The sequence below is a fragment of the Prosthecobacter sp. genome (assembly GCF_044227185.1).
Lineage (GTDB): Bacteria > Verrucomicrobiota > Verrucomicrobiia > Verrucomicrobiales > Verrucomicrobiaceae > Prosthecobacter.
Genome location: NZ_JBGAFO010000001.1, coordinates 961,953 through 1,077,295 on the forward strand (window position 1 = coordinate 961,953; position 115,343 = coordinate 1,077,295).

Genomic DNA, 115,343 nt, shown 5'->3' on the forward strand with positions numbered 1-115,343 from the left:
CTCCGAGCAGTGCGGGCTGACGAACCGGTATTATTTTAGCCGAATGCTGCGCCAGTACCGGAATACTTCGCCAAAGATGTATCGGAATGAGAGCTGGGGGTGATCAGGGGAGCTGCGGCTTTACAGGGGTGGTGGTGCCTTTTTCGACGGGATAGACGGCGTGCTGGGCTTCGAGGCCTTCGATGAGGCCTTGCATGAGGCGCTTGAGTTCGGCCGGGTTTTCCGAGGCGAGGTTTTTTTGCTCGAAGGGGTCGTCCTTCAAATTGAAGAGCTGGTAGTGGCCGCCTTCGGAGACTTCGGTGGGGAAGTAGTGGTAGATGACCTTCCACCCGCCATCGCGGAAGGAGGTGAAGTAGTTCGTGCGATGCGGCGCGTGCGGGTAGTGCATGAGGAATTTTTCATCGCGAGAGGAGTCGGGTTTGCCGGTGAGCAGGGTGTCGAGGGGGCGGCCATCGAGGGCATGCTGCGCGGGTGCTTTGACATCGGCGAGGCCGAGGAGGGTGGGGAAAAGATCGTACACGGCGGCCTGCTGGCTCTGCACGGCATTGATGGCAATGGGCAGGCGCTGCTGATGAGGATTGGCCGTGTCTGATCTGGCCCAGGCGGCGATGAAGGGCACGCGCATGCCGCCTTCGTAGTGGGAGCCTTTCTTGCCACGCAGAGGTGCGGCGCAGGCGACGGCGTGCTCGTGGCCGAGGGGTGCATCGCTGCCATTGTCTCCGAGGAAGAGGACGAGGGTGTTGTCCGCGACGCCGAGGGTTTCGAGATGGTCGAGGATGTCTCCGAGGGACTTGTCCATGCCTTCGATCAGCGTGGCAAAGGCCTGGGCCTGGGGAGATTTGCCGCTGTCCTTGTAGTGGTGGGCAAAGCGCGGGTCGGAGTCGAAGGGGGCATGCACGGCGTACTGGGCGAAGTAGAGGAAGAAGGGCTTCTTTTCCTGCACGGCGGTGCTGAGGCGGGACTTGGCCTCCAGGGTGAGGGCCTCGGTGAGGAAAATGTCCTGGCCGTGGTATTTTTCCAGGCCTGGGACGGCGTGGCTGCCCCGTTTGGCCTGCCCTTTGCCTTTGGCGGGACGGTCGAAGTTTTGTTTGCCGTAGTAGCTGCCGGGAGCGCCGATGGAGCCGCCGGCGACATTGATGTCGAAGCCGATCTTTGCGGGATCGGCGCCGTCAAAGGCGCGCGGGGCGAAGTGGCCTTTGCCGACGTGGATGGTGCGGTAGCCCGCGCCCTCCAGCAGCCCGGCGAGCGTGACATCACCGGGATTGAGGCCCTTCCAGTTCCAATCAGGAGGGCCCTGGGGTCCGGCGTTGTCGGTGTCGGGATTGATCCAGTTGGTGGTGCGGTGGCGCGCGGCGTTCTGGCCGGTCATGATGCTGATGCGGGTGGGCGAGCACACGCTCATGGCGCAGAAGTTGTTGAAGCGCACCCCTTTGGCCGCGAGGCGCTCCATGTTGGGCGTGCGGTAGTATTCATTGAGCGGGTAGCGTTTTGGTGTGCCTGTGGCGTCGGTGAGAAACGGCAGGGAGGTATCCATCACGCCCATGTCATCAACAAGCATGACGACGATGTTGGGAGGCGGAGCGGCGGCATAAAGCTGCGAGGCGAGGGCGGTGAGGATCAGCAGCAGGCGTTTCATGAGGTGATCCCAAACGGTGAGTGAAGCTGGTTGTTGCAGGCAGGTGATTCACAGCGAGCATCCCTGCATGACACCGAAATGGGTCAGTCTGTCTTAGTGGCGTCGGGGGCAGTGAGCACGCTGACCTTGTGGTCTTGCGCTGCTTGTTTCAGCACGTCGGCTGATGCGGCATCGCCGAACAGGTGGTGTCGGAGCATGGCGAGGGCGTAGGTTTCATAGATGGCCAGGCGTTCGGGAGCCGTTTCGCCGCAGACGAAGCGGGCGAGCGGGGTGGAGGGGTTTTCGGAATCGCAGTGGGTGGAATGGTGAATGCGCAAGGCGGTGAGCGGGGCGGCCGCATGATTCAACCAGGGGACTGCATTGGCCTGCCGGTTCCAGGCTCCGGGCTCGGCGAGCAGCATGAGGCCGGGGCTTTGGACTGAGGGCAGCGTCTTCAGGGCATGATCACCAAAATCCACGGGATCGAGACCGATCCAGCAACGCAGGTGCTTTTCATGGGAAGCGGCGAGCACCGCGGCGTAACCGCCCGCCGAATGACCCATGATGGCCACAGCATCGCTGGGCGCCGGCTGAGTGAGATGGCCGGGGGTGTGGACGAGGGTGATCAGGTCATTGATCGCACGGGCATTGCGAGTGTGATGGGTGAAGAACGGCAGATTCGGCACGACGGCGATCATGCCGTTTTGTGCGAGCAGATTTCCCCAGCCTGCCATGACCTGGCGATTGCGTGTGAAACCATGCGCAACGATGACGACCGGCGCTTTGGCGACGTTCTGCGGCAGATAAAGATCCACGGGAACCTCGCGGCCCTGAAGGACGAGCTTCTCGGTGCGTTTGACGACGTCCTTGGGCACCGGCAAAGTAGGCGCGCGGTTCGCGCAACTGCCTACGATGACCAGTGCCGCGAAAGCGAGCACGAGAAACCGCCAATGGTGGAGGAGCCGTTTCATGGTTTGTCGTGCACGGGTCAGTGATTCAGCCCCAGCAGGGTCAAGCTGTCGCGGTGGATCATGGCTTCGATTTGAGAGGCATCGAGGCGGGGGAGTTTGGTGCCTTCGAGCATGTCGTTGAGCTTGCGGATGCCGTCGATGGAGGCGTTGACGGTGGTGAAGGGGAAGTCGGTGCCGAAGAGGAGCTTGTGCCAGACGCCGTACTCCTGGGCGAGCATGAGGGAATTGTAGAGCTGCCAGGGGCGGTAGTGGAGGGCGCTGATGTCCGCATAGACATTGGCGTGCTTGCGGATGGTGACGAGGCACTCGCCTTCATAGGGATGGCCGAGGTGGGCGAGGATGATTTTTAGCTGAGGGTGTTTCAAAGCGACGGGCTCGATGAGACGCGGCAGGGTGAAGGCGAGCGGGGCCTGGGCGATGAAGGTGGTGCCGGTGTGCAGCAGCACGGGGAGGCCGTGCTTTTCAGCGTAGGACCACAGGGGCTCCAGCGTGGGATCATCGGGGCTGAAGCCGGCGTACATGGGCATGAGCTTGATGCCGCGCAGGCCGAGCTCTTCGTGACCGAACTGCATCTCGTGCTGCCAGTTTTCCTGCGTGGGATCGAGGGAGAGGAAGCCGATGAGGTGTGTGGGATCGTGTGCCACGTAGTCGGCCACGAATTGGTCGTTGACCCAGAGGCCGCTGAGTTTTGCTTTGCCGCCGAAGACGAGGGTGCGGGTGTCTGCGGGGGCGCTGGCGCGGTAGGCGGCGTATGTGGCGCTGATGTCCACCTTCACGCCTGGCCGGGCGCGGCCGGCCTGCTGGATGAAATCGTCTGAGAAGTCGGAGGGGAAATTCCAGGCGTGGGAGTGGACGTCGATAATCATGGGCGGGAGAGTCGTCTGAAAAGGTACGTCGAAAAGGGCATGAATTAGCATGAGGGCATACAGCCTGCGCGTGCCGCTGCGAGACTCCCACATAAATGTGGGTGACGGGGCTGGTGATGCCGCCCACGTAGTTGTAGATGGACGTCGCCGCCTGCGCCGGAAAAAAAGGTGCTGCGGCCTCACTTGGCCTTGGCTGGTGCAGTCAGCGGGTGCTCCACGCTACCGGTGTCAGCGACCTCCACGGGCCGGGTGGGTGAGCCTGATGAAGTGAATGTCATCGCTGCCCAGATTGGTGTTCACCCACAGATCAATACCGGCCTTGTCACATGCCGCAACAAGCTCGCCAACAAAGGCCGTTCTGGCTTTGAGCCATTCAGCATTTTTGTACATCTTGAGCTGAAATGGAGTCATGTTTTTCTGATTCAACTGAGCTTTTTTCAAATGGGTAAGCGAACCGAAAAGGATGATGCCCTTCTTTCTACGCTCATCCGGCAACTGCTGGTAGGCGCGGATCACCGCAGCGGTCGAGTGCGAGCCATTGGCCGAACGGTCTGGGAGGACGATGATCCAGGGCTCATCCGGCGACATGTCCATCTCAGACCCCACGAGGAAAAAGGGCATGAGGTCATCCAGTTTCGGCGCGGTGAACTGGCCGCTCATCTGAGCTTCAGTCTCCTGCTGGGCAGGCGCAGTCAAAGGCACCAGCAGAAGAGCTGAAAGAAGGTGAGCGAAAATGAAATGGGCGATCTGCGTTTTCATGGCCTTCATGACGAACGATGGAATGACAAGAATTGTCAACGTCAGGAGAGGTCTCGAATTGCAGCATTTCATTTCAGCTGTGAGCATCGAGCACCGCTGTGCTGCCCGGCTGCAGGGAGCGGTTGGCGCGGTGAGCGGGTGCTCCATGGCTCCAGTGTCAGCGATCTCCACGATGCGGCTGGTGGGCGGTGCCTTCAGGAGTCTGAGGGTTTTGCGGATCTGGCTGATGGCTCTTTGATGCGCCTCGTGCGCATCGTTTTGCACGGCCTCGCCGGCCCGCTTTCGGCCAAAGGGAAGACGTATTACCTCGACATGCTCGCCTTTGGCTCCCTGCCGGACGAGCAGATCTCCGCCGTGCTCACCTACCTGCGCCTCGAGTGGGAGCACACGGGTGGCGCCCGTGGAGCCTGCCACCGTGAAGGCCCTCCGCGCCGCCACCGCCGACCGCAACGAGGCTTGGCTGCAGGATCTGGCGCGCGAGATTCGTTGAACTGCCATCTTCCATGAAAACATCCCTCAACAGTCTCGCGCTGAGTTTTGCTGCCGTCTGTCAGTTGCACGCCGCACTGCCGGAGCCCACGCTGCAGCCCACCCTGCGCGCGGTGGATCTCCGCATCGGCGAGGCGGCCGAGGTCAAACTCGCGGACGGCAGTACGGCCCAGGTGAAGCTGCTGGAGCTGCAGGAGAAGACGGACACGATGGCCAAGGCGGTGCGAGAGGCCCGCGTGAAGGTGGTGGTGAATGGCGCGCAGGCCTGGCTCACGAGCGCCACCTATCACCTGCCGCAAACGGTTGGTGGTGTGCAGATCGACTGCCCCATCACGCGCGGTTACAATGCCAAAAGCGGTGAGGACTCCTGGGGACTGGAGGCGGATGCACGCCTGCGGCTCTGGCCCGCCGGCGCGCCGTGGATCGAGCCGGGCACGTTTGTGTATCCGCTGAAGCAGCGGTGGTTTGCCACGAGCACGCAGTTTTCCAACGAGCCGACTTATGTGGACGGCGGCGACAAGCCGGACCGGAAGAAGATTTATTATCACAACGATCTCGACTTCGGCGGCTGCGAAGGACTTGTGGAGGTGGTGGCCGCCACGGATGGCCTGGTGGTGAGCGCACGCGACAAGACGCTGGAAGGTTACTCGCTCACGCCGGTACGCCCGCGCTATGATGTGGTGTATGTGCTGGATGGGCGCGGGTGGTACTACCGCTACAGTCATTTCCACAGCATTGATGACGCCATCCAGCCGGGCATGCGGGTGAAGATGGGGCAGCGCATGGGCCTGCTGGGCAAGGAAGGTGCCAGCGGCGGGTGGTCGCACCTGCACTTTGGCATCAAGAGCCGCCAGCCCTCCGGCAAGTGGGGCACGCAGGAGGCCTACGCCTTTGCGTGGGAGAGCTACGTGCGCGAGCAGAAGCCGCAGGTGATCGCCGTGGCGCGGCCGCATCATTTCATCCGCGTGGGCGAGAGCATCACGCTGGATGGCTCCAAGTCGTGGGCCGCCTCCGGCAAGATCGCCAGCTATGAGTGGACGCTGTCAGACGGCACCAAAAAGAACACCGCGAAGTTTGAGCATGCGTACACGAAGCCCGGCAGCACCAGCGAGATCCTGAAGATCACGGATGATGCCGGCCACACCAGCTATGATTTTGCGATTGTGCAGGTGATCGGCGATGACCTCATCAATATCCCGCCGGCGATTCACCCGAGCTTTTCCCCCACGATGAACCTCAAGCCCGGGCAGGAGATCACCTTCAAGGTGCGCACCTTCCGCGATGCGGGCGGCGAGACCTGGAACTTTGGCGATGGGTCAGCCGCCGTGACGGTGAAGTCCGACGGCAACGCGAAGGCGCTGGCCAAAGAGGGATACGCCGTGACCACCCACAGCTTCGCCAAGGCGGGTGACTACATCGTGAGCGTGGAGCACGTGAACGCGCGCGGGGAGAAGGCGCTGGGGCACCTGTGGGTGCGGATTGAGGAGTGATCTTTTTCCGGACCACGGGCGAATGGGGCCGCGTTTAGCGGCGGTAAAAGAGTATTGACTCCTAGGGCGGAGCCGGAATAAAACTTTCGGCATGGCACCCGCATGTGTCATCCAATGGCGACGGCCGCGCAGGCATGCTTTGTCTGTGATGGGGATTTTTATCGCGGGGGGGCTGGTGGTCGCGGTGAGCGGGTGTGGTGATAAAAAGGCGACGATGGCTCAAGGGACGGCGGTAGCGGCGCCAGCACCCGGAGGGGCAGCGGCTGAAGAGGGCCTGTACCTGCCGAAAGAGCTGCCGCCTGCGGTGGCGAAGGAGGTGGCGGTGTTGCTGGAAAAAGAGCAGAGCTGGCTGATCACGCCGCCGAAGGACATGACGCCGGCGCAACTGGACAAGGCTTTTGCAGATCTGCGCTGGGAGGTGGCGCAGAAGTTTGGCACGCATGACATCGAGGGAGCGATCAGCTATGCGCGGGCCTCGCTGAAGCTGGACGAGGCGCAGGCGGCGCGGTGGGAGCGGCTGGGGGACCTGTATAATCTTTCGGGAGAGCTGACTTCAGCGCGTGATGCGGCGAATGCGTACGACAACGCGGTGTTTCTCAATCCGAAGAGGGTGAGTGCGCGGAAGAAACTGGCGGCGGCCAGCCTGATGCTGGGAGATGCGAAGGAGGCAGCGCGTGAACTCGAGTTTTGCCTCTATCAGATGCCGGAAAAAGAAGCGCAGGAGCTGGTGCCGCTGTATGCGGCTGCGTGCGCGGACGCGGGCGAGTACAAGCGCGGCGCCGCATTCTGCAAGATCATGGCGGCGGAGGGCGGGACGATGTATGGCGTGGTGCAGGCGATTTTAGAAAAGGCGGGAGGGAGCCGGGATGAGGCGCTGAAGCTGCTGACGGAGGTGGAGCAGAAGGAGAAACCGTCCTCACATCTGAGCGAATATGTGAAGATGCTGAAGCAGCGCTATGAAAAGGAGAAAGGAGGCAAGCCATGAAAAGGAAGCGCCATCCTCTGCTGACAGGCGTACTGGTGCTCGTGACTGCGACGGTGATGGCAGATGATTTCCAGCTCGCGCTGAACCAGGCGAAGGACAGGATTTTGAAATATCAGATCGCCAAGACATCGGGAGATCCGGCGGCGTTGCGGGAGGCCACGATGCGCCTCCAGGAGGATCCGCTGGCCATCCGCCGTGTGAATGCGTCTGCGACCGAAGGCTTCAAGAAGGGGCTGAATGCGGACATCGGCGCCGTGCAGCAGCAGACGAGGGAGCTGATCAAAACGCGGCTGGCGGAGAGAGGCGTGTCTCCGGAGCGAGTGAGTTTTTTTGAGGCCACCAATCCGACCAAGCCCGGTGAAAAGATCAAGGTGGGGCAGGACTGGGACATGACGGTACGCATCGACGGCCGGGATGTGCCCACGCGGATTTCCCAGCCGATCGCGCATGAGGCGTACTATGAAGTGGCCACCGGGAACAAGCCACCGCCGGGCGGTGACGCCGCCGCGCGAGCGGAGTACCGCAATGCAGCCAATCATTACGCCGAGCAGCAGTCGCTGGCGGTGACGGACTACCAGTACCGGGAGGCGTATGGCGGAGGCCCGAAGGAGGGGGGAGCGATCATCGCGGGTCCCAAGGATGCGCGGCTGCGTGATCCAGTACAGATGAGCGAGGTCATTGAATACAAAAGCAATGAGGCGCGCAATCTGGCGACAGACCTGCGCAAGGAAGGCAAGATTGGGGACGCGGTGGGACGTGACATCGAGGAAATCCGGCAGTCCACCAAGCAGTTTGAAAAGCAGGTGCAGCCGCGGGTGGAGGCCCAGGGCGGCAAGGTGCCGGAGTTTATCCAGAGGGGGCAGGAGATGATGAAGCAAATGGACTCCGGCAAACTGACGCCGGAGCAGGTGCGTGAACAGCTGCAGGCCATGGGGGAAACGCCGGAGACCTTCATCCGCAAGACGGCGCAGCTCGTCGAATCGGCGCAGGTGCTGAGAGACCCCGGCAGCCGGGGGGCTCCGGCTCCTGACGTTTTCACCGAGAACGTGCTGAACCGGCTGCAGAGCCGGCAGATGATGAAAATCCTGGAGCAGGTGGACAATGGAGCACTGACCCTGGAGCAGGCGCGGGAGCAAATCCAAAAACTGGCGCCTCCCCCGACTGCGGAGGCACCGGCGGAGAGCGCGCTGTCCATCGGCAAACGCCAGGCGGGCAATGCGCTGACGGGGCTGTGGATTGCCTCGACGGCCTTTGACAGCGCGGCGGAGGAAGGCAAGCGCGCCGCGATGGCGGGCCAGGACCCCAGCAGGCTCAGGGCTGCAGGCAACGCCATCCTGGAGGCGTCGATGATTCCCGGGATGATCCGGGGGATCGAACGTGGGAAGCAGATCGGTGAAGAAGAGCTGGCGAAGGCGGACAAGGAAGGACGCAGTGAGACGAGCGCCACGCTGAGCGGCTTTGGCCGTTATGGGAAGGAGCTGTCTGGCTGGACGCTGGGATCGCAGATCGCCGAGGAGGAGATGGCCGATGAAGAAGCGCGTGCGGCGCAGGAGGGGCGCGACCCCAACTACCTGGCGAGTTGGGCGAACGCGACGCTGCGGGGCCTGGGAGAGGTGCTCATGATCAACTCCATCGCCCGCTCAGCGAACAGCGTGACGGAGGAGGAGGTGATGCAGGTGGGGCAGGACGAGGTCTTCCGGGCGTGGGCTCAGGGGAAGCTGATGGAAGACAACAAGGTGTTTCAGGGGATCTCCCGGGACCTGGATGAATTCATGCTGAGAGGGGATGTGAAGGACCCTGAGTTTCGCAAGAAATTCGCCGAAATGGCCGACCGCTACAACAACGCAAGGCTGGCCATGGCGAAGCTGACGGACGCCACGGTGAAGCAGTTTGGCGACAAAGACCCGCTGGCACGCGCGATGCAGAACAAGATTGTGCACATGGTGGACCCGCCGAAGGTGGAGGCCGTCATCAAGGAGCGGGAGGCATCCATGATAACAGTGCCCTCCGTCGTGGGCCAGGATCCCATCTCCGCAGGGCGCGCACTCGCGAAGGCGGGGCTCAATCCACAGGCCGCCATCGTCAATAAGAAGCCTGAGAATGTGAAGGTGATGGTGGTCTTTGGCCAGGAGCCGGAGGCAGGGAAGCAGGTGGACCCCAATGAGACCATCACGTTTGTGTACAGCAACGGCAAGGCGACCGAGAAGAGCCTCAAGGTGCCAGATGTGACGAAGATGGCGAGGGCTGACGCGGAAAAGAAGCTGGCGGAGCTGAAGTTCACCTTCAAGGCGACCGCGGGGAAAGAGAAGCCGCCGAGAACCGCGAAGAAGCAGGAGGTGTATGAGCAGTCTCCGAAGAAGGACACGGAGGTGGCGGAGGGGAGCGAGGTGAGCTTCACCTACTATGCGGGCATCATGGTGGGGGACTACAAGGAGCTGAAGAAGGACGAGGCGGAGGCGGCGATCACTTCAGACGGCTTCAAGCCGAAGGTGCATGAGGGCGAGCTGATGGCGAAGACGGAGCCGGAGCGGCTGAAGGTGTATGAGCAGAAGACGAAGCCGGGGCAGTACCTGTGGTATGACGACGAGGTGGAGTGCCTGTATTACAAGACCGCACCGGGCTTTCAGGATGGCGATGGCGCCCGGGTGGACGAGCGCTTTGCGGAGGCGAAGGTGAGCAGTGGTGACAAATCGCTGCCGCCCAACCAGAAAAAACCCTCCGCCGGCGAGAGGTCGGAGATTTCCTTTTCCACCGTGGCCGGCTCGGGGTTTGGCACGAAGAGCGTGGGATGGTACATCCGTAAATACACGGATGAGGCGGATGCAAAGGCGATGGTGGCGCAGCAGCAGCGGGACGGCTTTTTCACGGTGCAGGACATCAGCATGGCGGGCAACTCGATCTCCTCCCAGGGACGGCAGGTCGCGGCGGACAAGGCGATCGGGACGCTGCATACCTCCACCCCCAAAGGCACGATGAGCAGCCATGTGTCCATGATCATTCACCGGAAGGTGTTCTTGATCGTCTTCACACGCACGGAGCCGGCGGCAGGGGTGGATTTTTCGGGGGAGTCGGCGCGGATTCTGAAGGAGAGCAAGGCGTTGGTGAACGACCGGTTTCCGAATGATGACTGAGCGGGGGAGGGGAGTTGACGGTTGTTGGAAGGTGGGAATGACGGATGACGAAGAGCGCTGGGAGTGAATTGGCGAATCATGCTATGAAGTGGTATCCGAAAAGGCTGCCAGCATGGGATGGCCCCTCACCCGGCCTCTCCCCGAAGGCAACCGTCGAGGAGTGCCGTCCTCGGCGGGGAGAGGGGAACGGTTCTGTGCCACCTCAGTACAAGACGCTGGCGCATCGGTCAGGGGTGCTTTTGCAATTCGACCTCGATCCAGCGGGCGGCGTGGTCGCTCCAGGGTATCTTGGCGGCGGGGTCGAGCATGCCTGTGACTTTGCCGTGCGTGAGGACGTGCCACTGCCAGGGATCGCCGCTGCCGAAGATGTGGTCGATGGCGGTTTTGTCTGCGGTGAGGAGGTTCCAGCCGCCGGCGGTGATGAGGGGGGTGAGGATGTCGTTGTCGGGTTTGTTGTTCCAGTCGCCGAGCCAGAGGGCGGGGGCGCTGGTTCCCTTGACGCGCTGGGCCCAGGGGATCAACTGACGGGCCTGGGCGAGCTGGGTGGCGCGGTACAAGCCTTCGCGGTAGCGGGCGTGCATGTGGGTGTTGGCGACATAGAGGAGGGAGTTGTCCGGAAGCCGGAGGGTGGAGAGGGAGAGGCCTTTGCCGGCCCACCAGTCGCCATGATGCACGGCTTCGGGGCGGCCGTTTTCGGCGTAGCGGATGAAGCCGTCTGACTCGATGGGGTAGCGGCTGACGAGGAGCAGGCCGCTGCCGACGAGGCCGCTGGGAAAGTAGCGCGAGTGGGGCAGGCCGGCCTCACGCAGGGTGGTGGTGAGGAGGTCGCGGTCGGCCTGGACGAAGACTTCCTGAAAGCCGGCGATGTCGGGGTTCATTTTGACGACCTGCTGCGCGATGACCTGCATGCGCTCGGCGCGCGGGGGGTGAACCAGAGGATGCCCCAGAGATTCCAGGTGACGACGCGGAGGCGCAGTGGCTGGAAGGTCTGCGGAGGCGTGACTTTGTTGAATGTGGTGGGTTCTGGTATGGGGGTGTGCCAGACATTCCAGGTCATCGCGACGGCGATCAGGAGGGCAGAGATGAGGAGGGTGAGGATGAGGCGTTTGAGGAGGCGCTTCATGGTGCGAGATTTGGGCGCGGAAAGCGGGTGTGAGGGCGCTGAGCTCATCTCGACGGAGCGAGATGGCTACTGTACGGCTGCGATCATGCGGTCGAACTGGCGGTCCACTTCGCGTTTGGTTTCTTCGTCGAGTTTGAAGCCGACGGGACCGCGGATGAGGGTGTTTTTGAAGATGCCCTGGCGGACGAGGAGGTGTTTTTCCACCGCGAGGAAGCCATCGAGGCTGGTCTGCATGGAGATGAGGGCGGAGAGGGGGCCGTGGATGCGGTCGGCTTTTTCGGTGTCGCCTGAGGTGAGGGCGTTCCAGAGGGGGACGAGGCCGCGAATGAGATCCGCGCCGGGCATGGTGCCGACGACGCCGCGCTTGAAGGAATCGACGAGGGCGATGCCGCCGGTGCCTTCGAAGACGCGGGCGCGGCCCTGGGTGGCATCGCGGAGCTCGGAGAGCTTGGGGCCGATGGGGGAGGCTTCGGGTTTGTACTGCACACGCTCGGGGCCGAATTCGTCGAGCAGTTTTGCCTGCATGGCGATGGGCATGGGCTTGCCGACGTAGCCGCTGGCATCCTGCACGATGACGGGAATGCGGATGGCTTTGATGATGCGGGTGTAGTAGGCGAGCAGTTCGCTTTCGCCGATGCCGATGGAGACGGGCGGGATGGCCATGACGGCGGCTGCGCCGATGCTTTCGGCGTGCTTTGCATAACGTTCGGCGGTCTTGGAGGACTCGGCGCCGACGCTGATGATGACGGGGCCGCGTGCTTTACCGAACTGGCATGCGGCGGCGGCGAGTTGCTCGCGCTCCTCGCTGTCGAGGCGGAGGGTTTCGGAGACCATCGCCATGACGATGCCGTGCGCACCGCAGTCGTAGAGCCAGGAGATCTCGCGTTCGAGGGTATCGAGGTCGAGGGTTTCGTCTTCGAGCCAGGGAGTTTGGAAGACGGGGAGGACGCCTTGGAGCGGGGAAGGGGGAGGCATGAGGATTGACGATTGATGAGCAATCGATTTTTGATTTTAGAAGGATGAGCCGGAGTCAAACTGCGGTGGCGGTTGGTCACCAGAGGAGCTTGCCGCCGTCGAGGATGAGGACGCTGCCGGTCATGTAGCTGCTGGCGTCGCTGGCGAGGTAGAGGGCGAGGGGGCCGATCTCGGCGGGGCGGCCCCAGCGGCCCATGGGGATGCTGGTGGCGACTTCGCCTTCAAACTCGGGGCGCTCGCCGATCCAGCGTTTGTTGGCATCGGTGAGGAAGGGGCCGGGGGCGATGGCGTTGACGGTGATGCCGTGCGCGGCCCAATCTGCGGCGAGGGCTTTGGTGAACATGGTCAGGGCGCCTTTGGAGGTCTCGTAGCTGCGACCGCGCATCGCCTTGCCTGGCCAGAAGGCATTGATGGAGGAAATGTTGATGATGCGACCCCACTGGCGCGGGATCATGGCGCCGCCGATGCGTTTGGTGAGGATGAAAGCCTGGGTGAGATTGAGGTCGAGGATGCGTTGCCAGTCTTCGAGCGCGAGGTCTTCGGTGGGGGTGTTGATGCGGCGGCCGCCGACGTTGTTGATGAGGATGTCGATGGGCGGGTGATCGCGCAGGAGGGTGTCGCAGAGGCGTTCGGCTTCCGAAGGCTGGGAGAGATCGGATTGAATGGAGGTGATGTGCAGACCTTCGGCGCGGAGGGTGGCACAGGCGTTTTGCAGGTGTTCTTCGTTTGAGCCGGTGATGATGAGTTCGGCGCCGGCTTCGCCCAGAGCGCGGGCCATTTCCAGGCCGAGGCCGCGTGAACCGCCGGTGATGAGGGCGCGGCGGCCGGTGAGATGGAAGAGATCGAGGACTGGCATGGAAGAAGGAATCGGCGGAGTGAAACGACTCTTTCAGGCGTTTCCTCCAGGCATGACGCGATTCCTTCTTTCGACGCTGTTTTTGGGACTGGCCGCCAGTGTGCAGGCGAAGCAACCAAACATCTTGTGGCTGGTGGGGGAAAACCTTTCGCATGATCTTGGCTGCTACGGGGCGAAGCATGTGCACACGCCGAATCTGGACCGGCTGGTGCGGGAGGGGGTGCGGTTCACGAATGTGTTTTCGACGAATCCGGCGTGTGCGCCGAGCCGCAGCGCCTTCATGCTGGGGATGTATCAGACGACGACGGGTACGCAGCACATGCGCTCGCATCGCGAGGATGATTTCAAACTGCCGGCGGGGGTGAGGCCGATGACGCACCGGCTGCAGGAGGCGGGTTATCTGACGGCGAACATTAAGATGATCGGGGACAAGGCGGTGGGGACGGGAAAGCTGGATCTGAACTTTGTGAACGAGGGGCCGATTTATCAAAGCGATGACTGGAGTGCGCTGAAAACGAAGCAGCCGTTTTTTGCGCAGATCAATTCGCATGAGGTCGAGTACGACATCTATGACCGGCAGAGCAAGAACAAGGAGCGGGTGGAATGGGTGGGCGAGCGCGAGCATGTGAAGCATGCGACGCCGGAGAAGGTGACGCCGCCGCCATACTACCCGGATGTGCCGCTGGTTCGGGAGGAATGGGCACGCTATTTGAATTCGGTGTCCGGCATGGATGTGCGAATTGGCTGGGTGCTGGAGCAACTGCGCAAGGACGGGCTGGAGGATGACACCCTCATTGTCTTCTTTGCTGACAACGGGCGGCTGGAGCCGCGTGGCATTCACTGGTGCTATGACAGCGGGTTGAGGGTGCCTTTGATCATCAAGTGGCCGAAAAACTTTCCGGCGCCGCAGGGTTGCGAAGCGGGGAGTGTGAATGGGCAGATCGTGAGCCTGATTGATGTGACGGCGACGACGCTGGATTTCGCGGGGATCGCGAAGCCGCCGCTGATGCAGGGGCGGGTGATGCTGGGGCCGCATGCGGAGGCACCACGTGCTTATGCGTTTTCGGCGCGGGACCGCATCGATGAGACTGTGCAGCGCATCCGCTCGGTGCATGATGCGCGGTTTCACTACATCCGCACCTTCACGAAGGGGCCGACGTTTGCGTCGTTGAATCGCTATAAGGAGAAGTGTTTTCCGATCCTGCCGCTGATGCGGGCGATGCAGGCGAAGGGAGAGCTGACAGGGCCGCCGCTGGAGCTGATGCAGCGCAGCGGGCCGTGTGAGGAGCTCTATGACACGCAGGCGGACCGGGACGAAATCAGGAACCTGGCTGATTCGACGAAGCCCGAGCACCGGGAGGCGCTGCTGCGGCTTCGTGCGGCGCTGGACACGTGGATGGTGGAGACGGGGGATCTTGGAGGGGTTCCCGAAGCGCCGGAAGTTGTGGCGCCGTTCGCGAAGGAGATGGACGCGTGGTTCGGTACGCCGGATTGGGCCAAGAAGTGAGGCGGAGGGGCGTATGAATGGGATGATCCAACGCCTTCTCGCCTTCAGCCTGCTTCTTGTTTCGTCATCTTATGCCAGCGACTTTCGTGTGGGCGCGGCGCAGGTGGACATCACGCCGAAGAACGGGACGCCGCTGGGAGGGTACTACAAGTTTCGCGGCTCGGAGGGGGTGCTGGATCCGCTGTATGCGAAGACGCTGGTGTTTGAAAAGGATGGTGTGCAGGCAGCCATTGTGGTGCTGGATCTCTCGGGAACGGTGAGGCCCCTGGTGGCGGATGCGCGAAAGGCTGTTCAGGAGCAGTGCGGCATCCCGGGAGATCATGTGATGATTTCCGGCACGCACACGCATTCGGGACCGCAGCAGCCGCGAGGGTCGCTGATGGATGACATCACGAAGGTGAACTCGCCGGCCGGGGTGTCCTACATCAGCATGCTGCCGGGACTGATCGCGCAGTCGGTGAAGGAGGCGCAGGCGAAGCTGACGCCGGCGAAGGCTTCGGTGGCGGTGGGGAAAGCGGAGGGCATCAGCTTCAACCGGCGCGTGCTGCGTGAGGGGGTGAAGGAAGCGATCTGGCAGCCGAAGGAGCTCAATCCCGCGACGGACAAGCCGGCGGGGCCGATCGATCCGGATGTGGGCGTGGTGGCATTTCATGGCATGGGAGCGGATGCGGCGCCACTGGCTTCGTTCCTGAATTTTGCCATGCATCCCACATCGGTGGGCGGAGGGACGAAGATTTCGGCGGATTACCCGGGGGTGTTCACGAAGCTCGTCACCGAGCGCCACGGCCTGGGCATGATTTCGGTGTTTGCCAACGGCACCTGCGGCAACATCAACCACGGCGACTACCTCACGGGCAAGCGCCGCACCACGCTGGAGCTGGGCACGGCCCTGGCGGATGCCGCTGATGCAGCGTGGGCGAAGCTGCAGCCCACGGCCGCGTATGCGCCGCGGGTGCGCTCGGAGCAGGTGACGCTGCAGCGCCGCAGCTACACCCCCGAGCAGATCGCCAAGGCGAAGGACATGGCGGCGAACATGTTCACGAAGAATTTTGGTACTGTGCCGATGGCGGAGACGGTGTGCATTTTGGAGACGGTGGAGAAGCAGGAGAAAAACATCCCGCTGCTGGCGGAGGTGCAGGTGATCGCGCTGAGTGATGATGTCGCGATTGTGGCGCTGCCGGGAGAGATTTTTGTGGAGCTGGGGCTGGCGCTGAAGAAGGCCTCGCCGTTTAAGACCACGCTGATCGCAGAGCTGGCGAATGGAAGCATTGGCTATGTGCCGAATCGCGAGGCGTATCCGCAGGGGAATTATGAGGTGGTGAGTGCGCGCAATGAGGCGGGCAGCGGGGAAAAGCTGGTGGAGGTGGCGCTGCGGCTGCTGGGAGAAGCCAAAGCGGCGAAATAAGATGCGGGAATTTGTGCTTCCCGTCACGAAGGGTCCTGCTCTATGATCAGGCATGAGCCTTCCGCGATCATGCCTAGCAGTCATGCTTCTCGGGTGGTGTGGCATGAGTGTCCTGGGAGAGGACAGGCAGCAATGGCTTCAAGACGAGCTGCACCGGGCATGCTATGACGGTACTTTGGAGGAGGTGAAGAAGCTGCTTTCCGAGGGAGCCAGCGCCAAGCTGGTCTCTGAAGGGTATCAAGAGCTGCCCCTCAACCGGGCCATTTCCATGGGGCATGAAGACCTGGTGCGGCTGCTGGTGGCGCATGGAGCGCCGTTGAGTGATCCGGAGGGCTCGGCATTGGCGGTGGCGGCCAGGGGCGTGCCGGTTTCCTATTCAGAGGCAAAGACCCTGAGCATGATCGACCTGCTGCTGTCCTTGGGGGCGGATGTGCACGCTTATGATGAGGAGGCCACGGTGGCAGCGGCAGGCACCGGGCTGGCGATCGTGAAGCGGTTGGAAAGGGCAGGAGGCAAAGCCACGCGGCCCGCCCTGGTGTGTGCCGTCAGGAGCTGCCATCCGGACATTGTGGAGCACTTGATCAAAGCGGGCCTGGATCCCACCACGACCGATGAAAACGGCCGCACGCTGCTGCACGAAGCGGCTGAGTGGACATCCCTTGGCCCGGAGGACAAGCCCCAGGTGCGGACGGCCCTGTGGAGTCGCCTGCTGACACTGGGGATCTCCGTCAATGCGCTGGACCGGAATGGGCGCAGTCCGTTGTTTGAAGCCAGCACGGAGGAGGTGATGGCCTGGCTCATCGAGAAAGGTGCGGACGTGAACCTGAAAGACCGCGAAGGCATGACGGCGCTGATGCAGGTGGCGAATGATGCAGGTGGTGCGGTCGAGCTGATGCAAACACTGCTCAAAGCGGGAGCTGATTTAAAAGCGAAAGATCAGAAGGGGCGCAATGCGGTGGATTTCGCGGCCGGGGCCGAATCATGGGCGGAAATGTCCCTGCTGCTGGAAGAAGGCGCGACTGCAGAGCATGCCGCCGCCTCGCTCAAGGAAATGGCCCAGGCCACGCTGGATCATGCCACGCCACAGGAGCACGTGGCGGATATCACGGCGCATCTGCTGCGACAGACTGCCGCCCCGGGTGCCATGCGTGTGGATGGCCTTCCGCTGCTTTCCTGGGCCGTGCTGATCAACAATGCGGAGGTAGCAAGGCTGCTGCTTAAAGCCGGAGTGGACGTGAACGCTCTGGATGATGAAGGGCGCACTGCACTGATGCTGGCTGGAATGAGCGGCAACACTGCCATGAAGCAGACGCTCCTCAGCGCGGGTGCAGATGCCACCCGCAAAAACAAGCAGGGGCTGACGGCCGAGGAGCTGGCTGCTTTTTCGGGCAGGGCGGAAGGCCCTGTCTCATCCGGCTTGAGTGATGGGTCGGTGGGCGCCGCTGCGCCAGAGGGCAAAGACGACATTTTCAATGCGATTGCGGCCGGTCGCATGAAGGAGCTCCAAAGACTCGTCGAAGCGCAGCCCGCCATCCTGACGCAGGAGCGTGGCGGCCTGCAGCCTCTTCACCTCGCCATCGCGCTGGGCCGCCTGCCGATGGTGGAGTGGCTGGTGAAACACGGAGCGGCCCTTTCTGCCAGGACGGTGAACCGGCAGTCCTGCCTGAGGGTGGCGCTGCTGGCGGGCCAGGATGAGGTGGCGCGCTGGATGCTGAAACAGCAGGATGATTTTGGGCGCGCAGCGATGATGGAGGACTTGTATCTGAACTGGGCGGAGAAGGCCGAGCGGTCCGGCAAGGGCGGAAGCGTGCTGGCCCTGCGTCTGGCGCTGGAGGCAGGATGGAAACCGGACGGCAAAGAGCATGACAGAACGGCGCTGGAGCTGGCGGTGTGCAGCAATGAGCTGGCCCTCGTCCAGCAACTGCTGAATCTGGGTGCTGTACTGACTCCAGTGGAAATTGAAGAGCGCGATCCATTTGTGGGCGGGCCCTCGTATAAAAATCTGATCCAGGCCGCTGCTGAACGGCACAGTGCCAGGATGCTGAATTTTCTGCTGGAGAAGATCTCTGCCCGGCGCGTGGAGTGGAAAGAGAACATCAACGCGGCGCTGCATTTCGCCGCAGACGCAGGCGACCTGGCCATGGTGAAGCTGCTGGTGGAGGAGGGAGGCGCCGATGTGAATGCGAGTGCTGAGAGGTTTTACGGGGAGGGCACGTGGAGCAGCTATGCCGGCAAAAAAGTGCTGTTTACGCCGCTCTGCCTTGCCATGGCCAAGGGCCATCGTGAGGTGGCTGAATATCTGCTGCGGCATGGTGCCAGAGCCGCAGGGCATGACCAGCAGGGGCGGCAAGTGCTGTCCAGTGCCGTGGCCACGGGGAAAATCGAACTGGTCAGGCTCATGCTGGACCACGGTGCCGCGCTCGAAGCCCGGAATGGCGGCGGAGGCACCGCACTGCATGAGGCGGCTCGCCGCGGGGTGTCTGACATCACCGCGCTGCTGCTCAGCAAAGGAGCCAGCCGTGAGGCGAAAGACGGCGGCGGTCGCACACCGGCTGAACTGGCCCAGAGCGCGGGACAAACTTTTCCCTGAAGCACGGTGCCTTTATTCCTGCGGCAGTTTTTCGAAGGCAGTGACGATCTTTGCCACCCCAGGATAACTGCCATCGATGGTGGCATTCCATGCGATGCAGAGCCAGCCGCCGGTCGTCTTCATGGAGACGTTGGTGTTCCAGTGGCTGAGGCCAGTCACGTGTTTATGCTCCACCTTGCCGCTTACCGGATCGATGCTGGTCAGGATGGTCTCCCACCTGCGCAAAGGGTCTTTGCGCTCCGCCGCCGTCTCCGCCTGGCGCACCCAGGCCACCCACCAGCGGCGGGCGGCCCACACCGGAGGAGAGGCAGTCGGGAAGTCATAGATGGTGGCCGGTTCGCCGAGCAGCACCGTTTTGCCGGGAGCAAAGCCTTGCAAGGCGGCGGTGGAAAACATCAGGTGCACCGCATAGGGCTTATTTGCCCGTTCGGCGTCCTCGAACGGATCGAAACCGAAGCTGGTCCAGGTGAATCCCGTCCACTGGGCGGTGGATGACGACTCTGCAACGGAGGCGAACTTCACCGGATCAAGCGGCAGAGGTTGCTCGGTCTTTTGTCCTCCAAGGATTCGCGTCAGTACAAAGCGGCTCCTGCTTGAGCCTGGTTCGTCGCTGGTTTCCACTTTGACCACCTCGGCAGGTGCAGGCTGCTGCGGACGTTTGATGTAAACGCGGTGCCGCGGGAGCAGCAGCTTCCCCTCAGGGGAAAAGACCATGTTCCAGTTCAGAATCTCGCCTTCCACTCGTGTGATGAAGTCGATGGAAAAGTTACCGTTTTCCACCTCCACGCCGGGGCTGACATCGCCATGAGGATTCATGTGCGCCTGTGTGATCCCCTGAATGGAGAGCAGACAGGTGAGGACGATGGCGGGTCTGGTGAACATGGCGCAACGAGCTGAAGGAACGCCGTGCGGCAATCACGCCTCCTTCGGCGCGCGGATGTGGGCCCAGCAGTGGACGTGGGGGTCGCCGCGGAAGAACCAGACCATGTGGGGGCCTTCGATCTGCCAGACGTCCCAGACGCCGTCTTTGCCGACGTCCTGGTTTTTGAAGAAGGCCATGTGGAGGTTGTCGAAGCCGCCGGCCTCGATGTACTTCATGGACTCTTCGCGGTCGGCCTGGCGGAAGGGTTTGAGGAGGTCGGCGATGACTTTTTTGACGAGGTCTTTCTGGTCGGCGCTGAGTGCGGAGACGGGGATGCCTTCGAGGCCCTTGGTTTTGCCGGAGAGCTTGACGGTGTCGCTGCCGTCTTCGTCGCGGGACTCGTCGCGGAGGGCGAGGTCGCGCTGCTTGCCATCGAGGGCCTGGAAGACTTCGTTGGCGCGCTTGGCCTGGTACCAGTAGGCGTTGCCGGGGTGGTCGGGCTTTTCATTGAAGCCCTGGGCGGCGTGGCCGTAGAAGATGGGGCCGCCGAAGGCCGCGCCTTTTTCGCTGTCGCCATCGCAGCGGCGGGTGCAGTGGCGGCCGGTGAGGACGAATTCGAACTGGCTGGTGCCGGGCTCGCCGAAGAGGGCGATGGAGGCGCTGCCAAAGCCGCCGTCTCCCTTGTTGTCCTGGTCAAACTGGCGCCAGACCTCGGATTTGTATTCGTAGCTGTGAAGGCGGTCGAAGATCTGGCGCACGAGATCCTGCTGGTCAGCCTTGAGGACGTCGCGGATTTTCTGCGGGGTGATGTGCCAGTTGTTGTCCACCTTGAGGCGGCGGGGATCGCTCCAGGGGAAGCAGAGGGTTTTGCGCTGGGTTTCGTCCATGCTGCCGTAGAGCTGCTGCACGAGGGTTTCGGAGCTGGTGGGGCTCATGCCGAAGGCGGAGCCCAGCAGGCCTGCGGCGGCGGCCTGGGTGCCGCGGGTGAGCAAGTCACGGCGGCTGATGGAGGGTGGCGTGGGGAGCGTGTTCATGGCGGCGTTGTATCAAAAGCGGAGGGGAATGGAAAGGTTTGTTTTGAGCCGCAAGGCGGTGCGGCGGCTTCTTTGCGGTGAATCTATTGAGGCCTGCATAACTGACTGATAGGAGCGGAAAACGCCCGAGAGAACCTCTCGGCGGTTTTGGGCGGTGCGCGACGCGGTGCTCCTTGTGGCGGAATGGCGGGGAAACGCTGCTGGAGCGCGCGGTGGACGAAGGGTGCGGTGGATTTGCTTCCCAGAAAATGCCGCTGTACCAGGGTAGCCTCGCCGAGGCTCGGCAACCCTTCGCTGTGATGCGGAAGGCCGCTGGCCTTCGAGACAAGTGTGTCAGTCTATTGTGCAAGGTTCAATGGCGAGGAAAGATGAAGTGATTTTAATTATCGCGACGAGCGCGCGGGAGCATGGTTGAAGCACTTCATGAAAACGATCCTGCTTCACGTCAGCCTGGTTTTGTGCGCTGTTTCGAGCCTTCAGTCCCGCACGTGGACGGAGGCGCAGACGGGGCGGAAGCTGGAGGCGGACTTTGTGAAAGTGCAGGGAGACGCAGTGGTGGTGCGCGCGGCGAACGGCAGCACGATGCAACTGCCGCTGGCGCGCCTGAGCGAGGCGGACCAGACGTTTGTGAAAGAGCAGGCCGAGACGGCCACCAAGCCCGCGACCACGGCGGCGAAGACGGAGGAAAAGAGCAGTGGCAAGGAGGATGCGAAGAAGGCGCTGATCGGCACGTGGGACGGCTACATGGCGGACAGCGACGGCTCCAGACATGGAGACATCCGGCTGGTGATCACGGAGGAGAAGATCACGGCCTCCAATCCGCGGGGCGGCCAGGAGATGGGCGCGGGGACGTACAAGATTTCGGGCAAGCGGATCGATGCGACGGGGACGGAAGGGCAGTTTCGCGGGAAGAAATACGAGGGCATCTTTGATCTGGACAGCAAGACGCTGAAATGGTGCTCGGCCAATGACAACCCGAACTCCAGCAGGCCCACGCAGATGCAGACGAATCCGCAGGCGGGGCAGTTTTTGATGGTGCTGGAGAAGAAATAGAAAGTTTCGCGAGGCGCATTGCTGCGTTTCATTCCTCCATGCGTCTGCTCGTCATTGAAGATGAAATCAAGGTGGCCCGTTTCATCGAGCGCGGGCTGAAGGAGGAGGGCTTTGGGGTGGAGACTGCGGCGGATGGAGAGGCGGGGCTGAGCAGGGCGCGGGAGGGCGGCTTTGACCTGATCATTCTGGATGTGATGCTGCCGCTGCGGGATGGGTTCTCCGTGCTGCGGGAGCTGCGGGCCGCAAAGGTGCCGAGCCGGGTGCTGATGCTGACCGCACGAGACGGCGTGGCGGACCGCGTGCAGGGGCTGGACCTGGGAGCGGATGATTATTTGGTGAAGCCGTTTGCCTTTGCGGAGCTGCTGGCGCGGGTGCGGGCGCTGCTGCGGCGTGGCATGGCGGAGGAGCCGGCGCTGCTGCATGCGGCGGATGTGCAGGTGGACCTGCGCGCGCGGCGGGTGACGAGGGGCGGGAAACTGGTGACGCTTTCCTCCAAAGAGTTTGGGGTGCTGGCGCATCTGCTGCGGCGCGCGGGAAATGTGGTGACGCGGGCGGAGCTGGCGGAGACGGTGTGGGAGGACCTGCCGAACACGCCGAGCAATGTCATCGAGGTGACGGTTTATCATTTGCGTGAGAAGATCGACCGCGGTTTTTCACCGGCGTTGATCCAGACCGTGCGCGGCGCGGGGTATCTGCTGCAAACCACGCCATGACCTCCCTGCGCTCACGACTTTTGATCAGCTTCACGGCGCTGCTCGCGGCAGCGCTGCTGATGTTTGGCGTGATCGGGTGGCTGGTGGCGCGGGAGGCGATGGCGAATGACGTGGATGATTTTCTGCGGGCCAAGGCGACGCTGCTGGGGCGGCTGGTGTCTGTGAACCGGCTGCGCATTGAGCCGTGGATCGAGCAGGAGCTGCAGGTGCAGGAGCGGCATTTCATGCTGCAGGTGTTTGGGGCGGACGGCGGGTTTGCGGGCAAGTCGAGCAATCTGGCGGCGGCGATTCCGCTGAGCGACGAGGCGCGGCGCTCGGAGCATCCGGCGGGGAATGCGGTGATCGAGACGCTGCATGTGGACGGGCGTGCGTACCGCGCGGCCACGCACCCGCGGCGGGAGCTGTGGGGAGATCCGGTGACGCTGTATGCGCAGGCGCTGATGCCGCTGGATGCGGTGCATGCGCGCGAGAGGCGGCTGCTGGTGTGGCTGGTAGGCTGTGGTATGGGCGTGCTCGCGGCGGGAGGCGTTGCGGCGTGGCACCTGAGCCGGCAGTGGCTGCGCTCGGTCTCCAATCTGGAGGAGGCTGCACGTGGGCTGAGCCGTGCGGAGCTGGGGCTGCACCGCCTGTTTGTGCCGGCGGATGACGCGGAGCTGGCCGCGCTGGCGGCGTCATTCAATCAACTGCTGGACCGGCTGGAGGGGGCGCATGCGACGCAGCAGCGGTTTACGAGCGATGCCTCGCATGAGCTGCGCACGCCGCTGACGGTTCTGCGCGGGGAGATCGAAGTGGCGCTGCGGAAGCCGCGAAGCGCGGAGGAGTACCGTGAGGTGCTGGTGAGCAACAAGGAGGAGATCGAGCGTCTCTCACGCCTGACGGAAAACATGCTGGCGCTGGCGCATGTGGATGTGGGGGAGGCGATCACGCAGCGGGAGCTGGTGAATGTGAGCGAGCTGTGCGCCGGAGTGGTGGCGAGGCTGCAACCGCTGGCGGCGGAGCGGCGGATCGCGCTGCAGCATGAGGACGGGAACGAAGGGCCGCTGAGCGTGAACGGGGACCGGCTGGCGCTGGAACGGGTGATGCTGAACCTGATCGAAAACGCGCTGCGCTACACGCCGGGAGGCGAGAGTGTGACGGTGCGGGTGTCGAAGCTGCCGCCGTGGATCGAGATCGAGGTGATCGACACGGGCGGGGGAATCGCGGCGGAGCATCTGCCGCATTTGTTTGAGAGATTTTATCGCGTGGACAAGGCGCGCTCGCGGGCGCATGGGGGCAGCGGGCTGGGGCTGTCGATCGTGAAGGCGCTGGTGGAGGCGCACGGGGGCGGCGTGCGCGTGAGGAGCGAGGTGGGGAAGGGGAGCGTGTTTACGGTGAGGCTGCCGATCGCGTGAGGGGAGGGAGACGGTGTTGAAGGGGAGCGAGGACGGACCGAAAAAGGGAGGAGGAGTACGAGGAAGATGTCGCCCTGGTGGATATTGGGGGCGAGGGCGGAGCGGAAGGATCGAGGACGAGAACGAGTAGGAGAACGAGGACGAGCCGAACATGCAGCTTTTTGGAGCTTGTTTGTTCTCCGCGAGGAAGGCGCAATAGAATCGAGGACGAGTTCGAGTAGGAGGACGAGGACGAGTTGGCTACGCCAACAGCGGTTTCACGACGCGGGCGGGTTCGACGCCGGTGAGTTTGAAGTCGAGGCCCTGGGAGCGGAAGGTGAAGCGCTCGTGGTCGATGCCGAGCTGGTGCATGACGGTGGCGTGAAGGTCGCGGACGTGGACGGGGTTTTCGGCGACGTTGTAGCTGAAGTCGTCGGTGGCGCCGTGAGTGATGCCGGGCTTGATGCCGCCGCCGGCCATCCACATGGTGAAGCAGCGGGGGTGGTGATCGCGTCCGGCTTCGGGGCTGTCCCACTTGCCCTGACCGGCGACGCCGCGGCCGAATTCGCCGCCCCAGAGGACGAGGGTGTCATCGAGCAGGCCGCGTTGTTTGAGGTCTTTGATGAGGGCGGCGCTGGGCTGGTCGGTGTCGCGGCAGCGGGCGGTGCACCAGCTGGGGAGGCGGCTGTGATGGTCCCAGTCGGGATGGAAAAGCTGGATGAAGCGCACGCCGCGCTCGGCGAGGCGGCGGGCGAGGATGCAGTTGGCGGCATAACTTCCGGCGCGGCGGGAGTCGGGACCGTACATTTCGAAAACGTGATCGGGTTCGTCGCTGAGGTCGGTGAGTTCGGGGACGCTGGCCTGCATGCGGTAGGCCATTTCATACTGGCGGATGCGGGTGGTGATCTCGGGGTCCTGGGTTTGCTCAAAGCGCATCTGGTTCAGCTCGGCGAGACCGTCGAGCATGCCGCGGCGCAGATGGCGGGGGAGGCCGTCGGGATCGGTGAGATAGAGCACGGGGTCTTTGGAATTGCGCAGCTTCACGCCTTGATAGCGTGAAGGGAGGAAGCCGCTGCCCCAGTAGTGGTCGTAGAGCGGCTGATCGCTGGGGCGCTGCATTTTGGAAATGAGCACGAGGTAGTCGGGCAGATTGCGGTTCAGGCTGCCGAGGCCGTAGCTGATCCAGGAGCCCATGCTGGGGCGGCCGGGGAGCTGATGGCCGGTGAGGAACTGCGTCATGGCCGGGGCGTGATTGATCTGATCTGTGGTCATCGATTTGATGAAGCAGAGATCGTCGGCGACGCCCTGGAGATGCGGGAGCCATTCGCTGATGGTGGCGCCGCTTTGGCCGCAGCGGTTGAACTTGGTGATGCCGGGCAGGATGAGCTGCTTCTGGCCGGAGGTCATGGTGGTGAGGCGCTGGCCGTTGCGCACTGACTCGGGAAGCTCGGTGCCTGCGAGGCGCATGAGGCCGGGCTTGTGATCGTAGAGCTCGATCTGCGAGGGACCGCCGGATTGGGTGAGGAAGATGACGCGTTTGGCTTTGGGCGCGAAATGCGGCAGGGAGGGCAGGCCGGTGACTTCTTGCTCCGCGAGTGAGTTAAGTGCGAGAGCGCCGACGGAGACGCCGGTGCATTGGCCGAGGAAGTAGCGGCGGGTGGTGTTGAGGGAAGGTGATTCACTCATGGGTGATGGCTTCGTCGAGGTTGAGGACGAGGGTGGCGACCAGCGTGTGGGCGGCGAGGTCGGGCGTGGTTTGCAGCTTGCGGGCGTCTTCGGGATGGGCGCGGTAGTGGGCCAGAGCGCGGTCGAGTTCGCGCTGCACTACGGCGAGTTCTTTGGCGGTGGGCTGGCGGGTGAGGACGGCTTGATAAAGAAGCGGGAGGCGGTCTTCGGCTTTGGCGGCGAGCATGCGTTTGGCGAGGGAGCGGGAGGCTTCGGCGATGGTTTCGTCATTGAGGAGGGTGAGGGCCTGCAGGGGGGTGTTGGTGCGGGTCATGGCGACTTCGCAGACACGGCGCTGGGCGCTGTCGAACAGGAAGGTGGGAGCGATGCTGCGACGCCAGAAGGCATAGAGGGTGCGGCGGTGCTGGGCGGCGCCCTGGCTGGGCTCGTAGGTGAAGCGGCCCATGAAGATCTCCTCCCACACGCCTTCGGGTTGATGCGGGCGGACGGGCGGGCCGCCGAGGGCGGGATTGAGCAGGCCGGAGGAAGCGAGGGCGGCATCGCGGATCATCCAGGCGGGGAGGCGGAAGCGGGGGCCGCGGGAGAGGAGGAGATTCTGCGGATCGGCGGGACTGGTATGTTCTGAGGACTGCTGGTAGGTGTCGCTGGTGACGATGAGCTTGATGAGCCTTTTCACATCCCAGCCGTTTTCCATGAAATCGACGGCGAGCCAGTCGAGGAGTTCGGGGTGGGTGGGGCGCTGGCCTTGGAGGCCGAAGTCATCGGGCGTGCGGACGAGTCCGGCACCGAAGAGCATCTGCCAGACTTGATTGACGAAGACGCGGGCGGTGAGGGGATTTTCTTTTGAGGTGATCCATTTGGCGAGGCCGATGCGATCACGCGCGAGGCCTGCGGGCCAGGGGGCGATGGCGGCGGGGACATCGCGTTGGACGACATCGCCTTTTTTATCCCACACGCCGCGGACGAGGACGTGGGTGTCGCGGGGTTCTTTGCGCTCGGCGAGCACCATGACGTTGAGTTTGCCGGCGGCGGACTGGACCTCCTTGAGCTGCGCGTTGGCGCGGTCGAGCGAGGCTTTGGCGAGCTGATAGGGGGTGTGGTCTTCGAGGAACTGGGAGAGGAGACGGTCGCGCTCGGTCTTGCCGGCGGCGAGTTGCTCGAGAGGGGCGGGGCCGAGCTCGCGGACGGCTGGGCCGGGCTGGTCGGTGGCGGAGACGCGGAAGGCGGCGATGTTGGCATCGCCATTGGTGGAGCGCTGGCGGAGTTCGAAGATGAGCTCTTCGTCGCTCTCGAGTTCGAGAGGTTCGGCGAGGCCGTAGAGGGCGGTGTGGGGCTGGTCCTTGGGGAAGCCCTTGGTGGTCCAGCCGTTGCGCGGGTCGTCATCGAGCGTGCCTTTGACGTCGCCGTATTCGCGGGCCTTGGCTTCGGTCTTGGTGTCTGCGACGGCGTATTTGACGAGGATGTCGCGGATTTGTGAGCTGCCTTTGCGGCGGACCTGGACCTTGATGTCGGTGAGGATGAACTCGCCGTCCTTGCCGCGTGAGAGGGCGCCGTTTTGCGGGAGGATTTCGAGCTTCAGGCCGGTGAGGCGAGGCAGCTTGATGGAGGTGGAGACGAGGCGGTAGTCGTCTTGTTTGGGATTGGGGCCAGTGGCGATGACGATGCCGTCTTTGGACTGAGCGAGTTTGGTGCCTTCCTGAGATTCCACGGAGCCGTGGATGATGTGCCAGGCTTGGAAGCCGCTTTTTACTGCGGTCTGTTTTTCAGCGAGCCATTGCTCGAAGGGCTTGGCGGCGTCGGCTTTTGCTTTGGCTTCGACGGGCTTGCGGGCATCGACGAGTTTTTGAGATTCCTCGACGGCGCGTTTGGCGTGGGGGGACTGGTAGCTGAGGTAGGGCGTGGCTTTGGAGCCGGCGGCGCCGTCTTCGTCGATGCTGTTGAAGAAGGCATTGAGGGCGTAGTAGTCGTGCTGGGAGATGGGGTCGAACTTGTGCGAGTGGCACTGGGTGCAGCCGAGAGTGAGGCCGAGCCAGACGGTGCCCATGGTATTGACGCGGTCGAGGACGTAGTCGATGCGGGACTCTTCTTTGTCGCGGCCGCCTTCGCCGTTGGTCATGTGGTTGCGGTGGAAACAGGTGGCGAGTTTTTGCTCGGGCGTGGCGTTGGGAAGGAGATCGCCGGCGAACTGCTCGAGGGTGAACTGGTCGAAAGGTTTGTTGGCGTTGAAGGACTCAACCACGTAGTCGCGCCAGGGCCAGTTGGTGCGGGAGGCATCGGACTGGAAGCCGTCGGTGTCGGAGTAGCGTGCTGCATCGAGCCAGATCATGGCCATGCGCTCGCCGAAGTGGGGAGATGCCAGCAGGCTGTCGATGCTCTGCGATTCCGAGGTTGGTGGCAAGCCGGTGAGGTCGAAGGAGAGGCGGCGGAGGAGGGTGTGAGGCGGAGCTTTGGGGGAGAGGGTGAGACCTTCTTTGGCGAGACGGGCTTTGACGAAGAAGTCCACGGGGTGGCCTTTGACTTTCGCTTTCACGGGTTTTTCGAGGGACCAATGCTTGCCCCACTTCGCGCCTTCGGCGATCCAGCGTTTGAGCATGGCCACCTGGTCGGGCTTGAGCGCAGGCTTGTGGGACTTCGGAGGAGGCATGAGCTCCTCGGGGTCGGTGGTGACGATGCGGTCGATGAAGTCGCCGGATTTCAAGACTTCGCGGGCGCCTTCTTCGGTATCGAGACGGAGGTCGGCCTTGCGGTGGGCGGCGTCCTGGCCGTGGCAGGAGAGGCAGTTGTCAGAGAGGAGGGGCATGACCTCGCGGCTGAAGCTCACCGGGTCCGCATGGGCGGAGAGGGGGAGGAGCAGAAGGAGGGCTTTGGCGATGCGGCGGGGCATGAAGAGATCAACGCACGCGGACATGAAATGTGCAGGCATTGGCTATGGATAATCCTGAGATTTTTTGCGTGGCCCGGCAGGGAAGGGGAGACGTAATCCACCGCGCATGTCCAAGGTGTCACGTCTCATTCTCGTTCTCGGCGACCAGCTTGATCTGAAATCAGCGGCGCTGGAGGATTTCAATGAAGAGCATGATGCGGTGTGGATGGCGGAGGTGGCTGAGGAATCGACCAAGGTGTGGAGCACGAAGGCGCGGATCGCGATGTTCGTCACGGCGATGCGGCATTTTCGCGAGGCGCTGAGCGAGAAGGGCTGGAAGGTGATCTACCGCGAAATGGGGGAGTGGCCGAGCTTTGGCGATGCGTTGCGGGCTGATCTGAAAAAACTGAAGCCGGGCAAGCTGGTGATGGTGCTGGCCGGAGAGTGGGCGGTGCAGCGGGAGATTGAGCAGGTGGCGGAAGAACTCGAGGTGCCGCTGGAGGTGCGGGAAGACGGGCATTTTCTGTGCACGCGGGCGGAGTTCGCGGAGCATGCTGAGGGGCGCAAACAACTGCGGATGGAGTTTTTCTACCGTGAGATGCGGCAGAGAACGGGCGTGCTGATGGAGGATGGGAAGCCGGCGGGCGGGCAGTGGAATTTTGATCATGACAACCGGGGCAGCTTTGACAAGCACGGGCCGGGGCTGCGGGTGCCGCCGCAGAGATTCAAGCCGGATGCGATCACGCAGGAGGTGATTGCGATGGTGAATGCGCGCTTCGCGAAGCATCCGGGGGCGCTGGAGGAGTTTGACTGGCCGGTGACGGCGCGGGAGGCGAAGGCGGCGCTGCGGGATTTTATCGAGCACCGGCTGGCGGAGTTTGGGCAGTATCAGGATGCGATGTGGACGCAGGAGCCGTGGCTGTACCATTCAAGGCTGAGCGCGGCGATGAACCTGAAGCTGCTGGATCCGCGCGAGGTGCTGGCTGCGGCTGAGAAGGCGTGGCGGGACGGCAAGGCGCCGCTGGCGGCGGTGGAGGGCTTTGTGCGGCAGATCCTGGGCTGGCGGGAGTACGTGCGTGGCATTTACTGGCACTTAATGCCAGAGTATCTGGAGCGGAACGCCATGCATGCGCATGAGCCGCTGCCGGATTTTTACTGGACGGGCGAGACGGAGATGAACTGCCTGCGGGATGTGATCACGCAGACGCTGCGGCTGGGCTATGCGCACCACATTCAGCGGCTGATGGTGACGGGGCTGTTTGCGCTGCTGTTTGGCGTGGATCCCAGGAAGGTGCATGAGTGGTACCTGGCGGTGTATGTGGATGCGGTGGAGTGGGTGGAACTGCCGAACACGCTGGGGATGTCCCAATATGGCGATGGCGGGGTGATGGGAAGCAAGCCGTACGTGGCGAGCGGAAAGTACATCCAGCGCATGAGCAACTACTGCAGCGGCTGCCGGTATGACCCGGCGCTGAGCACGGGGCCGAAGGCCTGCCCGTTTACCACGCTGTACTGGGACTACCTGCTGCAGCACGAGCCGAAGCTGCGGCAGAACCAGAGGATGAGCATGCAGTTGAAGAACCTGGCAAGGCTGGATGACAGGCAGCGCGCGGCGATCCACATGCACGCAAAAAGAGTTCGGGAAACGAATTTAAAAACGCCATGAGTGCTTCCTCCTACCAAAAACGCAGCGGCTGGGCTCTGGTGGTCTTTTTGCTGATCACCTTTGCGGCGCCGGCGCTGAGTGCCTTCATTGAAATGCCCGGAGCATGGTACGAGGCGCTGCGGAAGCCGGCGCTGAATCCGCCGAGCTGGGTGTTCGGGCCGGTGTGGATGCTTTTGTACACGCTGATGGCCATTGCCGCCTGGCTGGTGTGGAAGCGGGTGGGATTTGCCTCGCCGCTGCAGCTCTATTTTGTGCAACTGGCGCTGAATGCGGCATGGACGCCGATCTTTTTTGGGGCGCACGCGCTCGGCCTGGGCCTGGGAGTGATCGTGGCGCTGTGGGTGGCGATCGCGCTGACGTGGGTGAGTTTTCGGAAGGTGAATGCCGCGGCCGGATGGCTGTTTGTGCCGTACCTCGCGTGGGTGACGTTCGCGAGCTATTTGAACTGGAGCCTGTGGCGGCTGAACAGTTGAACGATGAAGCATGGACCGCCTGCAGTTCCTGAAGTCGCGCATGATGTGAATGCGGCTGACATCCGTGAATGCCTGATGAGGCTTGCGGCGGGCAGGAGCGAGGGGGCTACCTATTGCCCATCAGAGGCGGCGCGGCAGCTCAGCCGTGAATGGAGGCCGCTGATGCAGCGGGTGCGTGAGGTGGCGGCGGCGCTGGTGGATGAGGGGCTGCTGGTTTGTACGCAGAAGAGTGAGCCTGCCGATCCGCTGGCGGCAAAGGGACCGATCCGGTTGGCGAGGGTGGCGAAGGGGTAGGCTGTGGTGGACGCATGCGATGTTTCGGGTGTGGCGGCGGTTTACTCGGTTGAGTGTGTTGATGGTCGTTGTCGGTGCCGTTGTGCGCAGGCGTGAGGCGGAGCGTTGTGACGACGCTGCTGGCAACCTGCAGACTGCGGCGAAGCGCTGGCATTGCTTCCCGATTTGATCGCCGTAACCCAGGGTCGCCTCGCCGAGGCTCGGCTGACCCTGGGCTGTAATCCGCAGCCCTTTCAGGGCTGATGCGATTTCGAAAGCGATGATGATCAGGGAGATTTGCGGCTCAAGAACTCGATGCGAAAGGAGAAGCAAAGCCCACGATGCAAGCCGTTTGCCGAATGCCATTCATGCCTGGCAGCTCCTTGTTGAATCTACTCCGCGGTTACGGGCGTAATCCGGTGCTGCATGGCTGTGCACACTTTGTTTCATCAGCAGATTATTTCCGCGCCGCCGGGGGAAGTCTGGGCGTTCTTTTCCAATCCACGCAATCTGGCCCGGATCACGCCGCCACAATTTGGATTTTCCACCGATGAGGAGGGCCTGCCCGGCGCCATCCATGCCGGACTGATGCTCAACCACCGCCTTCGCCTGTTTTTTGGCATTCCGGTCACATGGCTTGCGGAGATCACCCACGTGGTGGAAGGCCGGCGTTTTGTGGATGAGCAGCGCGTGGGGCCGTATGCGGTCTGGCATCACGAGCATGACTTTGAGGACCTGGGCGACGGGCGCACCCGGATGATCGACCGCGTGACGTATGTGCTGCCCTTTGGCCCGCTGGGGGAGCTGGCGCATCCCTGGCTCGTTGCGCCGGAGCTCAAGCGCATTTTTGCGCATCGGGAGCAGGCGGTGCAGAAGATTTTTCATGGCTGACCTGGCCGAGGTCAGGGGCCTTTCTTCGGCGGGGCTTCGAGGACGATGCGGAAGCCGTTGAAGTGGCGGGCGATCAAGGGGCCGTCGAAGTAGCGGAAGGAGGAAAGGAGACGGCGGCCGTCGGATTCCATGAAGGAACCGCCGCGCAGCGTGCGGGTGGTTTGAGAGGCGTTGAACCAGTCATCCACCCACTCGAGCGCATTGCCGCCCATGTCGTAGAGGCCGAGCTTGTTGGGCTTGAAACTCATCACGGGAGAGGTGGTGGCAAAGCCGTCATCGTATTCACTGATGGAGCCGATGCTGGGGAATTTGATGGCGGAGGTCTTGTCGGCGTAATTTCCCGCGCGGTCGGAAGGAGGAAAGCTGCCGCCCCATGGGTAGGAGTCCGGGTCGTATTCATTGAGCGATTCGGGTGTGGTGCCGGCGGGGCGCTGCCCTTCCTTCATGCCCGCGGCGATGCTCCATTCCGCGTCGGTGGGGAGGCGGTAGGTTTTGCCTTCCTTTTTGGTGAGCCAGGCGCAGAAGGCCTGGGCCTCCGTCCAGCGCACGTTCAGCACGGGGTGGTCGTCCTTGTCACCGCAGGGAACATCCATCTGTGTGACTTTCATCCAGTCTTCGCGGACGCCGGGATTCGCCGCAGCGTAGGCGGCGTAGTCCTGGCGGCGTGTTTCATGGATGCAGAACATGAGGTTGGTGCCTTTGACGGGAACGAACTTCATGCCGATGGAGTTGGTGTAGGCGTCTTTGGAAGGAGGCGGCGGTGGAGCGCCGCCTGGCGTGGGCGTGGGCGGCGGGGTGGAGAGGGCCGCGCGGCTGGCGGAGACACTCCCCCGCAGCGTGCTCACTTGTTTCGCCTCCTCAAGCCGGCCTGCCTTGGTGAGCTCCACGACATAGGCGTCGAGCGCCTTGACGTGGATGTCGAGCAGCGGCGCGGTTTTGGCAGTGCGCTCAGAAGTGATTTTGGCCAGTTCGGTGCGGTAGGTGTCGCGCAGGATCTTGAGCGAGGCGGGCGTGGTTTCGGAGTCGGTGGCGGGGACACCGGCGCCTGAGGTGACAGCGGTTTTTTCCGCATCGAGGGCGGTGACTTCGTCGAGGCTGCCTTTTGCCTGAGCCGCGGCACGTGCCCGTGCGATGCCGGTGTTCACATAGCTTTGATTCAGCACGGCGAGCGCGGCAAGGTACGGCCGCTGGGCATCGGACTCATAGCGTGAACGAAAACCGGCTTCGAGTTTGGAAAGCTGCGGATGAGCGGCGAGCAGGGCGGCCTTTTGCTGCGCGGCGACGTCCACCTCGCGCATCTCGATGGAATGATAGGTGACGTCTCCGATGCAGACACCGACGGCGAAGATGGGGCCGCTCTGAACGCGCTGCTGGAGGAAGCTTCCGTTCGTCTGCGTGAGGGATGACCAGGGGCCGTCCCAGCGAAGAATTTCTTCGCCATCCAGCAGGACTATCAGACCGTTTTCGCGGGCCTGGAAAAGCACCTCCCGCTTCAGCCCTGGCTGAAAATAGTGCTGGGCATTCTTCACCTCAAGGGACCGGCCGTTTCTGGAAATGACGGCACTCACTTCGTTGTTACTGTCTTTGTTGCCGGTCCAGCTGTCGAGAGTCACTCCGGCGCCGAAACTGCCGTGAGCCAGGGCGAAAAACAAAGCCGCCCCCAGGGTGGGGCGGGTGAGACGGATGCGAAGGTCGTAATTGGCGGGAATGGTTGCGACGGGGATCTCGAGCGCCCGGTGGGAGGGGTCCACCCCCCGGCCGCGCAACTCCCCTCCCACGACCTGCCACTCACCGCTGATGGAGTGCCTGGCGGGATCGATCGTTGGGATGAGATCGGTCCAGCCGACAGAGTCTGCTGGAGATTGGGGTGGCGGAGGGGGAGGTGGTGGCGCCGGCGACGAAGCGGGTGCTGATGACGAAGGCTGAGGCGGTGAAGCGGGCGGCGCAGCCGGAGCGCTGGCGAGGGTGGTGGTGGAGGCAGCAGGAGAGATGCCCTGGGTGACGCGGATGGAGTGGAGGGTGAGCGGCGGGCCATTTTTCGTCTCCCCGCCGATATTGACGTGGTCCGGCTTGATGGAGGTCCAGTTCGCCGGACTGGCGGCACCCGCGTCCTCCACATCGCTCACCTGTTTCCCGTCCGAGAAGATTTGTACTCTGTGGCGTGGGCCGACGACAGCTCTAAGGGAATGCTGCGGGCCAGCCGCCCATGGGGTCTCGATGTTTTTGCGCACGTTGCCGTGAAAAACGGCGAGGGCGCTCTCGAACACGGTGAGGGGAATCCAGCCTTTCGGCGCGGGAAGGATCAGCTCCAGGTACCCTTTGGAGGCTGGAGGGATGGAGAAGACCACTTCGCATTCATAGGCGCCTTGGAGGGGCGTGGGAACGGAGAAGGAGGGATATTCACCGGGAGGAACATGAATGCAGAGGATTTTGCCGTCCTTCATCTGCCAGGATTTGCTGTCTGGAAGACGGAGATCGCGTGGGAATTCGACCCCGGAAAAGGTTTTTGTATTCGCGGGTTCTGCGACGGGCTGCGACGGAGCGGAGGCGGAAGCCGTTGTGGAGCGTTCGTCGGCGGGCGCAGCCGTGGTGCTTTGAGTGACAGCGGGGACGGATTTTTTTCCCGACATCAGGAACAAGACGCCTGCGAAAAGAATGACGGCAGCGGCGATGCCGAGGACGGGACCGAGGCTGGATTTTTTTTTGATCGGAGCGGGAGCTGGCCGGGGAGGCTGCTCCGATGGGCGGCGCGGGGGAGGAGCGCCTGCGCCTGCCGCAGGTTTCTGCGCGGCGGCGGCAGCCTGCGCCTCCGCGAGTTTGCGGGCCTGGGTGGCACGCGCGGCGGCTTCGGCAGCCTCCTGCTGCTGCTGAATGATGAGGGAACGCGGCGTGGTGAGGATGCTGTCGAGCTCCTGGCGGATTTCCGCGGCGGATTGATAGCGCATCTCACGGTCGGTCTGCATGGCCTTGGTGATGATGGCGTCGAAGCGCGGATCGGTGCCGATCCTGGCGGCGGGAAGAGTCCAGAGACCGCGCGGCACTTCGCCGGTGAGCATCTGGTAGAGCATCACACCGATGGCGTAGAGGTCCGCGCGACCGTCGAGAGGGATGCCGGGGATCAAGGCCTCCGGAGCCACGAAGTCAGGCGTGCCCATGGCCATGTTGGTCTTGGTCAGGCCGCTCTGGCCGGCGTCGCTCGCCTTGGCGAGGCCAAAGTCCGCGACCTTCACAGCGCCCTCCATGTTGATGAGGATGTTGGCGGGCTTGATGTCGCGGTGGACGATGCCGTTGCGGTGCGCGTAGTTGAGGGCATCGCAGACATGGGCGGTGATGGAGAGCGCGTAGTCTTCAGGGAGCCTGCCCTGGGAGGCGATCATCTGGGAGACATCGGTGCCATTGATGAACTCCATGACGATGTAGAGGAGGCCGGACTGAGTCTCGCCGAAGTCGAAAACACTGACGATGCTGGGGTGGCTCATTTTGGCCATGGTGCGCGCCTCGTTTTTAAAGCGTGCGGCGAACTGCGCCTCGTCGTCGTCCACCAGATCGAGCGGAAGCACCTTGATCGCGACGGGACGGTCCAGCGAGATCTGCACTGCCTTGTACACGGCGCCCATGCCGCCGCGGCCCAGGAGGGAGACAAACTCATACTGCGGCAGCATGGCCTGCATCTCCTCCAGCGATGGCGGTTGCCAGCCTTTGGAGGGTTTGGAGCCCGAAGATGCAGTGCTCATAGGGAAAATCGTGTACGGGGCTGACGCCGGATACTAGCAAGGAGCATTCCTAAATCGCAACCGTCATTTTAGACTGGGTGTAGCCTGCGCAGGGGATGAGGGTTTGTTCGACTTGCAGGCGGTTGCAGCGTAAACAAAAGGCTGCATGAAGATCCCCGTGGTTTATGAATTGAAGGGCCGCCGCCGCTGCCTGCTGGTGCAGGATGGCGAGACGATCTGCATCGGCCGTGGGGAGACGTGCCGCATCCGTGTGGATGAGGAGGGCGTGGCGGAGGCGGAGATGAAGGCGCAGTTTGTGAACGGCTGCCAGCTTGTGGTGGTGCATCCCGCGAATGCCAGCGTGCCGTATGCGCAGCCGCTGCCGTGGAAGCTAAAGCTGGGCGCGGTGGAGATGGAGCTGCTGCGGCCGATCAAGCCCGAGAAGGGCGCGGCACGCGAACTGATGGTGCAGGGCCTCACGGCGGGTGAGACACGGCTGACGCTGAAACCGGAGCAGCCGCTGCTGCTGGGGGCGCGTCCCGAGTGTGACCTTGTGATTCCCGAGGCGAGCTGCCCGGAGGTGCTGCTGGCCCTGTGGGCGACAGCCGGGAGCAAGGTGCTGGTGGAGGTGCTGGACAATTCCTTCGTGGTGGGCTGGCTGGGGCGCGCGAATGAAACGGAGGCGGAGCTGGAACTTCCGATCAGTCTGAGCCTCGGAGGAAGGGTGATTTTGATGAGCAGCGCTGAGGCGGGCGCGGCCCAACCTGCGGCGGTCATGACGACGAAGGCCGCGGCGCCTGCACTGGCTCCGCTGCCGAAGGTGCCGGCGATCCTGGCGAAGAACGGTGAGACGGGGCCTAAAATCGTGTCCCGGCAGGCGAAGGCGGCCGAGGGCAAAGAAGGAGAGGAGAAGCCCGCACGAAACCTGGGGCCTTCAGGAAAGGTGATCGTGCAGGCGGCGACGTATGCGAGCAGCCCGGCGCCGCTGCCACCGCCCACGGGGATCGCGCCGCAGGAAGATCTTCCGCCGCTGGTGCAGGCGGCGCTGAAGGAGACGAAGTCGGCGAGCCCCACGCTGTTTATTCTCGCTAGCTGGCTGCTGGTGCTGATGACCTTTGCCGTGGTGCTGCTGCCGCTGCAGCCCGGCCTGGTGACGCCGGAGCAGATGCAGCTTCTGTGGAAGGCGGCCGGTGGCACGCTGATCGTGACACTGATTCTCGGGCTGGGAGCGCTGCTCAAATGAGGAGGTGCGAATTTTAAGCGGGCGTGTCATACGTCGCGCTGTCCCGCGCCACTCAGGGGGAAATGAATGGAACGCGCCATCGCCGACCAGCTCGAAGCTCTGCACGCCGACGCCTTTGGCTGGGCGCTGCACTGCTGCGGCGGGGAGCATGGGCGCGCGGAGGACGTGCTGCAAAACGCGTACCTCAAGCTGGCGCAGGAGCGGGCGCGGCACGACGGGCGCTCCAGCTTCAAGACGTGGTGGTTTGGCGTGATCCGCTTCACGGCGCACGAGGAGTTCCGGCGGCTGCGGTATCGCGAATCGCTGCTGGGCAGGCTGCTGCTGCAACTTTCCGGAGATGCGCAGGATCCGCGCCCTTCACCGGCACGAAAGCTGGAAATGGACGAACGCAGGGCGGAACTGCGGCGCTGCCTGGCGGAACTGCCGGCGCGGCAGGCGGAGGTGCTGCACCTGGTGTTTTACCAGGATCTCACGCTCAACGAGGCGGCGGTGGTGATGCGGGTCAGCATCGGCTCCGTGCGCCAGCATTACGAGCGCGGCAAAGCGCGGCTGCGCATGCTGCTGCAACCCGAACCCGAAGCATCTCATGAAGCCAGGCACTGACGACGATCTGCGTGAAATCTTTGCGCATGCGCGCTGCTGTGAGCGTGAGGACGCGCCGGCGTGGCGACCGGAACTGCTGGAACGTCCCGTGCGGAGAGAACGCGCCACCGTGCGCTGGATTCCCGCGGCGCTGGCGGTGGCATGCGTGGCCGTGGCGGCGGTTTTCTTTGCGGCTGCGCCGCAGCGTGAAGCACGGCTGAGCGAAGCGCTGCCGCCGCTGCTGGAGTCGCCGCCGGGCGAACTGTTTGCGGGCGTGGAGACGCCGCTGCTGACCTTTGAAGCGCCTTCTGATTTTCTTTTGAATCCTCAACTCAACCGCTCCATCCCATGAAAAAGCTCCTTCTTTGCTCCCTTCTGCTCTGCACCGCCAGCCTGCCCGCCGCCCAGGTGGAGGAATGGCTGAGAAGCGGGCTGCTGCACCCGGACATGCTGGCCTCCGTGCGGGATGAACTGGCGCTGACCAGCGAGCAGCAGGAGAAGATCAACAAGCAGCTCAGCGCGGCGCGCGCGCAGGCCGGGCCGCTGGAGCAGGCGGTGAAGGAGCAGCAGAAGGCGCTCGGTCACCTGCTGCAGGACAAAAGCAGCACGGTGGAGGCGGCGTCCGCGCAGCTTGCCAAACTGCTGGAGGCTGAAGCGGCGGTGAAGCAACTGCAACTGCGGGCGCTGATGGGAGTGCGGGATGTTTTGACGCCGGAGCAGATGGCCAAGGCCCGGAGGCTGAACCCGCCGAAGCTGGTGGCCCAGGGCGGCGGGCTGGAGTCGAAGGTGCTGGAGAAAGCGGGGAGACTGAAGGCGGCGCTGGAGACCCTCGGCGTGCCGCCTACGGAAGCGATGAAACATCGCGGCGAGGAAATCGAAAAACTGATCCGAAGCGGGCAGTTTTCTGATGCGGACGCAAAGCTGGACGAGCTGGTGAAGGACTCGCACTACAAGGAGCTGGAAGCCGAGGTGGAGACGGTGGATTTTTCGAAATTCGAGCCTGGCAGCACCGATGTGCAGTCGCTGCAGGAACGCTTTGAGGCGGTGAAAGCCGCGGGGCAGGAGATCATTTCGCTGGCGCTGCTACGAGAGCTGCTACAGGCAAAAACGGCCTTTGAAGAGGCGAAGGAAGCGCAGGACGCCGAAAAAGTGGGACGCATTCTCACCTATGTGGAAGGGAAGCTGAAGAAGTGAGCCGTGGCGCGCCTGATGACCCTGCCGGGGTGAAACCGTAGAAAAGTTTCGTTTGCCTTTCGCGCATTTCCGGCGATAAGACGCCGTAGGTCACCTGTTAAGGGTCAGGCTCAGTCGTTCATCAGGTGATTTTGAAATCCGTTGGTGTTCATATACCGATGATCGGGGCTGGTTCTGGCGCGAGGCGGAAGACTGCACCCAACAACGATATGAATACCAAGATGTACGTGGGCAATCTGCCCTTCGCCGCTCAAGAACAAGACATTCGTGAGCTGTTCTCCCAATACGGTGGTGTCACCGAAGTCTTCCTGCCGATGGACCGCGAGAGCGGCCGTCCGCGTGGCTTTGCCTTCGTGACGATGGACTCCGCAGAAGCCATGAATGCTGCGATCAACGGGCAAAACGGCCAGGAATTCATGGGCCGCAAGCTGGCGATCAACGAAGCCCGTCCGCGTGAAGAGCGTCCGGCAGGCGGCGGCGGCGGTGGCCGTGGTGGCTACGGTGGCGGCGGCGGCGGCCGTGGTGGTTACGGCGGCGGCGGTGGCGGCGGCTACGGTGGTGGCGGCGGCGGCGGTGGCCGTGGCGGCTACGGCGGTGGTGGCGGCGGCAAGCGTGGTGGCGGCGGCTATGACCGTGGCAACCGCGGCGGCGACGACGGCGGCGGCTGGTAATGCCGGCCCTCGCAGCCTGACCCCCTGCTTTTGATCAGAATTTCACGCCCGTGGTGCGGCGAGAGCGTTCTTTAGACGCCCTCCCGGATCACGGGCTTTTCTGCGTCCACAAACAGCGCGAAGACCCCGGCCAGCACAAAGGCCGCGGCGCACATCCAGACGCCTTCGTGGTAGTCGTGGTTGGTGTCATAGGACTTCGAAACCCAGGTGAAGAGGATGGGCATGATGGCGGCGCCGAAGTTGCCCCACATGTTTGACCAGCCGAAGAACTGGGCCTGATACCTGCCGCTGATGTCCTGCATGGTGGTCCACATGGCCGGGAGACCGATGTCTCCAAAGAAAGCGACGAGGCCAAATGCCGCCGCCATGCCCCAGGGGGAGTCAGTCCACAAGGCGAGGACGTAACAGGCGGCGGCGGCAAATTTGGTCACACACATGGGGAGCATGCGGCCGAGACGCTTGCCATGACGGCGGCTGATCCAGTCGGTGACGAAGCCGCCGAGCGGGAGGGCCGCGATGCCGATGGTGAGCGCGCCCGTGGTGATGAGACCGGTCATGCCTTCCTTGAGGAGCATCACCTTGGTGAGATAGTCGGGCAGGGAGAGGATGAGGAAGGACCAGCCGACATTGGTGAAGAACTGCACGCCATTGGCCATCCAGAGATTGACGCTCCTGCAGGCGGCCTTGAGAGGAAAACGTCTGGGCGGATCTTTGGCAGGCTGGAAGGCGCCGCGCCCTTCCGCCAGCAGCGCAATCTCCTCCTCATTGCAGCGCGGGTGCTGCCGCGGGTGCTCACGGAAGACCCGCCAGTAGCAAAGGGCCACGGAGACGCCGACCACGCCATAGAGCCAGCCCGCCCAGCGCCAGTCGCCGGCGCGCAGAATGACGAAGGCCGTGAGCCCTGGCGCCACGGCACCTCCCACGCGTCCACCCCAGGAGATGGCGCTGCTGGCAAATCCGCGGGACTCGATGTGAGCCCAGCGGGTGAGCAGGCCGCTGCTGGCAGGGTAGTAGCCTGCCTCGGCGAGCCCGCAGCCGAGACGGGCGAGCAGCAGCGTGGTGAAACCGAGTGAAAAGCTGGTGGCGGCGGTGAAGATGGACCAGGTGGCGATGTAGATGGTGATCAGCGCGCGGGTGCCAAAGCGATCGCTGAGCCATCCCGCGGGCACCTGGGCCAGGGCGTAAGCCCAGAAAAATGCGCCTTTCACCCAGTCCTCCTGCCAGGGCTGGAGCTGGATGTGCTCCTTGAAGGAAGAAGACCCGATGATGTTTGCCAGGCAGATGCGGTCGAGGTACATCAGGAAGGCCACCATGGTCGCCGTGGCAAGGATTTGATGACGGACGATGGTGGGGCGGGCGGAGGAGGACATTGCGGAGAGAAGACGCAGGATTTCCCCCAGGCCTAGCAGGATTCGAGCTTGATGAACAGCGCGAAGAAGTGCATGAGCCGTGCGGAGAGCCGCAAAACCGGCGCATTGAATATGTTCGCGCGCCTTGTAGTCTCACGCATTCATTCCCGCCATGGCCGCCATTAAAAATCTCACCGCGTTGTTGGTCCTCAGCTTCCTTGCCTCCGGTGTGCTGGGCTGGTTCCTGTTTCAATCCCACAGCGACCTGGAGGCGGCGCGCACGGAGCTGGAGCAGATCAAGACGGAGCACGTCGAGGAACTGAAGGCCAAGGAGGCGGAGTTTCAGCGCACGCTGGACAACCAGGCGGCGCAGCACCAGAAGATGATCACGGCGCTCAATGACGAGCACGAAAAAAAGATCGACGAACTGCGCACGGGGGAGCGCAAGAGGCTGGCGATCGCGGCGAAGGAGTTTGAAAACATCTTTGAGGGGAACAAGACGACGCTGCAATACATCGACCTGCTGGAGGACAAGGTGAAGGCGGGCCAGACGCTGTCGAAGGCGGAGGTGGAGAAGCTCACCATCATCACCACCGGCCTGGGCTATCTGAAGAAGCAGTATCAGAAGCCGATGCAGGAGTTTCAGGAGCTGGCGAACTACTTTGATGCGCAGGCCTCGAAGCACATCGAGAAACCCAAGGGCGGCTTCTTCAAGCGGCTCTTCAGCAGCGATTTCCGGGAGGCGGAGAAGCAGTACATCCGTCAGGAAGGGGCCAAGGAGGCCTTTGAGCAGGCGCAGAGCAAGTTCTCCAGCACCTACAAGCAGGCGCAGAAGGTCATGGGTTCCGTGAATCTGGACGCCGACGCCCAGATTCAGAAGCTGCACGCCTACATTGACGACAAGCAGAACATGAACGCGGAAGACCTTTCCTCCTTCTTTGACAAGGCGCGCAAGGCCCTGCGCACGCATCAAGACGTGCTCGACTTTGAGCCGGAAGCGGTGCGGCTGCCCGCGCCAAAACCGCAGCCCTAACCCAAAAATCGGCGGTGCGACGGCAGGGGGCGGAGAGGCACCTTTGGCCGCCAGCGTGTCATGAATAACGCCACAAGAAAGAAGAGCCAATATTTAAAGAACAAGGTTTTTCTGGCCGCAGACAAGACAGGAAATCTAGTCATTCCTTTAGAAAAGCCGGTTCAGGCAGGTCAATAAAGCGCCAAAATGGCTCTCTGACAGGTCATGGATAGCAGATATGTAGCTTTCAGCATGACTGAATAGCGAAAAAACCTCGGTTCAATATAGGTTATTTGCCCTTCAAAAAATAGGCTCGCTTCCCGCCCGTTAACCGCCCTCCGTCGGCACCGAAAAGCCCAAAGGAAGACCCCCAAATCCATGACGCTATACAGGGGCAATGCGTTCAAATGAAGCATTTGCGACAGGAGACCTACGAAATGGGCGCACCTAGATGATTATTTGATCTAAAATCAAACAAAAGCTTGGCTTCCGGGTTCGAACTTCGCTATTCTTTAGACCCCCTAGTCCAAAAAAGAAGTCTTATGTTAAAGCTTTTACGCACCTTTCGAAAGCCCGTCGGCTTTTCGATGATTCTGCTGATGATTTCCTGGCAGATCGCCCAGCCCCTGCAGGCAGCGACGATTTACTGGGATCAGGACAGCACCACGCTCAACGATGTGACCACCGGCGGGGGCCTCGGGGGTGCCGGCACCTGGAATACAACCTCGTCCCAGTGGTGGAGCGGCGCCAGTTTGGGATCAGGCACGCTGACCACATGGAATAACGCCGGCACTGACACGGCTGTCTTCGCAGGCACGGCGGGTACGGTGACCTTGGCCACGGGAATCACGGTGGGCGGCCTGCAGTTCAACACCACTGCTTTTACCCTCACGACCGGAGCCAACACGCTCAGTTTCGGAGCGGCGACCAGCAACATTCTGCTCGATAACGCGGCGACTGCTTCGCCTACCACCGCAATGACCCAAACGATCACGGGTGCTGTAGGCGGCGTGGGCGGCATCAACCTGACGGGCGGGGTTTTGGCAGGCATCGTCGGCAACACATTGACTCTGAACGGAACCAGCACCACGGGCTGGGCGGGTGCCACGACCATCAATGTGGGGGAGACGTTGGCGTTGGCCGGTCTCAGTCAGGCATTGATCAGCACTTCGGGAATCACGCTCAACGGCGGTAACATCACCATTACACAGACCAGTGCCGCCGAGAATCTCAATCGCATCAGCACCGGTACAATCACCTCGAACGGGGGTGCGTTCACCTGGACGAACACGGCCAATGCCGCCATCAACTATGCGCAAACCCTGGGTACTGTTGCTCTGACCACGGGCCGTCTGACCATTACCAATACCAACAACAACACCTCGCCAGCCACTCAGATTCTGACGCTTGGCGGCCTTACCCACACCGGTGGTGCCGCCAACACCTCCACGATCAATTTCGCCGGTACCAGTCTTGGCGCTGCAGCGCAGAATGAAATCATCATCACCGGTCAGGCGACCGCTGATATTGGACCATGGGCGCTGTATAATAATGCGAACTTTGCGGCCTACGGTGCCACAGGAGTGGTCGCCTCGACGGCGTCCACCCTGGCGGCTGGATCCAACAGTGCGACGACCAATTTCGATACGACCGCAGGCAGCATCACTTTGACGGCATCGGTGAACCCGTCTTGGAAGACGCTGCTTGTCACGGGTGCCACAGCGCGCACCACCGCAATCAATGGCAACACTGTTTCTGTTGGCGGCATTTCGAGCACGGGCGCGACCCACATCATCAGTGGTACGGGTGCCGTCCAGGCGCTCAATGCGGGAGACAATCTTTACATTCACGTCGGTGCCAACCAGCTGACGTTTAGCTCGGTGATTCAAAACGTTGCGGCGGGTGCCACAGCGACCACGTTGGTTCTGGACGGAGCTGGCACGCTGAATCTGAACGCCGCAAACACGTTCAGTGGCGGCATTGTTCTCAATTCGGGCATCCTGAGCTTCACGGGCAACTCGGCAACGAACCTCGGCAATGCGAACAACACTCTGACGTTCAATGGCTCGGCGACCCTCACAGCGCTGACCACGGGCGGCACCGTGGCGAGCACCCATGGCATCGTGCTGAACAACGGTGCCATTGCGAGCTTTACCAACGGTACGGTTGCAGAAACTTATGCAGGCAACATCACCGGAACGGGCGGCATCCTCGTGAACAACACGAGCGGGACTGCGACGACTTTCAGTGGTGCGGGAAACACCTTTACAGGGCCGGTGATCGTTACCAGCGGCACGCTCACCGCGAGCGTTGCAGGCGCGCTGGGCAACACAAACAATGCGGTGAACATTGCAAATACCGCGGGTGCGACCTTGAACCTCTCCGGCAGCGCCCTCACTTATGTGATCGGTTCTCTTTCGGGCGCAGGCACCACCGGTGGGACGGTCACTCTCGGTAACAACACACTCTCAGTGGGGGGGAATGGCGAAAGCACCACCTATGCAGGCACGATCACCGGCACCAACGGCGTCCTCATCAAGACTGGCACCGGCACCCTGACTTTGACGGGTACGAGCACCTACACCGGTGGCACCAACATCAACGGCGGTTTGATCAATATCACCGCTTTGGCCAATCTGGGTACAGCGGGCGTCACCTTCAATGGTGGTGGCGTGCAGTTTGCCGCGCCTGGTATCGACCTCTCCGCCAGGACCCTGACATTTGCCGCCGGCGGTGCCACCTTCGACACGAATAACAACCAGATCATTTTTGCCAGTGCTATCGGCAACAGCGGCGTGGGCGGCCTCACCAAGGCCGGTAACGGCACTCTCGTTCTGAATGGAGCCAATACCTACACTGGTGGCACCATGGTGCGCAACGGCACCCTCCGTCTCGGCAACGCCCAGGCGCTTGGCACCGGTTCCGCAGGAGTCACGGTGCTGAGTGGTGGCGCGCTCGCCATTTCCGGTGTCACCACTGGTGGCGCAGGCTTCGGTGGTTCACTCACTCTCAATGGCACTGGTGCGTTTGCAGGTCAAAACGGCGCGCTTGTCAGCACGGGCACCAGCAGCTATGCGGGCGATCTCGTGCTGGGTTCCTCCGCCACCGTCTCGGTGGACAATGGCATTCTCAATCTCAGCAGCACCAATGCGGTCACGGGCACGGGAGATCTGACGCTGACGGGCGCTGGCAACGGCACGCTGGCGGGCGCTCTGCAAACCACGGGCACGGGCGGCCTGAACAAAACCGGCGCCGGCACGTGGACGCTGACCGGCACGGGCGGCACCAACACGGGCGCACTGAGCATCACGGGCGGCACCTTAAACTTCACGGGCGGTGCGTTTGGCACCCCGAGCGGCACCACCCTGGGTGGTGGCACCCTGGGCCTGACCAGCGGCACCCAGAGCCTGGGGAATCTGACGATCCTGGCCAGTTCGGTGAACAACGTCATCGTGGCCGCGGGCGCCACGCTTGCCACCGGCAGCACCTTCACCCGCAGCGCGGGTGGTACCGTGGCCATCGATATTTCGGGGGCGGGCAGCTCCGTCACCACCTCGGCCGCCGATGGCGTCCTGGGGTTTGCTTCCGTTTACGATGGCGTCGCGACGGGAATGGCCCAGATCAGCGGGGGAAGCATCGTCCGCCTGGACACGACCACCAGCGGACCCACGACCACGCTCAATGCCTTCAGCGACAGCGCCACGACGGATTTTTCCACCTTTGTCACCATTTACAGCAACGGCTCCAGCGGCCTGCTGAACTGGACGGGTGGCGGCCTGACCAGCCGCTCCGTCAATTCCCTTTCGGTGGACACCACGGCCGACAGCGGGCCGGTGACCATCAACATGGGAGCCGTGACCAATGTGCTGACCCTCACCAGCAATGCCGTCCAGTTTCTCGGGCCGCAGAATGCCACGCTGGCCGGGGGCCAGCTTGGCGCGAACAACTCGGAAGTCATCGTGCAGCAGAACGGGTCGGGTGAGTTCATCATCAGCAGCGTGATCAGCAGCGGCACGGGCAGCCTGACGAAGATGGGCGCGGGCACCCTGACGCTGGCCCCCGTGATCAAGCTGACGGGCACCACGAACGGCACCACCACGATCTCAGGACTCTCCAGCACCGCCAGCCTTGCAGTGGGCCAGGCGGTTACGGGCGTAGGCATTCCAGCCGGGGCCACGGTGGCGTCCATCGTGGATGGCACGACGATCACCCTCTCCACGGCAGCCCAGGGCTCCGCGAGCGGCACGGCGCTGACGTTTGGCACGGGCAATGGGTACAGCGGCGCCACTCTCGTCAGCGGCGGCACATTGAAGGCAGGCTCCGCCAATGCCTTCAGCGCCAGCTCCAGCTTCACGCTGGCGAATGTGGCGGGAGTCACGCTGGACCTCAATGGCTTCAATCAGACGGTGTCAGGAATCACCGGCGGCGGCGCCACGGGCGGCAACATCATTCTCAACGGCAACCTGAATGTGGGCGGTGGCGCCACCAGCTTTGTGAACCTGGGAAATGTGAACGGTCGCGGAGTTTTGGGTGGCGTGATTTCGGGCACCGGATCGCTTGCGGTCAATGCGGGTTACAACCTGGCGCTGACGAACAACAACAACAGCTTCTCCGGCATGGTGAACGTGAACGACGGCTTCCTGACCATCAGCAACATGGGGCAGCTCGGTTCCGCGCAGCTCGTCGCGGTGAACGGCATCTCGTCCTCCGCGGGTCTTCCTTCCGGGACGCTGGTGGTGCAAGGTGGGATTTCAGGACTCATCTTTGACCGGGGGCTCTCGCTGGCAGGCCGCGGTCCGGGAGGCTACAACGCGGGCACGGGCAACGCGCTGGTCAGCATCGGCAACAACACCTTCACCGGCAACATCGAGATCTCGCAGAACACGGACACGCGTGTGGCCGTGGCCGCTGGCAACACCTACTTCTCTGGTGGAACCTTGAACCTGGGTACCAACGCCGGCAACGGTCTGGTCGTGGGTGGAAACGGCAACTTGTTCATCAATGACATCATCACCGGGGGTGTCACCGGCCAGCCCGGCCTGTACCGCGCCACCACCACGGCGCTTGCCAGCACCCTGGTGCTGACAAACTGGAACAACAACTTCATCACGAACGTCCGCGTTGACAGCGGCAACCTCCGTGTCTCCAACGGCGCGGAGCTGGGTTTGGACACCTCCTCAAGCCAGCTCACGGGAGCGGGCGGCCTGTATGAGTTCAGGACGGACCTGCCGGGAACTTTCTCGACCGTCAAACTGGCCATGAACAACGGCAACGTGAACGTCTTCGCCGACCATTCCATTGCAGGTTCGAGTGTTGGCACGGAAACGTTCTCCGCAGCCGGGCTGCTTGGCTATTCCGGCGCTTCGGGGAACATTTTGATGAACACCCTGTCAGTGGCCAGAAGTGGCGGTGGCACTCTGACGGTCAGCGGCCGCAATGGCTATGGGTTTACGTTCTCCGGCTCAACCGGCACGATGACCCAGGGGCTCGCATTCTCCAACACCGGCAACGGCCTGCTGACGGTGAATGGATCGGTCACGGTGGGGGATGGCGCCAACCGGACGATGACCTTTGGCAGCGGCAACGGCGACATTCTTTTCAACGGATTTGTTCTCAATGCCAGCACGGCGGTGCACAACGTCACCAAGTCCGGACAGGGCGTCCTGGTGGTGAATGGTTCCAACACGACCTCCGGAAGCACCGACAACATGCTGGGCGGTGTGAACGTCAGCGGGGGTACGCTGCTGGTGACCCAGGCGGGGTCGGGCACGGCCACGATCGCAAAGGTGATCGGTTCGGGCGCGGGCGCGGCGCTGCAGTTGACCGGCGGTGCGCTGGACTACCGGGGGCCGGGCGAAACCGTCGGCGGGACCCTGATGGTCAATGCCAGTGGCACTGGAAACGCCATCATCATGGCCAACAACACGGCTGGCAGCCTGATCTTCCAGAATCCGTTTGCCGCCGGCAGCACGGGCACCAAATACCTGGGCGGATCGAGCACGACCGCGGAGTTTCAGGCGGTGATCAGTGCCAACAGCACGGCTGGCGTCACCAAGTTTGGCAGCGGCACCTGGCTCTATGATCCTGCGGCGGCGAGCTATGCCGCCCAGCCCACCGGCTACACCGTGGCTTCCGGCGGCGGGGCGAACTCAAATTCTTTTGTGGTGCAGTCTGGCACCGGAACGATCACGATCGGCATGGCGGTCAGCGGCACCAGCATTCCGACCGGTTCCATTGTCACCGCGGTCAGCGGCTCGACCATCACGATCAGCAACGGCATCGGCGGCACGGCGCTGGTGGCCGGTGCGGCGATCACCTTTGGCGCTCTGAGCAGCTTTACCGGCGCGCTGACCATCACGGGAGGCACCTTCCAGGCCAAGCCCACGGCCACGACCGGGAACGGCAGCAATCTTTTCGCGACGTCGAACAACCTGGTGTTCGCCAGCGACCCCATCATGGGCAACGCCTATGCGGGCGGCACCTTCCAGCTCGCCGCCAACGGGGGGCTGACCTACACGGCCAACCTGACGCAGACCATGGGCGCCCTGACGCCGACTCTCGGCCACGGGGTGATCCAGGTGGATGCGGGGAACAGCACCTTCAGCAACATTGTCAGCTTCAACACCTTCGGCACGCGTGCCGCCGGCGCCACGCTGAACTTCGCGCCCGCGGCATCGCTGGCGGCCATTCAGTTTGTCACGGCCCCCACCGGGACATCCATCCTCAACGGGCAGCTTGGCGGCTTTGCCTACATCACCAATGCCACCACCGGTTCGATTGACTACGTTGCGGCTCCTTCCAACGCCACCCCGCTGGCCGCTCTGGCGGCAGCCACCGCGCTTCCGGCCACCGGAGCCCTCGGGACGGTGAACTATGTCAACAGCGCCAGCCTGACCCTGACAGGGGCGACCGCAGTCAACACCCTGCGCCTGACGGCCGCCGGCCAGACCATCACCCAGGGCAGCAATGCGATCACTGTGACGAACACCAGCGCCACGGCGATCGGGGGCATCATGTTTGACACCACGGGCGCCAGTGGCAATTCGGCCACCATCACCGGGGGCAACATTGCGGGCTCGGCCGCGTTCGAGCTCATTTTCACGGTGGGCGGCGGCAATTCGGCGAACAACACGCTGACGGTCAACTCCACCATCGGCAATGGTGTGGCAAACCTGCTTACCAAGGCGGGCAACGGCACGATGATTCTCGGCGGGGCGAGCACCTTCACCGGCAACGTTTTCATCAATGAAGGCACGGTGCAGATGGCCAGCGGCTCCACCACGGCGACCATCGGCGCCCCGGCTGCCGCGACGACCTTTGTCCTGCGGCAGAACACCACCTTCGATGTCAATGGCGCGGGCGCCAGCACGGCGGCCTACACGGGTGCGGCCACGTTGAACACCCTGACGATCGGCGCCCTGGGCGGCGCGGGGACGATCACCAGCAGCAACACAGCGGCCTCGGCCATCGCCATCGGCATCAGCACCGCCAGCGGTTCAGGCATATTCTCCGGCCTCATTCAGAACGGCAGCTCCAGTGCGCTGACGGTGATCCGCAACGGCGCCAGCGGCACCGTGGCTCTCACGGGGCTGAACACCTACACGGGCGCGACCATTTTGAGCGGAACAGGCGCCGTCCTCCAGGCCACCACGCTGGCCAACGGGGGAGTGGCCAGCTCCATCGGCGCATCGTCCAATGCGGCCTCCAACCTGGTGTTCAACGGCGGCACCCTGCTTTATCAAGGCTCAAACACCACGGTTTATGCAGAGACCCAGACGGCGTCGGTCTCCATTGACCGCCTCTTCACCCTGGCTGGCAACGGCACCATTGACTCCTCGGGAACGTATGGAAACAACATCATTGGCACGGCCACGGCGAACAACGCCGCGCTGGTCTTCAATGGCACCGCGGGCAGCGGTGGTGTCACCGGAACCGATGCGGTGGTTCTGGCCGGAGCGGTCGGGACCAAAACGCTGACATTGACCGGCACCTCCACGGGGGACAACCAGATCAACCTCGTGCTGGCAGACAGCGGCGGCAGCACCCTGGCCGTCACCAAGAACAGCGGCGGCACCGGCACCAGCAATGGTCTGTGGGTTCTCGGCAACGTGAACAACACCTATTCAGGCGCCACCACGATCATCAACGGCGTGCTCCGCGCGCAGGACGCCGGGTCCAACGCCACCAGCGCCACGACTGTCACGGGCGGGACGAACACAACGGACCTCTGGGTGGACAACGCGAACGGGCTCGCCATCGGCCAGGCGGTTTCAGGCACGGGCATCGCGCCGGGGACCACCATTGCAGCGATCCTTGATCCGACGCACATCCGGCTCAGCAGCAGCGCGACCGTGGCCGGTGGCGTGACGCTGACCTTTGGCAGCATCAACAGCCTCTCTGGCAACAGCAACCTGGTGTTTAACGGCGCCAGCACCAACAACACCGTGCTCGAAGCCAACGGCACCTTCACACGCGCCCTGGGGGCCGGCGCCGGCCAGGTGCAATGGCTGGCGAATGGGAACGGTGGTTTTGCCGCCACCAGCTCTCAGCTCGTGGTCAGCCTTGGTTCGGGCGCGGCGCTCACCTGGGGCAACGGTGGCTTCGTCAGCGGCACCGGCATCCTGATCCTGAATTCCGGCACCGCCCTCTCGGATGTCAATTTCACCAACAACATCAACCTCAACGGCGCCATCCGCACGGTGCAGGTGGATGACAATGCGAACACGACCACGGACTTTGCCACTCTTTCCGGTGTCATCAGCGGCTCCTCAGGCAGCGGACTGAACAGGACCGGCGCCGGCACGCTTTACATCACCGGCGCCAACACCTACTCCGGCAACACCGCCCTGACCGCGGGCAGCACGATTGTTTACAGCATTGGCGGAGGTTCGGCCGCCTCCAGTGCGTTTGGTGACGGGTCAGGCATCCTCAGCCTTGGCAACGGCTCCAACGGCACCGCTGGTCTGCTGTATGTCGGCGCGGGTGAAACGACGGCGCGCCAGATCAACCTCAACTCCACGACGGGCACGATCACCATTGACCAGTCGGGCAGCGGCGCCCTGGTGATCACGAACTTGGTGAACGCGCTGGGCGGGGCCAAGACCCTGGCGCTGCGTGGCAACAATGGTGATGCGAACATGATCACCTCCGTGCTGGCTGACAACGGCGGGGCCCTGGCCATCAGCAAAAGCGATGGCGGCACGTGGATCATGTCCGGCGCCAACACCTATTCGGGCACCACCACGGTCGGGGGCGGCCTGCTTGGCATCGGCGGCAGCACGACGGGAACTTCAGGCACGGCGATTGGCACCGGAACCCTGCTTTTCAACAATGGCGCCATCTTTGCGACCAACGCCGGCGGCCTTACCATCAACAATGCGGTGCAGATCACCAACAACACCGTGGCGGTGTTCACCGGTCTCAACAGCATCACCGTCACGTCCATCACGGGCAACACCGGCAACCCATGGACGATCAACAACACGATCACGACGCCGGCGGGGCTCAGCATCGGCGCCTTCAACAGTGCTGAAGGCTCCACCGCGCGCCTGCTCACCTTCGGGGGCACCGGCAATACGACGGTCGGAAACATCACCAGCGGCGGCGGCATTGTGAACATCGGGGTGAACGGCTCGGGCACGGTGACCTTCAACGGCACGAACGGCTCCGCCAGCGGCGCGGGCGCGGGCGGCACCATCACGCAGGGAACGGCGGTGCTGAACGCGGTTCCTTTCACCGGAGGCACCTTGACCTTCATCGGCGGTGTGCTGCAGGCGAACACAACCATCTCGAACACGCAGGTGCCGACGATCTCCCTGAACGGCAACGGCACCAACTCACCCAATGCGGCCTTCCCGACGATGACTGGCACCAGCTCGGTCACCGTGGACACCCTCGCCATCAACGTCGGGAACAACGCGTCCATCACCCGTTCTTTCTTCAACAACCTCTCGGGCGGCGCGGTCTTCACCGTCAACAACTCCGTCAACCTGATGCAGTCTGGCACGGGCGCCGGCACCCTGTTCCTGGGAGGCACGGGCACCAGCAGCTTCAACGGTGTCATCAGCAACGGCGGCACTGGGGCCGGTGTGTTGCAGTATGTGGGAACGGGCGCCTTGAACCTGACGGCGGACAACACCTTTACCGGCGCCACCACCCTGAGCGGCGGCACCACCACCCTGAGCGGCAACGGCCGCTTTGGCACCACCGCCAGCATCACGATGAACCACGGTGCCACGCTCACCCTGGACAACACCACGGCTAATCCGGCCGTGGCCGACCGTCTGGGGAACAAAGCGCTCACCATCAACGGTGGCACGCTGAACTTCACCGGGAACAGCAGCGGCTCCTCCGAAGGCACCGCCGGCAACACGCTGACCTTCAACGCCGGCCAGTCCACCGTCAACATCACCAACAACGGCGGCACGACCGTGATGAACTTCACGACGCTGACCACCAACACCGGTGCGTTTGTGAACTGGACCTCCAATGCCACCCTGGGCACGGCCACCAACCGCGTCATGTTCTCCACAGCTCCGACGCTCACGGCGGCAACGGTGGGCATCCTGGCCCGCAACACCATCAACGGCACGGATTTCGCGACCTACAACAACACGGGGCTGGCCGCGAACACCAACGGGCTCCAGGCCTTCGCGGGGTATAACATTTCGACCATGAGCGGTGTCATCTCCGGCGGCACCACCGTGACGGTGACGAGCACGGCCGGCCTGACCGTCGGCTCCACGGTTTATGGAGCCGGGGTGACGGCCGGAACCACCATCGCCTCCATCACTGGCGCCACGACATTCACGCTCTCCGCCGCGGCCACCAACGCGACGGTGCCGCTGGTGATCGGCTCGACGCCTTATACGGACATCAATGCCTCCTATGCCCTGGATACGGTGAAGATCGGCAGCGGCTTCATCACCACGGATGACCTGGTGGTCTCACGCACCATCAACGCCCTGAACATCAACAACGCCTCGGCCGTGACCATGGGTGTCACTAGCGCGAAAAACGCCACTCTGACGATCACGAGCGGGGGTGTCATTGCCAATGGCGCGGCCACCCACACGCTGGACATGTCACGCATCGCGTTGGGCGCGGAAGGAGCGTTCCATATCGGCACAGGCACGACTTTGAATGTGACCGGCAGCATGACCGGCACAGCCGGGATGAACAAGAACCTGGGCGGAACCCTGACCCTCAACGGCCAGCAGTTCTACACCGGGCAGACGACGGTGAACGATGGCACGCTGAACCTGAGCTATGGCACCAACACGCTCTTCAGCACCGCGCAGGCGCTCTCCGTGAACAACACCGGCGTCGTCAACCTGAACGGCAATGTCCAGTATGTGGGCACGCTGAGCGGCGGCACGCTGCCCGGCTCCGGCGGCACCATCAATCTGGGAGGAGGCACGCTGGTGACCAGCATGGGCGCCAGCGCGACCTTCGCCGGCTCGATCACCGGCAGCGGCAACTTTGCCCGCAACAACGGCAGCACGCTGACGATTGAAAGCGCTCTGAGCTACACAGGCGCCACCGTGCTCATGGGAGGCATCACGACCCTGCGCGACAACGGCACCCTGCTGAACACCTCCGCGATCATCATCAACTACGCCAATCTCACGCTCGACAACAACGTCAACCTCCAGACCAACATCAATGACCGCGTCAATGATGTGGCGGGAATCACCCTTCGCGGCGGCAGCATCACCTACACCGGACGCGCCAGCACCCTCTCCTCAGAAACCCTCGGGGCGCTGACGGCCGCCCAGGGCGCCAACGCCATCACGGTTGCCGCCAACGGCAATTCCACGGGATCCATCGCCACCGGCGACCTGACGTTTGCGAGCTTCACCCGCACCGCGGCGTCCGGGACCACGATCAACTTCAGCGGCACCAACATGGGCAGTGAAGGCGCCAACCCGCGCATCCTCTTCACAGACGCCTCCGGCCTGAATGTGAACAGCGACCAGGTTCTTCCCGCCTGGGTGATCGCGAACTCCGGTGACTTCGCCGGTTACAATCCCACGCAGGGCGTCGGCGCGCTGAACACCGCCGGCTACCAGGCCTACACGCTGGGCTACACCTCCGGCGGCACGCTGTTTGGTTTTGCCGGCGGCGTCAGCGGCACTCCGGGGAACGTGACGAACCTGCTGGCCACCGCGGCCCTGACCACCACCCTGCCGACCGCGCTGACGACCACGGGAATGCTCCGCATCGCCGGCGCATTCCAGAGTGACATCGCCTTCACGGGCGCGACCGATGTGCTCGATCTGGAGCAGGGCGGCCTGCTGCGCGCCAACGTGAACAACGCCACCACCATCGGCACGGTGGCCACGCCGGGTGTTCTGACGGCCGGCACGGTGAACAGCACCAGCACCGAGCTCGTGATCTACGGCAATCAAAACACCATCACGATCAATTCGGCGATCAAAGACACCAGCGCCACCGCCGTCGGCGGCTCGGGCACGGTGACGCTGATCAAGTCCGGCGCCAACACCCTGACGCTGACCAACTTCAACAGCTACTCTGGCGGCACCTTTGTCGATCAGGGCACCTTGAATCTAAGCGCCGGCGCCGGCGCCAACGGCACCACCAGCGTGGTCATCCCCGGCGACCTCACCATCAACGGCGGCGTGCAGGGGACGGGCGTCTCGGTGACCATGAACACGAACGCGGGCCAGATCGCCAGCAGCAGCAACATCACCCTGAACGGCCGCTCCACCCTCACGCTGGTCGGCAGCAACACCTTGAACAGCTTCACCTTCAACAACAACGGCGGAGACAGCACCAACGGTCCCACGCTCGCCATCGGTTCAGGTGTGCTCACCATCTCCAGTTCAAATCCCTTCAGCGCCACCACTTCCAACGCCGCCTTTGCCAACACCGTCAGCGGCGCGGGCTCCATCGTGCTGACCAACGGCGTCAACAACATCAGCGTCGGCGCCGTCGCCACCGCGGGCAAGGTTTACAGCACCATCGCCTCCGGCCTCACCATCAGCTCCATCCTCACCGGAGCAGGAACGAGCACCAGCCTCAATGTCAGCGGCGGCGGACTGCTCCTGCTCAGCGGCGCCAACACCTTTGCGGGCGGCGTGACCGTCAGCGGCACCGGCGGCATCATCCTCGGCGCCAGCTCCAACGTGACGGCGCAGCCGATCGCAGCCGGTACGGGCGCGAGTGTCGCCAGCGGCCTGGTGATCACGAACGGCCCGGTCGGCGCCGGCACTCTGACCATGGGGGCGGGCACCTCGCTCCTCGTCAACGACGCGGACCGCACCATCGTCAATCCGATCACCTTCCAGGGCAATGTGTCCTTCGACAACACCAACGTGGGCACCACCCGCACGATGACCCTCAGCGGTGTGATCAGCTACACCGGCGGCGGGGCGCTCACGCTCGGCGTGAACAATCCAAACCTCACCGTCACCATGACCGGCCCCGTCTCCGGCCTGGGCTCCATCACCTCCTTCACCAAAAACGGTCTGGGAAATCTCAACATCAACCTCACTGGCATCAGCTCGTCCGCCTCCATCACCTTCAATGACGGCGGCGCCATCAGTCTCTTCCATGACGGCGATGGCAGCGTGCAAAATGAGGCCATCAACCTCGGCGCGATCTTCATGGATTCGGCGGTCCCCACTCTGACCATCGGCCGCGCCGGCCAGACCGTGCTGTGGAACCAGGCGATCAACAAGATCCTCACGCCCACCAGCTTCAGCTCCGTGGCCAATGGCATCACGCTCACCGCCAGCAACGGCTACGGCCTGCTGGTGTCGGACGCCGTCGTTCTGGGCAACACCGGCAGCGGATCCGTGGTGACCGGTCCTGTCTTCACCGTGGGCAGCACCGCCACGAACTCCAATGTGGTCCAGGGCCTGACCCTCTCGGGTGCGATCAGCGGCGGCGCCACAGGTTCCAGCAATGTCACCTTCACCAAGGCGGGTGCGGGCACGCTGGAGCTCACCAACAGCGGCAACAGCTTCGGCGGCAGCGGTTCCATCATCGATGTGACGGCGGGCATTCTCTCCGCCACCAGCAACGGCGCGCTCGGCGACACGTCCAACGTGGTCCGCCTCTCCGCGAACTCCGGCACGCAGGGCCTGCGTCTCGCCGGCGGCACCACCTACACCCTCACCGGCCGCACCATCAATCTCAACGCCGCCACCGTCGGCATCGATGTGTCGGCCGGCACCGTCGCCACTCTGGACACCGCCTTCACGTTCAGCGCCGCGGGCAATGCGCTGCAGAAAAACGACATCGGCACCCTCGTCATCACGGCGAACAACTCCACCCGCACCGGCACCACGACCATCGTTGGCGGCGTCATCCAGATCAGCAATGGCAATGCGCTGGGTTCCGGACAGATCCTCCTCGGCTCATCGGAAACCGCCACCAATGCCAGCACCGGCGGTTATGCGCTTTATCTGACCAATGGCATCACCCTTTCGAATGCCATCAACATGGCTGTCACCGGCGCTCTGACTGCCACCGGCATCAACAACACTGGTGGTGTGTTCTCAGCCAGCGGCGTGAACACCATCAATGGCACCATTACTAACACGGCCTCCGTGGGCATCGTCTTTGGTGCGGCAGACGGCGCCACATTGAACATCGCCGGTCTGGGCCTTTCAAACAGCCCCACGTTCAACACCGTGGGCACCGGCATCATCAACATCAACGGCAGCATTGGCACGGCGGGTGTGACCATCAGCAAGATCGGCACCGGTACACTGAACATTGCGGCCTCGCTGAACACCGGCCTGGCGATCGCGGTGAATCAGGGCGTCATGAATGTGAGCGGCGCAGGCGTCTTCACATCCACCACCGGCAACATCACCGCGCAGAACGGCGGTCTGCTGAACATTGACGACACCGGCACTGCGGCCACGCGTTTCGGTGGCTCGCGCACGGTGGGCCTGGCCACCGGCAGGCTGACCTACTTGGGGAATGGCACCTCGGCTTCGACGCAGGGCTTTGGCGCCCTGACCTCCACCTGGGGCGCAAACGTCCTCACCCTGAACAACGCCGGCGCGGCCAGCACCACCCTCACCTTCTCCAGCCTTGCGTCCAACGTCGTGTCGGGCGGGTCCATTCTGACCTTCGCCAGCAGCCAGACCCTCGGCATGGCCACCAACCGCCTGCTCTTCACCACCGCCCCCACTCTCACCGGCAACATCATCCAGCGCGCGGTGGTCATTGACGACGCCGGCACGAATTTTGCCACCTACGCCGCGGCTGCCACCCCCACCGCCACGACGGTCAGCGGCAGCAATGTCGTCACCCTCACCAGCGGCAACACCTACCAAATGGTGGTGGGCCAGTCCGTGACCAACGGCAACATCACGGGCACCGTGACGGCGATCACCAGCCCCACGACCTTCACAGTCTCCGCCAATGCGACTACTTCGGGCTCCGCCACGCTGACGGTGAATGCCGCAGGCATCGGCGCCCTGAACAGCGCGGCCTACGCGGTGACGGATGGCACGGCGAGCGGCACGGACCTGAGCTTTACCAATGTCAACGGCGGCACCGCCTACGGCATCAATGCTTCGGAGGATCTCATCAGCGGCTTGTTCTCCGCCACCAACACCTACCGCATCACGGGCGACACCACGGCGCTCAGCAATCCCGGCCTGAACCTCCGCACGCTCAACGCCATCCGCATCGAAGGCGCGGGCACGGATGTCACCTTTGGCACCTCCGGTGGCGCGCAGCTGACCCTGACGGCGGCCAACATCCTCTCCGTCGGACTGGGGCAGACCATCGGCAATGCCTCTCTTGCCGCGCTGAACTCCGCTCCCGTCGTCGCCTTTGGCGCCACGGAAGGCGGCATCCTGGTGGATGCGGGCGCGAGCCTCACGGTCAATGCCGCCATCACCAGTTCGAACAACGTCACCAAGGGCCTCACCGGCCTGCTGGTCTTCAACACCAAGCAGTACTTCAACACCGGCGCGAATGTCTTCTCCGTGCTTGATGGCACCGTGAAGCTGGCCGCCGGAGAGAACACCCTCTGGCAGGGGGCCCAGGGCGGCACCAACGGCCAGCTGCTGAGCGTGGGCCCGGGCACCGTCACGGCGCTGAACTCCACCACCACCACGGGTGTCACCACCGTCACCCTGACCAGCACCTCCGGCCTGTATGCCGGCCAGTATGTCCGCGGCACCGGCATTGCCGGTGGCACCTTCATCGTCAGTGTGGACAGCGGCACGCAGATCACGCTTTCCCAGGCTGCCACCGCCTCAGGCACCGTCTCCCTGGGCTATGGCGGCGGCGTTCTGGACCTCAATGGCAATTTCCAGATGGTGGGGGATCTCACCTCGCCAAACCGCACTGCCTTTGCGGGTTCTGGCGGCATCATCACCTCCGCCGCGGCGGCCACCTTGATCGCCGCGCAGTCCAACGCCACCGCCAACGCCTGGGGCGGCCAGATCACTGGCAACGTGTACTTCAACAAGGCCGGCAGCACCGCGAACACCTTCTACAGCGACAACACCTACACCGGCGCCACCCTGCTGACCGGCGGCACCCTGACCCTGGTGGATGAGGGCCGTCTCTCCGGCACCAGCAGCATCTCCATCCAGGGGTCCACGCTCGCGCTTTCCGGCCTGGGAACCATGGACGTGGCCGACCGCGTCAATGACAGCGCCTCCCTGACCTTCCGCAGCGGCACGCTGCAGATCTTCGGCCGTGACTTTACCAACACCTCCGAAACGCTGGGCAATGTCTTGTTCGCCGAAGGCGGCAACAACATCGCCATGACCAATGCCGTCAACGGTACCATCCGTTCGGTCACGCTGTCCTTCGGCAACTTCACGCAGACCAATGCGGCGATGCTGCTGGTGAACAACATGAACGGGCAGATGGGCAGCGCCGCGCGCATGACCATCGCCAATGGCAGCAGCCTGCTGGTCAACGGCATCATCCCATGGATCAACTCCGGCGGCGCCGACTTCGTCAGCTATGTTGAGCCGACCGCTGGCAACGCCGCGGGCGGCCTGGCGCCGCTCGGCAGCGCCGGATATCAGGGCTACGACGGCACCGTTTTGCCGGCCGCCAGCAACGCCACCGGCAACTACAAGGTGGCCACTGCGGCGATCACCCTGCCGACCGGCGGACTGAACATCAACGCCCTGAACCTGAATCCCAGCGCCACGCAGACCATCACCTTTGGCAACGGCACCAACACAGTGACGGACGTGATGAACCTCACGGCCGGAGCTCTTCTGAAAAGCGGCAGCCCCAACACCAACTTTGGCGCCGTGGTTGACAACGGCCGCCTGACTGCGGGCGGCGCCATTGACTCCCTTCTCGTGGACCTCAATGTGGTGGTCACGGGCAGCACCACGGGAAGCATCATCATGAACTCCCGCATCGTGGACAACGGCACCGAGCTGGTGCGTCTGGCGTTCACGGGCTACAACGCCGGCACCTTCCAGATCACCAACGGTGCCAACACCTACTCTGGCGGCACCATCGTGAATACGCCGAACGGCGCCAACAACGGCATCATGGACCTGAACGTCACCGGCGCCACCGGCGCCACCGGGAACTCCGCCATCCCGCTCGCGGCCGTGCTTGCCGACTCTCTTGTCATCAATGGCGGCAACGTCCGCCTGCTGCAGGCCAACCAGATCAACTTTGGCATCACCCCCATCCTGCGTGGAAGTCTCGCCACGCTGAATCTGAACGGCTTCAATCAGACGCTGGCCGGCCTGACCTTTGACAATGATGGTGGTGCCACGGCGCCCACCGTCACCACCGGCGCCGGCATTCTGACGCTGACGGGGGACATCCTGGCCAGCTCCAGCAATGCGGGCTCCGTCGCCTCCATCTCGGGCGCGGGCACCGGCGGCATGGCGGTGGATCTGAACGGCGCCACGCGCACGATCACCGTGAACCCCGTGACCATCAATGGCAGCAGCACCGTGGCCACAGCCACGCCGACGCTGAACATCAGCGCGCCCATCGGTGATTCCGCCGCCAGCGGCGCCGGAATCTCCAAGGCTGGAAATGGCCTGCTGCAGCTCTCGGGCGCCAGCATCTTCACCGGCGGTGTCACAGTCACGGCCGGCGGTCTCGCCATCGGTGCCAGCACCAATGTCACCACGCGTGACAACACCACGGGCGCGGTCACCGTCTTCGCCAGCGGCCCCGTCGGCACGGGAGCTTTGACCATTGGCGCGGCAGGCACCTACCTCACCGCCTCCACGGCGGCCACCATCAGCAATGCGCTGACCCTTGCGGGCACGCAGATCACGTTCAAGGGAACGAACAACCTGACGGTGAACGGCAACAACGCCACGACCACCCTGCTCGGCAACACCACCGTCACCGTGGAGACCCCGCAGGCCATCCTGACGCTGAACAGCGTGATCGATGACGGTGGCAACAACTACGGCATCACCAAGGAAGGCCTCGGCACCCTCGTCCTGGGCAACAACAACACCTTCACCGGCGGCGTCACCGTCAATGCGGGCACCCTCGCCCTGGCCGGTCTCTATTCGAGCAGCACCGCCCCTGTGTTTGCCGGCACCACGGCCACCATCGGCACCGGCGGCATGCTCTCGCTGCAGAACAACGGCACCGGCAACTTCGGCCTGATCTCTTACGCCAACAACATCATCACCACCGGCGCCATCTCGAACCTCAACGTCGGCAACAATGGTGCGAACACCGGCAACACCATCGTGGTCGCCGATCTCTCGCTCAACGGCGGCAACATCCTCAACGTCTCCAGCACCAACAGCTACATTCTCCGCATCCTCAATCTCAGCGGAGACACCGCGGGCGGAGCCGCTCCGGAAATCAACGTCGCCGCCGGCACCACCGTGGTCATCTACGGTTACTCCGGCGACAAGCCGGTCAACATCGGCCAGGGCATTCTGCAGTTCCCGGATCTGGTGACCCTGGGCTCCTCCACCACGCTCGCCAGCAACCCGGTCGCACTGAACGGCTCCTATCCGCTCGGCGTCCAGAACGCCGTGCTCACCGCCGCGAACATGACCTCCTTTGGCTACACCTCCGGCGGGCTGACGGGGAACTTCGCCACCATCCCCACGGTCTCCGCGGTGCTCAACACGCAGAACGCCGGCGTGGGTTACACCGCCGGCAACTTCCTGGTCACGAACCTGGGAGACGCCACCTTCGGCAACCGCCCCAACACCATCAGCGGCACGGGCGCCACCACGGTCGCCACCTTCTCCGGTTTCCTTCAGGTGACAACCGGCGGCAACTACACCTTCCGTTCCGGCACGGATGACGGCATGACGCTCGTCATCGACGGCAACGTCGTGTCCACGGATGCCTTCGGCCATGCATTCACGGATTCGGCGGCGGTGACGGTGAACCTGACGGCGGGCTATCATGCCTTCTCCTACAAGTTCGCCAACAGCGGCAGCGGCGGCGGCTACCGCCTGCTCTACTCCGGCGCTGACACCAGCAATGCCTTCCAGACCGTCGGCGGCTCCACTGCCTTCTACACCACCGCGGCGCCCACTGCGGCGAACGGCTTCAACGGCGCGGCCATCATCAGCAACGATTACTCGCTCGCGGCGTCCACGACGGCCACGATTGACACCGGCGGCACGGTCTTCGGCGCGGTGATCGACCCCTCAAACAGCTTCACGCTCGGCGACTACGCGGTGCTGAACCTCACCAACGGCACCAATGGCAGCTTTGGCACCGGCTGGTTCGGCGCCGGCGGCGCCACCAGCATCGGCAGCGGCGTCATCATCGCCACCACCAACACCGCCACCTCGGGCGCGGGCACGCTGGAGCTGCTCGGCACTGTCACCGAGACCGGCACAGGGCTCATCACCGGCGCCGGCGTCAGCAATGCTTTGATCAAGACCGGCCAGGGCACGCTGGTGCTCGGCGGCAGCAACACCGCAACCTTCACCGGTGACCTCGCCATCCAGGGCGGCTTCGTGCAGATCAACAGCTCGAACGCCCTGCCGGCCGGCCTCACCACCGTGTCCAGCAGCACCCCGGCGGGCGTCACTGGCAACACCACCAGCGGCTCCGCCATCATCACGGGTGTCAGCAGCACGGCGGGCCTGCAGCAGGGCATGGCCGTCAGCGGCACGGGCATCCCTGCCGGCGCTTACATCGTCAGTGTTGACAGCGCCACCCAGTACACCATCTCCCAAAACGCCACGGCAAACGGTTCGACCGTCTCCCTGACCAATTCGTCCAGCGGCACCCTGGACCTGAACGGCCAGACCAATGTGCTGGGCAATGTGGTCATCAACGGCACGGGCTCCTCGGCCCTGAGCGCCGCCAGCAACGCGGCCCTGTGGAACAGCAGCGGCAATGCCGCCAGCCTCAGCGGTACGCTCACGCTGGGCTCCAATGCCTCCGTCGGCGGCTATGGCAGTCTGACCCTGGGGGTGATCAACTCCGCCTCCGGCTTCACCCTGACGAAGACCGGCGCGGACACCCTCAATCTGAACACCGACAACAGCACCACGCTCCTCGGCTCCATCACCATCAGCGCCGGCATTCTCAAGATCGGCAACGCTGGCGCGCTGGGAGACGCCCTTGGAACGACGACCATCGCCTCCGGTGCGGTGCTGGATCTGAACGGCATCAGCATGAATGAGAACCTTTCCATCGCTGGCACAGGGCGTTCGAACTTCACCAGCAGCCGCAACACGCTGGGCGCGCTGGTGAACTCCTCCGGCACTGCCGTGACGCTGGGCGGCTCCCTCACGCTCACGGCGGCGGCCTCCATCGGCTCCGACTGGGTCAACTCTGTCAGCACAGGCACCGCCGGCGGCAGCATCACCCTCAACGGCATCGTCAGCGGCGCCTTCCTCCTCACCAAGGTGGGCAGCAACACCCTCACCCTCACGGGGGCCAACACGCAGAGCGGTCTCACCATTACCCAGGGCAGTGTCATCGTTTCGGGCGGCTCCGGCCAGGCTGGGTCAGGGGGCAACATCACCGTGGGCACTGGCGTGGTCTCCGGCCTCTCCTTCTCCAACACGCTGACCTTCGACAACGTTTCCAACGCCCTGTCCACCCGCGCGGGCGGAGCCGCCGGCAACCGCTCCATCACACTGAACGGCGGCGCGTTCACCATTCTCGGCAACTCCACCACGGCGGTGAACGAAGCCATCGGCACAGGTTCCCTGGCCTTCGGCAATGAGTTTAGTCTCATCACCCTCACCAACAATGGCGCCAACGTCCAGATTAGCAGCACTGGCGCGGGCACGCTTTCCCGCGCCACCGGTGCGACGGCCTTCATCCGCGGTACCAACATCGGCAACGCGGCTCCCGCGGCGACGAACACGAACATCATTTTCGGCACGGCGCCCGCTCCGACAGGCACTGCCACGGCCGCCTTCTCCACGGCCAATACAACGGACATCATTCCCTGGATCGTGATCGAAAGCGGCGCCACCGCGACTGGCAGCAGCGCCGCCACCTTCGCCATTTACACCGCCACCGCGGGCCTCCAGCCGATGGCCGCTGGCAATTTCATTGCCACACTGCCCACCGTTGGTACGGCCAACAGCGCCACGGACACCAATGTGCGTCCGACGGCAACAGTGACCTTGTCAAATGCCACCACGAGCTATCAGAGCACCGGCATCAACTCTCTTACGCTGAACGCCGCCGGAGCAGGTGTCACTATCAACGCGATGGCCAACCTCTCCATCGACAGCGGCGGCATCCTGGCGACGGCCACCAACACCATCGGTGGTGCGGGCATGCTGAATGTCGCGGGCAACCGTGAGGCGCTCATTCATGTGTTTGGCTCGGCCAACACCCTCACGATATCCGTCCCGCTGGGAGGGACGGTGGCTCCAACAACCGGCGGCTTTACGAAATCTGGAGACGGCACGCTTGTTTTGGGGGCCACGAATGGCAACAGCTACACCGGCACCACCACGTTGAACCTGGGCCTCGTCAAGCTCGGCTCCTCCGCGCCGCAGAACGCTCTGTTCTACAAGTTCGCCACCGCGCCGGCCATCACCGCCACGGGCCCTGGCCAGGCGGCTGACGCCCTGGTGCTCAATTCCGGCGCGACTCTGGACCTGAACGGCCACAACCAGATCACGGGAGATCTTCTCAGCCGCGGCACCCTGCCCGGCTCCGGCGGCATCCTCACCAACACCGGCGCCACGCTGGCCACCTACACCGTCACGGTGGGCACCGCCCGCGACTTTGCCGGTCAGATCAATGGGAACCTCAACTTCGTCAAGACCGGCACCGCCGCGCTGACCCTGCGTGACAACAATCAGTTCACCGGCAACCTCACGATCATGGGCAGCTCGGTGATTCTCACCGACCAGGGAGCCTTGTCCGGCATGTCCACCGGCGACACCATCAGCATCCGCAACTCCCTGCTGCGCTGGGATGACTCCGGCACCCAGGAGTTGAACACCCGCATCTCCACCGACGTGGCGCTCTCGCTGGACGGCGGTGCGTTTGAGTACATCAGCCGCGGTGCGATGACGGACAGCATCACCCTGGGCAACATCAGCTTGACTGCAGGCACCAGCACCCTGCGTGTGAACGCCGGCAACGGCGGCTTTGGCGTCGCCACGCTCAATCTCGGCGGCACCTTCACCCGCGGCACGGGTGCGACTCTGAACTTTGCCAGCGGCACGGGTGTCGTGGGAGCCGGAGCCAACTTCACCGCTTCTTCCTCCCTGCTGAACACCAACACCAACGGCATCATCGGCGGCTGGGCCACAGTCAACTCCACGGACGGCACCACGGCGGCTGCCAACGTGGAATTCGCCACCTACGACCCGGTCGTGGGCATCCGCCAGCTCAACCTGGTGGAGCAGATCACCAGCTTTGCCGCCGCCACCTCGACGAGCAATGTGCGCGTCTCCGCCAACGCCACCGTCCTCTCCGGCGGCCAGACCGTCAACTCCCTCACCATCAACGGCGGCGCGGCCACCATCGCGTTCCTGAGCGGCAGTGACACCCTCACCCTGGACAGTGGCGGCCTGCTTTCCGGCTCCGATGCCAACGCCCGTTCCGTCGGCACCACCGCGCTGCGCGGCAGGCTCACTGCCACCGGTACGGAACTGTTCATCCACAGCGCCTCCAGCTCCGGCCTGACCATCAACTCGGACATCACCGGCACCCTGAGCCTGGTCCTCACTTCGGCGGGCACCAATGCGGGCGCGGTCATCGCGCTGAACAACGCCAACAGCTACATCGGCACCGCCTATGTGGACGGCGTGATCGTGAACCTCGGCGTCAACGGCACGACGACCACGACCAATGCCATCACGGGCGATCTCATCATCACCGGCGGAAACGTCAACGGCACCGGCTCAGGCGCGATCGCGAACTCGGCGGTGCGCCTGCAGGCCTCCAACCAGATCAATGATGCCTCGAACGTCACCATCCGCGGCGGCGCGCAACTGGACCTCAACGGCTTCAACGACACGGTCGCCTCCCTCACCTTCAACTCCCAGGGTGGTCTGAGTGACAGCGGTCCGCTGGTGCAGACCGGCGCGGGCACGCTGACCATCACGGGCGGCATCACGGCCACAAACCTGGACGACGTCCGCGCCATGGCCGTCATCGCCGGCAACATCTCCCTGGGCGCGACCACCACCATTACCGTGGACAAAGTGGCGGGAACCACGGTCCTCGGCACCCGCGGTGATCTCAACGAGCAGGTCGGCCTGGACATCGACGCCAATGTGTTCGGTGGCGCCACCCTCAACAAGGCGGGCCTGGGCGCGCTGATGATCGGCGGCGTGAGTGAAAGCGTGACCACCATCAATGTCACCGCGGGCTCCGTCATCACGGGCGCCGCCACCAACTATGCCAACGCGAACATCAATCTTTCCAGCGGCACGATTCTCGACACCCGCGGCGTCGCCATGACCGGCCGCGTGGGCAATGTCAGCGGCTCCGGCGTGGTGAAGAACTTCAGCCCCACCGCCGCCGGCACGCTGGTGACGGGCTCGGCGGGCACGGATGCCACGTTTGACGGCACCCTGGCGGCCGATTACACCACGGGCACCCTGAACGTCACCAAGGTGGGCGGCGGAAGCTGGACCCTGACGGCCGACAACTCGGCCAACATCCTGGGAACCTTGCAGATCAGCGCGGGCACCGTGAACCTCAGCGGCAGCACGGCGAAGGTGGGCTTCGTCACCACCATCCTTTCTGCGGGGGGCACGCTCACGCTCGACAACCGCACCAATGTTGTTAATAACCGCCTGGGTGGCACGACCAGCGTGCAATCCACCACTTCAGACCGTGTCATCTCAATGCGCGGTGGTGTGCTGAACTTCTTTGGCGGCAGCACCAATGTGACGGAAGCGCTGGGCACGGGCTCCACGGCGCTGACCCTTTTGGAAGGTGCCAGCAAGTGGAACCTCACGGCTGGCACGGCCGCCACCAGCATCACGCTCGGAACGGTTGTGACCCAGAGCGGCACCAACCGCGGCACGCTGACCTTGAACGCCGGCACAGGCATCCTGGGCGGGACAGCAGGTTCTGGACATGTCAATGTCATCGCCACCACCCCTGGCCTCACCTCCGGCATCCGGCCCGACATGATCGGCATCGACAGCAGCGGCATTGGTCTGGTGACGCATGATGCCAACGGCTTCCGCCTGCTCACCTCGGCAGATACCGGAGCAGGATTCCTCTACTTCAACCCGAACACCGCGGGAGCCAGCTTCCTGGGTACGGCCACGCCGCTGACCGTCACCGCCACGGGAGGCACTTCGTCCCTTGCCGTGGCCACTTCCAACGTGGACCTGACCACGGCGATCAGCCTGCATTCCAGCACAACGGTCAACAGCCTTGATCTCTCCAGCGGCGGTGGTCTGACCGCCATCGGTGGCGGTGTTTCCACAGCCACCAGCGCCACCACCTTGTTCACCGCGGCAGGCACGGTCAACACCCTCACACTGACCAGCGGCGCCATTCTGGCCGAGACTGGAAACAACGGCATCGTCGGTGGTGCGATCACTTCGGGCTCGGCCAATCTTTACTACCACACGACCGACAATCTCACCACCAGCGCCTACACGCTCGGCACAGGCCGTGTGGTGAAAGATGGCACGGGCACCCTGACCCTGAGCCAGCGCAGCCTCAATACGGGCGGCGGCTTTGATGTGCTTGAGGGCATCGTGATGCTGAACTCCGGCACCAATACGCTGCTGGTGGCCCAGACTGCGTCCACCGCGACGGTGATCGACCTCGTGGTGAACGGCGGTATTCTGGACCTCAATGGCAACAGCCAGGCCGTTGCCCGCCTTACCAACACCACCGCTTCCAGCTATGCCGTGAATGCCGGCACAGTGAGAAACACCGGCACGCTGGCCACCCTGACGGTCAACTCCACTGTGGGCAGCAACACCTTCGCGGGCGTGCTCACCGGCGCCCTGAACCTCGACAAGGTCGGTGTCAACAACCAGACCTTCACCTCTGCCAGCAACTACACGGGCACCACCACCATCCGGGGTGGTTCGCTGATCCTCCAGGACAGCGCCGCCCTCACGGGCGGTGGCGCGGTGAACCTGAACTATGGGACGCTCTCGCTGCTCAACAGCGGCCTGTCGTTTGTCGCGGCCCGCACCGGCGCTTCGGCGCTCAACTTCACAGGCGGTGCCTACTCCATCACGCCGCGTCTGGAGGGTGACACCGTCGCCACGGCTGGCGCGGTTAACCTTCTTGCGGGCCAAAACACCATCACCATTGCGGCGCAGCCCGGCCTCGGTGGCAGCCTCATTCTCAATGCGGGTGCCCTCAGTCGCACCGCGGGCTCCGGGGCGGTTCTCACGGTGACTTCCGGTACCGGCCAGATCGGGCGCGGAACAGCTGCCTCCGGCGGTCAGAGCGGGCAGCTGACTTTCTCCAGCGGCACCACGTTGACGAACAACATTCTCGGCGGATGGGCCACCAACGGCGTGGACTGGCTCACTTATCTCAGCACGGCATCGTCCACCGGTGCGCTGGGTCTGGGTGTTCTAGGTGACACGGCGTCGGGCTTTGCGGATTACACCACCACCATCACCGCAGCCGGCAACATCACCAGCTCCGCCACGGCCAACACGAAGGCCAACGGCAACTTCAACACCAACGTCAACGGCAACACCAGCCTGAACTCGTTTGCCCAGCTGGTGACCACGGCGGGGAACAACCTGACCTTCACAGCGCAGACGGACACGCTCACACTGACCTCCGGCGGCTTCGTCCACAGCGGCAACGTGACGAGCGCCCTTGGCCAGAATGTCGATGTGGGGCGCATCACCTCATCCGCGTCGGAACTCTTCCTGCACAACAATCAGAACGTGTGGACGATCAACAGCCGCATCATTGGGGCGAACAAAGTGGTGTTCTCCAGCTTGGGCGCCGGCACCACGGCCCTGACGGACGGCACTTCGACCCGTCAGCTCGTGGCCACGGTGGCGGGCACCAATGCCCTGGTGGCCAGCACGACCGGCTTGTTCGTGGGGCAGACGGTGACTGGACCTGGAGGATACTCCGGCACCATCACCGCAGTGGTGGATGGCACCAACGTCACTCTCAGCGGCAGTCCAACCGCAGGCAGCGCGTTCCTCACCTTTGGCGGCACGGGCGCCGTCTCCATCACTGGCGCGACGAACACCTCTGGCAGTGCCACGGTCACCTTTGCTGCTGCCAAGGCGGGTCTGTTTGTGGGGCAGCCTGTGTTTGGTACGGGTGTTGCACTCGGCACCACGATCAGCGCCATCTCCAGCGATGGCCTGACGGTCACGCTCTCTGCCGTCTCCACGGCAGCCGTCACGGCGTTCACCGCAGGCACTGCGGGCAACAGCTACACCGGTGGCACTGTGGTGAACGCCGGAGCCACCTTGCAGCTCAATCCGACGCGCGCCGGGGAAGTGGTGATCCAGGCGGCCGGCGGCCTGACCATCAACGGCGGTGCCGTCACCATGGGCAGCACCAGCATCTATGGCGCCATCGATCCGAACACCGTCGTGACCATCAACGGTGGGGGCTCGCTCACCTTCCCCAACTACACCTCCGTCGGCTCCGGTGTGGCCATTGTGAACACGCTCAACAGCCTCGTCCTCAACGGGAATGGCGGCACCACCGCATCCACCGTCGCGCTCGGCGCGCCGGCGGCTTCCCAGGTGCACAGGCTCGTTCTCAGCGCTGCCAATGCCATCAAGGTGGTCAATGACAACTACGCGGCCACCCCGACCATCAGCGGCACCTTCACCAGCGCCACCCAGGCGGCGACTTTGGAGTTTAGCAACGCCAGCCCGGTCATTGATGTTTCCGGTCTCTCTCCCATGGGTCTGCTGATCAGCGCCGCGATCACGCAGAATGCAGGCAACACCAATGCCATCAGCAAAACTGGCTCGGGCTCACTGATCCTGACCAATGCCAACAGCAGCTGGACGACGGGCATCACTTTCAACGGTGCCAATGCCGGGTCCATCATCATCGGCGGCAGCAGCACGCCGAACTCCGTCGGGTCCACTCCCACAGCCGGCCCGCTGGGGACGGGAACGGTCACCGTGGGTTCCACCGCGACCAACGCTGCCCTGCTCTCTGACGGCACGGCCGGCCGGACGATCTCGAACGCCATTGTCTTGAACAACAACCTGGACTTTGGCGGCACCGCCTCCGGGCATGGCCTCGTTCTCAACGGCACCTTTGACCTCGGCAATGGAACCCGCACCCTCACCGTGGTCAGCCCGCAGGTCACCACGACGATTGGCGGCGTCATCAGCAATGGCGGCATCATCAAGTCGGGTGACGGCATCCTGGTGGTGAGCAACACCAGCAACAGTTTCGTCGCGGGTCTGACGATCAACGCAGGTCTGTTCCAGCTCGGCGCTGCTGGCGTCATCCCTGATGCGAATGCCCTGACGGTGAATGCCGGCGGCACGTTTAACCTCAATAACTTTGATGAAACCGTGGCTTCCCTGGCCAGTTCCACCACCACCACGGGTGGCCTTGTCACCAACTCCGGTGCGGCGGTCAAGACCCTGACCCTCAGCGGAGCCAGCGGCACCACAACCTTCGGCGGCGTGATCACCAGCAGCACGGCAGCCAACCTCCAGCTGGTGAAGTCGGGTGCTTCCACTCAGATTCTCACCGGCCAGAACACTTATGGCGGCAGCACCACCGTCAGCGGCGGCGTCCTGGAAATCGCCAGCGGCGGCAGCCTGCGCGGCTCCAGCTCGCTGACGGTGAGCAGCGGTGCGATCTTCCGCATCTCCAGCACGACCAGCAATGTGGTGAGCTTCACCAATCCGACGACCTTCACCCCTGTGACTCTGGGCTCCGGCGGCGGCACGCTTCAGCTTGCCAGCGCCCTCTCCGGCAACAGCCAGCGCTTTGGCGCGCTGACCCTCTCGGCGGCTGGAACGCTGGACTTCGGCACCGGCAACTCCAACGCCCTGGCGTTCACCAGCATCGCCGGCGTGCCGGCCAACACGGTCACCGTCAGCAACTGGTCTGGCATCACCTACCTGCTGGGCACCACGGCTGACAGCGGACTGGCCACGCAGGACCGCCTGCTGTTCGCCACTCTGAGTGGCACGGACGGCGCCCTCATCTCAGGCTACAACTTCACCAACGACCTCGGAGTGCTCATCGGCCACGGCATGAAGCTGCAGAATGCGGCGACTGCGTCCACGCCGAATGAAATCGTGGCCGTGGCCGACACCGCTGCCTACTGGAGCGGCAACTATGGCACCAATGTGTGGGGCGATGGCTCCGCCACGAACACGAACTGGTGGACCACGGCCGCCGGCACCACCGTCGCCACCCTTCCCGGCATCGGTACGGATGTTTTCATCACCGCCACCACCCCGGCGAACTTCTTTGCCACGACCCTGCTGAACACCAACTACGAGATCAACAGCCTGACCTTCACCGGCACGGGCACGGCCAGCACGGCAGGCTCCATCGTCGCCAGCGGTGCAGGCGGGCCTTTCAGCCTCACCCTTGACGCTGCCTCAGGTGCAGGCATCACCGTCGCAGCCGGTTCGGGTGCGAACACGATCTCCACCAGCGTGGTGCTGGGCACGGCTGCCACGCAGACCTGGGCAAACAACAGCACCAGCCTCCTCACCGTCAGCGGCGGCGTCAGCGGCACCAACAAGAACCTGGTGGTCGCCACGACCGCAGGCGGTGGCGACACCACCATCAGCGGCAGTGTGATTCTGGGCAGCGGCACCGTGACCAAGAACGGAGCGGGCACGCTGAACTTCACCGGCGTCACCGCCAACACCTACACCGGCCTCACCACGGTGAACGGTGGCGAACTCGACCTGGGCAAGACCGGCGTCAACGCCATCGGCGGCAGCCTGATGGTGACCGCCGGCATGGCGAAGCTCACCGGCACGGGAGGCGACCAGATCGCCGACAGCGGCACGGTCACCGTGAACGGAGCCACGGCCACCTTTGACGTGAACGGCCAGACCGAAACGGTGGCCGGCGTCTCGCTCCAGGGCGGAGGCACCCTTCAGGATTCCGCGACCGGTGGCGCGCTCACCAGCTTGACGAACTTTGACATGCGTTCCGGCACGGCCAGCGTCATCCTGACGGGCAGTGTGGGGCTCGACAAGACGACTGCGGACACGGTGATCCTCAGCGGCGCGAACAGCTACACAGGCACCACCACGGTGAGCACCGGCGTGCTGCGCGTGCAAAACGCGGCGGCCCTGGGCACGACGGCGGGCGGCACCTCGGTGACCGCAGGGGCCACGCTGGAGATCGACAATGTGGCGGTCGTCGGAGAAGCCCTCACGCTCAATGGCACGGGAGTCGGCGGCAACGGAGCCCTCACCGCAACCGGCACCGCCTCCTCCTCGGGCGATGTTTCGCTCGCCACCGACAGCAGCGTCGGAGTGGCGGCAGGCGGTGATTCGCTGACCCTGAGCGGTGTGATCAGCGGCACCGGAACAGGTCTCACCAAAGTGGGTTCGGGCAGCGTCATCCTCACCGGCACCAATGCCTACACAGGCGGCACGACCGTCAGCGGCGGCACGCTGCAGCTCGGCAATGGTGGCACGGGCGGGGCGCTCTCCACCAGCAGCGCGGTCAGCGTGGCCAGTGGTGCGACGTTTGCGGTGAACCAAAGCGACACGGTGGTGCAAGGCACCGATTTCAGCGGCGCTGCCATCACCGGCGGAGGAAACTTCACGCAGGCGGGCTCCGGCACGACGGTGCTCACGGTGGCCAACTCCTACGGCACCACCACGGTGACCGGCGGGGTGCTGCAGGTCGGCACCAATGCCTCCACCACGGCGACCACGGGCACGGGCACCGTGACCGTAGGAGATGGCACGAATGCGGCAGTCCTGGCAGGCACAGGCACGGTGCTGGGGAACACCATCATCAGCAACGCCGCCACCCTGCGGCCGGGAGACAGCACCGCCTCTGGCATCAACCAGAACGGCACGCTGACCTTTGGCACCACGCTGGCGCCGGTGAACCTGACGATGCAGGGCTCGAGCTCGCTGGAAATCCAGATTTCGGCGCCTTCTCAAACCGCTGCCCTCACCTGGGAGCTCGGGCAGTATGTGTACAATGGCACAAACTATTCCGATGCCGGAACCCTCTTCAACGCAGAGACAACGGCCCGCAGCACTTGGGATGTGGCGCCTGCCGCGACGACGAACCATGACTACCTCAATGTGACCGGCACCTTCACGCTGGACGGCACGGTCAAAATCCTCGAGAACGGCACGCTCAGCTACGCTGCGGGCCAGGTCTTCAACCTGATCGACTGGGGCAGCATCAATGCGACGGGCTTCAATGCGGGCAGCGGATTCAGCGCGGGCGGAGCCTTTGGCGACTTCAACCTGCCGGATCTCAGCGCGCTGAGTCTTGCTTGGGATACCTCGGCCTTCGCCAGCTATGGCATCCTGGTGGTGGTGCCTGAAGTTTCCCGCACGCTGCTTCTGATGCTGGGCCTCCTGGGCCTGATGATGCGCCGCCGCCGCCGCGCCGCGCGTTAAACCGGGTCCGCATCAAAGAAGATAGCACTGATCTACTCCCGCATCTGGGGCGCGCCTCCAGGTACGGGGGAGCGGCCCTCCAGTTCGGAAGACGAGGAATGCGGCAGTGTCACAAACGGCGGGGAAAAGGGCATAAACGGCGGGCAAAGAAAGGAAAGGTTGCTTTTTCTCCGGCGTTTTGGCTAGGCTTATGAATGATCATGCCGTAGCTCGTCCGGGCGTGGCAGTGATCGCCCCATCTCTCCATAACCATGCAAAACCAAACAAACCAAACCACCCGTCGAACTTTCCTTCGCGGCACTGTGGCCGGCGCCGCCGGTCTCGCCGCATCCCGAGCCTTCTCCGCACCGCAGGGTGCCAACGGTGACGTTCGTGTCGCGGTCATCGGCTTCAATTCACGTGGCGCAGGCCACATCAAGAGCCTGGAGGGGATTCCGGGCGTGCGCATCGTGGCGCTGTGCGACGTGGATGCCAATGTGCTCGCCAAAGGGGTGGCCAACCAGGCCAAGAGAAACAACACCGTGACGGCCTACTCGGACTACCGGAAGCTGATGCTGGACCCCGAGGTGGACGCGGTGACCATCGCCACGCCGAACCACACGCACACCCTCATCGCCATGACGGCCATGCAGCATGGCAAGCATGTGTACGTGGAAAAGCCCGTGTGCCACAACATCTGGGAAGGCCGCCAGCTTCTGAACGCCGCCGAGAAGGTGGCAAAGAAAGGGCTCGTGGTGCAGCACGGCATGCAGCGCCGCTCCAGCCCCGGCTGGGCGCAGGCCATGGCCTGGCTGAAGGAAGGGCACATCGGCAAGGTGACGCTCTCCCGCGCCCTGAACTACAAGGCGCGCATTTCCACCGGCCTGGCCGCCGGAGACATCCAGCCCAAGGACGGAGTGATCAAGGGCACCTTCCACGACCTGCGGAACGTGAAGACCGACCCTGCCGGAGCGCCGCAGGATGTAGACGTGGACTACAAGCTCTGGTCCGGCCCGCGCGGCATGCTGCCGGTGCACCGCACGCAGTTCCACTATGACTGGCACTGGCAGTGGGCTTTCGGCAATGGCGACATCGGCAACCAGGGGCCGCACCAGACGGACGTGGGCCGCTGGGCGCTGGGAGATCCTGAGCTGCTGCCAAAGCGCGTGATGAGCTTTGGCGGACGCTGGGGCTACAAGGACGACGGCCAGACCGCGAACAACCAGATGGCCTTCTGGGCCTACGAGCCCGCGCCGCTGCTGTTTGACAACCGCGGTCTTCCCCTGAAGGACATGGACTGGAAGCAGGAGCCTGTTTACCGCATCAACGGCAAAACGGCCGCGGCCCGCGTGGGCAATGCGGTCCACTGCGAGGGCGGCTACATCATCGAGTCCAAGGCCTACGACAACGAGGGCAACACCATCAAGAAGTTTGATGACCTCGGCGAAGGCGGCGACCACATGCTGAACTTCATCAACTCCGTGCGCGCCGGGAAGATCATCAACCCGAACCTGCACGTCTCCCACGGCTACCATGCCGCCTCGCTGGCGCACCTGGCGAACATTTCCTACCGCCTGGGCAAGGCGGCGAGCGTGGATGAAGTGAAGGAGCGCCTCAAGAACGACAAGGCCGGTCTGGAGACCTTGGAGCACTTCGTGAAGAACCTCGAGGACAACAAGATCGACCTCAACGTGGACAAGATCAGCGCCGGCCCCTGGCTGGAGTTTGACCCCGTCTCCGAGAAGTTCATCGGTGAGTTTGCCGCGGAGGCCAACCAGCTCGCCACCGAGAACTACGTGGAGGAGTTCAAGCTGCCGGAAGTCTAAACGGAAAAGGACCTTTGAGTCTGCCGACACGCGCGGAGCTGGGAAACTGGCTCCGCGTTTGTATTTGGCCGGGAGTTGCTTCGGAGTAGCGTGGCTCATCATGGAAACTCCTCCGCCACCTCCAGGCCTGCCGTTGCACCCCGTCACGCAGGATGAAAAAACGCTGGGCATCGTCATGCACGTGCTCTGCCTGGTCGGATTTCCCATCCTGGGGCCGCTGGTGGTCTGGCTGGTGAAAAAAGATCAGAGCAGCTACATCGACCGCCAGGGCCGGGAGCTGCTGAATTTTCAGCTCAGCTACCTGCTCTACGGTTTTGTGTCCTTCATCCTCTGCTTTGTGTTCATCGGCATCCCGCTCCTGGTTGCGGTGGGCATCGCCACCGTGGTGCTGACCATCATCGGCATCGTGAGCGCCGCTGAAGGAAAGGTTTACCGCTTCCCGCTGACGATTCGCCTGCTGTGAGGCAAAATGGTTGCGACTTCTGTGCCGTGGTGGTAGCAGAGCCTCCCCATTTCCCCCTTCCTTCAGATGCGACCCAACCAACTTCTCCAAGCCATCGGTCCCGAGCTGCGCATGCAGATCATGACCTACCTGCAGACCGACCAGCGTGCTGCGTACAAGGCCGTCATTGAATCGCTCGCACCGGCGAAGCGCCTGCGTCCTGCGTTTATCCTGGAAAAGTCCCGCCCGAAGCAGGCGGAGTGGCTGCTGGAGCAGCTCAACACGAAGGGGAACGAAGAAGTGACGGCGCAGATTTTCCAGATCTGGCTGCTCAAAGGCCAGCCGCAGATGCTCATCACCTTCCTGGATGCCGCGCAGATCGCGCATGATGGCAAGGGTGAGGTGACCGAGCTGCCCGAAGTGATCGAAGACGACAAGGCCGAGGCCGCTGTGACGGCGCTTCTGGCTGCGTATCCTGCCAAGCAGGTGGCGCTCTATCTGAACATGTTCCAGCAGCAGCGCGAAGGTGGCTGGATCTCCCTCACGAAGGCCATCGATGCCCGCCCTGAGCTGAAGCTTGAAGCCTGAGATTATTTGCCATGATGGACGCCCTTGACCGCGCCATCGCCAATACGCAGGCGCATCTGGATGCCCTGCGTGGTGCGGAGGGGCATTGGGAAGGGCGTCTTTCCAGCAGCGCGCTCTCCACGGCCACGGCCATCGTGGCGCTGACGCTGGTGGATCGCGAAAAACACGCGGCGCATGCCGCGGATGGAGCGCAGTGGCTGTGTGAGCACCAGAACGCGGACGGTGGCTGGGGGGACACCACGCTGAGCAAGAGCAACCTCTCCACGACGCTGCTATGCTGGAGCGCGCTGCATCTGGTGGGGCAGAAGGGTTCTCCAGCCGTGCAGGCGGCCAATGCATGCATTGCCGCGCAGGTGGGATCGCTTGAGCCGACGGACATCGCCAGGGCCGTAACGGCGCGTTATGGCAAGGACAAGACTTTCTCAGTGCCCATTCTCATGCTCTGCGCGCTGTGCGGGACTTTGGGGGGGGAGCCGTGGCGGCATGTGATGGCGCTGCCGTTTGAGCTGGCCGCGCTGCCGCGCACCTGGTTTGGCGCCATCGGCCTACCGGTGGTGAGCTATGCGCTGCCGGCGCTGATTGCGATTGGGTACACACGTTTCAAGAATGCGCCGCCGGCATGGTGGAATCCGCTGCGCTGGCTGCGTGCGCTGACGTGGCCGCGCATCCGGCCGATGCTGAAGATGCTGCAGCCCAGCAGTGGCGGCTATCTGGAGGCCACGCCGCTGACGAGCTTTGTCACCATGGCCCTCGCAGGCGGCGGGCAGCTAGATCACCCCTGCCTGCCTTCGGCGGTGGAGTTCCTGGTGAACTCAAAGCGCGAGGACGGGAGCTGGCCGATTGACACGAATTTGACGACGTGGGGAACGACGCTCTCCGTTCGTAGTTCGGGCTTTAGCCCGTCTGACCAGAACGGGCTAAAGCCCGAACTACGTACATGGTTATTGGCGCAGCAGTACCGGGAGGTGCATCCGTTTACCAATGCGCCTCCGGGTGGGTGGGCGTGGACGGATCTGCCGGGTGGTGTGCCGGATGCGGATGATTCCTCGAGTGCGCTGATCGCTCTCAAAAAGATGGGGCATGCCTGTGATGCGGCGATTGAGCAGGGTGTGAATTGGTTGCTCGATCTGCAAAATCGCGATGGAGGAATACCGACGTTTTGCCGGGGCTGGGGAACGCTGCCGTTTGACCGCAGCACGCCGGAGATCACGGCACATGCGCTCGGTGCGTGGTGGAGCTGGCATGATGAGCTGCCGCCTGTGATGCAGCAACGCATTGGCAGAAGCACGAAGGCGGCGCTGGCGTATCTGAAGAGGGTGCAGTCGCCGGATGGCTCATGGATTCCACTCTGGTTTGGGAACGAGCACGCGGTGGATGAAAACAATCCGGTGTACGGCACGGCGCAGGTGGTGAATCATCTGAGCGGTGGAAAGGTGCCGGGGGTGGAAGACTTGCTTGCAAGCGGGCGCAGGTATTTGCGCGGCGCACGAAAAGCCGACGGGTCGTTTGGTGGAGATGCGCAGGCACCATCCAGCATCGAGGAGACAGCGGTGGCGCTGCATGCGCTAAGCGGAGGAGGTGATGATGTGAGGAAGAGTGTGGAGTGGCTGATAACCGCGACGGAGAATGGGACGCGTTTTCCGTGCTCACCGATCGGGCTGTACTTTGCGCGGCTGTGGTATCATGAGCAGCTTTATCCCGTGGTGTGGACGCTGGGGGCATTGAGAGCGGCCACGCAAAGTAGCCTTGTTCCTGCGGAACAAGGAGCGTAGCGCAAACAGTAGCGCTGGGAGTGCCGGGAGGTTTGGTGATTGCGAGAGAAATTCCTTGTTCCACAGGAACAAGGCTACTTTACTCCTGATCGACGGTGCTGGAGATATCCACAGGGGGCTCGCCTGCGGTTTCTTTTTCGACGGGCTGGACCTTGATCTCGACATTCACGGGTACGGCGCGGAGGCCTTCGATGATGCGCTGGAGGCGCTCGATGGTGGTGTCGGAAAGGGTGGGCTTGCTCACAGCCTGCTCGATCTTTTCCAGGCCGAGGGTGAAGGCGTTCATGTGGCCGGTGATGCGGTTGATGGGGTCGCTTTCACCTGCACCACCGGTGAGGAGGTTGCGCTTGAAGGTGCTCTTGATCTCCGCCCAGCGGATGACATCGGCCTCGGTGGAGAGGCCGTTGATCTCGCGCCACTTGAGGAGGTTGGATTCCGCGGCCTGGCTGAGGGTTTGCGCTTCACCGCGGTAGTGATCGGCAATAAGGCTGGCAACCTCGGCATCGGTCATGAGCGGGAGGATTTTCTCCGCGATCTTGTTCATGTTGCGGTAGCTGCCCTGGAGCTTGAAGGGCGGCTCAGTGCGGTAGGCGTCCTCCATGGCGGCGCTGCGCACGTATTCCTGATTCACGCGCAGAATGATCTCGCGCACATGCAGCAGCTTCTCCATGACGGCGACGGCTTCGTTGATCTCCTCGGCGCTGTAGCTGCCTTCAAACTCGACGCCTTCGCGTGTTCCTGTCTGCGCCACTTTTAAAACAGCGAGAGCATCGGCATGGCTGCGCGCGGCGATGCGGGCCAGCGTGGCATTGCTGGTGAGGCTGTTTTCAATGTAGCTGTCTTTGAAGGCTTCCTGATGGCCGCCGAGGATGTCGCCGAGATTGTAGGTGTCGGCACGGTTCGCCAGCATGTCAGGCACCTGGAATTTGCCGCCGACTTCGGTGTAAGGATTGCCGGCCATGACCACCGCCACCTTGCGGCCACGCAGGTCGTAGGTCTTGGCCTCGCCTTTGAACACGCCTTCAATCTTGCGCGTGCCGTCGCAGAGGGAGATGAACTTTTGCAGGAACTCGGGGTTCGTGTGCTGAATGTCATCAACGTAGATCATGACATTGTCGCCCATCTCGAAGGCGAGATTGAGCTTCTCAATTTCCTCGCGCGCGCTGGCGTTGGCGGCCTCGGCGGGATCGAGCGAAGTCACCTTGTGGCCGAGGGCGGGGCCGTTGATTTTGACCAGCGTGATGCCGAGACGGCTGGCGACATATTCCATGAGTGTCGTCTTGCCGTAGCCAGGAGGTGAGATGAGCAGGAGCATGCCCATCCGGTCAGTGCGCGTGTCCTTGCCGGCGGCACCGAGCTGTTTGGCGAGATTGGCACCGATGAGCGGGAGATAGACCTGGTCGATCAGGCGGTTGCGCACGAAGGAGCTGAGCACACCGGCTTTGAACTGATCCAGACGCAGCTCGCGGCGGCGGCCTTCGGCCAGGCGATGCTTGAGTTGCTGGAAGGCTTCGAAGGCGGGGACGACTTCGGCCTCGTAGCGCTGTAGACGCGCGGTGAATTCGTGGTAGTCGAGCTCGAGTTTCGCATCGGCGATGCGCGGGTGGGTGCCGATGAGGCCGGTGATGGTGGCACGCGCGGCGGGTTCGGGCGGGATCGTGGCGGGCGGCTGGTCGTGGGTGACGACCATGGCGGCGGTTTCAATCAAGACGCCTGGATCTGCCGAGGGATTGAGCGCGCTGAGCCATTCCAAGGCAATCTCAAAGGCCAGCAGCGGCTGTGCCGAGAGGGTGGCGAGCGTTTCTTCGAACTCTTTGGAGGCGTGTTTGACCGTGAGCTCGCGATGGAAGGCACGCAGAAGCTCGATGGCTGCCGCAGAGCGTATGAAGGGGTGCTTGGATTGCAGTTCGTCCAGAAGGCACGCGGCGATCTGGTCAGACGAAGCCCGCGGAAGAGGGCTTCCCAGCAGTTCTTCGACGCGCTTCCTCAGAAGGTCATCGGGCGCTGCATTTGAAATGCCGAGGAGATCGCGCATGCGGCCTTTGGACTGCATGCGTGCAGTGAGGGCTTTTTTGGCGTCGTCCTCGGGCCAGGCATGCCAGAAGAGGCGGGCATAGCCGCGGGCGGCGGGGGAGTGGCGCAGGAGGCCGAGGGCCTGCTGCATTTCGCGCAGGGGCTTGAGCAGGAGGCCCGCATCGTGGTCGTGGACGCCCTTGGTGTAGCCTTCATGGAAGCGCTGCGCCATGAAGGTGGAGACCTCTTCGCGGGCGCCGGATTTCAGCATCTGCCAGGCGAGGTATTCGGCGCGATAGACCTCTGCGTTTTCGGAAACGACGGCCTGCTCCCACACGCTGCGCAGCGTATCAAGATCAGGAGTACTCAGAGCTTCGAAGAAGCGTGTGCCGGTGAGATGGAAGGCGAGCGTGTTGTCGCGTGGGAGGATGGTGAGCTCCAGCGGCTGCTTGTTCACGCTGAACTGGTGCTGGCCGAGCTGGATGAGATCGCCACCGCCGACAAAGATTTCGGATTTATCGCGGATCTGCTTCAGAGAATCCTGCTGGACGGTCTTGAGGCGGGTTTGCAGTTCGTCGGCGCGGACGCTGTCGCCGAGCTTGCGCAGTTCTTCGATGAGGTCGCGCAGCTTTGCCACCATGGCGTCGGCTGCGAGCCAGGAATGCACCTCTTCGGGCTTGGCGAAGCTGGCGAGGCGGTTGCGGATGCTGGTGAGGATGCGCTCGGCGGACTGACCGAGGCTGCTGCAGCGGCGGTTCAGCGCATCGCTGAGGCTCTGGCGGCGCGATTCGAAGGCAGTCTGTACCTCCTCACGCTTCTTGATCAGCTCCGCGGCGTAGTCGTCGAAGTCGGAGAAGCGGGTCTCCATCTCCTCGATCTGCACCAGCACGCGGGTGAGCGATTCATCGCACTTCTCCGGCGTGGTGGCGACTTCGAGGTAGTTCAGCACGCTCTGGCTGAGCAGGCTGAGCTGGGCCTGAAACTGTGCCGCGCCTTCGGTTTTGGCGAGATCATTGCGGCGGTTCCGCAGCACGCTGCGCACCTGGTTGAGCTGCGCGAAGAGGGTGGAGATGCCTTCGATGATGCGCGTAGTCTCGGTGGCATCTTCAATCTTCAGCCCGCTGACAATGGCGGTCAGCATTTCCAGCTCGCTGCTGGATTTGGCGAGGGCGGTTTCGACCTCCTGCGCCTCGGTGACCTTCGACAATGCGGGCACGCGGGCCTGCTGCTCGGCGATCTGCCTGCGGTAGGGATCCAGCGACTCCGGCTTGAGCAGGAAGGTGACGCATTTGGCGGAAAGTTTGTCCGTGCCTTCCGCCACCGCCTTGTCCATGCGGTCGATCTCCGCGGCGTCGGTGTAGCGCACATCGCGCAGGGCGATGATCTGGCCGCGGAGCTCGCGCAGGGAGGTGAGGAGCTGGACGAAGCCGAGAATGTCAGTCGGCTCCGTGTTGGTGGCAACGCTGAGGGCCTTCTGTGATTTTTCCTGCAGCGCGCTGGTCTGGTCCGCCGCGGTCTTGCGCATGCGGCTGACTTTTTCAAACTCGCCCAGGGCGGCCTCGGCGGTGCTCTTGATCTCGACGAGGATGTTCTTGAGATCGTGCGTCTCGGCATTGCCGATCCAGAAGTAGCTGTCGGCGATGTCGCCGCAGGCGCGGGCGAGCTCGACGTAGAGGCCGGAGAAGGAGTCGTCCTTGGACAGCAAGGTGAGCACGCCATTGCATTCCGCCATGGCGCGCACGATTTCGGCGTTGCCGATTTTGCTGAGGAAGGTGTGGGAGGCTTTGGCCTCGCTGACATCGGCGGAAAGGAAAGGCGTGCGCCAGACCTGGAGGACGTGGTGCTTGCGCGGTTCTTCATCCGCCGAAAAGAGCACCAGCTCGCCGCTGGGGAAGAGGCTGAAGCCGTGGCAGGGCTGCGGCGTGGCGACGCTCTGCGTGATGAGGTTGTAGCTGAGCAGCAGGTAGCTGCCGCTTTCGAGGTGGCTGAAGACAAAGAGCGTGTCCTCGCCATTGGCGGCGGGGATGCGCTTTTCAAAACGCATGGGCGGCAGGCCGGTTTCAAAGCGCTTCACCTCGCCCGTCTGCAGCACGTAGCCATGCGGAAAGAGAACGCCATGGCCGTCCGGGAGGAGCACGCAGCTCTCGGCAATGCTGTCGATGCGGTGCGCCTGGCGCGTGCGTTCATTGAAGACCAGATGGCGCCAGGTTTTCTCCTGGTAGGGCAGGAGCTTGAGCAGGATGAGGCTGCCGACGATGGCGTAGTACACCTCCGCGTCATCGAGCGTCTGATCCTTGTTTTCGACGGGCTCGCTGTAGATGCCGCGGCCGGTGGCGGTGTTGTTTTCCACCTTCACCGTGAGGTCGCCGCCGATGGTCTCGACAAAGACGCGGTCCTCGATGCTGATGTGCGGGTGGTCGCCGTGGATGTACATGTCCCGCGTGGCGCGCTTCCATTCAAACTCCTGCGGGGGAGGAAAGACAAACTCGTGGTCGCTGCGATTGCCGAGGTACTTGAGCGTGCCGCGGTCATCATCCACCAGCCACTTGAAGGTCTTCACCTCCGTGGCGCGCTGGCCCACCTGAAACCCGAAGTAGAGATGCGGGCCGATGCGGTGGAACTTCAGGAAGGTGGCCTGCTTGTAGTAGTTGTAGAGGTAGGCGAAGTCCTCTGCGAACTGCGGATCGCCAAGCAGGTTGTCCTTGTTCGGATGGAAGCTGTGGTCGGCGGGATGATAGTCATACACCGCAAACACATCCTCGATGCGCATGGTGCTGCGCAGGCCCAGGTGGACATTGTAGCCAAAGATAAAACGCTGCGGGCCGATGGCCGCGAGATCCCGCGGCACGCAGTTGTTCTCCGTGGTGAGCCGCGTGGTGGCGAGAAGGGAGGTCTCGATGCCTCCGAACTCCGCCTTGCGGTCCGCATTGAGAAGATCCAGCCGGCGCTGCAGTTCCGCGCCATGTTTGTTCAGGCGCTGGCGAATGACCTCATAGGCGCCGGCTTCAAGCTGCGGAGAAGGTTGGGGAGATGGAGGCGTGTCGGCCATTAGAGGGCGGTTAAAGGTGCGGAACCCCGTTGGGGTTCGGACAAATGGGGTGGTGGAGGGCGCCGGTGTACCAGGGTTGCGCCGAGCCGCAACCCTTCGCTATGGTGCGGTGTCCCTTTGGGACACGGGTGGGTTTGGGGCGGTGGGAGTTTCGCGGCGTCATTTGCGCGGTGGCCCTTTGTGACAGGGCCAGATTCGGACTGATGGGAACTCTGCGGCGTAGTTTTTATACAATACCTCTTCGACGTGCTTCTGGCTTGAAGCCCAAAGGGCTTCAGCATCATAGCGAAGGGTTGGCGAGCCTTGGCGAGCCTACCCTGGTAAGCGGCGATAAGGGTCCAGGTCCGCAAGGCAGAACCCCAACGGGGTTCTGCATCGGCTTGGTGGAATTGTGTTTGCGAAGAGCGGGGGATGTCGAACGATGAGAGATGCCTCAATCGCTGGCCAACATGATCGTGCATCTGGTGTTCTCGACGAAGGATCGGGAAGCGTGGTTTAAAGATGCTGAGAAGATGAATTCTGTGCATGCCTACCTGGGCGGCGTTGCGGCGACGTTGGAATGTCCGACCATTGCAATTGGGGGTGTGGCGGATCATGTGCATATCCTTGCGCGGATGAATCGCACGATTTCGCTGGCTGAGTGGGTCAAAGAATTGAAACGCGCCAGCACGGTGTGGATGCAGAAGGAGTGGCCGGAGTTTGCGGCGTTTCATTGGCAGGCCGGATATGCGGCGTTTTCCGTGAGCCAGTCGAACACGGATGCGGTGGTGGAGTATGTGCACCACCAGGCGGAGCACCATCGGACGAAGACGTTTCAGGAGGAGTTCCGTGCGTTGTTGAAAAAGCACGGCGTCGAATGGGATGAGCGGTATGTTTGGGATTGAGGAGGGTGATGGGTGTAAAGCCGGTGCGGAACCCCGTTGGGGTTCCTTGAAGAGAGCTGGCGGGTTCTTGGGCGCGTACCAGGGTAGGCTCGCTAAGGCTCGCCAACCCTTCGCTATGGTGCGGAAGCCCTTTGGGCTTCGCCGAGCGGCAGGCGAAGGGTGATGAGCTGCGTTCATTAGACTGACGCGGTTACTTCTTCGCCGCCTTGGCCGAAAGCAGGCTGCTCACAGTCTGCTCCGTCAGGCCGAAGCGGGAGGCGGCGCCGAGCATGCCGGTGAGCTTGTTCAGGGTGGTTGAGTCGGGGTTGAGGGAGATGAGCTTGGCGAAGAGGGCGCTGAGGGTCAGGTTCTTGGTGTCTTCGGAGGTGAGGCCAAACTGGTCGATGGTGTTCTTGAGCTGGGCTTTGAAGTAGTCGGGATCGCCGTTGAAAAAGGTTTCCTTCACGTCGGTGAGCGTGCGGCTGCCGTCCACCAGGCGGTCGATGGCGCGGGCGTTGCCGATGGCGGTGGTGATTTTGTCGAAGAACTGGCTTTCGCCGCCCACGATTTCGATCTTGGCGGACTTCATGGCCTCGCCGAGCACGCCGGCCTGGGCGGCGGCGATGTCCTTCTGAATATTGATTTCTGCAAGGGCCACCGCCTTGTCCTTGTCGAGCGTGAGCTTGAACTCCTCGTGTTCGCGTCCGGCGTTTTCGAGCAGCTTCATGGCCTGCGCCTTCTTGGTGATGCCATCGGCTTCGGCAGCGAGCTTGAGCTGCGCCACTTCGGCATCCACGGTGCCCTGTTTCTGCGAGGCTTCGGCCTTGGCCAGCAGCACCTGGGCTTCACCGAGACCAATGGCGGCTGAGGTGGCGGTGCGGCCTTCGGCCAGAGCCTTCTCAGCAGCGGCTTCCTTCGCGGCGGACTCCTGGCGGGCCTCGGCGAGGGTGAGCAATTCCTGGGCGTGCAGCTCGGCGGCCTGCTTAGCGGCCTCGGCGGCTTTGATCGCAGTGAAGGCGGCCTGCTCGGCGGCGAGCTGCGCGGCCTGCTTGGCGGCCTCGGCTTCCTTGATCTTTTGAATGAGCTGCTCCTGGGCGAGCTTTTCGGCATTGGTCAGCGCCACCTGCTTCTCGCGGTCGGCCGTGGCGAAGGCTTCGGTGTCCTTCATCTTCTGCTGCTCGACGACGACAGTCTTTTCCAAAGCCACGCGGTCTTTGATGACCTCCTGGATGTTTTTCTTCTCCAGTTCGACGGCCTTCTCCTTCTCAATCGATTTGAGCGTGGTGATGCGCTCGCGGTCGATGATCTCAAGATTGCGGTCGCGGGTCACGCGCTCCACTTCGACGGCGTCGGTGCGCTCCTTGTTGCGCTGGGCCACCAGCACCTGGCGCTCCTTGTTCTGCGTGGCGATGGCGATTTCTTCATCGACGGTGATTTTGGCGCGCTCGGCCTTCAGGCGTTCTTCTTCCTGCACCTTCATCATCTCGGCGGTCTCGCGGGCGCGCACGCTTTCGACGTCGCGCTTCTGCTTGGACTCGGTCTCGGCAAGCTGGCGCTCCAGCTCCAGGATGGCCTCGCGGGCCTGCACATCCTGCTGCTTGATGACTTTTTCCTTGTCGCGCTGGATGTTGTTGGAGAGCTTCGCCTGGGCGGCGGTGAGCTCGGTGATTTTCTTGATGCCCTCGGCGTCGAGGATGTTGTCGGGGTCGAGATTTTCGAGGCGGGTCTGCTCCAGGAAGTCGATGGCGCAGTCGTCGAGCGTGAAGCCGTTCAAATCGGTGCCGATGACCTTGAGAATCTCGCTCTTGAAGTGGTCGCGCTCGTTGTAGAGCTGCACGAATTCAAAGCGCTTGCCCACGGTTTTGAGGGCTTCGGAGAATTTGGCGTCAAACAGCACGCGGATGGTGTCCACGGTGCTGGCACGGGCGCAGCCGATGCTCTGGGCCACGCGCAGCACATCCTCCGGTGTTTTGTTCACGCGCACGAAGAAGGCCACCTTGATGTCCGCGCGGAGGTTGTCTTTGCAGATGAGACCTTCGTGCGCTTTGCGCTCGATTTCGATGCGCTTCACGGAGATGTCCATGTTCTCAGCCTGATGAGCCACGGGAATGACGACCATGCCGTTGAAGGTCACCTTGGTGCCGCCGATGCCGTTGCGCACGATGGCCTGCCCCTGCTGCACCTTGCGGAAGAACCGCGAGAACAAAATCAGGATCCCGAGGAAAATGCCAACGATGATGACTCCGACAAGGAGGCTGCCTTCAAGGAGGAGTGCGATGGGTAGAGGTGAGGTCATAGGAGTGAGTGGAGAGTGGAGTGAAAAGCGGGTGTGGGTTCAGTTTTGAGGAGCAGGTTCGATCAGGTAAAAGACATGGTCCGGGCCGGCGGAGACCACCGTGGCGGGGTCGCCACGCTTGAGAGGCGCGGCGCCGGGCTGCGTGCGGACATTGATGAGGAGCGGAACATTCGCGGTGGAGATTTCCAGCTGCCCATAGCAGGCATCCGCCTCCGTGGAGGTGACGACGCCGGTGCGGCCGATGACGTCCTCCGCCTCGGAGTCGGCATCGGCCATGGCTTTGAAGAGCTTGCTCACCGGCAGGGTGGCGAGCTTGGTGGCGAGGAGACTGCCCAGGAAATTCGGCAGGAGCAGCAGCGCCGCCTGCCCCAGGCTGTCGGCCTCGTTATACCACTCATTCAGCGCCAGGGAGCCGAGCCAGAGGAAAACCACCATGAAGCTGAGCCAGACGACGAGGGGGACCTGCGAGAAGCCCAGGAAACGACCCACCGAAAGCCAGGCGCCGCCGGTGCTCAGGCCGTGGGCGTGGGCATGCGCGTGGCCGTGCGGGGTGTCCGTGCCGCCACCAGCATCCCCATCCCCGATGAGGTCGTCCGGCAGGTCGGACTCGAAATCCAGCGCCCCGAGGAGCACCAGGAGCCAGTAGAGGACGACCAGGGCCAGGAGGAGGGACAGCAGGAGCTGCTGAGGCTGGATGGCGGCTTGAAAAAGTTCTGACACGTATGAAAAGCGGGCGGATTTGATGTGCGGGGGATATAAGCAACTGACCCGAGACGAGGCGATTACAATTTTGAAGATCGTCTTCAGGGCCTCTATTCCACCCGAGGTGCCCAGACCTGCGGGCATAAAGAAATTTCTGGCCGCGCAGTTCAGCCGGGCGGCGCGGAGGGCCTGATATGAACCGTGAGAGGGATTGACAACCCCGGCGCTGCTCCTAGAATCGGCCTCAATTCACCCCGAACAACAGCATAGCGAATAGCGTCAGTCAGTGGAGGTTACCGGCATGAGGAACACAGAATTTGAAGACGAACGGCGTCCCCCAAACCCGCCGTTGCACTCCGAGAAAATCGTCACCGATCGGAAGATCTTTTTCCTCGACCTCAAGGAGAACGACCGCGGCAAGTTCATCAAGATCACCGAGGACGTGCGCGGCCGGCGTGACACCATCATCCTCCCCATCGACGCGGCGCAGGAGTTCATGGATGCGATGATGCGCACCCTGGACGCCGCGGGCTCGGATGAGTGATACCAAACCGCTTGAAAACGCGGTCTTTATCTGAGCCGAACGTTGAGAAGCGTACCATAAGCAGGCGTCCTCGTCTTGAAGGACAAGGGCCTTCCGTATCATAGCGAAGGGATGCCGAGCCTTGGCGAGGCTTCCCTGGTACGGGCTTTCACACGTTCCGCAACACGCCTGGGTTTTCGCAGCTCCAGCGCACGAGAGCCAGTCCACTCATCCCATGATCCTGCCCCCCGGGCCCGTTTGTAATTGATCGTGGTATGACATCACGCGTGGGGAGCCTGCTGCTAAGGCCCTTCGTAAAACGCGGAGACTTCGCCCGCAGGCGGGAGGCCGGCATGTTCATTGCGGCCGGCAGGGGTGCCTGCATCGATCCTCACACAAACTTGATCACATGCTTCTGCCCGTGCTCGTCGTGCGCGGGATTGAGCGCCCGCAGCTCGAATTCGGCGCGCTCTGAGCTGATGCGCGCGATCACCCAGCCATTCGGACGCTTGGGATTGAAGACGTAGCCGACGGGAGGCAGATTGATCAGCGGGAGGCCGGTTTTTTCGTGCTTGGATTTCAGCCAGGTGTGGGTGTGACCGTAGATGTAGCCCTGGACCTTGGGGTAGGAGGCCAGGAGGTCAAAGAGCGCATCGCTGTCCTGCAGGCAGGTGCCTTTAAGCTCATCGGTCATGCTGGGCTGCATGGGGTTGTGATGAGCCACGATGAAGGTGGGCTTGTTGGGGGCGTTGCGCAGCTCACGTTCGATCCACACAAGCTGCTGCTCGCCGAGGCGGCCCGGGGTTTTGTTCACCAGCTCCAGCGAGTCCAGCAGCACCCAGTTCACCAGGGCGCTGGTCACGGTGGCCACGTGCTTGTCCGGCACGTTCATCGGGCGCTCGGCATTGGGCGGTGGCGGGCCGATGATCACGTTGAGGAAATTGTTGCGGTGGTCGTGATTGCCCAGCGTGCAGTGGATCTGGATGGACTGCTCACGCAGCGCCTGGATGCAGTGGGTGAAGGCCACGTAGTCCTCCGCCTTGCCGTCCAGGTAGGCGCAGTCGCCATTGACGATGAGGCCGAAGGGCTTCTGGCCGATCTTCAGCACCTGATTGGCGCAGCGGCGGAGGTTCTCAGCCATGCACGCGCCGCGTACCACCAGCGCCTCGTCCTCGGCGATGTGCGGGTCCGAGAAGAGCACCCAGGTCTGCTCGGGGATCTCCAGCGCGGGCAGTTGCGTGGTCAGGGCACCCACGGCGGCGGCCGTGCCGTGCTGCAGGAAGCTGCGGCGGGAGAGAGGGGGAATGGAAATGGGCATGGGATGGGAAAAGGAAGATACGCTGGTCGGAGGGAAGATCGTGCGGACTCAATGGCGGGCTCAGGTGCCAAAGTAGCGGTCCCCGGCATCGCCGAGTCCGGGGACGATGTAGCACTTGTCATTGAGCCCGTCATCAATGGCCGCCGTGACGATGGGCACATCCGGGTGCGCGTGCTCCATGGCGGCGAGTCCCTCCGGGCAGCTCACCGCACAGACCAGGGTGATGCGCAGGGCCCCGGCTGCCTTGAGCTGGCGTGCGGCCTCGCACGCGCTGCCGCCTGTGGCGAGCATGGGGTCCAGCAGAAAGACATCCGCGGCGGAGAGGCAGGCGGGCAGATTGGAGTAATAGGCGTGCGGGAGGGCGGTTTCCTCGTTTCGTTTGATGCCCACATGGGCGACCACCGCCTCCGGCACCAGGGGCAGGATGCCATCCAGCAAACCCAGGCCGGCGCGCAGGATGGGCACAAACACCAGCGGCCGCGCCAGCTGCGAGCCCTGCGTCTCGATGAGCGGGGTCTGGACGCTGATCTCGCGCACGGGCAGCTCGCGTGAAGCTTCGAGGAAGAGCATGCGCGCCAGGTGGTTCAGGTGGCGGCGGAAGTCGTGCGATGGCGTGCCCACGGCACGGATGGCGGCGAGATGGCACTGGGCCAGGGGATGCTGGACGACGACGGGCTGCATGGGGCGCACCTAGAGCCTCATTTACCCCGCATGGCAAAGTTTTCCGCCGCCTGGATTGACGGGTGTGTTACCATGATGGCATGAAAACAAGACTCTGCATGGGGACTGTGCTCGCACTCCTTTTAGGCGCTTGTGAGACGGCGGGCAGAAGAGATGGAGCGAGCTATTACTACCCTTCCTCAAACCCGGGTTCAGTCAGCAGCGGTGCACCGATGAGCCAGAGCATCGCCAGCATGGCCGGCAGCAGCGGCGCTCCGGTGCCGCGTGGTGGTTATGCCCCCGGCTCGGGACCCACCATGATGCCGCAGGGAAACGGTTTCATGTATCAGCAAAATGTGTCCGGGCCTTTCGGCAGCCGCAGCTCGACGGGTGTCATCAATGCCTACGGCGGAGTCCAGAGTTATCAGACCATCGGAAACATGCCGGTGTATCCCGGCATGCCGATCTACAGCCCCTACCCCACCTCCTATGGCAGGCTCCCCTCAAAGCCGGTGTATGTGCCCGGCGTGGGAGGAGCGCCGGGCTATTACATGAATCCCAGCACGGGAGCACGGGTGCAGGGTCCGTGAGCCGGTCTGGTTAATCCTCCTTCTTCGCCTGCGCCCGCTTGGCCTCCGCCCGGTGCTTGAGGACTTCAAAGACGATGGGCAGCAGGGAGACGACGATGATGAGAACGAAGACGAGCTTGAGGTTGTTCTTGATGATCGGGATGCTGCCGAGGAAGTAGCCGGCAATGCTGAAGCTGAGCACCCACACCAGGCCGCCGCCGAGGCTGTAGCAAAGGAAGCGGCGGTAGTCCATGCGGCCAAATCCGGCGGTGAAGGGGGCGAACGTGCGCACGATGGGCACGAAGCGGGCCAGGATGATGGCCTTGCCGCCATGCTTCACGAAGAAGGCCTCCGTCTTGGCCAGGTAGTCGCGCTTGAACCACCGCTGGTTCACGATCCACCCGCCCGCCTTGCGGCCGATCCAGTAGTTCAGATTGTCCCCGATGATGGCGGCGCACATGAGCAGTGGGATGATGAGCTCGATGCGGATCATCCCCTGGGCGGACAGCGCTCCCACGGCGAAGAGCAGAGAGTCGCCAGGCAGAAAGGGCATCACCACCAGGCCGGTCTCGCAGAAAATAATGGCAAACAGAAGGCCGTAAATGAGCGTGTCATGATCCTTCGCGAACATTTCCAAGTGTTTGTCGATGTGCAGGACGAAATCTAAAATCTGGGAGATCATGGGGGCCGAATCTCCGGCGTCAGGGCGGTGCGGCAAACGAAAACTCATGCCGATCTCGACAGGATCGCATGAAAAAAGCCGGGGCATGGCGCCCCGGCTTCCGCTGGTTTGAAGTTTGGATGCGCTCCAGGCGGCTTACTTCAGCTCCGCCTTGACCACTTTCTTGCCTTCGATCTTGAGGCCGTCGATCTTGCTGAACTTTGCCGCCGTCTCCGCCATGCTCAGGTTGTCATTGGCGGATTCCATGAAGCTGCCGAAGGCGTCAGCATTGTCCATGAGCTTGTCGAACTGGATGTCCACGTAGGTGATGGTGCCGTCATTGAGATTCGTGGCGTCAGAGCTGGCGATGCCGCTGGCGCTTTTGACTTCCACCGCCAGACGCATGCCGGCAAACATGGGCTTCATCATCGCCATCTGGTTCTTCATCATGGCGATTTCTTCCGGCGTTTTCTTCGGCTTGTCGGCGCCGCCGTTCTGTTTTTTCTCGGCATCAGGATTGGTGATGGTGAGGGTGGAACCGCTCAGCGCAAAGGTCATCGGCTCCTTGCCGGCGGCGGGCTTGCCTTCCTGCTCCGGCTCAAACGGCACGTACTTCAGCTTGGAAAGATCAGCCACGGCGAAGACCACCTTCGTGCCAGTTTTCCCATCGGGGGTCTTGACTTCCTCGTGGGATTTGACGGTCACGCCCTCGCCGAGCTTCTTGGCGCGCTCCGCGGCCTTCTCCTTGTCCATCACGAGGCCCTTGAGCTGGGCTCCCTGGTCGCCCTGCATCATGGCCGCGAGCTGGGCGCCCATGAGGACGCTCTCCTCGATGGTGGCGGTGCCGTCTTTATTGACAGTGACGACGGACTTGATTTCAATGCAGGAACTCAGCACGAAGGCGGCTGCGGCGAGGATGAAAGAATAGATTTTCATGAGGGTGGCAGACTAGGCGTGTGGATTTTTCTTCCACAAGTGCAAAGAGTACGATTTTTTACCATCGCAGAACGGCGCGGATGCCGCTTGCCAAACGGTCCACTTTCTGAAACAAGTCAGGCATGGACTCCCACGAAGTGATCAGCAAGGCCGTCGAGGCGACCAGCTTCAAAGAAGTGGCGGCGCAGATGGGCGTGTCCCTCTCGCTCGCCTACAAGTGGTCCCAGCCGGACGAGCAGCAGGGCAGCGGCACCTCCAATCCGCTCGACCGCGTGCGCCAGTTGTTTGAAATCACCAAGGATGCGCAGCTCATCCAGTGGCTCTGCCACAAGGCCAACGGGGTCTTTGTGCAGAATCCCCACGGCGGCGGCCCCCGGGGCATGGAGCTCATGCCGGCCACCCAGGAGATCGTGCAGCAGTTTGCCGATCTGCTCACCGCCATCAGCCAGGCCGCCGCTGACAACCGCATCAACGAGAAGGAGGCTGCGCACATCCGCACCGTGTGGGATGAGCTCAAGCGCTTCACCGAGGGCTTCGTCCGTCTGTGCGAGAAGGGCGAGTTTGCCCATCTGGCGGACGAGATCAAAACCCACCGCAGCATGAAATAGCTCGCGGCCCTTTTTCCACCCAGGAATCCCGAAGCCATGCCCGCCACCGGCCCGCTCATCGTCCGCCACGAAGGCCACACCCCGCGTGAACGCAGCACCTGCGGCTGGCGGGACCGCCTCATCAGCCGCGAAGACGTGGAGCTCTCTCCCGCAGCCTGGGCCCATGCGGTGGACATCGACGGGGCCAGGCTCCACTACCACAAACGCTCTACGGAGCTCTACTATGTGCTGGAGGGCGGCGGCAGCGTGGTGCTGGACGGCGTGGAGGAGCCCGTGAGCAAGGGTTCCCTGGTGCACATCCCGCCGGGAGTGGTGCACGGGGCTCGGGGAAAGATGCGCGTCCTGGTCGTAGGCATCCCGGACATCGCCGAGGACGATTATTTCGAGGTGGAGGACGGGGGCTAAAAAAGCGCGAAAAAGTACACGCAATTTGGCGGATAGAGGCGATTGGTATGGAACCTGCACCTTTTTCCCCGCCATGAACGCGTATTTTCTAGTGGCCGTTCTGCTTTGCCTGAAGCAGCTCAAGCAGATTGAGCAGTTTACTCATGACGACTGGATGGTCGTCACCGCCGTCGTCTTCATTTCCATCGCCCTCGTGATCAGCCACAAGGTGCATGAAGTCACGGGCCGGTAGGGCGGGGAGGGGAGTTTGCCGTTGTTGACGGTGGTTGAACGGCTGTGATATCGCGATAATGGAATGAGCCGTGGGACAATCGAGCCCAGGGGGGCACGCGGAGAGACAACAAAAAGCCCTGCAATCCGTCGAATTGCAGGGCCTTTGAAATTGGTTGCGGGAGTAGGATTTGAACCTACGACCTTCAGGTTATGAGCCTGACGAGCTACCGGGCTGCTCCATCCCGCGATTTTGTTGGGTGGGTAGATTCCGCCTTCTTCGCAGATTGGCAACCTGTTTTTCGAATACTTCGCATGTTGACCTGCAACATCCCCCGTGGCTTCTCGTTTGCTGCTTCCCTCATGAAAAATATTGCCTTCACTCTCCTGCTCGTACTCACGGGTCTCCCGGCTCTGGCCGCTGATTCCAAACCTGCCGCCGCTGCCGCCGCCGCAGACAAGCCTTCGCCCATCGGCTACTCGGACACGCCGGTCATTCCGGGTACGAAGTGGAAGGTGCACGACATCGAACGTCCGCGTCCCGAGGCCGTGGCTCCCGGGGAAAAGCCAGGAGATCCGCCGGCAGATGCGATCGTGATTTTCAATGGCAGCAACTCCGACGCACTCCAGGCAAAGGAAAAAGACGCCAAAGGCAAGGAGACCGGCAAAATCATTCCCTGCCCGTGGAAGGTCGAAGAGGGGGTGATGCTGATCTCCGGCGGCGACTGCTGGACGAAGCAGGAGTTCGCCAGCTGCCAGCTCCACCTGGAATGGATGAGCGAGCCAAACACCAAGGGGAACTCCCAGAAGAAGGGCAATGCCGGTGTGTTTTTCATGGACCGCTACGAATCCCAGATGCTGGACACCTACAACAACCCCACCTACGCCGACGGCATGACCGGTTCGGTGTACGGGCAGACGCCGCCGCTGGTGAATGCCGTGCGTCCAGCCGGTCAGTGGCAGGTCTATGACATCGTCTTCACCGCGCCGAAGCTCGAAGGCGGCAAAGTGGTGGAGCCCGCCTACATCACGACCTTTGTGAACGGCGTCTGCGTGCAGAACCACACGAAGATCATGGGTCCGACGAAGCACAAGAACGTCACGGATTACAACGGCGAGTTCCCTGAGAAGGCGCCGATCCGCATCCAGGATCACAAAAACGAACCGCCGGTGCGCATCCGCAACATCTGGATCCGGCCGCTCTGAAGCGGCGCGCGCACTTTTTTCAAACCCTGGCAGAGGCCGGAGGGCACCCTCCGGCCTCTGCTGTTTTGTGCCGCAAAGGTCAAAGGTAAGGAAATGGTAAGAATGATACGGTATTTATGATAATTCCATTGAAGTTAATAAATCGCACCCTATAAGTACAGGGTTATTCGTCGAAATGGATCAATTCTCATAACCACCATGCCATGGCCCGCCTGCATTCCAGACAGAGGCCTAAGCTTTCCTTTACTTCTTTGATTATGTCGCTCGCCCTTCACCCGCGCTCTATCAAAGCCGCCGCCCTTGTGGGCAGCGGTCTTGCCTCATTCGCGCGTACGCGTCGTTCCACCGAGGCATCCATTTTGACCTTCCACGGTTTGAGCGAAGGGAATGGAGATCCGGCGATTCTGGACTGGGCACTGCATCTGCCGGTGGAGGTGTTTCGCGACATCTGCTGCATGCTGGCGAAGGATTACCGCGTGATCTCCATGGCGGAGCTCATTGATGCACGCACCCGCGGCACCACGCTGCCGGCGAACTCCGTGGTCATCACCTTTGATGACGGCTATGCCTCGAACTACGAGCTTGCCTATCCCATTCTGCAGGAGTTTGACCTCCACGCCACGCTCTTCGTCACCACGGGGTTTCTCGATGGTGATGACATGCTGTGGTTCCAGCGTGTGGATCTTGCGCTGGGTCGTACGCGGAAGGAACTGCTCGACTGGCAGATCAACGGCAGAACGCTGCGCCTCTACCTCGGCACACGGGAGCTGCGCCAGCAGTCGCTCCTGCGGCTGATGCCCGAGCTGAAGGAGCTCACGCACTCAGAACTCCTGAGCGAGGTGGACCGCCTGGAAGAAGCGCTGGGGGTGTGCGAGCCCGGCATTGACGAACTGCCCAAGGCGCTGCGGCCGCTGAACTGGGAGATGGCGTTTGACATGACCCTTAGCGGGCATGTGGACATTGGCGGCCACACCCACACGCATCCCATTCTCTCCCGCTGCGACTCGATGACGATGCGCGCGGAGATCGCCACCTGCCGCAACCGCATTCTGGCGGAGATCGGCGAACTGCCGGTGGCCTTCTCGTATCCCAACGGCGGAGAGGATGACTACACGCGCGAGACCCTGCTGCTGGTGCGGGAGACGGGCTTCAAGGCGGCCTGCACCACGGTCAGCGGCCGTGTGGATGAAGAGGTGTCCATGTTCCAGCTCCCGCGCTACGGTTCGCCAGAATCGGTGTGGGAGGCGGAAGCCACGGTGTCCGGTGCGTTTGAGACGCTCAAGGACTGGCGGAAGAACTGCGTGAAGGCGATGGCGATGATATGAAGACGATCACGCTAGGCACGAGTCAAACGCTGCAGCTGCCCCTCCAGCAGCCGCTGCGTGCATTCGTGGCGGCGCGTTCCATGCCAGCAGCCCCCGCACGTGACCAGCGGCCGGTGGTGCTGCACTTCACCTACAGCATCGGTGGCGGTGGTGCGGAGGCGATGCTCATGAACCTGGCCGAGTCACTGGATCCGGCGCAGTTTCGCACCGTGGTCGTGGCCATCAATGCCAGGCCCTGGACGCACCAGCTCAAGAGGCTGAATGAAGCAGGCGTGGATGTGCATGATCTGGAAAGCACCACGTACCTCAATCCCCACACCCTGGCCAGGCTGCACGCGGTGCTGCGTGCGGAGCGCCCTGACATCGTGCAGACGTGGACGCATCATGCCGACCTGGTGGGCGGCTGGGCGGCCAGAGTGGCCGGTGTGAGAAACGTTGTCTGGAGCATCCACTGCCGAGAGATCCACCGCAATCCGGGCGACAGCGACAGCAAGATGGCGTTCTTCCGCCGGGCGCTTTCGATCAGCTCACGCTTCATCCCGAAGCGTGTCATCTCCTGTTCCGCCGCCGCCATCGAAGATCACACCGCCATGGGGTATCCCCGTGCGAAAATGTGCTGGATTCCGAATGGCATCGATGCGGAGCGTTTCATTCCAGACACGGACGCCGGGCTGGACACGCGTGCGGAATTGAATCTGCCGCCCGCGGCTCCCGTGATCGGCTACGTGGGGCGCTTTCATGAGATGAAGGACCTGGCGACCTTCCTGCGCGCGGCAGGCATTCTCCAGGCCCGCCTGCCGGAGGCTCACTTCGTCCTCTGTGGCGGAGTGGAAGTGCAGTTGGGCGAAGTCGAACGCGAACTGCTGGCACAACTGCCGAAGCAGGACCAGGTGCGCTTTGACTCCTTTCGCGCGGACCCATGGCGGCTGTATCCGGCGCTGAATGTGTTTTCGCTTTCGTCCCGCACGGAAGCCTGCCCGATGACTGTGATGGAAGCCATGGCCTGCGGAGTGCCCTGTGTCACCACGGACGTGGGAGACTGCGGACGTCTGCTGGAAGGCATCGGCCAGGTGGTGCCAATGCGTGACCCTGAGGCTCTGGCAAACGCTTGGGAGCAGACGCTGAAGCTCGGAGCCGCCGCACGTGAGGAGATCGCGCAAAAATCCCGTCAACGGGTGCTGGAGAAGTTCACCATCGCCCATGCGGCGCGGGAATATGCGGAAACCTATGCACGACTTCTGGAGGTGAAGGCATGAAGGCGCTGCTGGTCTCACTGACGATGGCCGCTGCCGCCACCGCGCAGCCGGTGCAGGTGTCGTTTTGCGATGGCATGACACGCATTTCCCGCGAAGGAGCGGCGCCGCCCTCCTCCAGCAACGTGGTGTATGCAGCGCGTGGCGAGTGGGAGCCGCTGCAGATCATTGTCAGTGCCACGCCGGAGCAGCTCAAAACGCTGCAGGTGCGCGCCTCGGGGATCGCGAAGCATGACTCGAACGCCCTGCTGCCTGCCCCAGTGGTGCTGCGCGAGCATTACGTCCGTGTTTCCAAATCCACGCCCATGGCACCGCTGCCGGCAGGAGATTATGCCGATGCGCTGGTGCCGCTGGACATGCCGGCGCAGGAGCTCAGCGGCACCGCGGTGGTGAACCAGCCGTACTGGGTGGACATCTTCGTGCCTTACACGGCTGCAGCGGGCGCCTACACGGGCGAAGTGCAGTTTCAGTTTGCCGACGGCAGCGGGGCCATTGCCGCCTACACGCTGAATGTGTGGGACTTTGACATGCCGGTGGTGCCGAAGCTGCGGACCTCGATCATGACCACGGTGCGGCACGTGGCGCAGGTACATGGGCTGGAGTATCAGGATGGAGCCCCTTCGGTGGAACATGCAGGCCTGCTCAATGCATACTACGATCTCCTCGCAGAGCACCGGCTGAGCGTGGACCAGATCTACGGCAGCTATCCGGACGCGGCCACCGGCAAGCTGGATGAAGACAAGGTGGAGCGGGCGCTGCGGAAGCACCTGCTGCACCGCCACTGCAACAGCATCGGCCTGCCCATCTGGCCGCAGTGGCCCTTTAAAGATCCGCTGGGGCAGGACCGCGTGGCGGCGATGAGCTATGTGGCGCAATGGATGAAGCTGCTGGCCAAAATTCACTGCGAAAGCCGCGGCTACGTCATCATGGGCGATCTCGATGAGCCGAACGACGCGGAGGCATACGCCACGGTGCGCCGCTGGGGCGAATTTTTCAACGAAGTGGAAAAGACCCACGGCGTGCGCGTGCCGCTGCATGTCACGGAACAGCCAGCGCCGGAGAAGGCGGCATGGGGCTCGCTGGCGGGCGCGGTGGACATCTGGGTGCCGCATTTCAGCGAGGTGTGGAAGGACATGGAGTGGGCAGGGGGAAAGCATGAGATCGCCCTGCGGCGGCAGGCCGGCCAGGAAGTCTGGGGCTACGCGGCGCTGGTGCAGATGCCAGATGCCTGGGAGCAGCAGCATGGCATGCCAAAGAAGCTGACGAGTGCCTTTCCTCCCGTGTGGGCGGTGGATTATCCGCCCATGGCGCACCGCGTCACCGGCTGGCTGTTTCCGAAGCACGGCATCACCGGCTTTGACTACTGGGACACGATCTTTGCCGCTGAAGGCGTGGATGTCTGGCAGGATGCGGGCACCTTCAAAACGCCGGACGGCGAGACCTACAATGGAGACGGCTCTTACATTTATCCCGCCACGGAGAAACGCCATGGCCGCCATGCGCCTGTGGCGTCCATGCGCCTGAAATGGCTGCGTGAGACCGTGGAGGACTACGACTACCTCATGCTGGCACGGCAGCTCGGACTGGAAGATGAGGCACGGCGGCTCACGTCCTCCTTCGCCCGAGGCTTTGGTGAGTGGGATGACAACTCTGGTGCGCTGCTGGAAGCTCGCCGCCAACTGGGCCTCTTGATTGAAACCGCGCAGCACCGCAAACAGACCGCGGCACTGGAAGGAGGGGCACGATGACCGCGACAGCCGTGCTCAGCTCCAGACCGCGAAGCATCACGGGGAATGTGATGCCTGCCATGCGCCGGGGAGGACTCACGCTCGACCTCGTGCGCGATGAAGCTGGCTTTTACGCGCTGAGACCGTACTGGGACGCTTTGGTGGAGCAGATGGCCACGCGCACGCCCTTCATGCGCTGGGACTGGATGAGCCTGTGGTGGGAGGAGTGCCGCAGGGATGCACAGCTCGCCATCGCCGTGCTGCGAGATGCCGAGGGGCTTCCGCAGGCCATCGCACCGCTGATGCTGGCCTGCGAGCAGGAGCACGCACGGCAGCATCTGGTGACACTGACCTTCCTGGGCGGCTTTGGCGATGCCCATGGGGAGCGGCTGGACCTCATTGTGCCGGCCGGGCGTGAGAACGAGCTCACGCCGCAGCTCTGCCAGGTCTTCAAGCAACTGCGGGACGAATGCGACAACGTGCGCCTGAATCACCTGCCTGAAGAGTCTCCCAATACACGGCACATCCTGGCCGCGCTGACGGAATCCTACACCTGTGCGGGCATCCTGAACCGCCAGACCTGCCGCTTTATTCACCTTCCTGCGTCATGGGAGGAGTACGAGGTGCGTCATCATTCCAACTGGCGCAACTTGATGCGCCGCCGCCGCCGGGCTTTTGCGTCACTGCCAGAAAACCACTCCACCCACGCCGGCGAACGCCTTCCGCCCACCGCGGCGATGGCACAGCTTCGCCAGCTTCACGCCATGCAGTGGCCGGAAGGAGTGAGCAGCTTCACGACCGATTCATCGTGGCGCTTTCATCAGAGGCTGGCCGCACGCTGGCTGCCGCAGGAGCGCGCAGTGATGCCGATGCTGGAAGCGGACGGCAGGGTGATCGCGGCGCTGTATGGATTCATCGAGCGAGACGAGTTCTTCCAGTACCAGACGGGCTGGGACAAGTCCCACGCCGGGATGTCTCCTGGAAAACTGGTCATGCGCTGGGCGGTGGAAGGCTCCATCCAGCGGAAGCTGCGCGTGCATGACATGCTGCCCAGCGACTACGAGTACAAACGCCAGTGGTGCGACGGCGCGCGCTGGCTGCTGGATCTCGAGGCGTTCAATCCGGCGAGCTGGCGCGCCACGGTCTTTCACGCGCTGCGCACGGTGCGGCGCTGGCTGCCGCACCACACCTCCACCGCGACGACTACTCCTTCCCACGAACTTCAGGAGGCGCAGGAGCCTGCCCTCCGCCCCGCCGCTTAATCACGATCATGGCCATTTCCTACAGCATGCAGCCCACCAACGCCGCGCCCCAGCCCGGCTTTGGAGCGATGCTTGCGCTTACGCCAGGACGTGGCCTGACACCGATGGCGCCTTCCATGACCATGCCGGCGCATCCGGGAATGTCGCCCGTGTTTGATCCGCGCGCCTTTCTGCCGCCGATCAATCCGCAGGATTTTGAGGTGCAGTCGCTCATCAGCCTGGTGGATGTCATCGGCTACATCCGCAAGCGCTGGCTGCGGGGAGCGGTGCTGGGGCTCATGCTCGCGGCGTTCACGTTTTACTACCTTGGCATGGGGGTGAAGATCTACGAGGCGGAGTCGCAGATGCTGCTGCGCATCCAGGATGGCAGCATCATTGACATCGATGGCAAGCCCTTGCGCGGGCCGGGGGAACTGAGCGCCGTGCAACTGCTGAACAACCACCGCACCGAGCTGCTCTCCAGACGCTATCTCAGTTATCTCTACGACCACTTCCCGGCAAAGGAGCGTGATGCGCTGCTGGAACGCGAGGCGAACTCGCTCAGCCGCAAGGATGAGCTGATGAAGCTGGTGGGATTGTACAAACCGGGCAAGCCGGGGGATCCGCGCGAGCGGTTCATCGGCCTGATGCTTGCCAATGCACGGGTGGAGCCGATCAAGGAGTCGCACGTGCTGCGGGTGCAGATCCGTGACCGCGACCCGAAGACCGCGGCGGATCTGGCCAACTATTACATCCAGGAGTACACACATTATGTGGCCGAGGAGGAAGGGCAGCTCGGCGACGACGCCTCCACCTTCCTCGAAGCCAAGTCCGCGGAGCTGCTGAAGCGGCTGCGCGAATCTGAGCAGAAGCTGGCCGACTATCGCAAACAGAAGGGGCTGACGGAGGACACGGACTCCAAGGATGTCTCCAATGACAAGGTGCGCCAGCTCAACGCGGCGATCACGGAGGCGGACCTGAAGCTCACCAAGGCCAGGAGCGACCTCAATGACTTTCAGGCGGCGCAGAAGGCCGGGCGTGACCTGACGGAGCTCAAGATTTTTGCCGACAACAGTGACGTGAACTTCATCCGCAAGCAACTGGACGCGAAGATCGCCGAACGTGCGCCGCTGGAGGCCACTTGCGGCAGGAAGCACCCGCGGATGATTGCGCTGGCGAATGAGATCGCGGCTTTGAAGGGCTCGCTGGAGCGCGCAGTCAGCTCGGTGGGAGGAATGATCCAGGCGGAGGTGGAGTCCCAGGAGCGCCAGCTAGCCGACTACCGGCACCAGCTTGAAGAAGCGCGCGGTGCGGCGCTGGATGTGAGCGGCAACAACGTGCAGCTCAACCTGCTGCGGGATCAGGTGCGCATGGACCGGGACGTCTATGAGAAGATCGAAGCACGCCGCAGCCAGATTATCATTACAACCCAGTTCCGTGACAGTGGACTGCTGCGTGTGGCGGATGTGGCGATGGTGCCGGAAAAGCCGGTGAAACCGAGCAAGCCCATCGCCGCCGTGGCTGCGGTGATGCTGTTTGGCCTGACGCTGATCGGCCTGCCTGTCGGCTGGGGCATCTTCGATGATCACGTGAGGAAGCTTTTCAGCGCGAAGGTGGAGAAGACGGCGATGCCGGACCCCACGCAGCATACCGCGTATGGTTATGGGTACCCGGCGCAGCAGCCCGCGCCGTCTGCCTCGCCTTTCAGCATTGCCACACCGGCGGCTCCGGCTCTGCCGGCAATGGAGCGCACTCCCGCGCCCGCGCCGCAGACTCAGCCACCACCACGCCCCATGCAGATGATGAAGCCTGCGAATGGTGAGACGACCATTCTGGCCCGCCTGCCGTATGTGAGCGGTTCCACGCCGGAGGCGATGCTGTCAGAGCTCCTGAAGCCGGAGCCAGTGGGCGCCTCCAGCGCGCTGCATCACCTCACCAGCACTTTGGAAAGACAGGCGATGAACCGCGGCAGCACCGCGGGAGTGATCCTGATCACCAGCGCGGGCACGGGTGAGGGCAAGACGCTGGTGTCCGCTGCGCTGGCCGCCGCGTTTTGCCACCAGGGCCGCCGGGTGTTCATGATGGAGTGCAACCCGTCCTCCCCCACGATGCACCAGTGGTTCCCGCGCACCATGCAGGGCTACGGCGCGTATGCGCATGATCTGGAGGCGCTGCGGTATGGACACAGCAATCTCTTCCTGCTGCCCGGCTGCGACCTGCCCGCGCATGCCACCAATGAGCTGCTCGATGGCTACCGCACCTGGATCGAGCGGGCGAAGAAGGAGGTGGACTGGATCATTCTGGATGCCTCGCCGCTGCTGAAGAGCTTTGCCAACGTGGCGCCGCTGGCACCGCTGGCGACGGATGTGCTCATCGTGAACGACCCGTCCAAGACGACGCCCGCGCAGCTTCGTGCCGGCCTGGCGCTGCTGCAGCCGATGATGTCTTCCAGCGCGCTGCGGGGGATGGTGGTGAATGGCGGGTAGGAAGGGCGTGGCGGCTGACCCGTGGGGAGATTGTAAACTGGGAACTGCAGACTGAGAATTTTAAACTGGCCGGAGACAGAGTGAAGGGCCTCAATGCGCACCTGCCGCGCTGGATCCTGAGGTCTTCGTGCAGAGGAAGATGAGGGGGATCATGGCGAAGAGCAGCAGGCCGGCGACGTGGAAGCAGTCGTTGTAGGCGAGGATGAAGGCCTGCTTGCGCACGCTCATGTCGAGCAGGTGCAGAGCGCGGTCCTGCGCGCCGACGGCGTCGATGCCCTGGGAGATGAGGTTTTGCGTGATGGCAGCGAGGCGGTCGCGGGTGAGCGGATTGTAGAGGCTGACGGCTTCGCCGAGGTGGTGGGAGTGGAAGTGCTCGCGCTGGGTGAGGAGAGCGGAGAGTAGGGCGATGCCGACGGAGCCGCCGAGATTGCGCAGCATGTTGAACAGGCCGGAGGCGCTGGCGGCGTTTTGCGCCTCGATGCCGCCCGTGGTAATGAGGGAGAGGGGAACGATGATGCAGGTAAGGCCGAGGGCGCGGATGATCTGCGGCAGCACGAGCTGATCGTGCGCGGTGTCGGCGGTCATGCTGCTCATGAGCATGGCGCTGAGGCCAAACATGGCGAGGCCGAAGGCAACGATGGCGCGCTTGTCGAACCATTTCATCAACGTGGGCATGAAGGGCATGACGATGAGCTGGGGCAGACCCACCCACATCATGGTGGTGCCGATCTCCAGCGCATTGTACCCCTGGATCTGCGTGAGGTACACGGGCAGCAGGTACATGAAGCCGTAGAGGCAGAGGCCCAGGACGAGATTGACCAGACTGCCGAAGAAGAAATTCCGGCGGGCAAAGAGGCGGAGATTCACCACGGGGGTGATCTTTTTGCGCATCAACGCGATGAGCACAAACACGGGCAGGGTGATGGCGGCGATGATGGCAAGCCAGGTGATGAACTCGGAGCCGAACCAGTCTTCACGCGTGCCTTCCTCCAGAAAGACGGTGAGGGAGCCGAGGCCGAGAGCCATGAAGAGGATGCCCGCCCAGTCGCCCTGCTTCAGCATGGAGAGGCGCATGGGGGCGTCATCGAGGCCCCAGGCGATGGCGGAAACGAGCAGGATGCCGGGCACCAGATTGATGTAAAAGATCCAGGGCCAGGAATAGTTCTCGGTGATCCAGCCGCCGACGGTGGGGCCGATGGCGGGGGCAAACATGGCGCTGAGGCCGAAGAGGGCGAAGCCGACGGGCTGCTTGGACGCAGGGAGCTTGAGCAGCACCATGGTGGAGGCCATGGGGATGAGCGCGCCGCCGGTGAAGCCCTGCAGCGCGCGGAAGGCGATCATACTGGGCAGATTCCACGCGAAGCCGCAGCAGATGGAGAAGACGAGGAAGAGGAGGCTGTTCCAGATGAGGTAGCGGCGCATGCCGAAGACCTGGGCGAGCCAGCCGCAGAGCGGGATGACGACGATCTCCGGCACGAGGTAGGAGAGAGAAACCCAGGAGCCTTCATCGAGCGTGGCTCCGACGCCGCCGGTGATGTTTTGCAGGGAGGAATTGGAAATCTGGATGTCCAGCACCGCCATGAAGGCTCCGAGCAGCGAGCCCAGCACGGCGACCCAGTTCCGCAGGTTTTCGCGCGACGACGCTGCGGGCGCGTCTGCCAGCGGAGCGGAGAGGGTGAGGCTGGGGTTCATGGCGGTGTGAAGTGAAGGTTTTCTCAAGGGGCCACGCGCACGGTGGCGATGACGGAGAGCCCGGGGGAAAGCCGGGCGGCGAAGGCTTTGGCCTCGGCTTCATCCAGCAGGATCTTCACCGGGAGGCGCTGGACGATCTTGGTGAAGTTGCCGGTCGCGTTGTCGGGCGGCAGCAGGGTGAACTTGGCACCGGTACCGGGTGAGAAGCTGTCCACATGGCCGCTGAAGCGCCGGCCGTGGATGGCGTCGATCTCGATCTCCACGGACTGGCCGGGGCGCATGTGGGAGAGCTGGTTCTCTTTGAAGTTGGCGACGATCCAGTTGTCCGGAGAAACGATGGCGAGCAGGGCCTGGCCGGGCTGCACGTGCTGGCCGGTCTGCAGGGTGCGTTTGCCCACACGGCCTGCGTCTGGGGCGCGCAGGATGGTGTAGGAGAGCTGGAGGGCGGCGTCATCGAGAACGGCCTGGGCGTGGTCGCGGCCTGCCTTGGCTGCGGCCAGGTCTGCCTCGGCGGCGCGGACACCGGCACCGGAGGCCTCCTGAGAGGCGACAGCGGCGGTTTGATTGGCGGTGGCGGAGTCGAAGGCGGACTTGGCGCTGTCGAGATCCTGGCGTGAGATGGCGCGGCTTTCGTTGGTGAAGAGTTTCTCGGCGCGGTCGAAGTCGAGGCGGGCTTTTTCAAGCTGCGCGACAGTGACGGCCACCTTGGCGGTGGCTTCGCGACCCGCAGCCTGGGCGCGTGCCAGGGCTGCCTCGGCCTGGGGGATCTGCGCCGCAGCCTGTTCCAGGGCTGTCTTGGCAAAGGCGAGCTTCATTTCGTAGTCCCGGGGGTCGAGCTTGGCCAGCGGCTGGCCTTTGGTCACGATCTGGTTGTCCTCCACCAGGACTTCCAGGATGTCTCCGGTGATGCGGCTGCTGACGGGGTGGACGTCCGCCTCGATGAAGGCGTCGTCGGTTTCTTCAAACTTGGCGGCGTAGGCCAGCCAGGAGCTGAGTGCGAAGGCGGCTGCGGCCAGCAGGGGAATGCCGAGGAGCAGGAACTTGGCGCGGGGGCTCAGGGCGCGCCGGGGGGCGGCGGCCTGGGTGCGTGAGGGCGGCGGTGCTTCGTCGAATTCTATTTCGGGAGCGAGGGTCTTGGGGGCGAGTGCGAGGGTGCTCATGGCTTTCTCCGGTTTGATTTCGACCCCAGCTTCCCTCCGCGCAGGGGTGGCGAACATGACTTGTTTCCTTTGCGCGTTATAGCCAAAAGCTATAAGGTGGTGAGATGGAACTGCGTCACCTGCGCTACTTCGTTGCCGTCGCGGAAGCCCTGAGTTTCAGCCGTGCGGCCACGCGTTTGCGGCTGGCGCAGCCTTCGCTGAGCACGCAGATCCGGGACCTGGAAAATGAGCTGGGGCTGGAGCTGCTGGAGCGAAACCGCAACCGCGTGGCACTGACGGATGCGGGAGCGGTGTTTCTGAAGGAGGCGCGTGCCGTCCTCGCGCGGGCGGAAAAGGCCGTGGCACGTGCCAAGGAGGCTGCGGCAGGGACGACGGGCGAACTGCGTGTGGGCTCCATGGGGCCGCTGACCATCAGCTTTCTGCCGGCCTGCCTCACGCGCCTGCACGCAGCGCTGCCGAAGGCTCGGATCAGCGTGCAGGAGACGGGCCCCTCCGACCAACTGGCGCAGATCGCCGCAGGGCGTGTGCACATCGGATTTGTGCCGGGGATCTTTGCCAATCTCTCGGCGGCGAAGCGGCTGACGGTGAAGGAGATCCTGCGCAGCCCCCTGATCGTGCTGGTGTCTGAGCACCACCCGCTGGCCAAGCGCGGCACGGTGCGGCTGCGGGAACTGGAGGACGAGACCTTTCTGCACATCCTGATGTATGGCAGCGATGCGCAGCGCGTGTGGTCGCGGGAAATCTGCCGCAGCGTCGGGTTCTTGCCTCAGTTTGGCAATGCGGCCTCCAACGCGGAAAACCTGGTGACGATGGTCGCCGCGGGCGAAGGCGTGGCGCTGATCCCGAAGATCGCCGAGCGCACGGGCACGCCCGGCTGCGCGCCACTGCTGGTGATTGATGCAGGACTGCACTACAGCCTCTGCGCGGTGTATGATGAGGACTTCCCCTCCGCGCTGCGGGATGCGTTTCTGCGCATCGTGGAAGAGGAGGCGCGGAAGGTGGAGGAACTGGTGGGGGTGAAGGGCTGAGACCGAGGGAGTGGCTAAAAAGAAAGCTCAAGGACCTGCGAGGACATTCGAGGTGTGGAGGGTGGACTGGAGGGGCAATGATGCAGGTATCGGGGCATCGAGCAGCGGCTTTGGTAAACCCCTACCCAGCCTCTCCCCGAAGTAACCACTCAGCAATGAAGCTTGGGGCGGGGAGAGGAGATTCGCGTTGGGACGCCATCAAACTCAATCGGAGTTGCAACGCGTTACTCCTCTCCCCGTCGAGGGCGTGATTGGTTGCAAGCTCCTTCGGGGAGAGGCTGGGTGAGGGGCCTGTCCAAGCTTTCTTTCGCTGCGGCCTTGGCGCGCTAAAAAGAAGGCCCCAAGGACCTGAGGTCGCTTGGGGCCGTGGAGGGATGGAGACGGGCTACACGTTACGCATTCGCACGCAGGATCTGGGCGAGCACATACGGCAGGATGCCGCCGGCGCGGTAGTAGTCGATCTCGACGGGGGTGTCGATGCGGACGATGAAAGTTGCAGGGCAGGACGCCCATGCCGACGAGGTTGCTGCGGTGGATACGCTCAAAGGACTTGGTGATGACGGCTTTGACGCCGAGCAGACGCGTTCCTTTGGCGGCCCAGTCGCGGCTGGAGCCCATGCCGTAGTCTTCACCGCCGATGATGATGGAGGGCGTGCCAGCGGCCTTGTAGGCCTCGGCAGCGTCGTAGATGCTCATCTCGGTGCCAGCAGGCTGCAGGAGGGTGTCGCCACCTTCCTTGCCGCCGAGCATGAGGTTCTTGATGCGCACGTTGGCGAAGGTGCCGCGGGTCATCACCAGGTCATTGCCGCGGCGGCTGCCGTAGCTGTTGAAGTCGGCTTGGGTGACGCCGTGCTCCAGCAGGAAGCGGCCGGCAGGGCTGGCCTTCTTGATGGCACCGGCTGGGCTGATGTGGTCCGTGGTGACGCTGTCGCCGAAGATGCCGAGGGGGCGTGCGCCCTTGATCTCGGTGATGTCTCCGGGCGTCATGCTGAAGTCAGAGAAGAACGGCGGGTGCTGGATGTAGGTGGACTTGGCGTCCCACTCAAACACATCGCCCACGCTGCCCTTGATCTCGTTCCACTTCGGATTCTGCGAAGCGAAGTCGGTGTAGAGCTTGCGGAAGACGTCCGGGGAAAGCGCAGAGGCCATGGCGTCGCGCACTTCGCTGAGGGTGGGCCAGATGTCCTTCAGGTACACGCCGCTGCCGGGGATGAGCTCGTCCTTGCTGAGATCGATGTCGACGGTGCCGGCGATGGCGTAGGCCACCACGAGCGGAGGGCTCATGAGGAAGTTGGCCTTGATGCTCTGATGCACGCGGGCTTCGAAGTTGCGGTTGCCGGAGAGCACGCTGGCGGCCACGACATCCTGGCCTTTGACGACGTCTTCAATGCCAGCATCAAGAGGGCCGGAGTTGCCAATGCAGGTGGTGCAGCCGTAGCCGACTGTTTGGAAGCCGAGCTTGTCGAGCTCGGTCTGCAGGCCGGTTTTGGTGAGGTAGTCTGTGACCACGCGGCTGCCTGGGCCGAGGCTGGTTTTGACGGAAGGCTTCACCGTGAGGCCCTTCGCATTCGCCTTCTTCGCCAGGAGGCCGGCGGCGAGCATGACGCTCGGGTTGCTGGTATTGGTGCAGCTGGTGATGGCGGCGATGAGCACGCTGCCGTCTGTGATGCTGTCCTTGATGCCGCCTTTGGAATCGACGGTGACTTCATAGGAGGTCTTGTCAGACACCACGTCCACGCCAGCGGCGGCGCCGGTGACGTCGATGCCTTCAGCCTTCGGTGCGCCGAGGTGCTCGACCACCTGGGAGGCAGGAGCCTTGCCGAAGCCGCCGGCTTTCACATCGGCGACGAGGAGTTCGTTGAACTTGGATTTGAGCGCCGGAACTTCGATGCGGTCCTGCGGACGTTTCGGGCCGGAAACGCAGGGGACGACGGTGCTGAGGTCCATCTCCATTTCGGTGGTGAAATCGAGGGAGCCCTTCGCAGTCGGGATGCCCCACATGCCCTGCGCCTTGTAGTAATTGGTGACGGTGGTGCAAAGCTCCTCGCTGCGGCCGGTGCCGCGCAGGTAGGCGATGGTTTCTTCATCCACGCCGAAGAAGCCCATGGTGGCGCCATACTCAGGGGCCATGTTGGCGATCGTGGCACGGTCGGTCACAGGCAGGCTGACGGCGCCTGGGCCGTAGAATTCCACGAATTTACCCACGACGCCGAGCTTGCGCAGCTTCTGGGTGACTTCGAGCACGAGGTCCGTGGCGGTGACGCCCTCTTTAAGAGAGCCGGTGAGGTAAACGCCCACGACTTCGGGAACGAGGAAGGTCACCGGCTGGCCGAGCATGCCGGCTTCCGCCTCAATGCCGCCCACGCCCCAGCCGACGACGCCGAGGCCGTTGATCATGGTGGTGTGGGAGTCTGTGCCAACGAGGGAATCCGGATAATAGACACCGTCTTTTTCGAGCACGCCCTTGGCGAGGTATTCGAGATTCACTTGGTGCACGATGCCGATGCCGGGAGGGACGACCTTGAAGGTGTCGAAGGCCTGCTCACCCCACTTGAGGAACTGATAGCGCTCCTTGTTGCGCTCAAACTCGAGCTCGAGGTTCTGATTCAGCGCGGCCTGGGTGCCGGCGAAGTCCACCTGCACGCTGTGGTCCACGACGAGATCGACGGGTACGAGGGGCTCGACCATCTTCGGGTTTCTGCCGAGTTCTTTGACCTTCGTGCGCATGGTGGCGAGGTCCACCAGGAGAGGCACGCCGGTGAAGTCCTGCAGCACGATGCGGGCAACGGTGAAGGGGATCTCGTATTCACCGGGGGCCTTGGCGTTCCAGTTGGCCAGGTTTTTGACATCGGCCTCGGTGACCTTCTTGCCGTCCAGATTGCGCAGCAGGGACTCCAGCACGATGCGGATGGAGACGGGCAGGCGGGAAACTTTGCCGATGCCGGCGGTCTCCAATGCGGGGAGGGAGTAGTACTTGCCGGGGGCGCCGGAACCTGTGGTGAAGGTAAGGGGGGTGTTCATTGGGATGAGTAGCGGGACACGAAATAGCAAGCCTAGCAGGAATGACACCCTTTTTTTGACCGTCCTTATATAGGGAGCCGCCGGCTGACCGACGATGCGCGGCCCCAGCCCAGGACATTGGGGGGCTGGTGGGTGGCTGCGGCGGGAATCGATGTGCCGACCTCTAGCTCTATATAGGATGAGCGTGAGGGGGCGACGAGACCCGAGACGAAAAATGCTTCGGACGCGCGTTTCGGTTCGCTGCTGGCTGGGGGGCGACGCGGGGATCTCTTATCAAAGAAGGATTTTGATGGGATCCCAATTTTCCGCCGCGGGGATCCATGGGGCCTTCGCATCCCAGGAACCGCCGAGTGGATGAATCCAAGAGGGACCCGAGAAACAAAATCGGCCGCGCGATTCGGCCCGCTGCGGATGAAGAGGAGGATGCGGTAGAATCACACCCAACGAACAAAGCGTGAGACTCCAAAGCGCGATGAGTGAACCGCTGACGAGCACTGGAGAAGCGTTTGGTTTCGTTTCGTTCGAGAGCGGCAGACATGGGAGAGGAGTTCGTGACGTGTGATGTGAAGCCCCGAATACGCTGAGCTTCAGCGGGTGATAATCACCGGCGTGCAATGACTGAGATGTGAGGCCGCGGAAGCAGAGGCCATGCGTGTTGTGTGATGAATGCGTGGCATGCGAGCATGCATGCACGCAGGGAAAGAGGTTCCTTGAATGTGCGATGAGAACGCTTTGCGGCAGTTCACGCTTTTGCTTTCGCGAAGGAGAGAAGGGCGCTTCAAACAGAGAGCGACGGGATCATTCACTGGAGAAGTAAGCACGTCACGACACGTGGTGATGCATGAACGTGCATGCGCTGCGTGCGCAGAGAAGCGGAAGCCTTTGCGCGGCGAAGATGATCTCTGAAGAAGTGCGGCGAAGGCAAAGCGCAATCATCCAGGACATCACTGCATGCGAGACGGGTGCGTCGAGGAGATGAATCACGAAGGGCTTTGCATCAAAAAGACGAGGTGATTAACACCTGAGAATTTGCGGCCGGCTGCAAGCGAGGAAACGTGAATCGTCAAGCGGCGTGTGGCGAAAAAATGGGGTGCGCGAAGAAGGCGAAATCAGGAAAAATGAAAAAAAGATCAAAATGATGTTGCGCGGAGTCGGAGTTGTACTAACCTGTCAATCCGCCAGCGAAAAACGGCGGCTGAGAAAAGGAAGCGCGAGACGCACAAAGCGGCTCACACTTCCGGAAATCAGAAACGATCTTTTAGAAAACACAGAAGCGGCAAAGTGAGGTGAAAACCGAGCGATGCTGCTAGAAAACAAAAGGCTAAATTGTGCGCTGCGCGAATAAGTGCGCAGGTGTCTGTGGTTTAAACAGACACAGTCAATTTGGCTGACTTAAAAAGTCAGCACCAATATTTTTTGGAGAGTTTGATTCTGGCTCAGAACGAACGCTGGCGGCGTGGATAAGACATGCAAGTCGAACGGGATCATTGAGGTAGCAATATCGCGATGGTCTAGTGGCGAACGGGTGCGTAACACGTGGATACATTCCGGAAAGCGGGGGATAGCCCAGGGAAACTTGGATTAATACCGCATGTGGTCGAGAGACTAAAGACGGGGACCGCAAGGCCCGTCACTTTCCGATTGGTCCGCGGCCTATCAGCTAGTTGGCGGGGTAAAAGCCCACCAAGGCTACGACGGGTAGCTGGTCTTAGAGGACGACCAGCCACACTGGAACTGAGACACGGTCCAGACACCTACGGGTGGCAGCAGTCGAGAATCTTTCACAATGGGGGCAACCCTGATGGAGCGACGCCGCGTGGAGGATAAGGTCTTCGGATTGTAAACTCCTGTCATGTGAGAACAAGGTTGCGGTGCTAATAGTATTGCAAATTGATGGTATCACAAGAGGAAGAGACGGCTAACTCTGTGCCAGCAGCCGCGGTAATACAGAGGTCTCAAGCGTTGTTCGGAATCACTGGGCGTAAAGGGTGCGTAGGTGGCGTGGTAAGTCAGATGTGAAAGCCCGGGGCTCAACCTCGGAATTGCATCCGATACTACCATGCTAGAGTACTGAAGAGGTGACTAGAATTCTCGGTGTAGCAGTGAAATGCGTAGATATCGAGAGGAATACCAACGGCGAAGGCAGGTCACTGGGCAGTTACTGACACTGAGGCACGAAGGCCAGGGGAGCAAACGGGATTAGATACCCCGGTAGTCCTGGCAGTAAACGGTGCACGTTTGGTGTGGGCGCAATCGACCGCGTCCGCGCCGGAGCTAACGCGTTAAACGTGCCGCCTGGGAAGTACGGTCGCAAGATTAAAACTCAAAGAAATTGACGGGGACCCGCACAAGCGGTGGAGTATGTGGCTTAATTCGATGCAACGCGAAGAACCTTACCTGGTCTTGACATGCATTGTGTCTCCGGTGAAAGCCGGATAGGGTAGCAATACCCGCTTTGCACAGGTGCTGCATGGCTGTCGTCAGCTCGTGTCGTGAGATGTTGGGTTAAGTCCCGCAACGAGCGCAACCCCTGTGATTTGTTGCCACCCGGTTTACCGGAGCACTCGAATCAGACTGCCTCGATCAACGAGGAGGAAGGTGGGGATGACGTCAAGTCCGTATGGCCCTTACGACCAGGGCTGCACACGTACTACAATGCCCAGTACAATGTGAACCGAGACCGCGAGGTGGAGGAAATCAATAAAACTGGGCTCAGTTCAGATTGGAGTCTGCAACTCGACTCCATGAAGCTGGAATCGCTAGTAATGGTACATCAGCTACGGTACCGTGAATACGTTCCCGGGTCTTGTACACACCGCCCGTCACATCATGGAAGCTGGTTTCGCCCGAAGTGCATGCGCCAACCGCAAGGAGGCAGTGCCCTAAGGCAAGACTGGTGACTGGGATGAAGTCGTAACAAGGTAGCCGTAGGGGAACCTGCGGCTGGATCACCTCCTTTCTATGGAGAATTGTCCTGGGGCTCACACCTCAAATATGGACAAGGTCGACGCTTCACCTTCGAAAGAAGGCAGCGTGCGAATGATGAAAATCACCGCAAAACCTTTTACTGCGCGCCACTAGCCGCAGCGTACAATTTAGTCTTTTTGTTTTCTGTGCCTTGAGCGGGGGTTTAGCTCAGTTGGTAGAGCGCTAGCTTTGCAAGCTTGATGTCAGGAGTTCGAGTCTCCTAACCTCCACCATCAATGATCAGCGGGCATGTAGCTCAGTTGGTTAGAGCACCGCCTTGATAAGGCGGGGGTCACTGGTTCGAGTCCAGTCCTGCCCACCATTCATCACGCACTTCTGTTTTTTGGGATTCTTGTTCTTTGACAACTGTATATAGGGTAGAAAACAATTCAATTGAGCCCTCTTGGGAACCAAGAGAGGTTATCGAAAGATAGTTAGATAGAATCAGGCGAAAACATTTCGGCGGGCGCAAGCCCGTCATCGAAATGGTTTTTAACAATGTAAGATTTATAGGGTATGTAGTGAATGCCTTGGCACTAGCAGGCGATGAAGGACGTGGTAAGCTGCGATAAGCTTCGGATAGCCGCAAGCAGGCGCTTTAATCCGGAGATCTCCGAATGGGATAACCTGTGATGATTCATCTCATCACGTGACGCTCTGAATACATAGGAGCGTCGACGCAACACCGCCCGAAGTGAAACATCTCAGTAAGGCGAGGAAAAGAAAGCGAATGCGATTCCGTCAGTAGTGGCGAACGAAAGCGGACCAGCCTAAACCGGAAGTTTACTTCCGGGGTTCGGGGCCCGATGTGGTAGTTGAACAGTTAGGTGAAGCGAATGGAAAATCGCTCCAAAGAGGGTGAGAGGCCCGTAACCGAAAACTCGACAACGCCTAGGGATTCCCAGAGTAACACGATCCACGTGGCATTTCGTGTGAACATGTGCCGACCACGGCATAAGGCTAAATACTAGCTAGTGACCGACAGTGAACAAGTACCGCGAGGGAAAGGTGAAAAGAACCGCCGTGAGCGGAGTGAAATAGTACCTGAAACCACATACCTACAAGGTGTCAGAGCCGGCTTGTCCGGTGATGGCGTGCCTTTTGCAAAATGAGTCTGCGAGTCAGTCTGTGTGGCAAGCCTAAGTCCTTCTGGGACGGAGGCGGAGCGAAAGCGAGTCCGAACAGGGCGACAAGTCGCACGGGCTGAACCCGAAGCGGAGGCGATCTACCCATGGCCAGGTTGAAGCGTTGGTAATACGACGTGGAGGACCGAACTGGTGAACCTTGAGACGTTCTCGGATGAGCTGTGGGTAGGAGTGAAAGGCTAATCAAGCCCCGTAATAGCTGGTTCTCCCCGAAATGTATTTAGGTGCAGCGTCATGCGCTGATCGAGGGGGGTAGAGCACTGAATGAGCTAGGGGGCACACCCGCCTACCAAACTCAATCAAACTCCGAATACCCTCGAATGTAGCATGGCAGTAAGACAGTGGGGGATAAGCTTCATTGTCGAAAGGGAAACAGCCCAGCCCTGCAGCTAAGGTGCCTAAATGCCGCTAAGTGGAAAGGAGGTGAGATTTCATTGACAGTGAGGATGTTGGCTTAGAAGCAGCCACCATTTAAACAGTGCGTAATAGCTGACTCATCGAGAGATCTCGCGCCGAAAATGATTGGCGATAAGCGGCATACCGAAGCTCTGGATTGTATCAGCTACGGTTGATGCAGTGGTAGGGGAGCGTTCTGTGAGCGTCGAAGCGTTAAGGCGACTGACCGTGGAGTTCACAGAAGTGAGGATGCAGACATAAGTAACGTTAAGGGCGGTGAAATCCCGCCCCGCCGTAAACCCAAGGTTTCCTGGGCAACGATATTCGTCCCAGGGTTAGTCGGGAGCTAAGTCAAGGCCGTATGGCGTCGGCGATGCACATTGGGTTAATATTCCCAAACCGGCTATGGTTAAACCACACGTGCGTGGAAATTGAGAAAGCATGCCGGCTGAAAGTGGCAGAAGGAGGCGGGGTTTCCCAAATCCGGTCTTTTGATCCGACCACCGAGAAAAGCGTTGTGGCCCTTTCCATGGCCGCCCGTACCGCAAACCGACACAGGTGGGTGGGTAGAATATACCAAGGCGAAAGAGTGAAACCTCGTTAAGGAACTCTGCAATCTAGTCCCGTAACTTCGGAAGAAGGGATGCCCTCCTCGGAGGGTCGCAGTGAAAGGGGACAACCGACTGTTTATCAAAAACACAGCATTGTGCCAAGACGAAAGTCCAAGTATACGATGTGACACGTGACCAATGCGGAAAGATTAAGGCAAGGGGTTAGCCGCAAGGCAAAGCTCTGAACCTAAGTCCCCGTGAATGTCGGCCGTAACTATAACGGTCCTAAGGTAGCGAAATTCCTTGTCGGGTAAGTTCCGACCTGCACGAATCGTGTAACGAGTTGTCCGCTGTCTCAACGAGGGGCTCAGTGAAATTGTATTAGCAGTGAAGATGCTGCTTACCCGCAGAAGGACGGAAAGACCCTATGCACCTTAACTGTAAGCTGTCACTGGTCGTTTGGTTTCCATGCTTAGCGTAAGTGGGAGACTTTGAAGCGTAACTTTCGGGTTACGCTGAGTCGTCAATGAAACACCACCCTTGGGTATTGAACGATCTAACCGCAGTCCATGAATCTGGATGTGGGACCATGTCAGCCGGTCAGTTTTACTGGGGCGGTATCCTCCCAAAGAGTAACGGAGGAGCGCGAAGGTTGGCTCAGCGTGGTTGGTAATCACGTGTTGAGTGCATTGGCATAAGCCAGCCTAACTGTGAGACCTACAAGTCGAACAGATGCGAAAGCAGGCCAAAGTGATCCGGTGGTTTAATGTGGAATTGCCATCGCTTAACGGACAAAAGGTACGCTAGGGATAACAGGCTGATTTCATCCAAGAGTTCATATCGACGATGAAGTTTGGCACCTCGATGTCGGCTCGTCGCATCCTGGGGCTGGAGAAGGTCCCAAGGGTCCGGCTGTTCGCCGGTTAAAGCGGCACGCGAGCTGGGTTCAGAACGTCGCGAGACAGTTCGGTCCTCTATCCTCTGTGGGCGCAGGAAAGTTGAGGGGTTCAATTCCTAGTACGAGAGGACCGGAATTGACGCACCTCTGGTGTTCCAGTTGTTCTGTCAAGAGCATCGCTGGGCAGCTATGTGCGGAAGGGATAAGCGCTGAAAGCATCTAAGTGCCAAGCCCATCCCAAGATAAGCTTTCCCTGAAGGATCGTGGAAGACTACCACGTTGATAGGCCACGGGTGCAAGCGCAGTAATGCGTTCAGCTTAGTGGTACTAATCATCCGTTTGTCTTACATTGTTCCATTTCAAACTGAAGCCTGGTTCCAAGGCTCAAAAGAATTTGATTCTCCCTATATGCAGTTGTCAGAGAACACTCCCTGAAGTGTCTCCAGACACTCGGTTCATTGCCTCACGGCATATGGGCCGCAGTCTGGTGACCATGGCACAGTGGTACCACCCGTTCCCATTCCGAACACGGAAGTGAAACGCTGTTGCGCCGATGATAGTATGGCGAAAGGCTATGCGAAAGTAGGACGTTGCCAGATTAAACATCACCCCGCATCCCCTCAAAAGGATGCGGGGTTTTTTGTTTGCGCGGCAGACCCGGAAGGCCGAGGCGGAGATCGCGGGGGCAGTGTGGACGTAAGGCGTTTCAGACACCCACGGCTTTTGGCTGGCTGGCAAAATGAACGAGGAAAGATCCGAAGCCTGGAGGTGCCGCTCTCGGTGCGACGGCTCCCTGAGTGGCAAATCAGCCAGGCATCTTTGGGTTTCTGTCGAGCGCTTGCGCAGTGGAGATGGATGAAACGGAGGATTTGCGTTGAGGCGGGCGCCCTCAGATGGCGAAAAAAGGGAGCCGCCCCCTCACTCCGACCCTTTGACGCACGACCTTCGCACTCCGGACTGCCTGTGGCAGTCCACTTCCGCCGCGCTCCAGTTTCCCCGAAGGGGAAAATTTGTCGCTCCGGTTTGACGGGGCTGAGAAGGGGGCGCGTTTGATGCCTTGGATTTTATTCGGACGCGCGGCCTCCTAACGTGGTGCACCTGAGCATGGCACTGCATCGTGAGTGCAAGAGCGGTGAAAGCGGGCCGCGGACATCCTTTCCGTGATGGTCGCCCGCATGCTGGTGCTTGTTGCAACTCCTTGTCTCGGAGGGCGCGGAGCGCTGCGCGGGGCGGGTCTTTCTTTTGCACCCCCGGACAAACGCCGGCGTTCCTCCCTGCAGACTCTTTCCACCACGGGTTGTTGAAAACCGGTCTGTTTTAAACAGATGGCGTTGTGCTTGGGAATGCAGATGCTGGCGTTGTTCTCGCGTTTCCGGAGATTTATTTCAAACAGGGTGGTGCCTGGCGGATCGCAGGACGGCTGTGGCGAAAGCCGTCCGTCTGTCAGTGTAGTGT

General features: G+C 62.6%; 62 protein-coding genes, 3 tRNA genes, 3 rRNA genes and 1 pseudogene (1 of these 69 only partly in view). 44 read left to right on the forward strand and 25 right to left on the reverse strand.

What is annotated here, in order from left to right; translation table 11 throughout:
- A protein-coding gene (locus ACILSQ_RS04115) for a helix-turn-helix domain-containing protein (protein WP_395742312.1) crosses the window boundary here: on the forward strand, window positions 1-103 show its final stretch. 728 nt of this gene lie to the left of the window's left edge; only the last 103 of its 831 coding nucleotides appear in the window; its start codon lies off the left edge, out of view; its stop codon occupies window positions 101-103.
- On the opposite strand, the gene ACILSQ_RS04120 is transcribed toward ACILSQ_RS04115, so the two are convergent.
- The 4 genes from ACILSQ_RS04120 to ACILSQ_RS04135 form a co-directional block, all read right to left on the reverse strand.
- Window positions 104-1,636, reverse strand: coding sequence for a sulfatase-like hydrolase/transferase (locus ACILSQ_RS04120; protein ID WP_395742313.1), 1,533 nt, complete (start codon window positions 1,634-1,636; stop codon window positions 104-106).
- 83 nt (window positions 1,637-1,719) lie between these two features.
- Entirely contained in the window at window positions 1,720-2,586 is an 867-nt protein-coding gene (locus ACILSQ_RS04125; RefSeq protein ID WP_395742314.1) for a chlorophyllase/cutinase-like alpha/beta fold protein, read from the reverse strand.
- Window positions 2,587-2,603: 17 nt separating this feature from the next.
- Complete coding sequence (locus ACILSQ_RS04130; protein WP_395742315.1) at window positions 2,604-3,452, reverse strand: amidohydrolase family protein; 849 nt, start codon at window positions 3,450-3,452, stop codon at window positions 2,604-2,606.
- Window positions 3,453-3,680: 228 nt separating this feature from the next.
- Window positions 3,681-4,211: a hypothetical protein gene (locus tag ACILSQ_RS04135; RefSeq protein WP_395742316.1), complete on the reverse strand. Its 531-nt coding sequence runs from the start codon at window positions 4,209-4,211 to the stop codon at window positions 3,681-3,683.
- Between the two features lie 237 nt (window positions 4,212-4,448).
- Here ACILSQ_RS04135 and ACILSQ_RS04140 point away from each other — a divergent pair, with 237 nt between their 5' ends.
- From ACILSQ_RS04140 to ACILSQ_RS04155, 4 genes are all read left to right on the forward strand, one after another.
- Entirely contained in the window at window positions 4,449-4,718 is a 270-nt protein-coding gene (locus ACILSQ_RS04140; protein WP_395742317.1) for a hypothetical protein, read from the forward strand.
- Window positions 4,715-6,190, forward strand: coding sequence for a PKD domain-containing protein (locus ACILSQ_RS04145; RefSeq protein WP_395742318.1), 1,476 nt, complete (start codon window positions 4,715-4,717; stop codon window positions 6,188-6,190). Before ACILSQ_RS04140 ends, ACILSQ_RS04145 begins: the two co-directional genes overlap by 4 nt.
- Window positions 6,191-6,338: 148 nt before the next feature.
- Window positions 6,339-7,175 (forward strand): tetratricopeptide repeat protein, encoded by an 837-nt coding sequence (locus ACILSQ_RS04150; protein WP_395742319.1) that lies wholly within the window; start codon window positions 6,339-6,341, stop codon window positions 7,173-7,175.
- Window positions 7,172-10,306 carry a PASTA domain-containing protein gene (locus ACILSQ_RS04155; RefSeq protein ID WP_395742320.1) on the forward strand — a complete coding sequence of 1,045 codons (3,135 nt, stop codon included), beginning with the start codon at window positions 7,172-7,174 and terminating at the stop codon, window positions 10,304-10,306. Before ACILSQ_RS04150 ends, ACILSQ_RS04155 begins: the two co-directional genes overlap by 4 nt.
- 227 nt (window positions 10,307-10,533) lie before the next feature.
- Here the strand turns inward: ACILSQ_RS04155 and ACILSQ_RS04160 are convergent, their stop codons facing one another.
- The 4 genes from ACILSQ_RS04160 to ACILSQ_RS04175 all read right to left on the reverse strand — a co-directional run bounded on the left by ACILSQ_RS04160 (window position 10,534) and on the right by ACILSQ_RS04175 (window position 13,260).
- Complete coding sequence (locus ACILSQ_RS04160) at window positions 10,534-11,214, reverse strand: endonuclease/exonuclease/phosphatase family protein (RefSeq protein WP_395742321.1); 681 nt, start codon at window positions 11,212-11,214, stop codon at window positions 10,534-10,536.
- Complete coding sequence (locus ACILSQ_RS04165; protein ID WP_395742322.1) at window positions 11,181-11,429, reverse strand: hypothetical protein; 249 nt, start codon at window positions 11,427-11,429, stop codon at window positions 11,181-11,183. The genes ACILSQ_RS04160 and ACILSQ_RS04165 overlap by 34 nt, the downstream gene beginning before the upstream one ends.
- Window positions 11,430-11,495: 66 nt before the next feature.
- Window positions 11,496-12,404, reverse strand: a complete 909-nt coding sequence (locus tag ACILSQ_RS04170; RefSeq protein ID WP_395742323.1) for a dihydrodipicolinate synthase family protein — start codon at window positions 12,402-12,404, stop codon at window positions 11,496-11,498.
- 76 nt (window positions 12,405-12,480) lie between these two features.
- Entirely contained in the window at window positions 12,481-13,260 is a 780-nt protein-coding gene (locus ACILSQ_RS04175) for an SDR family NAD(P)-dependent oxidoreductase (protein WP_395742324.1), read from the reverse strand.
- A gap of 52 nt (window positions 13,261-13,312) precedes the next feature.
- On the opposite strand from ACILSQ_RS04175, the gene ACILSQ_RS04180 reads away from it, so the two are divergent.
- The 3 genes from ACILSQ_RS04180 to ACILSQ_RS04190 all read left to right on the forward strand — a co-directional run bounded on the left by ACILSQ_RS04180 (window position 13,313) and on the right by ACILSQ_RS04190 (window position 18,762).
- Window positions 13,313-14,767, forward strand: a complete 1,455-nt coding sequence (locus tag ACILSQ_RS04180; RefSeq protein ID WP_395742325.1) for a sulfatase — start codon at window positions 13,313-13,315, stop codon at window positions 14,765-14,767.
- Window positions 14,768-14,789: 22 nt separating this feature from the next.
- Window positions 14,790-16,172 (forward strand): neutral/alkaline non-lysosomal ceramidase N-terminal domain-containing protein, encoded by a 1,383-nt coding sequence (locus ACILSQ_RS04185; RefSeq protein ID WP_395742326.1) that lies wholly within the window; start codon window positions 14,790-14,792, stop codon window positions 16,170-16,172.
- A gap of 103 nt (window positions 16,173-16,275) precedes the next feature.
- On the forward strand, window positions 16,276-18,762 hold the full coding sequence (locus ACILSQ_RS04190) for an ankyrin repeat domain-containing protein (protein WP_395742327.1): 2,487 nt from the start codon (window positions 16,276-16,278) through the stop codon (window positions 18,760-18,762).
- Window positions 18,763-18,774: 12 nt separating this feature from the next.
- Here ACILSQ_RS04190 and ACILSQ_RS04195 read toward each other — a convergent pair whose 3' ends face one another.
- Window positions 18,775-19,644, reverse strand: a complete 870-nt coding sequence (locus ACILSQ_RS04195; protein ID WP_395742328.1) for a hypothetical protein — start codon at window positions 19,642-19,644, stop codon at window positions 18,775-18,777.
- A gap of 33 nt (window positions 19,645-19,677) precedes the next feature.
- A complete protein-coding gene (locus tag ACILSQ_RS04200) occupies window positions 19,678-20,658 on the reverse strand; it encodes a DUF3500 domain-containing protein (RefSeq protein WP_395742329.1) in 981 nt (326 codons plus the stop codon).
- Window positions 20,659-21,081: 423 nt separating this feature from the next.
- Between ACILSQ_RS04200 and ACILSQ_RS04205 the strand changes: the two genes are divergently transcribed.
- The 3 genes from ACILSQ_RS04205 to ACILSQ_RS04215 are packed head-to-tail and all read left to right on the forward strand — an operon-like array spanning window position 21,082 to window position 23,815.
- Window positions 21,082-21,711, forward strand: a complete 630-nt coding sequence (locus tag ACILSQ_RS04205; RefSeq protein WP_395742330.1) for an SHD1 domain-containing protein — start codon at window positions 21,082-21,084, stop codon at window positions 21,709-21,711.
- Window positions 21,712-21,749: 38 nt separating this feature from the next.
- Window positions 21,750-22,424, forward strand: coding sequence for a response regulator (locus tag ACILSQ_RS04210; RefSeq protein WP_395742331.1), 675 nt, complete (start codon window positions 21,750-21,752; stop codon window positions 22,422-22,424).
- Entirely contained in the window at window positions 22,421-23,815 is a 1,395-nt protein-coding gene (locus tag ACILSQ_RS04215; protein WP_395742332.1) for a sensor histidine kinase, read from the forward strand. The genes ACILSQ_RS04210 and ACILSQ_RS04215 overlap by 4 nt, the downstream gene beginning before the upstream one ends.
- A gap of 240 nt (window positions 23,816-24,055) precedes the next feature.
- On the opposite strand, the gene ACILSQ_RS04220 is transcribed toward ACILSQ_RS04215, so the two are convergent.
- Window positions 24,056-25,480 (reverse strand): DUF1501 domain-containing protein, encoded by a 1,425-nt coding sequence (locus tag ACILSQ_RS04220; RefSeq protein ID WP_395742333.1) that lies wholly within the window; start codon window positions 25,478-25,480, stop codon window positions 24,056-24,058.
- A complete protein-coding gene (locus ACILSQ_RS04225; protein ID WP_395742334.1) occupies window positions 25,473-28,364 on the reverse strand; it encodes a PSD1 and planctomycete cytochrome C domain-containing protein in 2,892 nt (963 codons plus the stop codon). Before ACILSQ_RS04225 ends, ACILSQ_RS04220 begins: the two co-directional genes overlap by 8 nt.
- A gap of 106 nt (window positions 28,365-28,470) precedes the next feature.
- Between ACILSQ_RS04225 and ACILSQ_RS04230 the strand changes: the two genes are divergently transcribed.
- The 4 genes from ACILSQ_RS04230 to ACILSQ_RS04245 all read left to right on the forward strand — a co-directional run bounded on the left by ACILSQ_RS04230 (window position 28,471) and on the right by ACILSQ_RS04245 (window position 31,646).
- Complete coding sequence (locus ACILSQ_RS04230) at window positions 28,471-30,009, forward strand: cryptochrome/photolyase family protein (protein WP_395742335.1); 1,539 nt, start codon at window positions 28,471-28,473, stop codon at window positions 30,007-30,009.
- Window positions 30,006-30,482: a TspO/MBR family protein gene (locus tag ACILSQ_RS04235; protein WP_395742336.1), complete on the forward strand. Its 477-nt coding sequence runs from the start codon at window positions 30,006-30,008 to the stop codon at window positions 30,480-30,482. The genes ACILSQ_RS04230 and ACILSQ_RS04235 overlap by 4 nt, the downstream gene beginning before the upstream one ends.
- A gap of 3 nt (window positions 30,483-30,485) precedes the next feature.
- On the forward strand, window positions 30,486-30,776 hold the full coding sequence (locus ACILSQ_RS04240; RefSeq protein ID WP_395742337.1) for a DUF3253 domain-containing protein: 291 nt from the start codon (window positions 30,486-30,488) through the stop codon (window positions 30,774-30,776).
- A gap of 405 nt (window positions 30,777-31,181) precedes the next feature.
- Window positions 31,182-31,646 carry an SRPBCC family protein gene (locus ACILSQ_RS04245; RefSeq protein ID WP_395742338.1) on the forward strand — a complete coding sequence of 155 codons (465 nt, stop codon included), beginning with the start codon at window positions 31,182-31,184 and terminating at the stop codon, window positions 31,644-31,646.
- Window positions 31,647-31,657: 11 nt separating this feature from the next.
- Here the strand turns inward: ACILSQ_RS04245 and ACILSQ_RS04250 are convergent, their stop codons facing one another.
- Entirely contained in the window at window positions 31,658-35,380 is a 3,723-nt protein-coding gene (locus ACILSQ_RS04250) for a bifunctional serine/threonine-protein kinase/formylglycine-generating enzyme family protein (protein WP_395742339.1), read from the reverse strand.
- A 145-nt stretch (window positions 35,381-35,525) separates the two neighbouring features.
- Here ACILSQ_RS04250 and ACILSQ_RS04255 point away from each other — a divergent pair, with 145 nt between their 5' ends.
- The 5 genes from ACILSQ_RS04255 (at window position 35,526) to ACILSQ_RS04275 (ending at window position 39,049) form a co-directional block, all read left to right on the forward strand.
- Window positions 35,526-36,602, forward strand: coding sequence for a hypothetical protein (locus ACILSQ_RS04255; protein ID WP_395742340.1), 1,077 nt, complete (start codon window positions 35,526-35,528; stop codon window positions 36,600-36,602).
- 66 nt (window positions 36,603-36,668) lie between these two features.
- Window positions 36,669-37,205, forward strand: coding sequence for an RNA polymerase sigma factor (locus ACILSQ_RS04260; protein WP_395742341.1), 537 nt, complete (start codon window positions 36,669-36,671; stop codon window positions 37,203-37,205).
- Entirely contained in the window at window positions 37,189-37,536 is a 348-nt protein-coding gene (locus tag ACILSQ_RS04265) for a hypothetical protein (RefSeq protein ID WP_395742342.1), read from the forward strand. Before ACILSQ_RS04260 ends, ACILSQ_RS04265 begins: the two co-directional genes overlap by 17 nt.
- On the forward strand, window positions 37,533-38,378 hold the full coding sequence (locus tag ACILSQ_RS04270) for a Spy/CpxP family protein refolding chaperone (RefSeq protein ID WP_395742343.1): 846 nt from the start codon (window positions 37,533-37,535) through the stop codon (window positions 38,376-38,378). The genes ACILSQ_RS04265 and ACILSQ_RS04270 overlap by 4 nt, the downstream gene beginning before the upstream one ends.
- A gap of 209 nt (window positions 38,379-38,587) precedes the next feature.
- Entirely contained in the window at window positions 38,588-39,049 is a 462-nt protein-coding gene (locus ACILSQ_RS04275; RefSeq protein ID WP_395742344.1) for an RNA recognition motif domain-containing protein, read from the forward strand.
- 71 nt (window positions 39,050-39,120) lie between these two features.
- Here ACILSQ_RS04275 and ACILSQ_RS04280 read toward each other — a convergent pair whose 3' ends face one another.
- Window positions 39,121-40,419 carry an MFS transporter gene (locus tag ACILSQ_RS04280; protein ID WP_395742345.1) on the reverse strand — a complete coding sequence of 433 codons (1,299 nt, stop codon included), beginning with the start codon at window positions 40,417-40,419 and terminating at the stop codon, window positions 39,121-39,123.
- A gap of 151 nt (window positions 40,420-40,570) precedes the next feature.
- On the opposite strand from ACILSQ_RS04280, the gene ACILSQ_RS04285 reads away from it, so the two are divergent.
- The 6 genes from ACILSQ_RS04285 to ACILSQ_RS04310 all read left to right on the forward strand — a co-directional run bounded on the left by ACILSQ_RS04285 (window position 40,571) and on the right by ACILSQ_RS04310 (window position 76,979).
- Window positions 40,571-41,431, forward strand: coding sequence for a hypothetical protein (locus ACILSQ_RS04285; protein WP_395742346.1), 861 nt, complete (start codon window positions 40,571-40,573; stop codon window positions 41,429-41,431).
- Between the two features lie 521 nt (window positions 41,432-41,952).
- Window positions 41,953-72,372 (forward strand): autotransporter-associated beta strand repeat-containing protein, encoded by a 30,420-nt coding sequence (locus tag ACILSQ_RS04290; RefSeq protein WP_395742347.1) that lies wholly within the window; start codon window positions 41,953-41,955, stop codon window positions 72,370-72,372.
- A gap of 251 nt (window positions 72,373-72,623) precedes the next feature.
- Window positions 72,624-74,177 (forward strand): Gfo/Idh/MocA family oxidoreductase, encoded by a 1,554-nt coding sequence (locus tag ACILSQ_RS04295; RefSeq protein ID WP_395742348.1) that lies wholly within the window; start codon window positions 72,624-72,626, stop codon window positions 74,175-74,177.
- A 100-nt stretch (window positions 74,178-74,277) separates the two neighbouring features.
- On the forward strand, window positions 74,278-74,640 hold the full coding sequence (locus tag ACILSQ_RS04300) for a DUF4870 domain-containing protein (protein WP_395742349.1): 363 nt from the start codon (window positions 74,278-74,280) through the stop codon (window positions 74,638-74,640).
- A 66-nt stretch (window positions 74,641-74,706) separates the two neighbouring features.
- Window positions 74,707-75,207: a hypothetical protein gene (locus ACILSQ_RS04305; protein WP_395742350.1), complete on the forward strand. Its 501-nt coding sequence runs from the start codon at window positions 74,707-74,709 to the stop codon at window positions 75,205-75,207.
- Between the two features lie 11 nt (window positions 75,208-75,218).
- Entirely contained in the window at window positions 75,219-76,979 is a 1,761-nt protein-coding gene (locus tag ACILSQ_RS04310) for a prenyltransferase/squalene oxidase repeat-containing protein (protein WP_395742351.1), read from the forward strand.
- A 79-nt stretch (window positions 76,980-77,058) separates the two neighbouring features.
- On the opposite strand, the gene ACILSQ_RS04315 is transcribed toward ACILSQ_RS04310, so the two are convergent.
- Complete coding sequence (locus tag ACILSQ_RS04315) at window positions 77,059-82,041, reverse strand: DNA repair ATPase (protein WP_395742352.1); 4,983 nt, start codon at window positions 82,039-82,041, stop codon at window positions 77,059-77,061.
- Window positions 82,042-82,490: 449 nt separating this feature from the next.
- Between ACILSQ_RS04315 and tnpA the strand changes: the two genes are divergently transcribed.
- Window positions 82,491-82,925 carry an IS200/IS605 family transposase gene (gene tnpA / locus ACILSQ_RS04320; protein WP_395742353.1) on the forward strand — a complete coding sequence of 145 codons (435 nt, stop codon included), beginning with the start codon at window positions 82,491-82,493 and terminating at the stop codon, window positions 82,923-82,925.
- Between the two features lie 190 nt (window positions 82,926-83,115).
- Here tnpA and ACILSQ_RS04325 read toward each other — a convergent pair whose 3' ends face one another.
- Both ACILSQ_RS04325 and ACILSQ_RS04330 read right to left on the reverse strand, forming a co-directional pair.
- On the reverse strand, window positions 83,116-85,200 hold the full coding sequence (locus ACILSQ_RS04325; RefSeq protein ID WP_395742354.1) for a flotillin family protein: 2,085 nt from the start codon (window positions 85,198-85,200) through the stop codon (window positions 83,116-83,118).
- Between the two features lie 39 nt (window positions 85,201-85,239).
- Window positions 85,240-85,920 (reverse strand): hypothetical protein, encoded by a 681-nt coding sequence (locus tag ACILSQ_RS04330; RefSeq protein ID WP_395742355.1) that lies wholly within the window; start codon window positions 85,918-85,920, stop codon window positions 85,240-85,242.
- 283 nt (window positions 85,921-86,203) lie between these two features.
- Between ACILSQ_RS04330 and ACILSQ_RS04335 the strand changes: the two genes are divergently transcribed.
- Window positions 86,204-86,446: a DNA-binding protein gene (locus ACILSQ_RS04335; protein WP_395742356.1), complete on the forward strand. Its 243-nt coding sequence runs from the start codon at window positions 86,204-86,206 to the stop codon at window positions 86,444-86,446.
- Between the two features lie 370 nt (window positions 86,447-86,816).
- Here the strand turns inward: ACILSQ_RS04335 and ACILSQ_RS04340 are convergent, their stop codons facing one another.
- Both ACILSQ_RS04340 and upp read right to left on the reverse strand, forming a co-directional pair.
- On the reverse strand, window positions 86,817-87,743 hold the full coding sequence (locus tag ACILSQ_RS04340) for a metallophosphoesterase family protein (protein WP_395742357.1): 927 nt from the start codon (window positions 87,741-87,743) through the stop codon (window positions 86,817-86,819).
- A gap of 60 nt (window positions 87,744-87,803) precedes the next feature.
- Window positions 87,804-88,424, reverse strand: coding sequence for a uracil phosphoribosyltransferase (gene upp / locus ACILSQ_RS04345; protein ID WP_395742358.1), 621 nt, complete (start codon window positions 88,422-88,424; stop codon window positions 87,804-87,806).
- 212 nt (window positions 88,425-88,636) lie between these two features.
- On the opposite strand from upp, the gene ACILSQ_RS04350 reads away from it, so the two are divergent.
- A complete protein-coding gene (locus tag ACILSQ_RS04350) occupies window positions 88,637-88,993 on the forward strand; it encodes a hypothetical protein (RefSeq protein WP_395742359.1) in 357 nt (118 codons plus the stop codon).
- 10 nt (window positions 88,994-89,003) lie between these two features.
- On the opposite strand, the gene ACILSQ_RS04355 is transcribed toward ACILSQ_RS04350, so the two are convergent.
- Both ACILSQ_RS04355 and ACILSQ_RS04360 read right to left on the reverse strand, forming a co-directional pair.
- Window positions 89,004-89,654: a DedA family protein gene (locus ACILSQ_RS04355; RefSeq protein WP_395742386.1), complete on the reverse strand. Its 651-nt coding sequence runs from the start codon at window positions 89,652-89,654 to the stop codon at window positions 89,004-89,006.
- Window positions 89,655-89,789: 135 nt separating this feature from the next.
- Window positions 89,790-90,569, reverse strand: coding sequence for a hypothetical protein (locus ACILSQ_RS04360; RefSeq protein ID WP_395742360.1), 780 nt, complete (start codon window positions 90,567-90,569; stop codon window positions 89,790-89,792).
- Between the two features lie 122 nt (window positions 90,570-90,691).
- On the opposite strand from ACILSQ_RS04360, the gene ACILSQ_RS04365 reads away from it, so the two are divergent.
- From ACILSQ_RS04365 to ACILSQ_RS04375, 3 genes are all read left to right on the forward strand, one after another.
- Window positions 90,692-91,177 (forward strand): phage regulatory CII family protein, encoded by a 486-nt coding sequence (locus tag ACILSQ_RS04365; protein ID WP_395742361.1) that lies wholly within the window; start codon window positions 90,692-90,694, stop codon window positions 91,175-91,177.
- Between the two features lie 36 nt (window positions 91,178-91,213).
- On the forward strand, window positions 91,214-91,582 hold the full coding sequence (locus ACILSQ_RS04370) for a cupin domain-containing protein (protein ID WP_395742362.1): 369 nt from the start codon (window positions 91,214-91,216) through the stop codon (window positions 91,580-91,582).
- Window positions 91,583-91,655: 73 nt separating this feature from the next.
- Window positions 91,656-91,814: a hypothetical protein gene (locus tag ACILSQ_RS04375; RefSeq protein WP_395742363.1), complete on the forward strand. Its 159-nt coding sequence runs from the start codon at window positions 91,656-91,658 to the stop codon at window positions 91,812-91,814.
- A 151-nt stretch (window positions 91,815-91,965) separates the two neighbouring features.
- Here the strand turns inward: ACILSQ_RS04375 and ACILSQ_RS04380 are convergent.
- Window positions 91,966-92,042, reverse strand: a tRNA-Met gene (locus ACILSQ_RS04380).
- Window positions 92,043-92,155: 113 nt separating this feature from the next.
- Between ACILSQ_RS04380 and ACILSQ_RS04385 the strand changes: the two genes are divergently transcribed.
- The 6 genes from ACILSQ_RS04385 (at window position 92,156) to ACILSQ_RS04410 (ending at window position 101,030) form a co-directional block, all read left to right on the forward strand.
- A complete protein-coding gene (locus tag ACILSQ_RS04385) occupies window positions 92,156-92,998 on the forward strand; it encodes a DUF1080 domain-containing protein (protein ID WP_395742364.1) in 843 nt (280 codons plus the stop codon).
- A gap of 257 nt (window positions 92,999-93,255) precedes the next feature.
- Window positions 93,256-94,323: a polysaccharide deacetylase family protein gene (locus ACILSQ_RS04390; protein ID WP_395742365.1), complete on the forward strand. Its 1,068-nt coding sequence runs from the start codon at window positions 93,256-93,258 to the stop codon at window positions 94,321-94,323.
- Entirely contained in the window at window positions 94,320-95,579 is a 1,260-nt protein-coding gene (locus tag ACILSQ_RS04395; RefSeq protein WP_395742366.1) for a glycosyltransferase, read from the forward strand. The genes ACILSQ_RS04390 and ACILSQ_RS04395 overlap by 4 nt, the downstream gene beginning before the upstream one ends.
- On the forward strand, window positions 95,576-97,324 hold the full coding sequence (locus tag ACILSQ_RS04400) for a DUF4091 domain-containing protein (protein ID WP_395742367.1): 1,749 nt from the start codon (window positions 95,576-95,578) through the stop codon (window positions 97,322-97,324). The genes ACILSQ_RS04395 and ACILSQ_RS04400 overlap by 4 nt, the downstream gene beginning before the upstream one ends.
- On the forward strand, window positions 97,321-98,565 hold the full coding sequence (locus ACILSQ_RS04405; RefSeq protein WP_395742368.1) for a GNAT family N-acetyltransferase: 1,245 nt from the start codon (window positions 97,321-97,323) through the stop codon (window positions 98,563-98,565). Before ACILSQ_RS04400 ends, ACILSQ_RS04405 begins: the two co-directional genes overlap by 4 nt.
- Before the next feature lie 8 nt (window positions 98,566-98,573).
- The gene (locus tag ACILSQ_RS04410) at window positions 98,574-101,030 is read left to right on the forward strand and encodes an exopolysaccharide transport family protein (protein ID WP_395742369.1); all 2,457 of its coding nucleotides are present in this window, start codon (window positions 98,574-98,576) and stop codon (window positions 101,028-101,030) included.
- Between the two features lie 90 nt (window positions 101,031-101,120).
- Here ACILSQ_RS04410 and ACILSQ_RS04415 read toward each other — a convergent pair whose 3' ends face one another.
- Both ACILSQ_RS04415 and ACILSQ_RS04420 read right to left on the reverse strand, forming a co-directional pair.
- On the reverse strand, window positions 101,121-102,722 hold the full coding sequence (locus ACILSQ_RS04415) for a DHA2 family efflux MFS transporter permease subunit (protein WP_395742370.1): 1,602 nt from the start codon (window positions 102,720-102,722) through the stop codon (window positions 101,121-101,123).
- Window positions 102,723-102,745: 23 nt separating this feature from the next.
- A complete protein-coding gene (locus tag ACILSQ_RS04420; RefSeq protein WP_395742371.1) occupies window positions 102,746-103,882 on the reverse strand; it encodes an HlyD family secretion protein in 1,137 nt (378 codons plus the stop codon).
- A gap of 104 nt (window positions 103,883-103,986) precedes the next feature.
- Between ACILSQ_RS04420 and ACILSQ_RS04425 the strand changes: the two genes are divergently transcribed.
- Entirely contained in the window at window positions 103,987-104,910 is a 924-nt protein-coding gene (locus tag ACILSQ_RS04425; protein WP_395742372.1) for a LysR family transcriptional regulator, read from the forward strand.
- A 392-nt stretch (window positions 104,911-105,302) separates the two neighbouring features.
- On the opposite strand, the pseudogene acnA reads toward ACILSQ_RS04425, so the two are convergent.
- Window positions 105,303-107,931: pseudogene (gene acnA, locus ACILSQ_RS04430) on the reverse strand (aconitate hydratase AcnA).
- 1,413 nt (window positions 107,932-109,344) lie between these two features.
- Here acnA and ACILSQ_RS04435 point away from each other — a divergent pair.
- From ACILSQ_RS04435 to rrf, 5 genes are all read left to right on the forward strand, one after another.
- Window positions 109,345-110,890 (forward strand): 16S ribosomal RNA (locus ACILSQ_RS04435).
- A gap of 165 nt (window positions 110,891-111,055) precedes the next feature.
- A tRNA-Ala gene (locus ACILSQ_RS04440) sits at window positions 111,056-111,131 on the forward strand.
- 12 nt (window positions 111,132-111,143) lie between these two features.
- Window positions 111,144-111,220 (forward strand) — tRNA-Ile (locus tag ACILSQ_RS04445).
- 176 nt (window positions 111,221-111,396) lie between these two features.
- Window positions 111,397-114,240, forward strand: a 23S ribosomal RNA gene (locus ACILSQ_RS04450).
- Window positions 114,241-114,371: 131 nt separating this feature from the next.
- Window positions 114,372-114,487 (forward strand): 5S ribosomal RNA (gene rrf, locus ACILSQ_RS04455).
- The 16S, 23S and 5S rRNA genes sit together here with 2 tRNA genes alongside, the layout of an rRNA operon.
- The last annotated feature ends 856 nt before the right edge of the window (window positions 114,488-115,343 follow it).

Excerpts from the sequence above, each read along its gene's own strand:
- ACILSQ_RS04135 (WP_395742316.1), bottom strand. The coding sequence starts at position 4,211 with ATGAAAACGCAGATCGCCCATTTCATTTTCGCTCACCTTCTTTCAGCT.
- ACILSQ_RS04275 (WP_395742344.1), top strand. The coding sequence starts at position 38,588 with ATGAATACCAAGATGTACGTGGGCAATCTGCCCTTCGCCGCTCAAGAA.
- ACILSQ_RS04160 (WP_395742321.1), bottom strand. The coding sequence starts at position 11,214 with ATGCAGGTCATCGCGCAGCAGGTCGTCAAAATGAACCCCGACATCGCC.
- ACILSQ_RS04360 (WP_395742360.1), bottom strand. The coding sequence starts at position 90,569 with ATGAAAATCTATTCTTTCATCCTCGCCGCAGCCGCCTTCGTGCTGAGT.
- ACILSQ_RS04180 (WP_395742325.1), top strand. The coding sequence starts at position 13,313 with ATGACGCGATTCCTTCTTTCGACGCTGTTTTTGGGACTGGCCGCCAGT.
- ACILSQ_RS04185 (WP_395742326.1), top strand. The coding sequence starts at position 14,790 with ATGATCCAACGCCTTCTCGCCTTCAGCCTGCTTCTTGTTTCGTCATCT.
- ACILSQ_RS04300 (WP_395742349.1), top strand. The coding sequence starts at position 74,278 with ATGGAAACTCCTCCGCCACCTCCAGGCCTGCCGTTGCACCCCGTCACG.
- ACILSQ_RS04335 (WP_395742356.1), top strand. The coding sequence starts at position 86,204 with ATGAGGAACACAGAATTTGAAGACGAACGGCGTCCCCCAAACCCGCCG.
- ACILSQ_RS04265 (WP_395742342.1), top strand. The coding sequence starts at position 37,189 with ATGAAGCCAGGCACTGACGACGATCTGCGTGAAATCTTTGCGCATGCG.
- ACILSQ_RS04125 (WP_395742314.1), bottom strand. The coding sequence starts at position 2,586 with ATGAAACGGCTCCTCCACCATTGGCGGTTTCTCGTGCTCGCTTTCGCG.
- ACILSQ_RS04255 (WP_395742340.1), top strand. The coding sequence starts at position 35,526 with ATGAAGATCCCCGTGGTTTATGAATTGAAGGGCCGCCGCCGCTGCCTG.
- ACILSQ_RS04400 (WP_395742367.1), top strand. The coding sequence starts at position 95,576 with ATGAAGGCGCTGCTGGTCTCACTGACGATGGCCGCTGCCGCCACCGCG.
- ACILSQ_RS04270 (WP_395742343.1), top strand. The coding sequence starts at position 37,533 with ATGAAAAAGCTCCTTCTTTGCTCCCTTCTGCTCTGCACCGCCAGCCTG.
- ACILSQ_RS04200 (WP_395742329.1), bottom strand. The coding sequence starts at position 20,658 with ATGAACACGCTCCCCACGCCACCCTCCATCAGCCGCCGTGACTTGCTC.
- ACILSQ_RS04385 (WP_395742364.1), top strand. The coding sequence starts at position 92,156 with ATGAAAAATATTGCCTTCACTCTCCTGCTCGTACTCACGGGTCTCCCG.
- ACILSQ_RS04215 (WP_395742332.1), top strand. The coding sequence starts at position 22,421 with ATGACCTCCCTGCGCTCACGACTTTTGATCAGCTTCACGGCGCTGCTC.
- ACILSQ_RS04210 (WP_395742331.1), top strand. The coding sequence starts at position 21,750 with ATGCGTCTGCTCGTCATTGAAGATGAAATCAAGGTGGCCCGTTTCATC.
- tnpA (WP_395742353.1), top strand. The coding sequence starts at position 82,491 with ATGATCGTGCATCTGGTGTTCTCGACGAAGGATCGGGAAGCGTGGTTT.
- ACILSQ_RS04165 (WP_395742322.1), bottom strand. The coding sequence starts at position 11,429 with ATGAAGCGCCTCCTCAAACGCCTCATCCTCACCCTCCTCATCTCTGCC.
- ACILSQ_RS04250 (WP_395742339.1), bottom strand. The coding sequence starts at position 35,380 with ATGAGCACTGCATCTTCGGGCTCCAAACCCTCCAAAGGCTGGCAACCG.
- ACILSQ_RS04155 (WP_395742320.1), top strand. The coding sequence starts at position 7,172 with ATGAAAAGGAAGCGCCATCCTCTGCTGACAGGCGTACTGGTGCTCGTG.
- ACILSQ_RS04375 (WP_395742363.1), top strand. The coding sequence starts at position 91,656 with ATGAACGCGTATTTTCTAGTGGCCGTTCTGCTTTGCCTGAAGCAGCTC.
- ACILSQ_RS04315 (WP_395742352.1), bottom strand. The coding sequence starts at position 82,041 with ATGGCCGACACGCCTCCATCTCCCCAACCTTCTCCGCAGCTTGAAGCC.
- ACILSQ_RS04365 (WP_395742361.1), top strand. The coding sequence starts at position 90,692 with ATGGACTCCCACGAAGTGATCAGCAAGGCCGTCGAGGCGACCAGCTTC.
- ACILSQ_RS04205 (WP_395742330.1), top strand. The coding sequence starts at position 21,082 with ATGAAAACGATCCTGCTTCACGTCAGCCTGGTTTTGTGCGCTGTTTCG.
- ACILSQ_RS04260 (WP_395742341.1), top strand. The coding sequence starts at position 36,669 with ATGGAACGCGCCATCGCCGACCAGCTCGAAGCTCTGCACGCCGACGCC.
- ACILSQ_RS04170 (WP_395742323.1), bottom strand. The coding sequence starts at position 12,404 with ATGCCTCCCCCTTCCCCGCTCCAAGGCGTCCTCCCCGTCTTCCAAACT.
- ACILSQ_RS04280 (WP_395742345.1), bottom strand. The coding sequence starts at position 40,419 with ATGTCCTCCTCCGCCCGCCCCACCATCGTCCGTCATCAAATCCTTGCC.
- ACILSQ_RS04390 (WP_395742365.1), top strand. The coding sequence starts at position 93,256 with ATGTCGCTCGCCCTTCACCCGCGCTCTATCAAAGCCGCCGCCCTTGTG.
- ACILSQ_RS04130 (WP_395742315.1), bottom strand. The coding sequence starts at position 3,452 with ATGATTATCGACGTCCACTCCCACGCCTGGAATTTCCCCTCCGACTTC.
- ACILSQ_RS04225 (WP_395742334.1), bottom strand. The coding sequence starts at position 28,364 with ATGCCCCGCCGCATCGCCAAAGCCCTCCTTCTGCTCCTCCCCCTCTCC.
- ACILSQ_RS04120 (WP_395742313.1), bottom strand. The coding sequence starts at position 1,636 with ATGAAACGCCTGCTGCTGATCCTCACCGCCCTCGCCTCGCAGCTTTAT.
- ACILSQ_RS04230 (WP_395742335.1), top strand. The coding sequence starts at position 28,471 with ATGTCCAAGGTGTCACGTCTCATTCTCGTTCTCGGCGACCAGCTTGAT.
- ACILSQ_RS04140 (WP_395742317.1), top strand. The coding sequence starts at position 4,449 with ATGCGCCTCGTGCGCATCGTTTTGCACGGCCTCGCCGGCCCGCTTTCG.
- ACILSQ_RS04295 (WP_395742348.1), top strand. The coding sequence starts at position 72,624 with ATGCAAAACCAAACAAACCAAACCACCCGTCGAACTTTCCTTCGCGGC.
- ACILSQ_RS04150 (WP_395742319.1), top strand. The coding sequence starts at position 6,339 with ATGGGGATTTTTATCGCGGGGGGGCTGGTGGTCGCGGTGAGCGGGTGT.
- ACILSQ_RS04350 (WP_395742359.1), top strand. The coding sequence starts at position 88,637 with ATGAGCCAGAGCATCGCCAGCATGGCCGGCAGCAGCGGCGCTCCGGTG.
- ACILSQ_RS04245 (WP_395742338.1), top strand. The coding sequence starts at position 31,182 with ATGGCTGTGCACACTTTGTTTCATCAGCAGATTATTTCCGCGCCGCCG.
- ACILSQ_RS04240 (WP_395742337.1), top strand. The coding sequence starts at position 30,486 with ATGAAGCATGGACCGCCTGCAGTTCCTGAAGTCGCGCATGATGTGAAT.
- ACILSQ_RS04370 (WP_395742362.1), top strand. The coding sequence starts at position 91,214 with ATGCCCGCCACCGGCCCGCTCATCGTCCGCCACGAAGGCCACACCCCG.
- ACILSQ_RS04220 (WP_395742333.1), bottom strand. The coding sequence starts at position 25,480 with ATGAGTGAATCACCTTCCCTCAACACCACCCGCCGCTACTTCCTCGGC.
- ACILSQ_RS04310 (WP_395742351.1), top strand. The coding sequence starts at position 75,219 with ATGATGGACGCCCTTGACCGCGCCATCGCCAATACGCAGGCGCATCTG.
- ACILSQ_RS04425 (WP_395742372.1), top strand. The coding sequence starts at position 103,987 with ATGGAACTGCGTCACCTGCGCTACTTCGTTGCCGTCGCGGAAGCCCTG.
- ACILSQ_RS04305 (WP_395742350.1), top strand. The coding sequence starts at position 74,707 with ATGCGACCCAACCAACTTCTCCAAGCCATCGGTCCCGAGCTGCGCATG.
- ACILSQ_RS04285 (WP_395742346.1), top strand. The coding sequence starts at position 40,571 with ATGGCCGCCATTAAAAATCTCACCGCGTTGTTGGTCCTCAGCTTCCTT.
- ACILSQ_RS04325 (WP_395742354.1), bottom strand. The coding sequence starts at position 85,200 with ATGACCTCACCTCTACCCATCGCACTCCTCCTTGAAGGCAGCCTCCTT.
- ACILSQ_RS04190 (WP_395742327.1), top strand. The coding sequence starts at position 16,276 with ATGAGTGTCCTGGGAGAGGACAGGCAGCAATGGCTTCAAGACGAGCTG.
- ACILSQ_RS04235 (WP_395742336.1), top strand. The coding sequence starts at position 30,006 with ATGAGTGCTTCCTCCTACCAAAAACGCAGCGGCTGGGCTCTGGTGGTC.
- upp (WP_395742358.1), bottom strand. The coding sequence starts at position 88,424 with ATGCAGCCCGTCGTCGTCCAGCATCCCCTGGCCCAGTGCCATCTCGCC.
- ACILSQ_RS04195 (WP_395742328.1), bottom strand. The coding sequence starts at position 19,644 with ATGTTCACCAGACCCGCCATCGTCCTCACCTGTCTGCTCTCCATTCAG.
- ACILSQ_RS04355 (WP_395742386.1), bottom strand. The coding sequence starts at position 89,654 with ATGATCTCCCAGATTTTAGATTTCGTCCTGCACATCGACAAACACTTG.
- ACILSQ_RS04395 (WP_395742366.1), top strand. The coding sequence starts at position 94,320 with ATGAAGACGATCACGCTAGGCACGAGTCAAACGCTGCAGCTGCCCCTC.
- ACILSQ_RS04175 (WP_395742324.1), bottom strand. The coding sequence starts at position 13,260 with ATGCCAGTCCTCGATCTCTTCCATCTCACCGGCCGCCGCGCCCTCATC.
- ACILSQ_RS04410 (WP_395742369.1), top strand. The coding sequence starts at position 98,574 with ATGGCCATTTCCTACAGCATGCAGCCCACCAACGCCGCGCCCCAGCCC.
- ACILSQ_RS04405 (WP_395742368.1), top strand. The coding sequence starts at position 97,321 with ATGACCGCGACAGCCGTGCTCAGCTCCAGACCGCGAAGCATCACGGGG.
- ACILSQ_RS04415 (WP_395742370.1), bottom strand. The coding sequence starts at position 102,722 with ATGAACCCCAGCCTCACCCTCTCCGCTCCGCTGGCAGACGCGCCCGCA.
- ACILSQ_RS04290 (WP_395742347.1), top strand. The coding sequence starts at position 41,953 with ATGTTAAAGCTTTTACGCACCTTTCGAAAGCCCGTCGGCTTTTCGATG.
- ACILSQ_RS04420 (WP_395742371.1), bottom strand. The coding sequence starts at position 103,882 with ATGAGCACCCTCGCACTCGCCCCCAAGACCCTCGCTCCCGAAATAGAA.
- ACILSQ_RS04340 (WP_395742357.1), bottom strand. The coding sequence starts at position 87,743 with ATGCCCATTTCCATTCCCCCTCTCTCCCGCCGCAGCTTCCTGCAGCAC.
- ACILSQ_RS04145 (WP_395742318.1), top strand. The coding sequence starts at position 4,715 with ATGAAAACATCCCTCAACAGTCTCGCGCTGAGTTTTGCTGCCGTCTGT.